The following is a 114204-nucleotide window of genomic DNA, read 5'->3' as shown; positions in this document are numbered from 1 at the left end:
CGCGTGCGGGTGGTACCAGAGGGTCTTGGCGTCGTCCTTGACGGTGAAGGTGGGCGACCAGGTCGTGCCGCTGGAGAAGGCCACCTGCGGGCCGCCGTCCATCTTGGCCGGGACGTGCGCGCCGTGGAAGTGGACGGTGGTGTCCGCGCCCAGGCTGTTGGTGATGTTCAGCAGCACCGTGTCGCCGTTGGTCCACTTCATGGTGGGGCCGAGGAACGACTGGTTGTAGCCCATCGTGTCGCTGGTGACACCGCTCAGCACCTCGCTGGTGCCGGTCTTGGCCTCCAGCGTGAAGGTGGTGGTGCTGTCGGAGGTGGTGCCCTCCAGCAGATCCGGGATGGTGAGCGTGGTGTCGGCGGCGGACGCCTTGTTCTTCGCCGCGTCGTTCAGGAGGGAGAAGGCACCTCCGGCGGCGGCCACCGCCGCGATGCCCGCCCCGGCCATCCCGCCGAGGAACTTCCGCCGGTGCAGACCCTTGCCCCGGGCCGCGCTGTCCTTGGTGTGCTCGCTCTTCTCCGCCGTGGCCTTGCGGTGGTTGCCCTTGCTGTCCCTGCTCGCTTCGGACGCGGGCTCGCTGGTGTGTGTCATGGCGCCAGAGATTTGACCTAAGGCCTGTGTAAAAACTGAGGGGTATTTAGCAATGGGCAGAGCACTCTGTGAAAGGCGAGCCCACGCGAACCTCTGGTAACTCCCCTTGTCGGCAAGGCGAGTTGGTGTACCCCAGGTCACATCCCGAGCGGGGGACGCATCGGACACCGCCGTGACTGAAACGACTCATAGCCAAAGCGAATGTGACCCGGGTCACGCCCGTGTCCGGTGTGCCCGCCTTACGAGCGCCATGTACCGGTCCCAGTCCCAGTACCGCCCGGGGTCCGTGTGATCGGTCCCCGGCACCTCCACATGACCGATGATGTGCTCCCGGTCGACCGGTATCCCGTAGCGCCGGCATGTCCCGGCCGTCAGCCGCGCGGAGGCCGCGTACATCGCGTCGGTGAACGACGACGCGTCCTCCACGAAGCCCTCGTGCTCGATGCCGACACTTCGCTCGTTGTACGACCGGTTGCCCGCGTGGAAGGCCACGTCCAGCTCGCGGATCATCTGCGTGACGTGCCCGTCCTTGCGCACGATGTAGTGCGCCGCCGCCCCGTGCGCGGGGTCCTGGAAGACCTTCACCGCGCTGCGGTAACCGCCCTGCGTGACATGGACGACCACCCGGTCCACCCCGTAGTCGTCCGGCCGGTCCGCCCGCCGGTAGTTCGCCGGGGACGCCGGCACCCACAGCGCGCCCCGGAAGTCCACCGCGCCCGCCACCCGCGGCTTCTCCACCCCGGGCAGTCGCCACCACAGCCGCGCCAGCTCGTCCCGCGCCAGCGCCGCCGTCCCCACGGCCGCCGCGGCACCGCCGATCAGCAGCGCCCGCCGGCCCGTGGTCCGCCGCGCCGCCGTGTGCCCGCCCTGTGTCTCCCCCATGCGATCTTCAACGGATACTCGCGGGTCACGGTTCCCGGCGACCCGTACCCTGGAAGGGTTATGACTGAGACCTCGCAGCGCCCCCGCCCCCTTCGCGTACTCGCCGCCATGTCCGGCGGCGTGGACTCCGCCGTCGCCGCCGCCCGCGCCGCCGAAGCCGGCCACGACGTGACCGGCGTCCACCTCGCGCTCTCCGCGAACCCGCAATCGTTCCGCACGGGCGCGCGTGGCTGTTGCACCATCGAGGACTCACGGGACGCCCGCCGCGCCGCCGACGTCATCGGCATCCCGTTCTACGTCTGGGACCTCGCCGACCGCTTCCGCGAGGACGTCGTCGAGGACTTCGTCGCCGAGTACGAGGCCGGCCGCACCCCGAACCCGTGCCTGCGCTGCAACGAGAAGATCAAGTTCGCCGCGCTCCTCGACAAGGCCCTCGCGCTCGGCTTCGACGCGGTCTGCACCGGCCACTACGCCCAGGTGATCGTGCGCGAGGACGGCACCCGCGAACTGCACCGCGCCTCCGACATGGCCAAGGACCAGTCCTACGTCCTCGGCGTCCTGGACGAGAAGCAGCTCGCGCACGCGCTCTTCCCGCTCGGCGACACGGTGACGACGAAGGACGAGATCCGCGCGGAGGCCGAGCGCCGCGGCCTCGCGGTCGCCAAGAAGCCCGACTCGCACGACATCTGCTTCATCGCCGACGGCGACACCCAGGGCTTCCTCGCGAACCGCCTCGGCAAGGCCGAGGGCGACATCGTCGACGAGTCCGGCACGGTCGTCGGCTCGCACGAGGGCGCCTACGGCTTCACCATCGGCCAGCGCAAGGGCCTGCGCATCGGCACCCCGGCCGCCGACGGCAAGCCGCGCTACGTCCTGGACATCTCCCCGGTCGACAACAGGGTGACGGTCGGCCCGGCCGCCGCCCTCGACGTCAGCGGCCTGACCGCGATCAAGCCGCGCTGGTGCGGGACGGCCCCGGTCGGCTCCGGCACCTACACGGCCCAGCTCCGCGCCCACGGCGGCGAGACCGAGGTCACCGCCGCACTCGTCGACGGCACCCTGGAGGTGACCTTCACCGAGCCGGTGCGGGGCGTCGCCCCCGGGCAGGCGATCGTGCTCTACGACGACACCCGGGTGGTGGGTTCGGCGACCATCGCGACGACCACGCGCGCGGCGACGGCGATGGCCTGACCCTCGGCTTCAGGCCGCGAAGAACTCCGTGAGCAGCGGCGCCAGGACGACCGGATCCACCATGTGGTTCTGGCCGTCCAGGGTGCGGTACGTCCCCTCCGGCGCCGCGTCCGCCACCGCCCGCGCGGCCTCGCGCATCCACTCCGCGCTCGCCCCGCCCGCGATCGTGAGCACCGGGACGGACAACGACGCCAGCCGGTCCGCCGGGACCAGACCGTCGCCCATGGCCGCGTCGTCGTAGGCGAGGGTCGGGGCGATGGCCCGCATGCCGGGCCACATGGGGGAGCTGCGGGCGCCCTCGATCATCTCCGGGGGTGCGCCGGTCAGTGCCATGAACAGTTCCACGGCGTCGTCGTGGCGGCCCTCGGCGAGCAGTTCCGTGAGGCGCCCGGTGTACGCGGCGCGCTCCTCGGCGCCGGACGGGTCGAGGGCGAACGGCGGTTCGTAGAGGGCGACTTGGGTGACGGGCAGGCCGCTCGCCGCAGCGCGCAGGACGAGGGCGCCGCCCGACGAGTGGCCGTAGAGGGCCGCGCTGCCGCCCACGGCGTCGATCAGCGCCGCGAGGTCCTCGACCTCGCGGGCCACGGAGAACGGCGTCGTGTCGCCGCTGGAGCCCCGGCCCCGGCGGTCGTAGGCGACGGCCCCGAACCGGTGCGCGAGCTGCGCGGCGAGCGGCAGCAGGCCGTCGCCCGTCGTCATCGCGCCACCTACCAGGACGACGGGCGGGCCCGCTCCGATGCGTTCGTACGCGATGGCGGTGCCGTCGCGCGAAACAGTCTTCTTGTCCATACCGGTGAAGACTGCCGGAGGGGGTGCGACTAATCGGTCACAACACTTCTACTTCGTAGAAGCAGAGATGGTCCTTGATCTGTGCGACGTCGGGCTTGGGGTCGGGGTAGGCCCACACCAGGTCGGCCGCGTCCGGGAGGGACCAGTACGACGCGTCGCCCTTGAAGGGGCAGTGGGTGTGGGTCTCGGAGGGGGTCAGGAGGTCCAGGCGCACGTCCTCCGGGGGGAGGTAGTAGCGCACCGGACAACCGGTCTCCTTCAGGATCAGGGGGCGGTCGCTCTCCGCCAGCACCTGGTCGCCGTGGACGACGCGTACTGGCCGGTCGCCCTGCTCGATCGTGATCTTGTGTCCGTCAGCCATACCGGAAAAGCACTCGCGGGCCCCTGGTTCTTCCCGCGTACGGTGACGGACATGAAGATCTGTGTGTTCCTCTCCGCCGCCGACCTCGACGAGCGCTACACGCGCCCCGCGCGGGAGTTCGCCGAACTGCTCGGCAAGGGCGGTCACACGCTCGTGTGGGGCGGTTCCGACTCCGGGCTCATGAAGGTGGTCGCCGACGGCGTACAGGCGGCCGGCGGACGCCTGGTGGGCGTCTCGGTGACCTTCCTCGCGGCGACGGCACGGCCGGGCGTCGACGAGATGGTCATCGCGGGCGACCTCGCCGAACGCAAGAAGCTGCTCCTGGAGAAGGCTGACGCCGTGGTCGTCATGGTGGGCGGCACCGGGACGCTGGACGAGGCCACGGAGATCCTGGAGCTGAAGAAGCACGGCCACAGCGACAAGCCGGTGGTGCTGCTGAACACCGCGGGCTTCTACGACGGCCTGAAGACCCAGTTCCGGCGCATGGAGGACGAGGGGTTCCTGCCCGTCCCGCTCACCGACCTGGTGTTCTTCGCGGACGAGCCGGCGGGGGCGCTCGCCTACCTGGAGGAGTCGGCCGGTACCCGCTGATGCGAGCATGGCGGGCATGGCTACACATGTGATCACCGGGGCCGGTTCCGGCATCGGCGCGGCCGTCGCCCGCCGCCTGCACGCGCGCGGGGACCAACTCGTGCTCCACGCGCGCGACGCGGGCCGCGCGAAGGAACTCGCGGCGGAGTATCCCGGGGCGACGACCCTGGTGGGCGACCTCGCCGACCCGGACCGGCTCAGCTGGGCGTTCTCCCACCAGAGCCTGCCCGACCGGGTGGACACGCTCCTGCACATCGCCGGGGTCGTCGACCTGGGCCCGGTGGGCGACCTGACCCCGAAGACCTGGCACCACCAGCTCAACGTCAACCTGATCGCCCCCGCCGAACTGACCCGCCACTTCCTGCCCCAACTCCGGGTGACCGGCGGCCATGTGCTCTTCGTGAACTCCGGCGCGGGACTACGGGCGAGCGCCGACTGGTCCGCGTACGCCGCCTCCAAGCACGGCCTGAAGGCCCTGGCGGACGCCCTGCGCCACGAGGAACACCCCAACGGCGTCCGCGTCACCTCGGTCTACCCCGGCCGCACCGCCAGCCCCATGCAGGCCAAGGTCCACCAGCAGGAGGGCAAGGAGTACGACCCCGCCCGGTGGATCGACCCCGAGTCGGTCGCGACGACGATCCTCATGGCCATCGACCTGCCCCCGGACGCGGAGGTCAACGATCTGACGGTGCGACCGGGGAGATGAAGGGGCCGCAGCGGCGGAGTGGTGCGGGCGGTGCGGTGGTCCGGGACTGGCTCGACGAGGTGTGGGGGCGCACGGAGGCCGCGGTCGTCCTCGGAGGCGGCGACAACGCCGGACCGCTCGCCGGACGGCGGCTCATGGGCGAGGTGTTCGACGCCGACGACCTCGCGGAGCTGCGCACGCTCACCACGACCGGAGAGTTCGTGGGCGACATCTGCCGCTGCTTCGGCGGTGTGACCGTCGCGCTGCTCGACGCGGAGGGCGAGTTCATCGGGAGCGGGAGCGTGCACGGCCCGACGGACGTCTCCTGGGAACGCGATCGGTTCCGCAACAACCTGGAGGTCGCGGATCCGGAGCGGCTGGTCGCGTTCTTGGAGCGGTTCGGGGTCCGGACGCGGTGAAGCGTCGGGCGGCATGATCCAGCCCGTCCCGCGTTCGCGGACGAGGCCCCTTCAGGGCCGAAGGCGAAGCCGAAGCCAGGGCTGTGGTCGGGGCCGGAGCCGGGACCGGGGGCGGCTCCCCAGGGGCGTCCCTGCACCCCCGGAGGGTTCCGTAGGCTTCCGGGGTGAGCAACGACAGCCAGTTCAGCTTCGGTCCCGCCACCGGTGTCGGTTCCCTTCCCGGCGGTGACGCCCGCGAGGCCGCCAAGACCGCGACCGGGGCCTTCGAGGACTTCCCCTTCCTGCCCGAGCTGCCCGCCCGGGGGCCCGGCGCGGACATGATCGGGCGGACCGCCGGGCTCCTCGTCGACGTGTACGCGCGCGTGGAGCCCAGCGGGTGGCGGATCGGGGACCGGCCGGGGCGGGACACCAAGCGGGCGTGGGCCTGGCTGGGGGAGGACCTCGACGCGTTCGAGGAGTTCACACAGGGGTACGAGGGCCCGCTCAAGGTGCAGGCCGTGGGGCCCTGGACGCTCGCGTCCGCCCTGGAGCTGCGCAACGGCGAGGCCGTGCTCTCCGACCCCGGCGCCTGCCGCGACCTCGCCGGCTCGCTCGCCGAGGGCCTGCGCAACCACCTCGCCGACGTCCGGCGCCGTGTCCCCGGCGCCGAGATCGTGCTGCAACTCGACGAGCCGTCCCTGATCGGCGTCCTGCGCGGACACATCAAATCCGCCAGCGGCTACCGCACCTACCGCGCGGTGGACCGCCAACTCGTCGAGAGCACCCTCCGCGAGGCCGTCGCGGTGCACGCGGACGGCCCGGTCGTCGTGCACTCCTGCGCACCGGACGTGCCGTTCGCCCTGCTGCGCCGGGCGGGCGCGGCCGGAGTCTCGTTCGACCTCTCGCTCCTCACCGAGCGTGACGACGACGCGATCGGTGAGGCGGTCGAGGCCGGCACCCGGCTCTTCGCCGGTGTCGTCCCCGGCACGGACACCGCATTGTCAGACCCTGCCGGTAGCGTCATGGGTGTCAGAACGCTGTGGCGCAGGCTGGGGCTGCGACCGGGACTGCTCGCGGAGACGGTCACCATCACCCCGGCGTGCGGACTCGCGGGCGCGTCCCCCGAGTACGCGCGCAAGGCCCTCGTCCACTGCGTCCGGGCGGCGAGATCCCTCGCGGACAACCCTGAGTGACGGAAGGACAACACGGTGGCCGGCGACAGGCAGGCGGAGACGACGGTGCCCGCAGAGGCACGGGAGAAGCACGCGCAGCTCGCTGAGCAGATCGAGGAGCACCGCTTCCGGTACTACGTGAACGACGCCCCGGTCGTCAGCGACGCCGAGTTCGACAAACTGCTGCGCACCCTTGAGGCGTTGGAGGAGGAGTACCCGGAGCTGCGGACCCCGGACTCCCCGACGCAGAAGGTCGCGGGGGCGTACGAGACGGAGTTCACCTCCGTGGTCCACCGCTCCCGCATGCTCTCCCTGGACAACGCGTTCGAGGACCTGGAGCTGGCGGCCTGGGCCGAGCGCGTCCACAAGGACGTCGGCGCCTCCGACCACCACTTCCTGTGCGAGCTGAAGGTCGACGGCCTCGCCGTCAACCTGACGTACGAGCAGGGGCGTCTCACGCGCGCGGCGACCCGCGGCGACGGCCGGACGGGCGAGGACATCACACCCAACGTCCGGACGATCGCGGAGATCCCGGACCGGCTGACCGGCGAGCGCGTGCCCGACCTCGTGGAGATCCGCGGCGAGGTCTACTTCCCGATGGACAAGTTCGAGGAGCTGAACGCCCGCCTGGTCGAGGCCGGTGACAAGCCCTTCGCCAACCCCCGTAACGCGGCGGCGGGTTCACTGCGCCAGAAGGACCCGCGCGTCACCGCCGGCCGCCCCCTGCACATGGTCGTGCACGGCATCGGCGCCCTGGAGGGCTTCGACCCGCTGACCCGCCTCTCCGAGGCGTACGCCCTGCTGAAGACCTGGGGCCTGCCCACTTCTCCGCACAACAGGGTGGTCGACGACCTCGACGGCGTACGGGAGTTCATCGCGTACTACGGCGAGAATCGCCACTCCGTGTCCCACGAGATCGACGGTGTGGTCGTCAAGCTCGACGAGATCCCCCTTCAGGGACGGCTCGGTTCGACCTCCCGCGCCCCGCGCTGGGCCATCGCGTGGAAGTACGCGCCGGAGGAGGTCAACACCAAGCTCGTCAACATCCGCGTGGGCGTGGGCCGTACGGGCCGGGTCACGCCGTACGCGCAGGTCGAGCCGGTGACGGTGGCGGGCTCGGAGGTGGAGTTCGCGACGCTGCACAACCAGGAGGTCGTCAAGGCCAAGGGCGTCCTGATCGGCGACACGGTGGTGCTGCGCAAGGCCGGTGACGTCATCCCGGAGATCCTCGGCCCGGTCGCCGACCTGCGCGACGGCAGCGAGCGCGAGTTCGTGATGCCGGCCGAGTGCCCCGAGTGCGGGACGCCGCTGCGGCCTATGAAGGAGGGCGACATCGACCTCCGCTGCCCCAACGCCCGTGCCTGCCCGGCCCAGTTGAGGGAGCGGCTCTTCTACCTCGCGGGCCGCAAGGCGCTGGACATCGACCACTTCGGCTATGTGTCGGCCGCCGCGCTCACCAAGCCGCTGGAGCCGGCCGACCCGCCGCTGAAGGACGAGGGCGATCTGTTCGACCTCACCATCGAGCAGTTGCTGCCCATCAAGGCGTACGTCCTCGACCAGAACAGCGGGCTGCCCAAGCGCGACCCGAACACCGGTGAGGAGAAGATCGCGACGGTCTTCGCCAACCAGCTGGGCGAGCCGAAGAAGAACGCGCTGGCGATGCTGGAGACCATCGCCGCGGCCAAGGACAGCCCGCTCGCCCGTGTCCTCACCGGACTGTCGATCCGTCATGTCGGCCCGGTCGCGGCCGAGGCGCTGGCCCGCGCGTTCCGCTCGATCGAGCGCATCGAGCAGGCCACCGAGGAGGAGTTGGCGGACACCGACGGAGTCGGCGCCATCATCGCCGCCTCCCTCAAGGAGTGGTTCGCCGAGGACTGGCACCAGGAGATCCTGCGCAAGTGGCGGGCCGCCGGGGTCCGGATGGAGGAAGAGGGTTCCGCCGAGGACGAGGGACCGCGTCCGCTCGAAGGCCTCACCGTCGTCGTGACCGGCACCCTCGAACACTTCACACGGGACGGCGCCAAGGACGCCCTCCAGAGCCGGGGAGCGAAAGTGACCGGTTCTGTTTCGAAGAAGACGTCTTTCGTTGTCGTGGGTGACAATCCTGGTTCGAAGTACGACAAGGCGATGCAGGTCAAGGTGCCGGTTCTGAACGAGGACGGCTTCACCGTTCTGCTGGAACAGGGCCCCGAGGCAGCCGCCGAAGTCGCGCTTCCCACCGAGGAGTAGCGAGGAGCAGCGGTTGAAGGCCACCCGATCGGCGCATACCAGATGCATACGGGTGGCCGGGTCGCATTCGGGCAACCGTCTACGACCGCTGCCCGTGGAAGCCTTCTGCGGCCTACTGTTGAGGTGTGCACCTGCCGTGCCCAGCTGCGGTTGGGGCAACCCCCTGCTCTTGGAGAGCCGGGGGAAGGGTTTTCCAAACGTGGTGCCGTTGATGGAAGTCGGGCATCGGACCGCGTGGCGTGGGCACCGCCGGCTGTGAGAGGGACGGGAATGGAACCGACCGAGAGCGCCCCCCCGGACTCACTCCTGCGCCGGATCGGGAGCGCCTGGCGGGAGAGCCGTTGGGGAGCGCGCCCCGCGGAGCGTCCGGGCAGCGCCCAGCCGCGCGCCACCGGACAGTACTCCACACCGGACGCGCGCCACGACGCACCGCTCTCCGCCAACCACCCCGCCGCGCTGCCGGGCGGCGAGTCCGGACGGCACCTGACCTGGCCCGCGCTGCCCACGGCGGTGGTGGCCGCGGCCGGCTTCGTCCTGGGCGCCGGTTTCTTCCGCGCGTTCACCGGCGACCACGCGCTCTTCCCGTCCGGCACCGTCGGCTGGTCGCTGGCCGTCCTCACCGGCATCATCGTCGGCCACCTGGTCGCCCTCGGCCGCGCCCGCTGGTGGGGCGGCACCGGCTCGGGCGCCGCCCTCACCCTCGGCGTCCTGCTGCTCTACGGCTGGGTCGCCGCCGGCATGGTCAGCCTCACCGTCGTCGTCCTCGTCGGCATAGCCCGCCGCAACCGCTGGCGCCAGGGCGTGCTGCACGGCGCGGTCGACATCCTCGGGATAGCCGCCGGAGCGCTCGTACTGGGCGCGTTCGGCCGGGTGCCGTCCGTCGAGAAGCCCTGGAACCCGGCCACCTGGACGGTCTACACCGCCCCCGAAGTGGTCCTGGTCGCCCTCGCCTATCTCGCCGTGACCCGCACCCTGCTCTGGTATCTGCACGCCCCGCGCCACGGCGGACTGCCCACCGTCGCCCGCACCGCCCTGCTCAGACAGGGCCTGGTCGCGGTCGCCCTGCTGGGCATCGCCCCGCTGATCTGCGTGGTCGCGGTCGCCCGGCCGGTCCTGCTGCCGCTGTTCTCGATCCCGCTCATCGCCCTCGACTCCACCCTGTGGATGGCCCGCGCCCGCGCCGAGGAGCAACTGCGCGATCCGCTCACCGGGCTGCCCAACCGGCAGTGGCTCCTGGAGCGCATCTGGACCGCTCTGGACGACGCCGAACGCATCGGCGCCAAATCCGCGCTCATGCTGATCGACCTCGATCGCTTCCGGTCGGTCAACGACACTCTCGGTCATCTGGCCGGTGACCGGCTGCTGTTGCAGATAGCCGACCGGCTGCGGGCGGCCCTGCCGCGCGGGGCGGAGGCCGCGCGGCTCGGCGGCGACGAGTTCGCGGTACTGCTGCCCGTCGCCGACTCCACGACGTCCGCGACCCGGGTCGCCCGCAACCTCGTCGCCGCGCTCAGCTCCCCGCTCGACCTCGACGGACTCACCCTCGTCCTGGAGGCCAGCGCGGGCGTCGCCGTCTTCCCCGACCACGCCCTCGACGCCGAGGGACTGCTGCGCCGGGCCGACGTGGCGATGTACCAGGCGAAGCGGGACCGTACGGGCGTGGAGGTCTACGAGTCCAAGCGGGACTCCAACACCCCCGACCGGCTCGGCCTCCTGGGCGATCTGCGCCGCGCCCTCGACGCGCACGAGGTGCAGGTCCACTACCAGCCCAAGGTCCGCTTCGACGGCCAGGTCGCCGGCCTTGAGGCGCTGGTGCGGTGGGTGCACCCCGAGCGCGGGAAGGTTCCGCCGGACGAGTTCATAGCGATCGCCGAGTCGTCCGGGCTGATGCCGCACCTCACCGAGTACGTGCTCGACACGGCCCTCGCGCAGGTCGCCAGATGGCGCGCCCAGGGCCTCTTCGTCCCGGTCGCGGTCAACGTCTCCCCGCGCGATGTGCACACCCCCGGATTCGCGGGCTCGGTCGCCGCGCGGCTGGCCCGGCACGGTGTCCCGGCGGGCTCGCTCCAGCTGGAGATAACCGAACACGTCCTGCTGGAGGACCCGCAGCGCGCCGCCGACACCCTCAACGGCCTCACCGGCCACGGCGTCAAGATGTCCCTCGACGACTTCGGCACGGGCTACTCGTCCCTGGTGCATCTACGGCGGCTGCCGGTCAGCGAGTTGAAGATCGACCGGTCGTTCGTGGCGCGGCTCGCGGTGGACACGGAGGACGCGGAGATCGTGCGCTGCACGGTCGATCTCGCCCACTCGCTGGGCCTGCTCGTCGTCGCCGAGGGCGTCGAGGACGACGAGACCTGGGAGCGGCTGCGCGACCTCGGCTGCGACGCCGTACAGGGCTGGCTGGTCGCGGCGGCGATGCCGCCGGAGGACATGACGGCGTGGTTGCTGGCGCGCGGGTCCCGGGGATGGCAGCGGCCCAGGGCGGCTCTGCCGGCGGCTGCGGCGGACGATCCCGGGAGGATCGGCTGACCGGTCCCGGCCGGTCGAGCGGCTCGCCGCGCCCCTGGGGGACGCCCCAAGTGGAGCGGGCCATCAAACCGTTTAACGGCTGAGGCCCCCGGCCCCATAGGATTGGCCCCAAACCACACACACTCACCCCAGAGGAACGCTGCATGCCTGGCATCACGCGCGAGGAGGTCGCCCACCTCGCCCGGCTGGCGCGTCTGGAGCTGAAGCCCGAAGAGCTCGAACACTTCGCGGGACAGCTGGACGACATCATCGGCGCGGTCGCCCGCGTCAGCGAGGTCGCCGACCAAGACGTACCGCCGACCTCTCACCCGCTGCCGCTGACGAACGTCATGCGCGCGGACGAGGTCCGTCCCTCGCTCACCCCCGAGCAGGCGCTCTCCGGCGCCCCGGCCCAGGAGCAGCAGCGTTTCAAGGTGCCGCAGATCCTGGGGGAGGACTAATCACCATGACGGACCACAGCAGCATCATCCGGCTGACCGCCGCCGAGACCGCCGCGAACATCGCGTCCGGCGTGCTCACGGCCGTCGAGGTCACCGAGGCCCACCTCGCCCGGATCGAGGAGGTCGACGCGAAGGTGCACGCCTTCCTGCACGTCGACCGCGAGGGCGCTCTCGCGCAGGCCCGCGCCGTCGACGAGAAGCGGGCCAGGGGCGAGCAGCTCGGCCCCCTGGCGGGCGTTCCGCTCGCGCTGAAGGACATCTTCACCACCGAGGGCATCCCGACCACCGTCGGCTCCAAGATCCTCGAAGGCTGGATCCCGCCCTACGACGCGACGGTCACCAAGCGGCTGAAGGCCGCCGACGTGGTCATCCTCGGCAAGACCAACATGGACGAGTTCGCCATGGGGTCCAGCACCGAGAACAGCGCGTACGGCCCGACCGGCAACCCGTGGGACCTCACCAAGATCCCCGGTGGCTCCGGCGGTGGTTCCTCCGCCGCGCTCGCCTCCTTCCAGGCGCCCCTCGCCATCGGCACCGACACCGGCGGCTCCATCCGCCAGCCGGCCGCCGTCACCGGCACGGTCGGTGTCAAGCCGACGTACGGGGCCGTGTCCCGTTACGGCATGGTCGCGTTCTCGTCCTCCCTCGACCAGGGCGGGCCCTGCGCCCGTACGGTCCTGGACGCGGCGCTGCTGCACGAGGCCATCGCCGGGCACGACCCGCTCGACTCCACCTCGATCGACGCCCCGGTCCCGCCGGTCGTCGAGGCCGCGCGCAACGGCAGCGTCGCGGGCATGCGGGTCGGCGTCGTCAAGCAGTTCCGCGGCGAGGGCTACCAGGCCGGTGTCGTCCAGCGCTTCGACGAGGCCGTCGCCGTACTGAAGGAACTCGGCGCCGAGATCGTCGAGTTGGACTGCCCGTCCTTCGACCTGGCCCTGTCGGCGTACTACCTGATCGCGCCCTCCGAGTGTTCGTCGAACCTGGCCCGTTTCGACGGCCTGCGCTACGGCCTGCGGACCGGCGACGACGGCACCCACTCCGCCGAGGAGGTCACCTCGATCACCCGCGAGGCCGGCTTCGGCCCCGAGGTGAAGCGCCGCATCATGCTCGGCACGTACGCGCTGAGCAGTGGCTACTACGACGCCTACTACGGCTCGGCGCAGAAGGTCCGTACGCTCATCACCCGCGACTTCGAGAAGTCGTTCGAGAGCGTCGATGTGATCGTGTCGCCGACGACGCCGACCACCGCCTTCCCGATCGGCGAGCGCGCCGACGACCCGATGGCGATGTACCTCGCGGACCTGTGCACCATCCCGACCAACCTGGCGGGCAACTCGGCCATGTCGCTGCCCTGCGGGCTCGCTCCGGAGGACGGCCTGCCGGTCGGGCTCCAGATCATCGCGCCCGCGCTCAAGGACGACCGCCTTTACAAGGTCGGCGCAGCCGTAGAGGCAGCCTTCGTGGAAAAGTGGGGCCACCCGCTGCTTGAGGAGGCACCGTCGCTGTGAGCAACGCACTGTCGAAGGCCAAGGGCTTCAAGAAGTCCAAGTCCGGCACCTATGTGTCCATCGCCACCACCGCGTTCGGCGCGCTGGGTGTCGCCAAGCAGATCAAGAAGGCGCGCACCGAGCACGACACGCTCCGTCTGATCGACGCCACGGTCTCCGCCGTCGCGATCGTCACCGGCCTCGCCATCCTGTACCGCGAGCTGAAGCGGCTGGGCGACGACGACGTCCTGCTGGGCTGAGAGGGAAAGTTCACCGTGACCACCACGACCGACCTGGAGTCGTACGAGGACGCTCTCGCGTCGTACGACCCCGTCATGGGCCTTGAGGTCCATGTCGAACTCGGCACCAGGACCAAGATGTTCTGCGGCTGTTCGACCGAACTGGGCGCCGAGCCCAACGCGCAGACCTGCCCGACCTGCCTCGGCCTGCCCGGCGCGCTCCCGGTCGTCAACGCGATCGGCGTCGAGTCCGCCATCAAGATCGGCCTCGCGCTGAACTGCGAGATCGCCGAGTGGTGCCGCTTCGCCCGGAAGAACTACTTCTATCCGGACATGCCGAAGAACTTCCAGACCTCCCAGTACGACGAGCCGATCGCCTTCAACGGCTATCTGGACGTCCAGCTGGAGGACGGCGAGACCTTCCGGGTGCAGATCGAGCGCGCCCACATGGAGGAGGACACCGGCAAGTCGCTGCACGTCGGCGGCGCGACGGGCCGGATCCACGGCGCCTCGCACTCGCTGCTCGACTACAACCGCGCCGGCATCCCGCTCATCGAGATCGTCACCAAGCCGATCGAGGGCGCCGGCGAGCGCGCCCCCGAGGTCGCCAAGGCGTACGTCGCCGAGCTGCGCGAGCTGATCCGGGCCCTCGGTGTCTCCGAGGCGCGGATGGAGCAGGGGCAGATGCGCTGCGACGTGAACCTCTCGCTGCGCCCGCACGGCCGCGAGAAGTTCGGCACCCGCAGCGAGACGAAGAACGTCAACTCGCTGCGCTCCGTCGAGCGTGCCGCCCGCTACGAGATCCAGCGCCACGCCGCGGTGCTGAACTCCGGCGGCACGATCATCCAGGAGACCCGCCACTTCCACGAGGACACCGGGTCGACGACCTCGGGCCGCGTGAAGGAGGAGGCGGAGGACTACCGGTACTTCCCGGAGCCCGACCTCGTGCCCGTCGCCCCGTCCCGTGAGTGGGTCGAGGAGCTGCGTGCCGGGCTGCCCGAGCAGCCGCTGGCCCGCCGCAACCGGCTGACCGAGGAGTGGGGGATCACCGCGTTCGACATGCAGTCGATCCTCAACGCCGGTGCCATCGACCCGATCGTCGCGACGATCGCCGCCGGTGCCGACGCGGCCTCCGCCCGCAAGTGGTGGATGGGCGAACTGGCGCGCAGCGCCAACGAGTCGGGCACCGCGCTCGACGAACTGCCCATCACCCCGCAGCAGGTCGCCCGGGTCGCCGCCCTGGTGACCGCCGGTGAGCTGAACGACAAGCTGGCCCGCCAGGTCATCGAAGGCGTCCTCGCCGGCGAGGGCACCCCGGACGAGGTCGTCGAGAAGCGCGGTCTGAAGGTCGTCTCCGACGACGGCGCCCTCACCACCGCCGTCCAGGAAGCCATCGCCGGCAACCCGGGCATCGCCGACAAGATCCGCGGCGGCAAGGTGGCCGCGGCCGGTGCCCTGGTCGGCGCCGTCATGAAGGCCACCCGGGGACAGGCCGACGCGGCCCGCGTCAAGGAACTGATCCTGGAGCAGCTGGGCGTCAGCGAGGGCTGAGCCGCCGTAGGACATCCACATCCCTGGGGACGCGTCGGGTGAGACGCATCCCCGGGGATGTTCGGTGAACGGGCCCCTCCGGTTCTGCGTAGCTTCCTGTGGGAGAGCAACGAGACTGTGGAGGACGTCGGTTGGCCGTGCACGAGGTCTCTCAGGAGGACGCGCCGCTCCCGCCCGCCATGGAGGGACGCGGGGAGTCCGGGACACCGGACGTCGACGATCCCGAGCTGGACGCGCGGCGGGCCCGCTGGACGGCGGCCCTGACCGGCGCCGTGCTGGCCCTGGCCGGAGTGGCCGCGGCGGTGCTCCGGGCCGCCGCTCCCGAACCGCTGCTCGTCCCGGCCGCCTACGCCGTGGGCGCCGCGCTGTGCGCGCTCGCCGCGGTCCTCGGCTCCCGGGGCCGTACCAGACGGGCCTTGTGGCTGCTGGTGGTCGGCGCGATGGTGATGGCGCTGGGGGACCAGTTCGACTGAGGCGCCCACCGGGGTGACAGAGTCGCCGTTACTGTCCTGTGATCTGGCTCCCACTCTCGTGATGAAGGCCACGAACGTGATGAACGATCACTTTCGGCTGCGAGAGTGGGTCGCGTATCGCTCATGCGTTCTTTGCGGGCTGTTCATTCCTCGGACGGTGTTTCCCGGTCAAAGATCCACCATTCGCCATCCCCGGGAGCACGTTCGTGGCAGCCCTTGCCCGCTGGTGTGTTCGGCACCGCCTCGCCGCCGTCCTGTTGTGGCTCCTCGCGTTCGGCGGGGTCACCGCTGCCGCCGCCGTCACCGGCTCGGCGTACTCGAACGACTACGAGGCCCCCGGCACCGAGTCGGGCCGCGCCGCCCAGCTCCTCAAGGAGAACTTCCCAGGCCTCGGCGGCGACAGCGACACCGTCGTCTGGCACACCACGTCCGGCTCGGTCCGCGCCGCCGACGTCGAACAGACCATGACCGACGCCCTGGACCGGATCTCCGCCCTCCCCGCGGTCGCCTCCGTGGTCAGCCCCTACGACGGCCAGGGCACCGGCCGGATCAGCGCCGACGGGCGGACCGCCTACGCCACCGTCACCTTCGCGCACCAGGCCGAGGACATCGACAAGTCCCAGGCGCAGGCCGTCGTCCGCGCCGCGAAGGCCGCCGCGACCGACGGCCTCCAGGTCGAACTGGGCGGCGGCGCCATCGCGCTCACCGAGTCGTCGAGCGGGCACACCGCCGAGATCGTCGGGGTGGCCGTCGCCGCCCTCGTGCTGTTCCTCGCCTTCGGGTCGCTCGCCGCCTCGCTGCTGCCCATCGCCACCGCCCTGGTGAGCGTCGGCACCGCCTACGCGGCGATCGTGCTTCTCGGGCACGCCATGACGGTCGCCGACTTCGCGCCGATGCTCGGCATGCTGGTCGGGCTCGGCGTGGGCATCGACTACGCCCTGTTCATCGTGACCCGGCACCGGCGCGGACTCAAACGCGGACTGTCCGTCACCGAGGCGGTCACCAACGCGGTCGTCACCACCGGACGCGCGGTCGTCTTCGCCGGGGCCACGGTGTGCATAGCCCTCCTGGGGATGCTGATCCTGCGGCTCGGCTTCCTCAACGGGGTCGCCGTCGCCGCCTCGCTGACCGTGGTGCTCACCGTCGCGGCCTCCGTGACCCTGCTCCCCGCCCTGCTCTCCTTCATCGGCCCCCGGGCCCTCAGCCGCCGCGAACGGCGCCGGCTGGCCGAGCACGGACCCCAGCCGGAACTGCCCACCGGCCTCGCCGCCCGCTGGTCCGCGTTCGTCGAGCGCCACCCCAAGCTCCTCGGCGCCCTCGCCCTGATCGTCATCACCGTCCTCGCCCTGCCCACGCTCTCGCTCCACCTGGGCACCTCCGACCAGGGCAACGACCCCAGGACATCGACCACCCGCCAGGCCTACGACCTCCTCGCGGCCGGCTTCGGCCCCGGCGTCAACGGCCCCCTCACCCTCGTCACGAAGATCGACGGCGCCGAGGACAAGCTCACCCTCGACAACCTCGCCGCCACCCTCCGCACCACCGAGGGCGTCGCCTCCGTGACCCCGGTGACCTACGACGGCGGCGGCTCCACCGGGTATTTCGGCGTCGTACCGGACTCGGCCCCGCAGTCCCGGCGGACCAGCGACCTCGTCGACCGGCTGCGCACCGAGGTACTGCCCCGCGCCGAGACGGGCACCTCGCTCGACATCCAGGTCGGGGGCGTGACCGCCGGCTACGACGACTTCGCCGACGTGATCGTCGGGAAACTCCCGCTGTTCGTCGGGGTCGTCATCGCGCTCGGCTGCGCGCTGCTCCTGCTCGCCTTCCGTTCGGTCGGCATCCCGCTCAAGGCCGCCGCGATGAACGTCGCCGCCGTGGCCGCCGCCTTCGGAGTCGTCGTCACGATCTTCCAGTGGGGCTGGGGCAGCGAGTTCCTCGGCCTCGGCCGGGCCGGACCCGTCGAACCCTTCCTGCCCGTGATCATGGTGTCGGTCCTCTTCGGGCTCTCCATGGACTACCAGGTCTTCCTGGTCAGCCGGATGTACGAGGAATGGCTGGAAACCGGCGACAACCGGCGGGCCGTCCGCGTCGGCCTCGCCGAGACCAGCCGGGTCATCAACTCGGCCGCCGTCATCATGATCTCGGTCTTCCTCGCCTTCGTGCTCAGCGGCGACCGCGTGATCGCCATGTTCGGCATCGCGCTGGCGTCCGCCGTGGCCCTCGACGCCTTCGTCCTCCGTACGCTGCTCGTCCCCGCCCTCATGCACCTGCTCGGCGGCGCCAACTGGTGGCTGCCCCGCCGCCTGGACCGCGTCCTGCCCCGCATCAGCATCGAGCCCCCCGAGTGCCGCGCCGCCCATGAGAGGCTGGCCGCCGCGACGGACGCCGAGGTGGCGGACGTACTGGCCGAGGAACGGGAGCAGGATGTACGCGATATCCCTGGGTGACGACGGAGCGGAACTGCGTCCCCTGGAGCCGTGGCACGCCGAGGAGTTCCTCGCGCACCTGGACCGCGGCCGGGAGTTCATCGGCCGGTACATCACCTTCGGCTCCAAGGCCACCGACGTCGACTCCGCGCGGGACACGCTCCAGCGCTACGCCGACCTGCGCGCCGCCGACAGCGGGTCCCTGCACGGGATCTGGCTGGACGGCAGGCTCGTCGGCGGGGTCCTCTTCCTCAACTTCCACGCCGACCAGGGCAACTGCGAGGTCGGCTGCTGGCTGGAACCCGCCGCGGCCGGGCGCGGACTGATCACGCGCGCGATACGGATCCTCATCGATTTCGCGGTCGAACAGCGCGGGGTCCACCGGGTCGAATGGCATGCCGCCGCGGGCAATGAGAAGAGCCTGAATGTTGCCCGCCGCATGGGCATGACCAGGGACGGTGTCCTGCGCGCGGCACACCCCCACGGGGGCGTCCGGCACGACATCGAGGTGTGGTCCGTGCTCGCCCCCGAGTGGCGCGCGGCACGCGCGCGTGCCGCGCACGCCGATCTTTAAGGAACTTCTCAGAAACCACCCCTACCGTGCGCACCATGGGTACCAAGACTGTTGACGAGGCCGCGAACGAGGCCCCCGAGGTGAAGAGCGACGCGGAGACCGTCGACGTCACCAAGACCGATGTGACGAAGACCGATGTCACCGGCACCGAAGAGGAAGTGACCGAGCAGGAGACCGCGGACACCGCGGCCGAGGCCGCCGAGGACGAGGACGACCTCACCGAGGAGGAGTACGCGGCCGAGCTCGCGAAGCTCGGCCTGGAGGAGCCGGAGAGCCCCACGGGCGTCGGCCAGGGCGCCGCCGCCGTGGTCTCCGCCGCGCTCGGCTTCATCTCGCTCTCCGGCGGCTGGATCGGCTCCGTCGCCGCCGCCCGCGAGACCCTCAAGGGCCAGCTCTCCACCTCCTCGACCGCGAGCGTCGCCACCCAGATCAAGGAGGTCTACGGCGACGCCTGGCACACCACCGCGCTGTGGGCCGGCGTCTTCGCCCTGGTGGGCCTGCTCGTCGGCGTCGGCGCCCTCGTCCGGCCCGCCTTCGGCGCCCCCGGCAAGCCGCAGGCGACCTGGATCAAGTCGGTCGCCTGGGCGGGCGTCGCCCTCGGCGTCGTAGGCCTGCTGCTGGCCGTCCTCAAGTACACCGACGTACTGCTCAGCCTGCCCTCCGCGAGCAGCTGAGACACCGCGGTCCATCAGGGGCCTCAGGCTCTCCGTAAGCACCTTACGGAGAGCCTGAGGCCCCTTACGCATGTCTAAGGCCCGCCCGTCCCCGCAAGATGCGGAACTCTCCCGATGTGGCGGACCCCCCTGGGAGACGAAGGTTGAGGCATCGCAGAAAGCGAAGCCCGAAAAACCGCCTCTTCCAAGGGACTTGAGATGTACGAGTACGAGATCCACCAGCTCCGTTCCGCCGAACTCCGCCGCCAGGCGGCCAACGAGCGGCTGGCCCGCGAGGCCGTCCGCGGCGCCCGTGCCGCCCGGCGCCGGCAGGACCGCCAGACCATGGAGAGCGAGGTGCATACCGAACGCCCGCGCCGGCACCTGTTCGCCCGTGCCTCATGACCGGCCGGGCGCGCGAGGACGGCCGTACCGCGCCCGCCCGGCAGGCCGGCGGGCTCCTCCCGGCCGTGGCCGCCCGCGCGAAAACCGGTGCCGCGTTGTCAGACCCGCGTGACATCCTCGGGACCGTGGAGACCAGGTCCGTCAGTCCGGTCTTCGTCGGCCGCGCCGACGAACTGGACACGCTGAACGACGCGCTCGCCCGCGCTGCCGCGGGCGAGCCGCAGGCGTTGCTGCTGGGCGGCGAGGCCGGCGTCGGCAAGACCCGGCTCGTCGAGGAGTTCGCCGGCGCCGCCTGCCGCCGGGGCGCGGTCGTCGCGCTCGGCGGCTGCGTCGAGATCGGCGCGGACGGCCTGCCCTTCGCCCCGTTCTCCACCGCCCTGCGCGCCCTGCGCCGCGAACTGCCCGCCGAACTCGCCACGGCCGCCGCCGGCCAGCAGCAGGAACTCGCCCGGCTGCTCCCCGAGTTGGCGGAGACCCCCACCGCGCACCGGGGCCACCGCGGCGACGAGGAGGGCATGGCCCGCCTCTTCGAACTCACCGCCCGTCTCCTGGAGCGCGTCGCCGCCGACCGCACGGTCGTCGTCGCCCTGGAGGACCTGCACTGGGCCGACGCCTCCACCCGCCACCTCCTCGCCTACCTCTTCCGCACCCTGCGCACCGGCCGCCTCCTCGTCCTCGCCACCTACCGCGCCGACGACATCCACCGCCGCCACCCGCTGCGCCCCCTGCTCGCCGAACTCGACCGGCTCCGCACGGTCCGCCGCATCGAACTCGGCCGCTTCAACCGGCAGGAAGTGGGCCGCCAGATCGCCGGGATCCGCGCCGCCGAACCCGACCCCGCCCAGGTCGACGACATCTTCCGGCGCACCGACGGCAACGCGTTCTTCGTCGAGGAACTCGCCGTCGCCGCCCAGGACGGCTGCCGCACCGGCCTCACCGACTCGCTTCGGGACCTGCTGCTCGTGCGCGTCGAGTCACTGCCCGAGAGCGCCCAGCGGGTCGCCCGGATCGTCGCCGAGGGCGGCTCCACCGTCGAGTACCGGCTGCTCGCCGCCGTCGCCCGGCTCGCCGAGGACGACCTCATCGAGGCCCTGCGGGCGGCCGTCGGCGCCAACATCCTCCAGGCCGCGCCCGGCGACGACGGCTACCGCTTCCGCCACTCCCTGGTCCGCGAGGCGGTCGGCGACGACCTGCTGCCCGGCGAGCGCTCCCGCCTCAACCGGCGCTACGCCGAGGCACTGGAGGCCGACCCGACGCTCGTCCCGGCCGACCAGCGCGTCATGCGGCTGGCGAGCTACTGGTACCACGCCCACGACCCCGCCAAGGCCCTCCCCGCCGTCCTGGACGCCTCCGTCGCGGCCCGCGGCCGGCACGCCCACTCCGAGCAACTGCGGCTCCTGGAGCGGGCGATGGAGCTGTGGGACACCGTCCCCGAATCCGTGCGGGCGGCCCTGCGCCCCGTCGACTACACCGAGGTCTATCCTCCCTGCGGCTGCGACCCGGAGACCACACCCCTGCGCTACCTCGACCTGATGGCCGAGGCCGCCGTCGCCGGGCGGCTCAGCGGGGAGCGCGAGCGCGCCCTGAAGATCACCAAACGGGCCCTGCACCTCCTGGAGGACGAGGGCGACCCGCTGCGGGCCGCCTGGTTCTGGGTGCAGCGCTCCGTCCTGGTCCGCCACCAGGGGCGCGGCGACGGCTGGCCGGAACTCGCCGCCGCGCAGGAGCTGGTGCGCGGTCTGCCGCCCTCCGAGGTGCACGCGGAAGTCCTCGCCAAGGTCGCCGGCTGGTCGATGGTCCACGTGCCGGGCCCCGACGCCTACGTGGCCGCCGAGCGCGCGGTCGAGTACGCGCGCATGGTCGGCGCCCGCGAGATCGAGATGGACGCCCGCCTCACCCTGGCCGGCCTCATGGTCGCCTCCGGCGATGTCGAGGCGGGCCTCGCCGAACTGGTCGAGGTGAACGAACGCACGGTCGCCGAGGGCATCTCCGCCGTCGCGGGCCGCAGCTATGTGAACCTCCCCTCCTCCCTCGAAACCGTCGGCCGCTCCCGCGAGGCCGTGCCGATCCTGGAGACCGGGCTCGCCTTCGCCAAGAAGTACGGCCAGTTCGACAAGGAGGCCTGGATCTGGGGGAACCTCGCCGAATCCCTCTTCACCCTGGGCCGCTGGGACGAAGCGGCCGAGGCCGCGACCAAGGCCGAGCGGGTGGGCCAGAGTTCCAAACCGCGCGGCTTCCACGCCCGTCTGCTGGCCGAACTCGCGCTCGCCCGGGGCGAGGTGGCCGAGGCCCGCCGCCAACTGGCCGCCGCCCGCGAGCACTTCGGCACCCATGACGTCGCACCCCAGCACCACCAGCCCCTGGAGCGGATCGAGATCCAGGTCGCCGCCGCCGAGGGCCGCCACCTCGACGCCCGCGCCACCCTCGAACAGATCCTGGACTCCGGGTTCCGGCCCGGCACCCACTTCGAGACCTGGCCCCTCCTGGTGGCCGCCGCGGTCGCCGAGACCCAGGCCGTCGGCCTGCCCGCCGCCGACCCCGGCCGCCCCAAGATCCTCGAACGCATCAGGGAAGCCGCCAAGCCGGTCGCCACCAATGTGCCCGTCTGGCAGGCCCACGAGCGCTGGCTCCGCGCCGAACTGCGGCGCGCCGAGGGCCGCTGCACCCCGGACGACTGGTCCGAGGCGGTCACCGCCTTCGAACGCCTCGACCGCCCCTACGACCTCGCCCGCGTCCGGCACCGGCTCGCCGAGGCGCTGCTGTCCGGGACCGGCGACGACACCGGCAGCGGCGGCAGCGGCACCCACGGGGACACCGGCACCGACGGCGGCGGCGCCGAGGACCGGCGTGAACGCGCCACGGAACTCCTCCGGCTGTCCGGAGCCGTCGCCGAGCACCTGGGCGCCCGCCCGCTCGCCGAGTCCGTCGCCCTGCTCGCCCAGCGGGCCCGGCTGACGCTCAGCAGGGTCCCGGCACCGCGAGCCGTCCCGGCCGACCCCGTCGAGGCGCTCGGCCTCACCAGCCGCGAGCGCGACGTCCTGCGCCTGGTCTCGGCCGGCCGGACCAACCGGCAGATCGCCGAGGAGCTCTTCATCTCCCCGAAGACCGCGAGCGTCCACGTCTCGAACATCCTCGGCAAGCTCGGTGTCTCCGGCCGGGGCGAGGCGGCGGCGGTGGCCCACCGCCTGGGGCTGTTCCCGCCCGACCCGCTCACCGCGCGTCCGGCCGGATGAGCCGTACGCTGGAGGGGACCGGCCAGGGGAGGCGTGCCGTGTTCAACATGTTCGAGGAACTGTTCTCACCGGGCCGCAAGCACACCGAGGACGAGCGCAACCGCCTGGAGATGACCAGGGTCGACGTCGCCGACGGCGACCCCGGACGCGGGCCGATAGACCTGGACTCCGGCAAGGTCGTCGTCCGCCTGCCGGACCCCGGCGCCGACGCCGCCGACGCGTCCGCTACGACACCTGAAGCTCCAGAATCCGGTCGTCCCCCGACTTAGGCGTGCCCCGCCCGTCCGTGTTGCTGGTGATCAGCCACAGCTTGTCGCCGCCGGCCGACGCCACCGTGCGCAGCCGGCCGTACTCGCCGGTGAGGAAGGCCTGCGGGGCGGCCGAGGCCTTCGTGCCGTCCAGCGGGACGCGCCACAGGCGCTGCCCCTTCAGGCCCGCCATCCAGATGGAGCCCTCCGCGTAGGCGATGCCGCTGGGGGAGGCGTCGTCGGTGTGCCACTGGGCGATGGGGTTGTGGTACTTGGGATCGCTGCTCCTGCCCTCCGCGTTCGGCCAGCCGTAGTCGTCGCCCGGAGTGATCGCGTTCAGTTCGTCCCAGGTGTCCTGGCCGAACTCCGAGGCGAACAGCCGTTGCTTGGAGTCCCAGGCCAGGCCCTGCACATTGCGGTGGCCGTAGGTGTACACCGGCGAGTCCGGGAAGGGGTTGCCCGGGGCCGGGTCGCCCTCCGGGGTCAGTCGCAGGATCTTGCCGCCGAGGGACTTCTTGTCCTGCGCCAGGCCCCGCTGGCCGCTCTCGCCCGTGCCCGCGTAGAGCATGCCGTCCGGGCCGAAGGCGATCCGGCCGCCGTTGTGGATGTAGCCCTTGGGGATGCCCTTGAAGACCGTGTCCGGTGCGCCCAGCTGCTCACCGGCCGGCTTTTGCGGGTCGTAGAGCATGCGGACGATGCGGTTGTCCGAGGCGGAGGTGAAGTAGGCGTAGATCATGTGGTCCGAGGCGTAGTCCGGGGACAGCGCGATGCCGAGGAGGCCGCCCTCGCCCGCGGGGGAGACCCCGGAGACCGTGCCCAGCTCCGACTTCCGGCCCGTCTTCCCGTCGATCCGGGTGATCGTGCCGTCGTCGCGGGAGGAGACGAGGAGGTTCCCGTCGGGCAGCGGGGCCAGGCCCCAGGGCGTCTTCAAGCCCTCGGCGACCGTGCGCAGCACCTTCACCGTGCCCTTGGCGGGCGGGATCAGCGCGGCGGGCTCGGTGGCGGACGACGAGCCCGTGGCCGTACCGCTGCTGCCGGACGGTTCGGGCAGGCCGTAGCGCGGGTCGTCGCCGGAGGAGCAGCCGGCCGTCAGCAGGAGCGCGGTCACGGCCAGGGCGGCCGGCACGACTCGACGTTGCACGATCAGGTCCCTTCGACGCACGGGTTCTCCTTGTCATACACCGCTCACGCCGCCCGGGTTCCCGATCCCCGGCGACCGACGCGCGATCGAGCCCCGGCTCGCGTCCGAAGGCCGGGGCCCGCACGCCGGCGGCGGGTCAGTCCCAGGACCCCAACGGCCCCGGCAGTTCCGCCACCTCCGTGAGGTCCTCCGGGGTCAGGCGCAGGTCCGTGGCCGCCGCGTTCTCCGTGACCCAGCGTTCCTGTTTGGTGCCCGGGACCGGGATCACGTGCGGGCCCTGGGCCAGGGTCCAGGCGAGGGCCACCTGCGCCGGGGTGACGTCCGGGCCGTGGCGGCGGGCCACGCGGCGCAGGCCGGCCACGATCGGCTGGTTCGCGGCGGTCATCTCGGCGGTGAAACGCGGGTGGCGGGCGCGTACGTCGTCCGGTTCGAAGCCCTCGCCCGGGGTCAGGGTGCCGGTCAGGAAGCCGTTGCCGAGGGGCATCGCCGCGAGGAAGCCGATCCCGCGCTCCGCGCACCACGGCAGGAGCGCGTCCAGGGCCTCCGGCGACCAGACGGACAGCTCGGCCTGGACCGCCGTCACCGGGAACACCTGTTGTACGCGCCGGAGTTGGCGGATCGTTCCGTCATGGAGCCGGGCCCCGGGGCGGCGCGCGGAGCGGGCGCCGACCGCGCACAGGCCCAACGCCCTTACTTTTCCCGCCTGTACGAGGTCCGCCATCGCGCCCCAGGTCTCCTCGACCGGGACCTCGGGGTCGGCGCGGTGCAGTTGGTAGAGGTCGATCACCTCGGTCTGGAGACGGCGCAGCGAGGCGTCGCAGGCGCGTCTGACGTAGCCGGGGCGGCCGTTGGCCACGATGTGCTGCTCGCCGACCAGCAGGCCGACCTTCGTCGACACGAACGCGTCCCGGCGCCGCTCCCTCAACACCCGCCCCAGCAGCAGCTCGTTGGTGAACGGGCCGTACATGTCGGCGGTGTCCAGCAGCGTCATGCCGAGGTCGAGCGCCCGGTGCACGGCCCTGACCGACTCCTCGCCCCGCTGCCGCGACCCGCTGTACGCCCAGTTCATCGGCATGCAGCCGAGCCCGACGGCCCCCATCGAGAGCGCCCCCGCGCCGATCGTCCTGCGCTCCACCTGCTCGTGACCCTCCCTCTCCAGGCCCACCAACCTAACCTCTGCACGCGCGCGTCCCTGACATAGCCTCCTGACCATGACCGATGACGTGTGGCTGCCCATCCCGCCGGAGGAGATCGAGGGGCTCCCCGAGGGGCCCAACTACCTGTTCTGGGACGGAGGTGCGGACGGCGACCAGGAGTTCCCCGGTGATCCGGCGGACTGCGTGCTGTACGTCGTGCCGTACATGAAGCGCCAGCCCGTGAAGACCCGGCCCCTCGCGCGGATGCGGAATCTCCGGGTCGTCCAGACGCTGACGGCCGGGATCGACGACATGACCGCCGACCTCTCCCTGATCGCCCCGGGGGTGCGGCTGTGCAACGCCCGCGGAGTGCACGAGGCCAGCACCGCCGAGCTCGCGCTCACGCTGACCCTCGCCTCGCTGCGCGGCATCCCGCAGTTCGTGCGGGCCCAGCAACAGGAGCGCTGGCAGGGCGACTTCCACCCGGCGCTCGCCGACCGGTCCGTCCTCATCGTCGGCTACGGCGCGATCGGCGCCGCGATCGAGGACCGGCTCACTCCCTTCGAGGTCGCGCGGGTGGCGCGCGTGGCGCGCTCCGGTCGCACCACGGAGCGCGGGCCGGTGCATCCGCTCACCGAACTGCCCGCCCTGCTCCCGGACGCGGACGTCGTCGTCCTGTCCACACCTCTCACCGAGACCACCCGGCACCTGGTCGACGCCGAGTTCCTGGCCCGGATGAAGGACGGGGCGCTGCTGGTCAACGTGGCCCGAGGTCCCGTCGTGGACACCAAGGCGCTGCTCGCGGAGCTGGAAAGCGGCCGTATCACCGCCGCGTTGGACGTCACCGACCCCGAACCGTTGCCCCAGGGGCACCCGTTGTGGCAGGCGCCGGGCGTGCTGATCAGTCCGCATGTCGGCGGGCCCACGTCGGCGTTCCTGCCGCGTGCGAAGCGTCTGGTTGCGGACCAGTTGGGACGGTTCGTGAACCATGAGCCGCTGCGCAACGTGATCCTTACGACGGGGCCGGTGGAGTAGGCGGAACAGACGCGCGATCCGCTTCCGGCACCCTCCGCAACCTTCCGGAAGCGGGGCGTGCACGCATCTCCGCTGGTCGTCACGGAGCGTAGAGGAACTATGTCCCTGAGTGACGAGACTGGTGTATCGTCCCGGCAGGGGCTGCGCCGCGCACCGTTCGGCGCCGGGGACGGACATTTCAGACTGTGAGGGGGGCGACGGGCGATGCACGGCCTATGGACGAGCGATCCGACGCGGCGGGGCCGCCGACGGCGACCCTGGCGCACCGCCGCGCGCAGGCGCGGCCACCACGGCGATCACAGCGGTCACGGCGGCCACGGCGGTCATGGCGGACAGCACAGCCACCCCAGCCATCATCACCGCAGGCACAACAGCCGCCGCAGGCAGGCCCATTCGGCACACCGGGGCCCGCGGGACCCGGGAGCGACGCGGACCGGGAGGGCCCGGTGAGTTCCCCACCGTCTGCGAGGACCACCCTCAACGGGGCGCTCCGGGACCGGACTTCACCCGGAGCGCGGCAGCCCGGCCCGCCGGCCTCCGGCGGCTGGGGCCTGGTCCAGCAACTCGTCCTGGCCCTGGTGTGCGCGGGCTACGCCGTCGGTTCCGCGCTCGACTGGGGTTCCGCCCAAGTCGCCCTGATCATGGGCGACTTCGGGCTCAGCGCGGCGGCCGGTACCGCCGCCGTCTCATGCTTCCTCTACGCGCGCAGCCGTCGTATCCGCTTTCGACCCGCCTGGCTGCTGTTCTCGCTCTCCTCGGCGATGGCGGCACTGGGCAACGGGGTCTGGGGGTGGTACGAGGTCGTCCTGGAGCGCCCCGTGCCCAGCCCCAGCTTCGCCGACCTGTTCTTCCTGTGCTTCGCGCCGCCCGCCATCGTCGGCCTCCTGGTACTGGCCAAACGGCCCGTCACCAAGGCCGGTTGGGTCTGTCTGGCGCTCGACGCCTGGCTGATCGGCGGCTCGCTGCTCACCCTCTCCTGGAGCCTCGCGCTGGCCCAGGCCGCCAAGTTCGACGGGCCGAGCGTGGCCCACACCGCGCTCTCCCTGGCCTACCCGCTGCTCGACATCGCCCTGGTCAGCATGGTGCTCGCGCTGCACTTCCGGCGCTCCTCGGTCAACCGCACCGCCGTGAACACCGCGATCGGCGCGCTGGCCCTGACCGTGATGTGCGACGCCCTGTTCACCTCGCCGCTGCTCCACAACAACTACCACTCCGGCCAGTTGCTCGACGCGGGCTGGTTCGCCGGCTCGCTGCTCCTGGCCTACGCCCCCTGGGCCGCGCCCCGGCACACCCGCCCCGAGGACGACGGGCACACGCGCGTGGTGCACGAGCACCGGCCCGGACAGCGCGCCGGACTCCAGCACCCGGCGGCCGGGCCGGGCGCCGACCACGGCCGCTATCCGGCCACCCGCCCGATCGCCGGTTCCCTGGCCGCGCTCACCCCGTATCTCGCCGCCGCCGTCTGCACGTTGGGGATCCTCTACAACGTCCTCAACGGCCGCAGCCCCGACCGCGTGGTGCTCATCACCGCGGGCTGCGTGGTGCTCGCCCTCGTGGTCCGCCAGGGCATCATGCTGCTCGACAACATCACCCTCACCCAGGAACTGGCCCAGAAGGAGAACCACTTCCGCTCCCTGGTGCAGGGCTCCAGCGACGTCATCATGATCGCCGCCCCGAACGGCATCCTGCGCTACGTCTCCCCGGCCGCCGCCGGTGTCTACGGCAAGGCCGCGGAGGAACTGGTCGGCAACGAACTGGCCTCGCTCATCCACCCCGAGGACCTGGGCTGCGTGGTGCACGAGGTGCGCCGCTTCCTCGCCGCCAGCCCCTTCGAGGAGTCCAACACCCGTATCGAGTGCCGCTTCCGCTCCGGCGACGGCGGCTGGCTGAACGTCGAGTCGACCGTCAACCGGCACCACGGCGGCCTCATCTTCAACAGCCGGGACGTGACCGAACGCGTGCGCCTCCAGGCGCAGTTGCAGCACAACGCCGAGCACGACCCGCTCACCGACCTGCCCAACCGCGCCCTGTTCACGAAGCGCGTGCAGCAGGCCCTGTCGGGGCGCCGCTCCACCGACCGCGGCACCGCCGTGCTCTTCATCGACCTCGACGGCTTCAAGGCCGTCAACGACACCATCGGCCACCAGGCCGGGGACGAACTCCTCGTCCAGGCCGCCCGCCGGCTGCACGCGGCGGTCCGGCACGGCGACACCGCCTCCCGGCTCGGCGGCGACGAGTTCGCGGCGCTGATCGTCGGCGACGGCACCCGGGACCGGGCCGCCCGCGAGCGGCACATCATGGAACTCGCCGACCGCCTGAGAATCACCCTGTCCCAGCCGTACCTCATCGACGGCAACGATGTCCGTGTCGCCGCCTCCATCGGCGTCGCCTTCGCCGAACCGGGCCTGGGGGCGGGGGAGTTGCTGCGCAACGCCGACCTCGCGATGTACCGCGCCAAGGGCGCGGGCAAGGGCCGGGTCGAGCTGTACGCGCCGCAGATGCAGCAGGACGTCGTACGGAAGGCGGAGCTGGCCACCCGGCTGCGGGCCGCGCTGCACGACGGCGAGTTCGCGCTGCTGCACCAGCCCGTGGTGTCGCTGACGGACGGCCGGATCACCTCGGTCTCCACGCAGGCGCGCTGGCGCTCCTCGCAGGGGGTGCTGTTCACGCCGGCCGAGTTCCTGCGGGTGGCCGAGGACAGCGACAAGACCGCCGAACTGGGCCGCTGGATGCTGGAGGAGGCCGTGGAGCAGGCCGCCGCGCGCCTCGCGGCCGGGCCTGCCGTGTCCGTGGCGGTGCGGATGAGCGCCCGGCGGCTGCTGGACAGGTCGATGCCGCTCGGTTCGATCGAGGCCCTGCTGACCCGGCACGGCCTGCCGTCCGGCTCCCTGGTCGTCGAACTGTCCGACACCGACCCCAGGGTCTCCCTGGACGACCTGGAGCGCCGTCTGACCGCCCTGCGCCGCCTGGGCGTCCGGATCGCCCTGGACGGCTTCGGCAGCGGCTACGCGACCATCACGACACTGCGGCGACTGCCCGTCGACGTACTGAAACTGGACCGCAGTCTGGTGGAGGGCGTCGTGGAGTCCGCGCGGCTGCACAAGATCACCAGCGGGCTGCTGAGGATCGCCGGGGACCTCGGGCTCCAGTCCGTGGCCGACGGCGTCGACCTGCCGGAACAGGTGGTCGCCCTGCGCGCGATGGGCTGCACGCACGGGCAGGGCATGGCCTTCTCCGGTCCGCTGGACGAGTACCGGTTGCGCCGGGCCCTGTCCTGCGGCCACTATCCGGTGCCGCACGGCCCGGCGGAGCCCGCGTTCGCGGGTGGCACGCTGGGGGTGTACACCAGTAACGTGCCCGCGGTTCTGGGGGGCGGTACGGCCCTCCGCTCACATAATGAGACTCCCGTCCCACCCACTTGACAGTCGGTGCGTGCCGGGGGGAGGGTCAATGCCATGCGCACCCGAATTCTCGTACTTGGAAAGCGCGTCGGCTGAAGCTGGTGACGTCCGGACGGACCCGGAACTCCCAGCGACCGCACCCGGCGCGCTCCCCTCGCTTGCCTCACGGCACGAGGGGTTTTTTGTTGCACAGGCACCAGTCGTGCGGCAGCCGAATATCGTACAAACCTCGCAAAAACCCTCAGCATCGAGAAGAGACCGACGATGACCGAGCAGGCCACCGGGGCCCATCCGCAGCCGCGGCCCCGATCCGGAGGACAGCCGTCCGCCCCCGAGCACGTCACGGGTGCGCAGTCCCTCATCCGCTCTCTTGAGGAGGTCGGGGCCGACACGGTATTCGGCATTCCCGGCGGTGCGATCCTTCCGGCGTACGACCCCCTGATGGACTCCACCCGCGTGCGTCACGTCCTGGTCCGGCACGAGCAGGGCGCGGGCCACGCGGCCACCGGCTACGCGCAGGCCACCGGCAAGGTCGGCGTCTGCATGGCGACCTCGGGCCCCGGCGCCACCAACCTGGTGACCCCGATCGCCGACGCGCACATGGACTCGGTGCCGCTCGTGGCGATCACCGGGCAGGTCGCGTCCAAGGCGATCGGCACCGACGCCTTCCAGGAGGCGGACATCGTCGGCATCACGATGCCGGTCACCAAGCACAACTTCCTGGTCACCAAGGCCGAGGACATCCCGCGCGTCATCGCGCAGGCCTTCCACATCGCCGCCACCGGCCGCCCCGGCCCGGTCCTGGTCGACATCGCGAAGGACGCCCTCCAGGCGAAGACGACCTTCTCCTGGCCGCCGGTCATGGACCTGCCCGGCTACCGCCCGGTGACCAAGCCGCACGCCAAGCAGATCCGCGAGGCCGCCAAGCTGATCACCGCCGCCAAGCGGCCCGTCCTCTACGTCGGCGGCGGCGTCATCAAGGCCCGCGCCACCGCCGAGCTGCGGGTCCTCGCCGAACTCACCGGAGCGCCCGTCACCACCACCCTGATGGCGCTCGGCGCATTCCCCGACAGTCACGAGCTGCACGTGGGGATGCCGGGCATGCACGGTGCGGTCACCGCCGTCACCGCGCTCCAGAAGGCCGACCTGATCGTCGCCCTCGGCGCCCGCTTCGACGACCGCGTCACCGGCAAGCTGGACAGCTTCGCGCCGTACGCCAAGATCGTCCACGCCGACATCGACCCCGCGGAGATCGGCAAGAACCGCGCCGCCGACGTGCCGATCGTCGGGGACGCCCGCGAGGTCATCGCCGACCTGGTGCAGGCCGTCCAGAAGGAGCACAGCGAGGGCCACACCGGCGACTACAGCGCCTGGTGGAAGGACCTCAACCGCTGGCGCGAGACCTACCCGCTCGGCTACGAGCAGCCCGACAACGGCACGCTCTCCCCACAGCAGGTCATCGAGCGCATCGGCCAACTCGCCCCGGAGGGAACGATCTTCGCGGCGGGCGTCGGCCAGCACCAGATGTGGGCCGCGCACTACATCCAGTACGAGAAGCCCTCGACCTGGCTCAACTCCGGCGGCGCCGGGACCATGGGCTACGCGGTCCCGGCCGCGATGGGCGCCAAGGCCGGCGCCCCGGACCGCACGGTCTGGGCGGTCGACGGCGACGGCTGCTTCCAGATGACCAACCAGGAACTCACCACCTGCGCCCTGAACAACATCCCGATCAAGGTCGCCATCATCAACAACGGCGCCCTCGGCATGGTCCGCCAGTGGCAGACCCTGTTCTACAACCAGCGCTACTCCAACACCGTGCTGCACAGCGGCCCGGAGGCCGACGGCAAGCAGCCGAGCGCCGGCACGCGCATCCCCGACTTCGTCAAGCTGTCGGAGGCGATGGGCTGTTACGCGATCCGCTGCGAGTCCCCCGACGACCTCGACAAGGTCATCGAGGAGGCGAACTCGATCAACGACCGCCCCGTCGTGATCGACTTCATCGTCCACGAGGACGCCATGGTGTGGCCGATGGTCGCCGCCGGCACCTCGAACGACGAGGTCATGTTCGCCCGGGACGTCCGCCCCGACTTCGGCGACAACGAAGACGACTGAGCGAGAGAGACGAACCCACGATCATGTCCAAGCACACGCTCTCCGTCCTGGTGGAGAACAAGCCCGGTGTCCTCGCCCGGATCACCGCCCTGTTCTCCCGGCGCGGCTTCAACATCGACTCCCTCGCCGTCGGCGTCACCGAGCACCCCGACATCTCCCGCATCACGATCGTGGTGAACGTGATCGAGGCACTCCCGCTCGAACAGGTCACCAAGCAGCTCAACAAGCTCGTCAACGTGCTGAAGATCGTCGAACTGGAGCCGGGTTCCGCCGTTCAGCGCGAACTCGTTCTGGTGAAGGTGCGCGCCGACAACGAGACGCGCTCCCAGATCGTCGAGATCGTCCAGCTGTTCCGCGCCAAGACCGTCGACGTCTCCCCGGAGGCCGTCACCGTCGAGGCCACCGGCTCCAGCGACAAGCTGACCGCCATGCTCAAGATGCTGGAGCCGTACGGCATCAAGGAACTGGTCCAGTCCGGCACGATCGCCATCGGCCGCGGCGCCCGCTCCATCACCGACCGCTCGCTGCGCGCGCTCGACCGCTCCGCGTAGCCCCGGCCGCGGGCGGCCCCGGCCGCCCGCATGCCGAGACCCCCGAACTTCGATTCCGCCCGCCGTCATACGGTGGGACGCAACACCTGCACACCAAGGAGAGAACCCAAAGTGGCCGAGCTGTTCTACGACGCCGACGCCGACCTGTCCATCATCCAGGGCCGCAAGGTCGCGGTCATCGGCTACGGCAGCCAGGGCCACGCCCACGCGCTGTCGCTCCGTGACTCGGGTGTCGACGTCCGCGTCGGCCTGCACGAGGGCTCCAAGTCCAAGGCGAAGGCCGAGGAGCAGGGCCTGCGCGTGGTGACGCCGTCCGAGGCCGCCGCCGAGGCCGACGTCATCATGATCCTGGTGCCGGACCCGATCCAGGCCCAGGTCTACGAGGAGTCCATCAAGGACCACCTCAAGGACGGCGACGCGCTGTTCTTCGGCCACGGCCTGAACATCCGCTTCGACTTCATCAAGCCGCCGGCCGGCGTCGACGTCTGCATGGTCGCCCCCAAGGGCCCGGGCCACCTGGTGCGCCGCCAGTACGAGGAGGGCCGCGGCGTCCCGTGTATCGCGGCCGTCGAGCAGGACGCGACCGGCAACGGCTTCGCGCTCGCGCTGTCGTACGCCAAGGGCATCGGCGGCACCCGCGCCGGCGTCATCAAGACGACCTTCACCGAGGAGACCGAGACCGACCTGTTCGGTGAGCAGGCCGTTCTCTGCGGTGGTACGGCCGCGCTGGTCAAGGCCGGTTTCGAGACGCTGACCGAGGCCGGCTACCAGCCCGAGATCGCGTACTTCGAGTGCCTGCACGAGCTGAAGCTCATCGTCGACCTCATGTACGAGGGCGGCCTGGAGAAGATGCGCTGGTCGATCTCCGAGACCGCCGAGTGGGGCGACTACGTCACCGGCCCGCGGATCATCACGGACGAGACCAAGGCCACGATGAAGCAGGTCCTCGCCGAGATCCAGGACGGCACCTTCGCCCGCGAGTGGATGGCCGAGTACCACGGCGGCCTGAAGAAGTACAACGAGTACAAGCAGAAGGACGCCGAGTCCCTGCTGGAGACCACCGGCAAGCAGCTCCGCAAGCTGATGAGCTGGGTCGACGAAGAGGCGTAAGTCCTCCGGCACAGGGGCTGGAGCGGGTGCTCCGGCCCCTTTGTCCACCCCGTCCAGCCTCGGACGGGTGATCCTTCCGCAGAGGCGTAAGACGACCCTCGCCGCGCCACTACACTGCCGTACTAATACGCGTCAGGCCCACAGCGTCGTGCGTCTCCGCGGCTAGCCCCTCCACCGCCTGCGGCCGTCGGGACGGCCGTCCGCACGCAATGGACTTGTGAGGACTCACGTGAGCTCGAAACCTGTCGTACTCATCGCTGAAGAGCTGTCGCCCGCGACGGTGGACGCCCTCGGCCCGGACTTCGAGATCCGTCACTGCAACGGCGCGGACCGGGGCGAGCTGCTCCCCGCCATCGCCGACGTCGACGCGATCCTGATCCGCTCGGCCACCAAGGTCGACGCCGAGGCGGTAGCCGCCGCACGGAAGCTGAAGGTCGTCGCACGAGCCGGCGTCGGCCTGGACAACGTCGACGTCTCCGCCGCCACCAAGGCCGGCGTGATGGTCGTCAACGCGCCCACCTCCAACATCGTCACCGCCGCCGAACTGGCCTGCGGTCTGCTGCTGGCGACCGCACGCCACATCCCGCAGGCCAACGCCGCGCTGAAGAACGGCGAGTGGAAGCGCAGCAAGTACACGGGCGTCGAGCTGGCCGAGAAGACCCTCGGCGTGGTGGGCCTCGGCCGCATCGGCGCGCTGGTCGCCCAGCGCATGTCCGCGTTCGGCATGAAGGTCGTCGCCTACGACCCCTACATCCAGCCCGCGCGCGCCGCCCAGATGGGCGTCAAGATCCTGTCGCTGGACGAGCTGCTCGAAGTCTCCGACTTCATCACCGTGCACCTGCCCAAGACCCCCGAGACGGTCGGTCTGATCGGCGACGAGGCGCTGCGCAAGGTCAAGCCGACCGTGCGCATCGTCAACGCGGCCCGCGGCGGGATCGTCGACGAGGAGGCGCTGTACTCCGCGCTCAAGGAGGGCCGCGTCGCCGGCGCCGGCCTCGACGTGTACGCGAAGGAGCCCTGCACGGACTCCCCGCTCTTCGAGTTCGACCAGGTCGTCTCCACCCCGCACCTCGGCGCCTCCACGGACGAGGCGCAGGAGAAGGCCGGTGTCTCGGTCGCCAAGTCGGTGCGCCTCGCGCTCGCCGGTGAACTCGTCCCCGACGCGGTCAACGTCCAGGGCGGAGTCATCGCCGAGGACGTCAAGCCCGGCCTCCCGCTCGCCGAGAAGCTCGGCCGCATCTTCACCGCGCTCGCGGGCGAGGTCGCGGTCCGCCTCGACGTCGAGGTCTACGGCGAGATCACCCAGCACGACGTCAAGGTGCTCGAACTCTCCGCGCTCAAGGGCGTGTTCGAGGACGTCGTCGCCGAGACCGTGTCGTACGTCAACGCCCCGCTGTTCGCGCAGGAGCGCGGCGTCGAGGTACGGCTGACGACCAGCTCCGAGTCCGCCGACCACCGCAACGTGGTCACCGTGCGCGGCACCCTGAGCAACGGCGAGGAGGTCGCGGTCTCCGGCACGCTGGCCGGTCCCAAGAACCTCCAGAAGATCGTCGCGGTCGGCGAGTACGACGTCGACCTCGCGCTCGCCGACCACATGGTGGTGCTGCGCTACGAGGACCGTCCCGGTGTCGTCGGCACGGTCGGCCGAGTCTTCGGCGAGGCGGGCATCAACATCGCCGGTATGCAGGTGTCCCGTTCGGTCGCGGGCGGCGAGGCGCTGGCCGTGCTGACGGTCGACGACACGGTGGCCGTGAACGTGCTGGCCGAGGTCGCGGAGGAGATCGGCGCCACGTCGGCCCGTTCGGTGAACCTGGTCTGATGCATGAGCGAAGGCCGGGCGGCCCGAGGAACCGATCCTCGACCCGCCCGGCCTTCGCGCGTCCCGGCACCTCACACCGAGGTTTCCTGTGCCGCCTGCGGCGCTTCTTGTGTTTCTTGCGCTTCTCCGGTGACCGGCTCGGGCTGCTGAACGTGCAGCCCCCGCAGGGTCCGTGCCGCCGCGAAGGCCGCACCGAGGAGCAGGATCGCGCCCGCGGTCGCCGCCCCGTGCATGCCGTCGGTGAAGGCCTGTCGTGCGGTCGCCGTCAGGGCGTCTCCCGCGTGCCCCGGTAGCTGCCGGGCGACGGCCAGGGCGCCGCCGAGGGTCTCGTGGGCCGGGGCGGGGGCCGAGTCGGGGATGCCGTGGCGGTAGACGGCCGTACCGATGGAGCCCAGGACCGCCATGCCGAGCGCGCCGCCGAACTCCGCGCCCGTCTCCATCAGCGAGGACGCGACGCCCGCCTTCTCCACCGGGGCGCTGCCCATCGCGAGATCCATGATCTGGGACATCACCATGACGATCCCGGAGGCGAGGACACCGGCGGCGGCCAGCACCAGCCACAGCGAGTCGGTGCCGACCAGGACGAGCAGGCCGTAGCCGCCGGAGGCGAGGGCGAAGCCGGCCGCGACCACGTAGGCGCGGTCAACTCCCTTCTGGACCAAGGCTGTTGCCAGCGGCGCGGCCATGCCGATCGGCACCGAGGGGAGCAGTGCCCACAGGGCCGCCTCCATCGCGCTCCTGCCCAGCACCGACTGGAGGTACTGCGTGGTGAAGAAGGCGGAGCCCATCATGCCGAAGGCGGAGACGAGGTTGAGGACGACGGAGGGGGCGAAGCCGCGCCCCCGGAAGAGGGCGGGGTCGATCATCGGGGAGGCGGCGGTGCGCTGGCGGTGGACGAACAGGGCGGCGAAGAGCAGGCCGACGGTGATCGAGACGACGTACTGGACGTGCCAGCCCTCGGACGGGATCTCCTTGAGGCCGTAGATCACGGGCAGGACGGCGGCCAGGGACAGCGGGACGCTCGGCAGGTCGAAGCGGCCGGGGGCCGGGTTCCTGGACTCGGGGAGCAGGAACGGTCCGATCACCAGCAGCAGCGCCATCGCGGGCAGGTTGATCAGGAAGACCGAGCCCCACCAGAAGTACTGGACCAGCACCCCGCTCAGCACCGAGCCGAGCGCGATGCCGCCGGTCATCACACCGGACCACAGACCGATCGCCTTCGCGCGCTGGCCGGGGTCGGTGAACATCGTGCGCAGCAGCGCCATGGTCGAGGGCATCAGGGTCGCGCCGCCGATGCCGAGGACCGCGCGGGCGGCGATCAGGGTCTCGGCGCTGTCCGCGTAGGCGGCGACGAGGGAGGCGGCGCCGAAGGCCGCCGCGCCGATCAGGAGGAGCCGGCGGCGGCCGACGCGGTCGCCGATCGAGCCCATCGTCATCAGCAGGCCGGCCAGGACGAAGGCGTAGATGTCGAAGATCCACAGTTGCTGGGTGCCGCTGGGCTCCAGGTCCGCGCTGATCGCCGGGATGGCGAAGTAGAGGACGGAGACGTCCATCGAGACGAGGAGCAGCGGCAGCATCAGGACGCCGAGCGCGGTCCATTCGCGGCGTCCGGCACGGGAGTTGGGGGTGCTCACGGGGTTTGTCGAGCTCGTCGGGTTCGTCATGACAGCGAATGTACGCGCGTCTTAAACGCTTGTCTAGAACGGCCGTATAATTCATTTGTCTGAGACGCCTGTATGGATCGGCGGTAGGGTGACGGGCATGGGACACCGTGAGGATCTGCTCGAAGGCGCGAAGCGCTGCCTGCTGGAGAAGGGCTTCGCGCGCACCACGGCGCGCGACATCGTGAAGGAGTCCGGGACGAACCTCGCGTCCATCGGCTACCACTACGGCTCGAAGGACGCGCTGCTCGCGCAGGCGTACCTGGCGCTGGTGGAGCAGACGTCGGACGCCTTCGAGGGCGGCGAGGGCACGGAGCTGCCCGGCGCCCCCGGTTCGCTGGAGCGCTTCCGGGCGGTGTTCTCGAACATCGTCGCCACCATGAGCGTGCCCGGTTCGATGTGGGGCCTCGGCATGGAGATCATGACCATGGGCGACAAACTCCCCGACGTACGCGACCAGTTGGCCCGCGCCCAGCGCGAAGGCGGCCGGGGCATGGTCGCGTTGATGACAGGCGTGCCCGAGACGGACGTCTCCGACGGGACCGCGGACTCCCTCGGCGCGTTCTACATGACCCTGATCACCGGCCTGATCGCCCAGTGGAACTTCGACCCGACCAGCGCACCGGACGCGGAACAACTCACGGAGGGGCTGCGGCAGGTGCTGGAGGCGGCGGGCGGGACCGCCTGAGCGGCCGGCCCGAACCGCCTTACAGCCGCGCCCCCTTCAACACCATGTGCAGCAACAACCGGTCCTCCCCGTCGTCGAGGTCCAGTCCCGTCAACTGCTCCACCCGGGACAGCCGGTAGTACAGCGTCTGGCGGTGGATGCCCAACTCGGCCGCCGTGCGGCCCGCTTGGCCCGCGCGGTCGAGGTAGACCTCGGCGGTGCGGGCGAGTTCGTGGTGGGTGGGGGAGAGGAGGGGGGCCACGGCGGGGTCGTGGGCGGACTCCGGGGCGAGCGTGGTCAGCAGGCGGTACGGGCCGATGCGGGACCAGTCGGCCACCGGGGCGAAGCGGGGTTCCGCGAGGGCCGCGCGGCAGGCGGCCGTGGCCTCCTGCCAGGCGGTGGCCAGGCCGGTGAGGTCGGTGCGCGGGGCGCCGACTCCGGCCGCCCGGTCGCCGTCCTTCAGGAGGCGGGCCGCGGCCGTCGCCGCCGGGGTGCCCACGTCCGTCGAGCGCAGCCGGACCAGCACCGCCAGGCACTGGCCGGCGGTGCCCCACGGGACCGTGCACAGCGCCGTCGCGTGCGGGACCGTACGGGCCGAGGGGGCGTCGTCCGGGTCGGCGGACGGCCAGGGGGCGACGCACACCAGCGCGTACGGTCCGTCGCCGCGCGGGCCGAGGGCCGTGCGCAGGGCCGCCACCGCCATGTCCCCCTGCCAGTCCCGCCCGGCGGTCAGCACCGCCCGCAGCTCCCGGCCGAGATCCGCGCCGTGCTGCGCCTCGTCCGCGAGCAGGGCGCCGATGCGGGCCGTCACCTCCATGGCCGCGTCCAGTTGTGGGGCGGTGGGGCCGGGATCGTCGGCCAGGAGCCAGACGTAGCCGAGGACGACGCTCCGATGGCGTACCGGGAGGCAGATACGGCCCCGGTACACGCCCGCCTCGGGGGTGGGCGGGATGCGGACCGGGCCGGTCGCCCGGGTGATGCCGAAGCCCTCGAACCAGGTGCGGATCGCCGCGGTGGAGCGCCGGGTGAGGATCGAGCGGGTGCGGACCGGGTCCAGGGCGGTCGGGTCGAGGTCGCCCTCGCCGTCGTAGACCCCGAAGGCGATCAGCTCGAAGTCGCGGTTCTCCAGGGTCGCCGGGGCGCCGAGCAGCTCGGAGATCTCGTCCACGAGCTCCTGGTAGTCGCCTCTGGAATCGGATGTCACCCGGGCATTCTCGCGCATTCTCCCGCCGGTTCCGCGCCGCCTTCATACATCTGTCTGAGATCTGCGGCACGGATGCGTGACAGCTGTCGATGGCCGACGATCGGAGACAACCCTAGGTTTCACGGTGGTTGCCCGTATGTCCGACTGCTTGGAGGTACCCCCGTGCTGGGTCCCGTGATTCTCGCCGCCTCGCGCAGCGACCAGATGCGTCGGCTGATCTCGGCGGCGCCGGTGACCAAGCAGGTCGTGGACCGCTTCATCCCCGGCGAGACCGTCGACGAGATCGTGCCGATCGTCCAGGACCTCACCGCCAAGGGCCTGGAGCTGACGATGGACGTCGTCGGCGAGGACATCACCACCCCCGAGCAGGCCGCCGCCGCCCGCGACGCCTATCTGACCCTCGTCGAGCGGCTGGCGGACCTCGAACTGGGCACCCGGGCCGAGATGTCGATCAAGCTGTCGATGTTCGGCCAGGCGCTGGACGGCGGCCACGAACTCGCCCTCGCCAACGTCCGGCCCGTCGTCGAGGCCGCCGCCGCCATCGGTACGACCGTCACGCTCGACGCCGAGGACCACACCACCCTCGACTCGATGTTCGCGATCCACGAGGAACTGCGGAAGGACTTCCCGCAGACCGGCTGCGTCATCCAGGCCTACCTCTTCCGCACCGAGTCCGACGCCCGCCGCCTCGCCGCGGCCGGCAGCCGCGTGCGGCTCGTCAAGGGCGCCTACAAGGAGCCCGCCGAGGTCGCCTACCAGCAGAAACACGAGATCGACAAGGCGTACGTCCGGATCCTGCGGATCCTGATGGAGGGTTCCGGCTACCCGATGATCGGCTCCCACGACCCGCGCCTCATCTCCATCGCCCAGGAACTGGCCCGGCGCGCGGGGCGCAAGCCCGACGAGTACGAGTTCCAGATGCTCTACGGCATCCGCAGCGACGAGCACCTGCGACTCGCCGCCGAGGGCCACCGGATGCGCGTCTACACGGCCTACGGGACGGACTGGTACGGCTACTTCATGCGACGGCTCGCGGAGAAGCCGGCCAACCTACGCTTCTTCGCCCGCAGCATGCTGACCCGGGGCTGAGAGATGACGCCCGCGCCGAGGTATGTCCGCCGGGGGTCCGGGGGTTGTCCCCCGGGCAGGCACAGCATGCGACGCCTCGCGGAGAAGCCGGCCAACCTGCTGTTCTTCGCGCGCTCGACCCTCACCAAGGGCTGACCCGGGGGATCGACCCCAACACCCGCTCACGTACAAGGAGTTACGGATCTCATGGACGCTGTGACCCAGGTCCCCACCCCCGTCAACGAGCCGGTGCACGGCTACGCGCCCGGCTCGCCCGAGCGCGCCCGTCTGGAGGTCAAGCTCAAGGAGCTGGCCGAGAACCCGCTCGACCTGCCGATGACCATCGGCGGCGAGCGGCGGATGGGCGGCGGCGAGCGCGTCGACGTCGTCCAGCCGCACAACCACAAGGCGCGGCTGGGCACTTACGCCAACGCCACCCAGGACGACGCCCAGGACGCGATCGACGCGGCCCTCGCCGCCGCGCCCGCCTGGCGCGCGATGTCCTTCGACGACCGCGCCGCGATCATCCTGCGCGCCGCCGAACTGCTCTCCGGCCCCTGGCGCGAGACCCTCGCCGCCTCCACGATGCTCGGGCAGTCCAAGACCGCCCAGCAGGCCGAGATCGACTGCCCCTGCGAGCTGGTCGACTTCTGGCGCTTCAACGTCAAGTACGCCCGCGACCTGCTCGCCGAGCAGCCCCCGGCGAACTCCCCGGGCGTCTGGAACCGCCTCGACCACCGCCCGCTCGAAGGCTTCGTCTACGCGATCACGCCCTTCAACTTCACCGCCATCGCGGGCAATCTGCCGACCGCGCCCGCGCTCATGGGCAACGTGGTGGTGTGGAAGCCGTCGCCGACGCAGACCCACTCCGCCGTCCTGCTCATGCGGCTGCTGGAGGAGGCGGGGCTGCCCAAGGGCGTCATCAACCTCGTCACCGGCGACGGCATCGAGGTGTCGAAGGTGGCCCTTGAGCACCGCGACCTCGCCGCGATCCACTTCACCGGGTCCACCAGGACCTTCCAGTACCTGTGGAAGACGGTCGGCACCAACATCGAGAAGTACCGGTCCTACCCGCGCCTGGTCGGCGAGACCGGCGGCAAGGACTTCGTCGTCGCCCACCCGAGCGCGGACCGCGCGGTGCTGAAGACCGCGCTGACCCGCGGTGCCTTCGAGTACCAGGGCCAGAAGTGCAGCGCCACGTCGCGCGCGTACATCCCGGCGTCCATCTGGAACTCCGGTTTCAAGGAGGAATTCGCCGCCGAGGTCGACCACTTGACGATGGGTGACGTCACCGACCTGTCGAACTTCATCGGCGCGGTCATCGACGAGCGCGCGTTCGCCAAGAACAAGGCGGCCATCGACCGCGCGAAGGCGGACCCCAACTGCACGATCGTGGCGGGCGGTTCGTACGACGACTCGGTCGGCTACTTCGTCCGCCCGACGGTCGTCGAGTGCGACGACCCCGCCAACGAGGTGTTCACCACCGAGTACTTCGGCCCGTTCCTCGCCGTGCACGTCTACGAGGACGACGCCTACGACGAGATGCTGACCCAGATGGAGTCGGTCTCCGACTACGCGCTGACGGGCTCGGTCATCTCCAACGACCGTGCGGCGGCGGCGTACACGATGGAGAAGCTGCGCTACGCGGCCGGCAACTTCTACATCAACGACAAGTCCACCGGCGCGGTCGTCGGCCAGCAGCCCTTCGGCGGCGGCCGTTCCTCCGGCACCAACGACAAGGCCGGCGCCCCGCAGAACCTGACACGCTGGACCCTGACCCGCGCGATCAAGGAGACCCTGGTGGCACCGACCGACTACACGTATCCGCACATGGGCTGACCACCACCGGGCGCCCGCAGCGGGCAGACTCCCCGTCATGACCCCAACCCTCAGGCAGGACACGGCGGTTACGACGGACGACGGAGTACGGCTGTGGGCCGCCCGGTCCGGCCGTGGCACACCCGGCACCCCACCCGTGCTGCTGTGCCACGGCGGGCCCGGCCTGTGGGACATGTCCGAGGACGTGGCCGCGATGCTCGACTCCCTCACCGCGGTGGTCCGTTGGGACCAGCGGGGCTGCGGGCGGTCCGAGCCGTGCGCGGGCCCGTGGACCATCGGACGGTTCGTGGCCGATCTCGACACCGTACGACGGCACTTCGCACTGGAACGGCCGATCCTGCTGGGCCACTCCTGGGGCGCCTCGCTCGCCCTGCGCTACGCCCTCGCCCACCCGGACCGGGTCGCCGCGCTGATCTACGTCAGCGGCACCGGCATCGGACCGGACGCCGACTGGCACGGCGCCTTCGAGGCGAACCTGCTGGCCCGGCTAGGCGAGGATCCCGAACGGCTCGCCCGCTGGAGGGAGTTGCCCGGCGACAGCCGTGAACGGGCCGTGCTCCAGTGGTCCGCCGAGTTCGAGGACCGGGAGCGGGCCCTCGCGCACGCGGAGCGGATGGCCGACCCGTGGTTCCCCATCAACTCCCCTTGCAACAAGGCCCTGAACGTCGAGGCGGGCCGGACCGTCGGCACCCCCGCCCTGTACGCCGCCTGCCAGGCCCTCGACCTCCCCGTCCTCATCGTCGACGGGGAGCGGGACATCCGCCCCCGCTCGGCCGTCGACTCCCTGGAGCACGCGCTCCCCCAAGCCCTGCGGGTGACCCTGCCCGGTGCCGGGCATCTGCCGTGGGTCGAGGAGCCTCGGGGTTTCTGCGATGCGTTCATGACAGTGATGCGGCGATGACGGCCACGTCATGAGCCCGTGTCTCCGATACTGGCCCCGTGACCATCCGTATGCGCACCGCCCACACGGCCGACCTCACCCCGGCCGACCTCCGCGCCGTCCGCGTCCTGCTGGACGCCGCCTTCGCCGGTGATCTCACCGACCAGGACTTCGAGCACGGCCTCGGCGGCGTGCACGCCCTGCTCGCCGACGAGGACGGGCTCGTCGCGCACGGCTCGGTGGTGATGCGCCGGGTGCGCCATCGCGGGCGCTGGCTGCGGGTCGGGTACGTCGAGGGCGTGGGCGTGCGGCCCGACGCCCGGCGGCGCGGGTACGGCGGGCAGGTCATGGCCGAGCTGGAGCGGATCGTCGACCACGCCTACGACGTCGGTCTGCTCGGCGCCAGCGACGACGGCGCCCGCCTCTACACCGCGCGCGGCTGGCGGCTGTGGGGCGGCAGGATCTCCGCCCTCGGCCCGGACGGCATCGTCCATCTGCCCGAGGAGGAGGACAGCACGTATGTCCGCGCCGCGCTCGCCGGGCCCCTCGACCTCGACGCCGAGCTCCTCTTCGACTGGCGTGACGGAGACGTGCTCTGACGCCTCGCCGCTTTCGGTGAAACCGCAGGTCAGCTGTCTGTGACTCGTTTCACCGTCTCAGATAGTAGGAAGTCCGAGTAATTGTGGAGACAGATGCGCGGTCCTGTCCTAGCTTTGTAGGAGCCGAACGTCTCGCTCGACCAAGCGAATGGCGGTCGTGAGCCGGACACCGCGCAGGCAACCCCTGTGGTCCGTCGCTCCCCGCCCTCTCCGGCGTCTCGTAACCCCCTTCAGTACTCCCGGAATTGTCGAAGGAGTCGATTCTCCATGGCCGAGACGACCGTCCGCCGCCGCGTCCGTCACGTGACCCGCACCAGCGAGTCCGAGCGCAAGAACGCCGCCGCCGCCCTCCAGCGCGCCCTCGACCGCCGGGACAACGGCGGCGAGACCGGCCACTGAGCCGCAGTAACACCACCCATCAGCCGGGAGCCGCGCCCGCACGGGGTGCGGCGCGGTCTCACCGACCGCGCCGCACCTCGAAGTGGTCGATGCGCCTGCCGTTCTGGTCCAGCGCCGACACGTTGAGCCTCGGCGCGCTGCCGCTCTCCGCCTCGACCGAGAGCAGCGAGAAGCCCCGGTAGCGCACCCGCGACCACTCCACCGTCTCCGGCGCGCTGTGCTGGCCCTTCGTCCACTGCATGGTGTCGACCGTCCCGTGCCGCGTGACGTGCCCCTCGTAGCTCTCCTTGACGCCCGCCGGGAAGCCGTACAGGTCACGGCCGCCGCCGCCCGCCGTGACGTAGACGATCCCGTCCTTCGTCGGATCGGTGGACCCGCCGACGGGGACCGCCCGGCCGACCGCGCCCTGCTTGATCGCGTCGGTCCGTTCGTAGACGTGGTTGTGCCCGTTGATCACCAGGTCCACCTGGTGCTTCGCGAACAGCGGCAGCCATTCCGCCCGTACTCCGCCGTCCGAGGCGTGCGCGGAGGTCGAGTAGGCGCAGTGGTGGAAGAAGACGACGAGGAAGTCGACCCCCTGCGCGGCCCGCAGCTCCCGCAGCCTGCGGTCCAGCCACCGCGTCTGCTTCCCGCCCGAGTAGCCGAGGTTGGCGGTGATCTCGTACGACACGTCGTTCGCATCGAGCGCCACGACGCCGACGTTGCCGTAGACGAAGGAGTACACGCCCGGCGCGTGCGACGGGTCGAAGCCGTTGTCCGGGAGCGTCCAGCGGGCGAGCTGGCCGCCGTAGCCGTCGGGGGAGTACCAGGCCTCCATGTCGTGGTTGCCGGTGGTCACCATCCACGGGACGGTCCGCGAGACGCCCTCGTTCTGCTTGAGGAACAGGTCCCAGTACGTCGGGTCGTAGCCGTCGCTCGTCCTGCCCTGCCCGTTGGTGTCCGCGTAGCAGATGTCACCGGCGTGCAGATGGAACGCGGGGTTCTCGCGCAGGATCACGTGGTCGTTGGCGGCTGCCGCGTTGCTCACGCCCTGGTCGCCGAAGGCCGTGAACACGAACTTCTCCGGGCTCGCCGGCGCCGTGCGGAAGGAGCCGATCGTCGAGCGGTGGGCCGGGGCGGCCGGGTCGAAGCCCTCGTGGCCGACGCCGTAGTAGTACGTCGTGCCGGGGCGCAGGCCGTCCAGGGCCGCGTGGACGTAGTACTGCTCGACGGCCTGGCGGACGCCGGTCAGGCCGGGGGTGTGCAGGGCCCGTACCTCGGCGGTGATCCGGCGGCCGAGGTCGTCCGGCTTCGTCCCGACGCGCACGTACGGCTTCCTGACCGCGAACGGGACCTGCCAGGAGATCCGCATTCCCGTCTTCGGGTCGGTGCCGAAGGCGAGATGGCGGCCGAAGGGGGTGACGACCGCGCCGGGCACCTTCGAGGTGGCGGGGGAGGGGGCCGTCGCCGCCTTGCCGTTGGTGGTCCCCTTGCCCGCGCATCCCGTCAGCAGGCCGCCCGCCACCATGCCCGCCGTCACCAGCGTGCGGCGCCGGGTCAGCTTCGTGCGCAGGTACTCGTACTGCTCGGCCATGCTCATCCGGACCGCGAGGTGTTCCGGGATGCCGACGTCTGGTGTCTCCATGTCGATGAAGTTCCCAGCGGACCTCAACGGGGTCCATGCGCAAGGGTGAACGTACGTCGAACGGCCGACGCCGGTAGCCCTGGAGTGTCCGTATCATGGACGCCCTGTGTCATCCCATGGGACGAGGAGTACGGTGGCGGGCATGTCTCGCAGCATCGATCTCGCAGTGATCCCCGGTGACGGCATCGGTCAGGAAGTCGTGGCCGAAGGTCTCAAGGTCCTCTCCGCCGTCCTTCCGCAGGACGTGAAGCTGGAGACCAAGGAGTTCGACTTCGGCGCCCGCCGCTACCACGCGACCGGTGAGACCCTCACCGACGCCGACCTGGCCGCGCTGAAGCCGCACGACGCGATCCTGCTGGGCGCGATCGGCGACCCGAGCGTCCCGTCCGGAGTGCTGGAGCGCGGCTTCCTGCTGAAGCTCCGCTTCGCCTTCGACCACCACGTCAACCTGCGGCCGAGCAAGCTGCTCCCGGGTGTGGCGACCCCGCTCGCCGGCGAGCCGGAGATCGACTTCGTCGTGGTCCGCGAGGGCACCGAGGGCCCGTACACCGGCAACGGCGGCACCATCCGCAAGGGCACCGAGCACGAGGTCGCCACCGAGGTCTCCGTCAACACCGCCTTCGGTGTCGAGCGGGTCGTCCGGGACGCCTTCGCCCGCGCCCAGGCCCGTCCGCGCAAGAAGCTCACGCTGGTCCACAAGAACAACGTGCTGACCTTCGCGGGCCACCTGTGGACGAACGTCTTCAACAAGGTCGCGGCCGAGTTCCCCGAGGTCAGCACCGACTACATCCACGTGGACGCGGCGACGATCTACCTGGTCACCGACCCGGCCCGCTTCGACGTGATCGTCACCGACAACCTGTTCGGCGACATCATCACCGACCTCGCCGCGGCCGTCTCCGGCGGCATCGGCGTCGCCGCGAGCGGGAACATCAACCCGTCCGGCGACTTCCCCTCGATGTTCGAGCCCGTGCACGGCTCGGCGCCCGACATCGCGGGCCAGGGCAAGGCCGACCCCACCGCCACGGTCCTGTCCGTCGCCCTCCTGCTGCGCCACCTCGGCTACGACGCCGAGGCCGTGCGCATCGAGGAGGCCGTCTCCGCCGACCTCGCGGAGCGCACCGGCAAGCCCGCGCGCAGCACCACCGAGATCGGCGACGCGCTCGCCGTACGAGTAGCCGGCTGACCCGCCGCGCCACTCGAAATCTCCCGCAGTATTTCGAAGCCGCCGGGTCGCAACCGCACCCGGCGGCTTTTCTTACGTCCCCGCCGGGTGCCACCATCATCCCTGGGTCGCATTCACGCCGTTTTCGTCCACGGCCCTCCGCGCGCGACAATCGAACGCGGAGCCGCGGAATGAGGGAATGCTCGGACGTCCTAACACTGGCCACTGGCAGTCGAGGGCGTGAGCGCGGCCCGTCACACACAACCGGTGAAGGACAACCACTCATGACGACGCCCACGATCGAGCTCAAGCCCTCGGCCTCGCCACTTTCCGCCGCCGAGCGGGACGCGATTCTGGCGAACCCCGGGTTCGGCCGCCACTTCACCGACCACATGGTGACGATCAAGTGGACCGAGGGCCGCGGCTGGCACGACGGCCAGCTCGTGCCCTACGGCCCGCTCTCCCTCGACCCCGCGAACATGACCCTGCACTACGCGCAGGAGATCTTCGAGGGACTCAAGGCGTACCGGCAGGCCGACGGCTCGGTGGCCACCTTCCGCCCCGAGAAGAACGCGAGGCGCTTCCAGACCTCCGCCCGCCGCCTCGGCATGCCCGAGCTGCCGGTCGAGACGTTCATCGAGGCCTGTGACGTGCTGGTCCGGCAGGACCGCGACTGGGTCCCGGCGCACGGCGGCGAGGAGTCCCTCTACCTGCGCCCGTTCATGATCGCGACCGAGGTCGGCCTGGGCGTGAAGCCCGCCAACGAGTACCTCTTCCTGGTCATCGCCTCCCCGGCCGGCGCCTACTTCCCCGGCGGGGTCAAGCCCGTCTCCATCTGGGTCTCCGAGGACCACGTCCGCGCCGTCCCCGGCGGCATGGGCGACGCCAAGACCGGCGGCAACTACGCCGCCTCCCTCCTCGCCCAGGCCGAGGCCGCCGAACAGGGCTGCGCCCAGGTCTGCTACCTCGACGCGGTCGAGCGCACCTGGGTCGAGGAACTCGGCGGCATGAACCTGTACTTCGTGTACGGCAACAAGATCGTCACCCCCACCCTCACCGGCTCCATCCTGGAGGGCGTCACCCGCGACTCCCTCCTCACCCTCGCCCGCGACCTCGGCTACGAGCCCGAGGAGGGCCGTATCTCCATCGACCAGTGGCAGCGCGACTCGGAGAACGGCACGCTGACCGAGGTCTTCGCCTGCGGCACGGCCGCGGTCATCACCCCGGTCGGCACGGTCAAGCGCACCGGCGCCGAGTGGCAGCAGTCCGGCGGCGAGCCCGGCGAGGTCACGCTGCGCCTGCGCGGCGCGCTCCTCGACATCCAGCGCGGCGACACCCCCGACAAGCACGGGTGGATGCACCCGCTGGGCTAGGCACGACCGCTCCCTTCGGAGGCCGTCGCGGACCCGGTGTCCGCGGCGGCCTCCGTCGTCCGTGCCGTCGACAGCGTGCACACCGTTCCGACGACCGCGTGGAACACTCTCTCGTTCTTAGAGTGACGTTCAATGTGAGCCGAGCGTGACGAGCGCGTCAGGCATTCCAAGGAGGGGTTTCAAGGTTTAGAGTGATGCTCTAAAGGAGGGATGTGGGATGAGACTGACCCCTACGGAACGCGACCGGCTGCTGCTGTTCTCGGCCGCCGAGCTGGCCCGCGCCCGCAAGGCCCGCGGCCTCAGGCTCAACGTGCCGGAGGCCACCGCGCTCGTCGCGGACACCGTCTGCGAGGCCGCCCGGGACGGACGGCGGCTGGCGGAGGCCGTCGAGCGCGCCCGCTCCGTGCTCGGCCCCGACGACGTACTGCCGGGCGTCGCCGACATCGTCACCGAGGTCCATGTCGAGGCCGTCTTCGACGACGGCTCCCGCCTCGCGGTCGTCTCCGACCCCATCGGCGGGGGACTCGCGGACGAGGCCCCGGGCGCCCTCCTCCCCGGCCCCGCGCACACCGAGCCCGAGGTGGCGCTGCGGCTCACCGTCACCAACACCGCGACCGTGCCCGTCTCCGTCACCTCGCACTTCCACTTCTTCGAGGCCAATCCGCGCCTCGACTTCCCGCGCGCCGAGGCCTACGGCATGCGGCTCGCCGTGCCCGCCGGATCCTCCGTCCGCTTCGGCCCCGGCGAGAGCGCCGAGGTGGGCCTGCTGCCGATCGGCGGCGAGCGGATCGCGATCGGCTTCGCGGGTCTCGTCGACGGCCCGCTGGACGCGCCGGGCGCCCGGGAAGAGGCCCTGCGCCGGGCACGCGCCTGCGGCTACCTGGGGGTCGAGCGGTGAACCCGTACGAGTACGCCGCCACCCACGGCCCCCGCGCCGGCGACCGCATCCGCCTCGGCGACTCGGGCCTGACGATCCAAGTGGAGTCCGACGCGCAGCGCTACGGCGACGAGTTCCTGGCCGGGTTCGGCAAGACGGCCCGCGACGGACTCCACCTCAAGGCCGCCGCCGTACGCGAGACCTGCGACGTCGTCGTCAGCAACGTCGTCGTCATCGACGCCGTGCAGGGCATCCGCAAGGTGTCCATCGGGATCAGACAGGGACGGATCTGCTCCATCGGGCGGGCCGGGAATCCCGACACCCTCGACGGGGTCGACGTCGTCGTCGGCACCGGCACGTCCATCGTCTCCGGCGAGGGGCTGATCGCCACCGCGGGCGCCGTCGACACGCATGTGCACCTGCTGTCGCCGCGGATCATGGAGGCCTCCCTCGCCTCCGGGGTCACCACGATCATCGGGCAGGAGTTCGGCCCGGTCTGGGGCGTCGGCGTCAACTCGCCCTGGGCACTGCGCCACGCCTTCAACGCCTTCGACGCCTGGCCCGTCAACATCGGCTTCCTGGGCCGGGGTTCGTCCTCCGACCCGGCGCCCCTGGTGGAGGCGCTGGCCGAGGGCGGCGCGTCCGGCTTCAAGGTGCACGAGGACATGGGCGCGCACACCCGAGCGCTCGACACGGCGTTGCGGGTCGCCGAGGAACACGACGTCCAAGTCGCCCTGCACAGCGACGGGTTGAACGAGTGCCTGTCCGTCGAGGACACCCTGCGGGTGCTGGAGGGCCGTACGATCCACGCCTTCCACATCGAGGGCTGCGGCGGCGGACACGTCCCGAACGTGCTGAAAATGGCGGGAGTCCGGAACGTCATCGGCTCCTCCACCAACCCCACCCTGCCCTTCGGCCGGGACGCCGTCGCCGAGCACTACGGCATGATCGTCTCCGTCCACGACCTGAAGACCGACCTGCCCGGCGACGCCGCGATGGCCCGCGACCGCATCCGCGCCGGGACGATGGGCGCCGAGGACGTGCTGCACGACCTGGGCGCGATCGGCATCACCTCGTCCGACGCGCAGGGCATGGGCCGGGCGGGCGAGACGGTCCGCCGTACGTTCGCGATGGCCGGGAAGATGAAGGCCGAACTCGGCGCGCCGGACGTCGGCCACGACAACGAGCGGGTCCTGCGCTACATCGCCAAGCTGACCGTCAACCCCGCCATCGCGCACGGACTCGTCCACGAGGTCGGCTCCATCGAGGTCGGCAAGCTCGCCGACCTCGTGCTGTGGCGGCCCGAGTACTTCGGCGCGAAACCGCAGCTGGTGCTGAAGTCCGGATTCCCGGCCTACGGCGTGGTCGGCGACCCCAACGCGGCCACCGACACCTGCGAACCCCTGGTCCTGGGACCGCAGTTCGGCGCGCACGGCACGACACCCGCCGACATCTCCGTGGCCTTCGTCGCCCAGGCGGCCCTCGACCAGGGCAACGACACCATGCCGACTCGGCGCCGCCGCGTGGCGGTTCGCGGAACGCGCGGCATCGGCCCGGCCGACCTGCGCCTCAACTCCCGTACCGGAGCGGTCGACGTGGACCAGCGCACCGGCCTGGTCACCCTCGACGGCGAACCGATCCGCTCCGAGCCCGCCGACTCGGTCGCCCTCAACCGCCTCTACTTCCTCTAGAACGCTAGGACTTGGGACTTCTGATGAGTTTCCGTATGCCGCCCGAGTGGGCCCCGCACGAGCGGACCTGGATGGCCTGGCCCGGGCCCAACCCCACCTTCACCACCGACGAGGAGCTGGCGGAGGCCCGTACCGCCTGGGCGTCCGTGGCCCGTGCCGTGCGCCGCTTCGAACCGGTGACGATGGTGCACGGACCGGGCCAGCACGACTCGGCGCGCGAACTCCTCGGCCCGGACGTCGACCTGGTCGAGCGCGACCTCGACGACGCCTGGATGCGCGACATCGGCCCCACGTTCGTCACCGACGGCTCTCGACTGGCCGCCGTGGACTGGACGTTCAACGGCTGGGGCGCCCAGGACTGGGCCCGCTGGGAGCACGACGCGAAGATCGCCCGCCAGGTCGCCGACCTCGCCGGGGTACCGGCCCTCAACAGCGCGCTCGTCAACGAGGGCGGCGCGATCCACGTCGACGGCGAGGGCACGGTCCTGCTCACCGAGACCGTCCAGCTCGGCCCGGCCCGCAACCCCGGCTGGACCCGCGCGCGGGTCGAGGCGGAGATCCACGCCAGGCTCGGCACCACGAAGGCGATCTGGCTCCCGCACGGCCTCACCGGCGACTACGGCCGCTACGGCACCCAGGGCCACGTCGACATCGTCGCGGCCTTCGCGAGGCCCGGCACCGTACTGGTGCACAGCCAGCGCGACCCGGCCCACCCGGACCACGCCCGCTCCCGGGAGTACCTGGCCCTGCTGCGCGCCGAGACCGACGCGCGGGGGCGCCCGCTGGAGGTCGTGGAGGTCCCGGCGCCCACCGTCCTCAAGGACGAGGACGGCGACTGGGTCGACTACTCCTACATCAACCACTACCTCTGCAACGGCGGGGTCGTGCTGTGCGCCTTCGACGACCCGCACGACGAGGTCGCGGCCGGGATCTTCCGGCGCCTCTTCCCGGAGCGGACGGTGACACCGGTGGACGCCCGTACGATCTTCGCGGGCGGTGGCGGCATCCACTGCGTCACTCAGCAGCAGCCGAAGATCTAGGCCCCAGGGAGTCGGGAATGGCCGGTGAGCGGAAGAACGCGCCGCCGCGCGAGGAGGTCCTCGCCGCCGCCATGGGCATGATCGCCGACCGCGGTCTGGAGAAACTCACCATGGCGGCGCTCGGCCGCGAGGTCGGCATGAGCAGCGGCCACCTCCTCTACTACTTCCGCTCCAAGGACGAACTGCTGCTGCGGACCCTGGAGTGGAGCGAGGGCCGGCTCGGCGCCGAACGCGGGCGCCTGCTCACCCGTACGGCGGCGACGGTCCGCGAACGCCTCGACGCGTACCTCGACCTGTACGTCCCCGACGGCCACCGCGACCCGCACTGGACGCTGTGGCTGGAGGTCTGGAACCGCTCGCAGAACGCCGACACCGAGGCCCGCGAGCGGCAGGCCGCCATCGAGGGCGTCTGGCACCGCGACCTCGTCGCGCTGATCGCGGAGGGCGTCTCGCGCGGTGAGTTCCGCCACGTCGACCCCGACCGGTTCGCCACCCGGCTCCGCGCCCTCCTCGACGGCTTCTCGATCCATGTGGCGATCGGGCTGCGCGGCACGGACCGGGACCAAGTCCTCGGTCACGTAAGGGAGTTCATCGCCGAGGGGCTGCTCGCGGACGCGTGATCCGCCGCCCCGGGGGCCGCAGGAGCGGACTTTGCGGTGATCGACCGCATTCTGAGACACCCGTGGGCGGAGCGCGGGCGCTGTGCCAGACTGCCCCCGTGTTCTCGTTCGCCACGATTATTGGCAGCAGGCGCGCCGGTCCGCAGTGACCGTCTCGTACGACCAGGTACGGGCGGCCACCGTCGTCACTCGACCCGCGCGCAGACCTCTCGCACCCGCGAGGGGTTTTTCGCTTTTCTGGCCCACCTTCAGCCGGGGGAGCGGTGCGAGGGATCATTGAGGGACGGTGGAGCCGGTCATTCCGGTACAGACCGAGATTCAGATCCTCAGGAGCCAGACACCATGACGGAAACCAGCGCACTCGACGATGCGTTCCACGTCTTCGACACGACCCTGCGTGACGGCGCGCAGCGGGAGGGCATCAACCTCACCGTCGCGGACAAGCTGGCCATCGCCCGGCATCTGGACGACTTCGGCGTCGGCTTCATCGAGGGCGGCTGGCCGGGCGCCAACCCGAGGGACACCGAGTTCTTCGCCCGCGCCCAGCAGGAGATCGACTTCAAGCACGCGAAGCTGGTCGCGTTCGGCGCCACCCGCCGGGCCGGCGCCAAGGCCGCCGAGGACCCGCAGGTCAAGGCGCTCCTGGACTCCGGCGCCGAGGTCATCACCCTGGTCGCCAAGTCCCACGACCGGCATGTCGAACTGGCCCTGCGCACCACCCTGGACGAGAACCTGGAGATGGTCCGCGACACCGTCTCCCACCTGACCGCGCAGGGCCGCCGCGTCTTCGTCGACTGCGAGCACTTCTTCGACGGCTACCGCGCCAACCCCGAGTACGCCAAGGCCGTCGTCCGTACGGCGGCCGAGGCCGGCGCGTCCGTCGTGATCCTCTGCGACACCAACGGCGGGATGCTCCCGGCGCAGATCCAGGCGGTCGTCGCCACCGTCCTCGCCGACACCGGCGCCCGGCTCGGCATCCACACCCAGGACGACACCGGCTGCGCGGTCGCCAACACCCTCGCCGCCGTCGACGCGGGCGCCACCCACGTCCAGTGCACGGCCAACGGCTACGGCGAGCGCGTCGGCAACGCCAACCTCTTTCCCGTGGTCGCGGCCCTGGAGCTGAAGTACGGCAAGCGGGTCCTCCCGGACGGCAGGCTCCGCGAGATGACCCGCATCTCCCACGCCATCGCCGAGGTCGTGAACCTCACGCCGTCCACGCACCAGCCCTACGTCGGCGTATCCGCCTTCGCCCACAAGGCAGGCCTGCACGCCTCCGCCATCAAGGTCGACCCGGACCTGTACCAGCACATCGACCCCGAGCAGGTCGGCAACACCATGCGGATGCTGGTCTCCGACATGGCGGGCCGCGCCTCCATCGAGCTCAAGGGCAAGGAACTCGGCGTCGACATCAGCGGCGACCGCGAGCTGGTCGGCCGCGTGGTCGACCGGGTCAAGGAGCGCGAGCTCAAGGGCTACACCTACGAGGCGGCCGACGCCTCCTTCGAACTCCTCCTGCGCGCCGAGGCCGAGGGCCGGGCCCGCTCCTACTTCCAGGTCGAGTCCTGGCGCGCGATCGTCGAGAACCGCCCCGACGGCAGCCACGCCAACGAGGCCACGGTCAAGCTGTTCGCCAAGGGCGAGCGGATCGTCGCCACCGCCGAGGGCAACGGCCCGGTCAACGCGCTGGACCGCGCGCTGCGCGTGGCCCTGGAAAAGCTCTACCCCCAGCTCGCCAAGCTGGACCTGGTCGACTACAAGGTCCGCATCCTCGAAGGCGTCCACGGCACGTCCTCCACCACTCGCGTCCTCATCTCCACCTCCGACGGCACGGGCGAGTGGTCGACGGTGGGTGTCGCGGACAACGTCATCGCCGCGTCCTGGCAGGCGCTGGAGGACGCGTACACCTACGGCCTGCTCCGCGCGGGCGTGGAGCCCGCCGAGTAGCCGGTCCTCAACAGGAGTGCTCAGCAGGAGTGCTCAGCACGAGTCCTCGGCGAGCTTCTCGAACTCGCCGAGGCTCATGGCCTTGTCGTCGGCCCAGACCTGGCCCGGCTCGAGCGCGGTGATGTCCTCGGTCGTGAAGGTGACGACGCCGTTGTAGGAGTCGCCGGTGACGTAGTGCCCGAAGGTGATCGAGTAGTGGTACGCCGGCAGGAGCCGCCGCGCACCCCGGTGCCGGGCCTGCCAGGCGGCCGGCGGCGAGAAGAGCGGGAACTCGGCGTCCCCCGTCAGCTCCTCCTTCGCCACGTCCCACCCCGTGGTGACGGGCCCGTCGTCGATCGACTTCGCCGACCCGTCGAGCGACGGCTTGCGGTAACTGTCGTCCCCGCACGGCCGGATGAGCGCGTACGGTGCCCCGTCCGCCCCGAGACGCACCCCGGCCAGCGGCAGATCGACGGCGCCGCACCCGCTCAGCACCAACGCACCGACGACCGTGCCGAGCACGGCCGCCGTCCCCCGAACGCGCCCCATGACTTCCCCCTGCGCCAGACGCCGCTTCTGGTCGGCGGCCCCCGCGCACGCCGCCGCGTTCAGCACACCACCGGTCGCGGAGTCGTACGACCACTGTTGCGCGGCGGTTGGGTTGCGGTCGTACAACCGACACGGCTGCGTTAGCCCTTCCTGACGAGACGTCTTGACGGGTCGTCGGGCCGTTAGTTAACTCACGACGTGATCTAAGTCATGAGTGAACTGTGCGAACCAGAGTGAACCAGAGCCCCAGAGCCGAGGGAAGGTCCAGAGGTCCATGCCAAGAACCGCCCTGCTCGTCTCCACCGCCCTGTGCGCGGCGCTGCTGACACCGGCCGCCGTCTCCCGGGCGGCAGCCGCCGCCGACCCCGCCCCCACGCCCGTCGACCGCTTCGAGGGCGAGGTGCCCTTCGCGAGCCAGCCCGCCGAGGGCATCTTCACCTGGGGGAGCGACAACGACGACCCGCCCCAGCTGGCCCTGACCGCGAGACCGGACGCCCCCGAGGGCGAGCACGTGCTGTCCGGCACCTACGACATCAGCGGCTACGGCGGCTTCACCCACGACTTCGCCGCCACCGAGCCCGCCCACGACTGGTCCGCCCACCAGGGCATCCGCTTCTGGTGGGACGGCCGGAACACCGGCAAGGCCACCAACTTCGAGATCAAGGACGGCGGCGCCAACGGCGAGGCCTCCGAGCTGTGGACGACGTCCTTCACGGACGACTTCACCGGCTGGAAGCAGATCGAGATCCCGTTCACGAACTTCGTCTACCGCACGGACTACCAGCCGGTCGGCGGCATCGACCACGTCCTCGGACTGACCCAGATGTGGGGCTACGCGGTCACGCTCCCCGTCGGCGTCAAGGGCCAGTTCGCCATGGACGACGTCGAGTTGTACGGCAAGGCCGACCAGTCCCTGCGCGCCTCCGTCACCACCGACTCCGCCGTGTACCCGGTGAAGGAGGGCGGCACCGCCACGGTCAAGGTCACCGTCGCCACCACCGGCTCTGCGCCGATCGACGACCCGGTGACCGTCGCGTACACCTCCGAGGGCGGCACCGCGGCGGCCGGCGAGGACTACACCCCGGTCTCCGGCACACTCACCTTCCCGGCGGGCACCGCCTCCGGCACCACCCGGACCGTCACGGTCCGCACCCTCAGGGACAAGGCGGCCGAGAGCGCCGAGACGATCCCGCTGAAACTCACGGTCACCGGAGCGAAGGCCCCCGCCGAGATCCCGCAGGTCGTCATCGACGCGCACGGACTGCCGTACCTGGACAGCAAGTTGCCCGTCAAGAAGCGCGTCGCCGACCTGCTCAAGCGGATGTCGCCGGAGGAGAAGGCCGGGCAGATGACCCAGGCCGAACGCGGCGGCATCGGGACCGGCGCCGACATCGCCGCCTACGACCTCGGCTCACTGCTCTCCGGCGGCGGCTCGACGCCCACGCCCAACACGGCGGCGGCCTGGGCGAAGATGATCGACTCCTTCCAACTCCGCGCGCAGGCGACCCGGTTCCAGATCCCGCTGATCTACGGCGTCGACGCGGTCCACGGCCACAACAACCTGGCCGGTGCCACGATCATGCCGCACAACATCGGCATCGGCGCCACCCGTGACCCCCAACTCGCCCAGAAGACAGGCGCGGTGACCGCCAGTGAGGTCCGCGCCACCGGCGTCCCGTGGGACTTCGCCCCCTGCCTCTGCGTCACCCGCGACGAACGCTGGGGCCGCTCCTACGAGTCCTTCGGTGAGGACCCGGCGCTCGTGCAGTCCATGGAGACGATGATCCAGGGCCTCCAAGGCGCCGCGAACGGCAGCCAGTTGAAGGACGACGACAAGGTCCTCGCCACCGCCAAGCACTTCGTCGGCGACGGCGGCACGGCCTACGGCTCCTCGACCACCGGCACCTACACCATCGACCAGGGCGTCACCACCGTCACCCGGCAGCAGCTGGAGGCCATCCACCTCGCGCCGTACCGGACGGCCGTCGACCGGGGCATCGGCACGGTCATGCCGTCCTACTCCTCGCTCGACATCGTCGGCGACGGCCTCGGCCCGGTGAAGATGCACGCCCGCGCCGACATGATCAACGGCGTCCTCAAGAAGCGGATGGGCTTCGACGGCTTCGTCATCAGCGACTGGAACGCCATCGACCAACTGCCCGGCGACTACGCGGCGCACGTCGACACCGCCGTCAATGCGGGCGTCGACATGATGATGGTCCCGTACGGCTACAAGGACTTCACCTCGACGCTGATCGCCGAGGTGAAGGCGGGCCACGTCACCCAGCAGCGGATCGACGACGCCGTCTCCCGCGTCCTCACCCAGAAGTTCAGGCTCGGCCTCTTCGAGAAGCCGTACGCCGACACGAGCAACGCCTCGAAGATCGGCTCGACCTCGCACCGCGCGGTGGCCCGGCAGGCGGCGGCGGAGTCGCAGGTGCTGCTGAAGAACACCGGTGGCGTCCTGCCGTTGAAGAAGAACCAGAAGGTCTACGTCGCCGGTTCCAACGCCGACGACCTCGGCAACCAGACCGGCGGCTGGACCATCACCTGGCAGGGCGCGTCCGGTACCAACACCACCGGCACGACCATCCTCCAGGGCATGCGAAACGCCGGCGGGAACGTCACGTACTCCAAGGACGCCTCCGCCCCGACCGGCGGCTACGACGTCGGCGTGGTCGTGGTCGGCGAGACCCCGTACGCCGAGGGCGTCGGCGATGTCGGCAACGGCAACGACCTCACCCTCACCCCCGCCGACCAGGCCGCCGTCGACAAGGTGTGCGCGGCGATGAAGTGCGCGGTGCTGATCGTCTCCGGGCGCCCGCAGCTGATCGGCGACCGGCTCCCGAAGATCGACGCCCTGGTCGCCTCCTGGCTGCCGGGCACCGAGGGCGACGGCGTGGCCGACGTCCTCTACGGCAAGCGCTCCTTCACCGGCCAACTCCCCGTCACCTGGCCGAAGTCGGAGGCCCAGCTGCCGATCAACGTCGGTGACACGACCTACGATCCGCAGTTCCCGTACGGCTGGGGCCTGACGACCCTGACGAAGACACCGACGGGCGGCACGTCCGCCCTGAGGGCGCTGGAGGCCGCGGCGGCGAAGACCCGCTCGGCGGCGACGGGCACCGCGCTCGTCACCCGGGCGCGGCTGCTCGTCCAGCAGAGGATCGGCCGGAACATCACGCCGGCGGCCTCGAAGCCGTTCGCCGACGCGGACCACCTGCTGCTGACCGGACAGTACGCGGCAGCCGTGAAGAAGCTGGAGGAGGCGTACCGGGCGGCCTAGCCGTCTCCTACGAATGACCGGTTCCGGGGGCTTCGGGTAGCGTCGAATCATGAAGGCCGTGATCCGTGCCCGAAGCCTCCCGGGGCTCCTCCTGGTCCTGCTGCTCGCCGTCCTGGCCACGGTGTCCCCGGCCGCCGCGGACACCGGTGTCTCGACGATCGGCCGGGCCCTGCGCGGGGGCCCGGTCTACGTCGACCCGTCCGCGAGCGGCGCGCTGCCGGCCGCGGACGCCGACGCCCTCGCCAAGAAGATCAAGGACGCCGACAAGCCCGTCTTCGTCGTGGTCCTCCCCGCCGACCACCCGACGGCGAACCTCTTCGCGAACCTCCGCACCGCCACCGGCATCACCGGCCTCTACGCGATCCGCCTCGGCGACCGTTTCGACGCCCGCGCCGACTCCCGGGTCCTGTCCAACGCGGCGGTGCGGAACCTGGTCAGCAGCGTGCAGGGCGAGGACGCGAACACCCAGCTCACCGACTTCACCGACCGCGCGCTGGCCAGTATGGGCGGCTCGGCGCCCGCGTCCTGGGGCGGCTCTTCGAGCGACGACGGGATCTCCGGCACGGCGCTGATCGTCGCGGGCGGGGTGCTCGTGGCCGGTGGCGCGGGGGCGTACACCCTCGTGCGGCGTTCCCGGCGCCGCAGGCTGGAGGAGCAGCGGGCCGCGCTGGACCGGTTGCGGGTGGTGGTCGACGAGGACATCACCGCGTTCGGCGAGGAACTGGACCGCCTCGACTTCCACCCGGGCGAGCCGCGCGCCGACGACGCGATGCGCGCCGACTACGAGCGCGCCCTCGACGCCTACGAACAGGCGAAGTCGTCCATGGCGGCGGCCACGAAACCCGAGGACGTGCGGGCCGTCACCCAGGCCCTGGAGGACGGCCGTTTCTCGCTCGCGCAGCTCGCCGCCCGCCGCGAGGGCCGCCCGCTGCCCGAGCGCCGCGCCCCCTGCTTCTTCGACCCCCGCCACGGCCCCTCGGTCGCCGACGCGACCTGGACCCCGGCCGGCGGCGCGCCCCGCGAGGTCCCGGTCTGCGCGGCCGACCAGGCCCGGCTCGCGGACGGCCACGACCCGCTGATCCGCGAGGTCGACACGGACCACGGCCGCCGCCCGTACTGGGACGCGGGCCCGGCCTACGGCCCCTGGGCGGGCGGCTACTTCGGCGGCGGCCTGCTCCCCGGCCTCCTCGTCGGCACCCTCCTGGGCAGCATGATGTCCACCCCGTCCTACGCCTCCGACTACGGCACCGGTTACGGCGACTTCGGCACCACCGGCTTCGACGGCGGCGACGTCTCCGGCGCGAACTTCGACCCCGGCGACTTCAGCGGCGGCTTCGACGGCGGCGACTTCGGGGGTGGCGGCGACGGGGGAGGCGGCGGCGACTTCGGCGGCGGTTTCTGAGCCGCTCACCAACCCGCCGACACCGGCCCGCCCCTGCTCAATGGCCCGCCAGCCGTTCCATGATGGCCCCCGCCAGCGACAGCACGCCCCGCTCGGTCTCGCTCAACGAGCCCAGCGCCTCGGCCAGCCACACATCCCGCTCGGCCATGTCCCGGTCCAACGCCCGTCGCCCCGCGGCCGTGAGCGTGAGCACGGACTGCCGCCGGTCCACCGCGCTCGGCTCGCGCGCGATCAACCCCTCCGCCTCCAGCTCGCCGAAGGCCCGCGTGAGCGACTGCGGCTTCTGCCGCTCGGCCACCGCGACCTCGCCGGGCGTCGCCGACCCGTGCCGGTACAGATGTCCGAGCACGATCAGCTGGTTCGGGCTGAGCCCGCTCTCGCCGCGCTCCTGTCGCAGGCGCCGGTTCAGCCGGACGACACCACGACGGATCCGGGCGGCCTCGGAGAGATGATCCATGGCAGATATCGTACGCACCGACTTACTATTCGGCGGTCGAAATGCTCGCTAGCGTAGGGACAGTGACCGCGAAACTGATACGCAACGCGTACGAAGCCGCTCTGACGATGACCGCCGTGCTGCTCTCCTGGGGCGTCGCCCTCTGGCTGGAGGGTGCCGTGGGACTGCACACCGACGTGCTGGTCCTCGCGGTCGCTCTGACCCTCACCCTGTCCTCCACGCAGCGCACCGCGGACACCCGCCGCAGGCTCATCGCACTCGTCCTGCTGCCGGTCACGGCCGGTGCCTCGATTCTCGTCGGCCGGCTGATCGCCTCCCACTACGCGCTCGGCGCCGCCGTCTACACCGCGGCCATGGCGCTGGCCGTCTGGATCCGCCGCTACGGCCCCGTCGCCACCAAGATCGGCACACTGCTGGCGCTCCCGCTGGTGGCCCTCCTCGTCGTACCGGGCCCGGCACTGCCGCCCAAGGCGCAGAGCGGGCTGGTCACCTGGGGCTGGTCGGCGCTGGTCGGGGCGGTGGCGTGCGGCGGGGTGTGGCTGGTGCAGGGGCTGGGGGACCGGTTCGCGCCCCGGTCCTGGCGTGCCGAACCCGATCCCGGACAACCGCCGCGCCGCTCCCGCCTCCACCCCCGCCCCAGCACCCGCATGGCCCTTCAGATGGCGGCCGGGATCGCCGCCGCCTTCGCCGTGGGGCGGCTGTTCTTCGACGACCACTGGCCGTGGGTGGTCCTCACCGCGTACGTCGCCGCGAGCGGCAACCGGGGCCGAACGGACGTACTGCGCAAGGGAGTCGAGCGGCTGGCCGGGGCCACCACGGGTACCTTGCTGGCGGCGGGCGTCGCGTCCGTCGGCATCACCGGCGGCATCTCCGTGGCGCTCATGTTCGCCGTACTCGCCGTCGCGCTGTGGCTGCGGCCCCTCAACTACGCCTACTGGGCCGCCGGGATGACCTGCGCCCTGTCCCTCCTCCTCGGCTACTTCGGCCAGGACGCGCTGCGTCTGCTGCCCATCCGGCTCGAAGGGATCGCGGTCGGCGCGGTGCTGTCGGTGGCGTCGGCGTGGTGGCTGCTGCCGGTGGCGCGCGCCCGCGCCCCCCGCCGTCAGCCCGTCCCCGGCACGACGAGTCCGGTCTCGTAGGCCATCACCACGGCCTGGGTACGGTCCCGCAGCCCCAGTTTGGACAGGATGCGGCTGACATGGGTCTTCACGGTCTCCTCGCCGACGTGCAGACGGAGCGCGAGCTCCGGGTTGGACAGGCCCTGGGCCAGCAGCCGCAGGACGTCGGTCTCGCGCGGGGTGAGGGTGTCGAGTGCGGTGCGCACAGGGGTGGTCCGGGGGCGCTGGCGGGCGAACTCGGAGATGAGCCGCCGGGTGATCGCGGGCGCGAGCAGGGCCTCACCGGCCGCCACCACCCGTACCGCGTCGAAGAGCCGCTCGGCCGTCACGTCCTTGAGCAGGAAGCCGCTCGCCCCGGCCGTCAGCGCGTCGTAGACGTGCTCGTCGAGGTCGAAGGTGGTGAGGACGAGAACGCGAGGCGCGTCCGGGCCCTGGAGGCGTGCGGTGGCCTCGATACCGTCCATGACCGGCATGCGTACGTCCATCAGGACCACGTCGGGGAGCTGTTCGCGGCAGACGCGCACCGCCTCGGCGCCGTCGTCGGCGGTGCCCACGACGGTGAAGTCGGCCTGGGTGGCGAGGAGTCCGGCGTAGCCGGCCCGGACGACCGCGTGGTCGTCGGCGACGACGATACGGATGCTCATGCCGGTGCCCCCTCGTCGGCCGGCGCGACGGGGAGGCGGGCCTCGACGAGGAAACCGCCGCCGGGGGCGGGCCCGGTGTGCAGGGTGCCGCCCACGGTGGCGGCCCGCTCACGCATGCCGAGCAGCCCGTGGCCGGAGTCGTGGGCGGCCGACCGCCCGGGCCCGTTGTCGCGGACGCGCACCGCCAAGTCCGCTTCCCCGTAACGGAGTTCCACGTCGACGGCGGCGCCCGGCGCGTGACGGCGGGCGTTGGTGAGGGCTTCCTGCACGATGCGGTACGCGGTGACCTCGACGCCCGGGTCGAGCGTGCCGACCGGCCCGCTGACGATCAGCCGGGTACGCGAACCGGCCGCGTCCCGTGACTCGTCGACGAGTTCCATGAGCTGGCCGAGGCCCGGCTGTGGCCGCCGCTGCACCCCCGTGTGCGCGTCCTCCCGCAGCACGCCGAGCAGCCGACGCATCTCGGTCAGCGCGCCGCGCGCGGTGTCGCCGATGGCGAGGAGGCGGGTGGCGCCCTCGGCCGGCAGCCCCGGGGTGGTGAGACGGGCGGTCTCCGCCTGGACGGCGATCATCGAGATGTGATGGGCGACGACATCGTGCAACTCCCGTGCGATCCGCGCCCGTTCGCCCCGGGCGGCGTGTTCGAGGAGGGTGTCCGCGAAGGCCTGTTCGGTGACGCTGTGGGCGAGCGCGGTGCTGCGCACATGGTGGGCGATGCCGGTGGCCGCGGCGGCGGAGGCGAGGGTCGCCACCAGGACGGCGGCGATCCGGGTCGGCTCCTCGTGGCCGGCGAGCGCGATCACGACGTACGGCAGCACGAACAGCCCGCCGAGCGCGGTGGCTCCGGCGCGCCCCAGCACGTACAGGCAGACGAGCTGGGCGACGATCCCGCCGAGGGTGAGCATCCCGAAGGGCACGAGGGACAGTACGCAGGAGGCGCTGATCGCGACGGCGGTGGCGTTGCGGGCGGGGCCCTTGGACCCCAGCACGAGGGCGAGCGGCAGGGTGGAGGCGAGGGCGAGCAGCAGGAGGGCGGCGAGCCCACTGCCCAGGTCGGCGCGGCGGAGCAGTACTTCGGAGAGCGCGAGGACGGCCAGGGTGACGGGGGCGGCGAGTGCCGCGCGGCGCGAGGCGGCGACGAGGCCCGCGCGGCCGAGGGCGCTCACCCTCACGACGCTCCCCGTACTGTCCGTGATCTCCGTGCCGTCCGGTGGTGCCGAACCGCTCGCACCCGACGACCCCTCGACGCCCACCCGGTCATTGTGCCCACCCCCGTTCCGCCCGGCGTCCCCCTTGTGAGGGACCTCCCCGGTGTGACGACACCGTGCCGGGCGCGCCCCTAGCCTCCCTCACCATGAGCGACGCAAGCATTGAAGTCCGCGACCTACGGAAGCGGTTCGGCCGGACCCTCGCGGTCGACGGCCTCTCCTTCACTGTCGAGTCCGGCACGGTGACCGGATTCGTCGGCCCCAACGGCGCGGGCAAGTCCACCACCATGCGCTCCCTGCTCGGCCTGGACACCCCCGACGAGGGCCGGGCGTTGATCGGCGGACGCCCCTACCACGCCCTGCGCACCCCGCTGCTGGAGGTCGGCGCCCTCCTGGACGCCGCCGCCCTGCACCCCGCCCGCCGGGGCCGCGACCAGCTGCGCTGGCTGGCCGACTCGCACGGGCTGCCGATGCGCCGCGTGGACGAGGTTCTCGAACAGGTCGGCATGGAGCAGGCGGCCCGGAGGCGGGCCGGAGGCTACTCGCTCGGTATGCGCCAACGCCTGGGCATAGCAGCCGCGTTGCTGGGCGACCCGCCGGTGCTCCTGCTCGACGAACCGGTCAACGGCCTGGACCCCGAGGGCATCCAGTGGATCCGCACCCTGCTGCGCCAGCTCGCCGCCGAGGGCCGGGCGATCCTGGTCTCCAGCCATCTGATGAGCGAACTCGAAGACACCGCCGACCACTTGGTGGTCATCGGCCGGGGCCGGCTGATCGCCGACACGGCGGTGGCCGACCTCCTCGCCGCGGCCTCCGGCGGCCGGGTACGGCTGCGCACGGGCAGTCGTACGGAAGCGATGGAACTGCTCTCCCGGGCGGGCGGCACGGTGGCCGTCGTCGACCGTGACCTGCTCACCGTGACCGGCCTGCCCGCCGAACGGGTCGTGGAGCTGCTGTCCGCGGCGCGCGTCCCGTTCGCCGAAGTGGGCGCGCACCGGGCGTCGTTGGAGGAGGCGTACATGGAACTCACCCGGGACGCGGCCGAGTTCACGTCGATGCCCGCCGCCACGGACGGGGTGACCCGATGACCACGTCGACGAGGGCGCCGGCGCCGTACCGCTCGGCGATGCATCCGGCCCGGACCGGGTTCGGGCGGCTGCTGCGGGCGGAGTGGACGAAGTTCTGGACGGTCAGGGCCTGGCTGCTGGTGTCGGCGCTGGCGGCCGTGGTCACGGTCGGGATCAGTCAGATGGGCGCGAGCGGGTCGGTCACCGGCGGCGGTCCGCCGGTCGTCGTCGGCCCGGGGGGCGAGGTGGTCAACGACTCCTTCCGGTTCACCCGTCGCGCGCTGACCGGCGACGGCACGCTCACCGTCCGGGTCACCGGTCTCAAGAGCGGCGACGGCAAGCCCCTGGAGCCCTGGGCGAAGGCCGGGATCATCGTCAAGTCGAGCCTGAAGCAGGGCTCGCCGTACGCGGCGGTGGTGGTGACGCCCGGGCACGGGGTCCGGATGCAGTGGGACTTCACGCACGACGTGGCGGGGCCGGGCAGTGATCTGGCCGTGGCTCCGCAGTGGCTCAGGTTGCAAAAGCTGGGGGCGAGACTAACCGGTTATGCGTCGGTAGACGGTGAGAAATGGATACGGCTTGGGGAGGTGGGGGGTGCGGGGCTGGGGAGGACGGTCCAGGTGGGGCTGCTGCTGGGGACCCCCGACCACGAGAGCCTGGAGCGTTCACTGGGCGGCACGAGCGCGCGGGCGGATCGAACCGCGGTCACCGGCACCTTCGACCACCTGACGCTCCAGGGCACGTCGGCGGACTCCGCCTGGTCGAGCACGGACGTCGGAGGCGCCGCCCCCGGTGACCCCAACGCCCGGAACACCCCGCCGAGCACCACCCGGGTGTCCGCGACCGGCACGTACACCCTCACCGGCCGGGGCGACGTCGCCCCCGAGGAGAACGGACCCGACATGGTCCAGATGGGCTTCCAGGGAGTCCTCGTGGGCCTCCTCCTCATGACCGCCCTGGGCACGCTCTTCGTGACGACCGAATACAAACGGGGCCTGATCCGTACGACGTTCACGGCGACCCCGTCCCGCCTGAAGGTGCTGGCGGCGAAGGCGACGGTGATGGCGGCGATCACCTTCGCGACAGGCCTGCCGGCGACGGCGGTCGGCTTCACCTGGGCCCAGCGGACCCTGCGCTCCAACGGCTTCAAGCCCCCGGAGTTCCCCGACCTGTCGCTCCTGGAGAACCCGTCCCTGCGGGCGGTGGTGGGCAGCGCGGCACTCCTGTCCCTGGTCGCGGTCCTGGCCCTGTCCGTGGGAGTGGTGCTGCGCAACAGCGCCGGTACGATCGCCACGGTCGTCGTCCTCGTGGTCCTCCCGCAGATCCTCTCCTTCGCCTTCCCGCTCCCCGCGGCGGAATGGCTCCTGCGCGTCACCCCGGCAGCGGCCTTCGCGATCCAGCAGGGCAAGACGTACTACCCCCAGGTCCGGCACAACTGCCTACCGGAGGGCGGCTGTTACCCCCTCTCCCCGTACAACGGCCTGGCGGTCCTCGGCGCCTACACGCTGGCGGCACTCCTGCTGGCGGCCTGGACGCTGCGGAGGCGGGACGCATGAGACGCCCGCTCCACGCGGAGTGGACCAAACTCCGCACCCTGCCCAGCACTTGGTGGCTCCTGACGGCAACGGTCGTCCTCACGGCGGCACTGGGCGCGACGGCGGCGGCGTCGGTCACGACCCGCGTCTGCCCGACCCCCTGCGACACCGACACCGTCAAACTGACCCTCTCGGGCGTCCAGTTGAGCCAAGCGACATGCCTGGTCCTCGGCGCGCTGTCGATGGGCGCGGAGTACAGCACGGGCACCATCCGCACGACGCTCACGGCGATGCCGGGCAGATGGCGGGTACTGGCGTCGAAGGCGGCGGTCCTGTCACTGCTCACAGCGGTGGCGGGAGCCCTCGGCGTGCTGTCCTCCCTGGGCCTGGCCCACCTGATCCTCCCGACCCCGCCGCACGGCGCGCCCCTCCGCCCGACGACCGGTTCGATCCTGATCCTCGTCCTGGTGACACTCCTGGGCCTCTCCCTGGCGACCCTGCTCCGCGACACGGCAGCCGCGATCACCCTGGGACTCGGCATCCTCTACGTCGTCCCGATCCTGGCCAACCTCATCAACTCCCCGACCTGGCAACACCGCCTGCAACGCTGGTCCCCCATGCCGGCGGCCCTGTCCGTCCAGGCGACAAAACACCTGAACACCCTGGCAATCGCCCCCTGGCCGGGCCTGGGAGTCCTGGCGGCCTACGCGACGGCCTTGTTGGCGCTCGGAGGAGTCTGGTTCAGACTCCGAGACGCGTGACCGTGTCCAGGAAGGCGCTCCAAGTGCCGGACGTGAACGGCTGAGGGATGGGCGGCGCCCTCGATGCAGTTGCCGCCCTCGCTGCCGCTGTTTCGTGCTCAGGTGAGGGCCGCGGCGAGACAAGCGAACGCGGCGACGATGACGGCGACGCGGACGTAGTGGTAGCGGTCCCAGCGGTTCAGCTGCTCCTTCCAGTCGGCGGGCCGGTTCTCCGGGGTCCAGGTCTTGCCCCGGTTGTTGATCGGGACCAGCAGCAGGATCGACATGATCACGCTCACGATCAGCAGCCCGGCGGCGGTGACGACGAGACCGGCGCCGGCGCCGGAGTGGTGCCATTCGGCGACGGCCCAGACCGCGCTGAGGACGAGCGAGCCGATGTACCAGAACGGCATCACGGCCCCGAGCATCCGGCCCCCGTGGGCGCGGCCGAGCTGGCCGCTGTCCTCGGGGAGGGCGTCGAAGATCCGGTTCATGACGAAGGCGACGGAGAACTCCACCCCCACCATCACGCCGACGACCACGGTGGTGAAGACCTCAAGTGCGGTGAGCATCAGGACCCTCCCAGTTTTCTAGCACTGCTAGCGACTGATGCAACGCTAGACCTGCTGCCGCTCGATTGTCTAGCGGTGCTAGGATCGCCGCATGTCGGTACAGGAACGCAAGGAGCGCGAACGGGCGGGCCGAGAGCGCCTCATCGTGGCGACGGCCCGCGAACTCGCCGAGCGGCAGGGCTGGGACGCGGTCACCACCCGGCGGCTCGCGGAACGCATCGAGTACAGCCAGCCCGTGCTCTACAGCCACTTCCGCGGCAAGCGCGAGATCATCGGCGCCGTGGCCCTCCAGGGCGCCGCCGAGATGGCGGCGGAAGTGCGGACCGCGGCCACCGCCGCGAAGGGCCCGCACGCGCGGGCCGTCGCCGTCGCCCGCGCCTACCTCGACTTCGCCGAACGCAACCCCGCGGTCTACGACGCCATGTTCCGGCTCGACGGCGGCCTGGCCTTCGCCCAGGAGGACACCCCGGCACCGATGAAGGACGCCTTCGCCGCCCTGCTGGAGAACCTCGACGAGGTCGCGGGCGAGGGCGTTCGACCCGGCCTGTTCACCGAGGTGTTCTGGGCATCCCTGCACGGCCTGGCCACCCTGACCCGAGCCGGCCGCCTGCCCCCGGCCGACGCCGAACGCAGGACCCGGCTCCTGGTGGACCGGCTCGCCGTGCTCTGACGCGCGCCACGGCGTCGTAGCGCCTGCTTCTACCAGATGCGAAGGGGCGTGGGCGCGGAAGCGCGAAACGAGGCCCGGCACACCGGCCGTGCGCCCATGCTGCTCCCAGCGTCGACAACGGGGGAGCGAACGTGCAGGCGTTTCTGGCGGGGGCCGTACTTCTGGTGTGTCTGAGCCTGTCGCTGATCGGCGGGGTGCAGCCGCCGCGGCTGAGGACCAGACGGCTGGCACCCGAGTTCTCGGCCGGGGCGCCGTTGGCGGTGGGGTTCGGCTCGTGGGTGATGTGGGTGCTGATGTTCACGGCGCTCAAGGTCGGCTTCACCGGCACCAGGAACATCGGGATCTCCGTGGCGCTGCTCGTGCTGTGCGTTCTGGTGGCCCGCCCGATGGTCCGGATGGCGGCGCCCGCGCGGCTCGAAGCGCGCCGCACGCTGGTCGCGGCACGCGCGGTCGGCCTCTGCTGTGTCGTGACCGCCGTGATGGCCCTCATGCCCACGCGGATCGGCAACGAGGCGATGGCCGGGCTGGCCGTGGTCTACGCGACGACCGCCGCCGTACTGGGGCTGCTGCGGGCGGTCGACCACGGCTACTTCCCGCTGGTCCTGCTGTGGTCGGCGCTGCAGAAGGCGCTCCTGGCGGCCGTGACCGGCTACTGGATCGACCACGCCGGCGCCACCCTCGTCCCCGACCCGGACCACGCCACCGCGGGGGCGCTGCTGCTCGCCGTCCTGTGGTGGTCGACGGTGGCGCTGTCCGCCGGGAGCGCGGTGGCCGCGGCCGTCCGCCTGGTGCCCTGGCTGCGGAGCGGGCCGCCGGCCGACCCCGCGCCGCCCGGAGTGAAGTCCTGGCCGCCGGCCGTGGGCGATGTGTGGACGGCCGAACTCACCCACGACGACAACAACTTCAAGGAGCGCCCGGTGCTCGTGCTGGAGCACACCCCGGGCTTCGTCCGGGTGCTCGGCGTCACCAGCGTCGACAAGTCCGACCGGCGGCGCGGCTATCTGAAACTGCGCTCCTCCGAATGGGAGGGCGTGCTGAAGAAGGACAGCTGGCTGAACCTGGAGATCGCGCACATCCCGTACTGCGACTTCCTGTGGCGGCACGGGGAGTGCCCGGACCGGGTGTGGGACCTGCTGTGCGCGGAGGCCGACGTGCGGGAGCGGTCCGCGAAGGCGGGACCGAATCCCGGGTTCACGTTCCGGCACCGGCTGCGGTCGGCGATGAACGGGCACGTCGGCCGGGACGCGCGCGGGGTCCGGGCCCGCGCCACCCCGTCGGCGCGCGTCGCCGGCGGGGTGCGGGGGGAGTGACGTCAGGCGCTCTTGATCGCCGAGATGTCGAAGTTCAGCTTGATCTTCTCGGAGACGAGCACGCCACCGGTCTCCAGCGCCGCGTTCCAGGTGAGGCCGAACTCGGAGCGCAGGATCTCGGCCTTGCCCTCGAAGCCCACGCGCTCGTTGCCGAACGGGTCCTTCGCGGCGCCGTTGAACTCCAGGTCGATGGTGATCGGCTTGGTGGTGCCGAGGATCTCCAGGTCACCGGTGATGCGGTAGTCGTCGCCGCCGAGGGCCTCCGCGGAGGTCGAACGGAAGGTCATCGTGGGGAACTCGTCCGTCTTGAAGAAGTCCGCGCTCTTGAGGTGACCGTCACGGTCCGGGGAACCGGTGTCGATGCTCTCCATCTTCACGTCCAGGGACGCGGTGGATTTGGCGGGGTCGGAACCGTCCAGGTGCAGCGTGCCGGTGAAGTCGAGGAACTTGCCCTTGACGTTGGTGACCATGGCGTGCCGGGCGGTGAACCCGAGCGTGGTGTGCGACGGGTCGATGGTGTAGTCGCCGGTCAGCTCGGCCAGGTCGGGGTTGACGGCGGCGGGCGCCGAGGTGGTGGTCTCGGTCTCGTCGTTCTTACGGCCGAAGATGCCCATGACGTGCTCCTAAGGGGGGACGGAGAAGTGCGGGGTCGGGGTCTGTTGAATGTTCAACGATGCCAACACGAAGGACCGTAGACCTATTCCATTCAATTTTCAACATCATCCGCAGGGTGTTGCCCCAACTACTGCGAGTACGCTCGCCTTCACCCTGGGGATGGCATCCGCCCCCGGTGAATGTGAGGTGGCTCTCAGCTGACGTCTTTGTGTGACTCCTACAACGGCCACGCCCCCTGAACAGTCGGAACGGCTGCATGCTGGTGAGGTTCTGTCCGGTGGTACCAGGAAAACGGGCCGGAGACTGTGCAGAGTCGACGGCGCACAATCCTTGGAGTGCTTCGTAGGGTCGATACATGACCGTTTTGGATGAGGCGCCGGGTGAGCCGACTGACGCGCGCGGGCGAGTGGCCGAACTGCACGAGATCCGTGCGCGGGCACTGGCCGGCCCGAGCGAGAAGGCGACCGAGGCGCAGCACGCCAAGGGGAAGCTGACCGGCCGGGAGCGCATCGAACTGCTCCTCGACCCCGGGTCCTTCCGCGAGGTCGAGCAGCTGCGCCGGCACCGCGCCGTCGGCTTCGGCCTGGAGGGCAAGAAGCCGTACACCGACGGTGTCATCACCGGCTGGGGCACGGTCGAGGGCCGCACGGTCTTCGTCTACGCGCACGACTTCCGGATCTTCGGCGGCGCGCTGGGCGAGGCCCACGCCACGAAGATCCACAAGATCATGGACATGGCCATCGCGGCCGGCGCGCCCCTCGTCTCGCTGAACGACGGTGCGGGCGCCCGCATCCAGGAGGGCGTCAGCGCCCTCGCCGGCTACGGCGGCATCTTCCAGCGCAACACCAAGGCCTCCGGGGTCATCCCGCAGATCAGCGTGATGCTCGGCCCGTGCGCGGGCGGCGCGGCCTACTCGCCCGCCCTCACCGACTTCGTGTTCATGGTCCGTGAGACGTCCCAGATGTTCATCACGGGTCCGGACGTCGTGAAGGCGGTCACGGGCGAGGAGATCACCCAGAACGGCCTGGGCGGCGCCGACGTGCACGCCGAGACCAGCGGTGTCTGCCACTTCGCCTACGACGACGAGGAGACCTGCCTCGCCGAGGTGCGCTACCTCCTGTCGATGCTCCCGCAGAACAACCGCGAGAACCCGCCCCGCGCCGAGTCCTCCGACGCCGCCGACCGCCGCTCGGACATCCTGCTGGACCTCGTCCCGGCGGACGGCAACCGGCCGTACGACATGGCCAAGGTCATCGAGGAGATCGTCGACGACGGCGACTACCTGGAGGTCCACGAGCGCTGGGCCCGCAACATCATCTGCGCGCTGGCCCGGCTCGACGGCCAGGTCGTCGGCATCGTCGCCAACCAGCCGCAGACCCTGGCGGGCGTCCTGGACATCGAGGCGAGCGAAAAAGCTGCGCGCTTTGTCCAGATGTGTGACGCTTTTAACATTCCGATCGTTACGTTTCTGGACGTCCCGGGATTCCTTCCCGGCGTCGACCAGGAACACGGCGGAATCATCAGGCACGGAGCGAAGCTGCTCTACGCGTACTGCAACGCCACCGTGCCGAGGATTTCGCTCATCCTGCGCAAGGCGTACGGAGGTGCCTACATCGTCATGGACAGCCAGTCCATCGGCGCCGACCTCACCTACGCCTGGCCCACCAACGAGATCGCCGTGATGGGCGCAGAAGGTGCCGCCAACGTCATCTTCCGCCGCCAGATCGCCGACGCCGAGGACCCCGAGGCGATGCGGACGCGCATGGTCAAGGAGTACAAGTCCGAGCTGATGCACCCGTACTACGCGGCCGAGCGCGGACTCGTCGACGACGTCATCGACCCCGCCGAGACCCGGGACGTACTCATCAAGTCCCTCGCGATGCTCCACACCAAGCACGCGGACCTGCCCTCGCGCAAGCACGGCAACCCCCCGCAGTAACCCAGCGGACCCTCCGCGCTACCCGTGCGGAAACCTCTCTCACGGAGACTGAGACCTATGACCACGCCTGACATTCGTGTCGAGAAGGGCCACGCCGACCCCGAGGAAGTCGCCGCCATCACGGCCGTCCTCCTGGCCCGCGCGGCAGCCACCCCGGCCACCGAACCCCACCGCCCCCTCCCCAAGGCCGGCTGGCGCCGCCTGGAGCGCGAGGGCGGCTTCCGGGCCCCGCACAGCTGGCACTGAGCGCCGTAGCGTCGCACGAGACGTCGTGTCGTGCGAGACGTCGTAAAAGAAGAAGGGCCCCTCTCCAGGAGAGGGGCCCTTCTCGCGTGGTCCGTTACCGCAGGCGCGCCATCAGCGCGTGTTCCACCAGGGTGATCAGTGCCGACTTCGCGTCCGCGCGGTGGCGGGCGTCCGTCGTGATGATCGGGGTGTCGGGGCCGATCTGGAGGGCCTCGCGGACCTCGTCCGGGTTGTACGGCTGCTGGCCGTCGAAGCCGTTGAGGGCGATGACGAAGGGGAGGCCCGAGTTCTCGAAGTAGTCGACCGCGGGGAAGCAGTCGGCGAGACGGCGGGTGTCGACCAGCACGATCGCGCCGATCGCGCCGCGCACCAGGTCGTCCCACATGAACCAGAAGCGGTCCTGGCCGGGGGTGCCGAACAGGTACAGGATCAGGTCCTGGTCCAGGGTGATACGGCCGAAGTCCATGGCGACCGTGGTGGTCGTCTTGTCCCCGGTGTGGGTGAGGTCGTCGATGCCCGCGGACGCGGACGTCATCACGGCCTCCGTGCGCAGCGGGTTGATCTCCGAGACCGCCCCGACGAACGTGGTCTTGCCCACGCCGAAGCCACCCGCCACCACGATCTTCGCCGAGGTGGTGGAGCGGGAAGGACCGCCGCTAGAGCTTGCGAAGTCCACTGAGCACCCTTTCGAGCAGTGTCACGTCTGGCTGGCCGCCGGCGTTCTCGTCGCCGCCGGGCTGATGAATGGCGACCAGGCCCGCCTCCGCCAAGTCGGCGACGAGGATCCTGGCCACGCCGAGAGGGATCGTCAGGAGGGCGGAGATTTCCGCCACCGACTTGATCTCGCGGCAGAGGTTGCAGATGCGCTGATGCTCGGGCAACTGGCCCTGCATCTGGTGCGGTTGCGCGGTGGTGTGCACCAGCGCCTCGATGGCGAGCTGGTAGCGCGGGCGGGTCCGGCCGCCGGTCATGGCGTACGGACGCACCAGGGGATTGCTCGACGAACCCGCGGGCGCGGCCTCGGGGGAGCGGCGGTGCGGCTGCACGGGCTGGATGCGCGGCGCCGGCGGCTGGTCGTACGGCGACGGACCGGGGCCCTGCGGGTACTGAGGGTGACGCGGGGACGGCGAGGAGGGGAAGTTGTACCGGTTCTGGGAACCGTCGCCCTGCCCCTGGCCGGGGCCGTACGACCAGTTGCCCGAAGACGAACCGCCTGGGGGTGTTGCCACTTTCTCCTCCTCCGACTGTGCCGGGCACCCATCACTGTGGAGCCGCGTCCCGAAACCTTATGGCCTCGGGACGCCAAAACGCACCGTCCGTCTGTTAGTTGAGAAGGCTCCCCTGGAGCTCTGCTCGAAGGTCCGGGGTCAGGACCGTACCGGCGCGGTCCACCAGAAGGGCCATCTCGTACCCAATGAGGCCGATGTCCGCCTCGGGGTGTGCGAGAACCGCGAGCGAGGAACCGTCGGACACGGACATGATGAAGAGGAATCCCCGCTCCATCTCCACAACCGTCTGGTTCACGCTGCCGCCCTCGAAGATGCGCGAGGCACCGGCGGTCAGTGAGGTCAGACCCGACGCGACGGCCGCCAGCTGGTCGGCACGGTCACGCGGGAAACCTTCGGACATCGCCAGAAGGAGTCCGTCGGCGGAGACCACCACCGTGTGCGACACACCCGGGGTGTTGTCCACGAAGTTGGTGATCAACCAGTTCAGGTTCTGCGCCGCCTGGCTCATCGGGCTCACACTAACGCTCCTGGTTGTAGGTGCTGTCAGAGCCGAAACCCTGACCGTTCGTTTCACTTCCTGCGCTGCGACCCCGCTGGACGCCGCGGCGCAGGTTGCTGAGCCTGCCCCGGATGTCCTCGGGAGCGCGGGAGACCTGGGGGCCGCCCTGAGGGGTGCTCTCGGCGGTGCCCTCGACCAGGTTGGCCTTGGGCACCCGCCTCGGCAGGCCGGAGGAGGTGACCCCGCCGGCCTTCGGCTTCTTCAGCGCCGAGGCCTGCTGCCACCGCTCGTCGTTCGCCGAGCGCCAGTCCACGGTCCCGGTGCTGCCGTTGGCGCTGCCGTTTCCGTTCGCGGTGCCGTTCGCCGTACCGAAGATGTTGGTCTTGCTCTCCGGGGCGGAGGCCGTCTGCTCCTGGTGCGCGGGCTGCGAACCGTTGGTGCCTTTCGCGGTCGAACCGCGGCGCGGCAGCCCGGCGTCGGTCAGCGCGTGGACAGCCGAGGGGGCCGGTCCCGGACGGTCGAAGCCTACGTGATCCCGCTCACTGACGTCAGCGGCCTGCGCAGGTTCCGGATCCGGAGCGTACTGGTCCGGGTAGCCGTTGCGGTAACCGTCCTGCTGCGGCCAGTCGTCCTGATAGGACGGCTCTTCGAAGCCCGGATACGTCTCCGGGGCCACGGAGTGCGCCGACGCGTGCTCCTCCCGCACCGGCTCCGCGTACCCGGGCTCCGGGTAGCCGCCGTTGGAGGGGAAGGAGTCGGCGAAGGTGTCGTTCTGCGTCCCGGTGCCGTTCGGCGCGTAGTACTGCTCGTCGTAGGCGGGCCGGACCGGCTCGTCGTACGACGTCTGCTGCTGCTCCTCGTACGTCGGCTGGCCGTTGTAGCCCGTCGGCTGCTCCTGGTACGCCTGCTGTCCGTTGTCCGCGTACGTCTGCTGCTGCGGGGCCTCGAACTCGGCGAACTCCGGGTAGGCGCCCGGCTCCAGGGCCTCCTGGCCCGGCTTCTGCGACTCCAGGGCCGCCCGGCGCTCCTCGCGCATCAGCGAGCGGCCGACCGGGTCGAGCTCGCGGATGTCGTCCGGCACCTCGGGGTAGCGGGTGTCGTCGAAGCCCAGCTCGGCGGCCGTGCGGATCGGGGTGTGGTTGAAGTCCTCACCCTGGTACTGCGGCTGCTCCGGCATGATCTGCGAGACGGTGAACTCGTCGCGCTGGAGCTGCTGTTCGCCACCGCCACCGTGGGTGATCGCGTCGGGCAGCATGACCAGCGAGGTGGTGCCGGCCTGCTCGCCCGAGGGGCGCAGCTGGACCCGGATGCCGTGCCGGTCGGACAGCCGGCCGACCACGAACAGGCCCATGCGCTGGGAGATCGCGACGTCCACGGTCGGCGGGTTGGCCAGCTTGTGGTTGATGTCCGCGAAGTCCTCGGCGGTGAGGCCGATGCCCTTGTCGTGGATCTCGATCATCACGCGGCCGTCGGGGAGCCGGGTCGCGGTGACCCGGACCTTGGTCTGCGGGGAGGAGAACGTGGTGGCGTTCTCCAGCAGCTCGGCGAGCAGGTGCACGAGGTCGGTGACCGCGCGGCCGTGGATCTCGGCCTCCGGGACGCCCGACAGCTCGATGCGCTCGTACTGCTCCACCTCGGAGGAGGCGGCGCGCAGCACGTCGACCAGCGGGACCGGCTGGTCCCAGCGGCGGCCCGGCTCCTCGCCGGCGAGGACCAGGAGGTTCTCGCCGTTGCGGCGCATACGGGTCGCGAGGTGGTCCAGGCGGAAGAGGTTCTCCAGCTGGTCCGGGTCGGCCTCGTTGTTCTCCAGATCGGTGATCAGGGTCAACTGGCCCTCGATCAGCGACTGGTTGCGGCGCGAGAGGTTGGTGAAGATCGCGTTGATGTTGCCCCGCAACAGGGCCTGCTCGGCGGCCAGTCGAACGGCCTCGCGGTGGACCTGGTCGAAGGCTCTGGCGACCTCGCCGATCTCGTCCGTCGTGGTGATGGGGATCGGCTGGACGCGGGTGTCGACGCGGCCGGGGTCGGTGCGCGAGAGCTGGTCGACCAGCATCGGCAGCCGCTGCTCGGCGATGCCGAAGGCCGCGTTGCGCAGCTGGCGCATCGAGCGGCTCATCTGGCGGGCGACCGCGCCGGCCAGGATGAAGGCGAGGAGGAGGGCGACGACGACGGCGGCACCGGTGATGATGGCGTCGCGCTTGGCGGTGGCCGCGATGTCCGAGGCCTCGCTCACCGCGATGTCGGCCTTGTCCTCTTCGAGCTTGCGGTACGCCTCGTACTTGAGGGTGGTGCCCGCCCACCAGTTCTGCGCGGTGATGCCCTGCTGGGCGAGGGCGTTGCGCGCCGAGACGTCGGTGGTCTGGAGCTGCGACATGGCCGTGACGGTGGTGACCGGGTTGGTCGGCGGCGGGACGTACGTCTTGCCGGCGGCCTTCGCCTGGGCGGCGGCCTGCTTGACCATGGCCGTGCCGTCGGTCTGCACCTTCGCCAGGGCGGTGTTCAGCTTCGTGATGTCCGCGTCGGTACCACCGGCCTGGTACTCCTGGATGGCGATGCCCTCCAGGTAGGCGTACGAGGTGAGGGCGGTGCGCTGGGTGGCGAGGCTCTTCGCGTCCGGGCCGGGGTTGATCAGCAGGTGGGTGCCGATGGAACGCTCCAGGGAGAGCGCGCCCTTGGCCAGTGCGATGGCGTAGACCGAGCGGCCGTAGCTGGTGATGTTGCCGGTGCCCAGGCCGAGTTCGTTGGAGAACTCCAGGAGCGGGTGCTCCAGGTTGACGTAGCTCTCCTCGGTCTGGACGCCCTTCATCTTGGAGGTGTAGGCGGCGGCCCGGATCGACTGGAGTGTCGGCTCCACCTTGCGGAAGCGGCTCAGGCGCCGCTCCAGGCCGGGGGAGTCCGGCATGTTCTGCACGGCCTTGTCGAAGACGTCGGCGGCGTCGTCGGTGGCCTTGCGGGCCGCCACGACGGTCGCGTTCTTCTCGCCCTTGCCCTCCAGCAGCGGGGCGGCGGTGACGTCACGCTCGTTGGTGACCGCGTTGCTGTAGGTCAGGGCGGCCTGCACGACGCGGGCGGTCTTCTCCGCGTCCTCGGCGTTCTGCCAGGTGTCGATCGAGCTCTTGACCTGGAAGCCGCCCATGATGAGGCCGACGCCGACGGGTATGAGCAGGATCGCGTTCAGCCGGGTCGGCACCCGCCAGTTGCGGGGCGAGAAGCGGCCTCCGCTGGGAGGGGGTGGTGCCGCGGGCTCCGAGCCTGGCACAGGGGCGGGCGCCGCTCCGCGCGGCGGCGGGGTGAAGTTGCCCCGGGCCGACGGCTCGGGACCGTTCTTGCTTCGCCTCACTCGACCAACAACCTTCCGGCGGTCGGCACCTACGCTGTGCCGCTGTACTGAGTACGTCTTTGACTAATAGGCAGTTCAGGCATTCCAGCACGCGGACATCTGCTCTTCCAAACAGTGGAAAGCTCGGTTTCCTAGTGATGTAAGCCCTAGATAAAACGGTCATAAAGAGCGAGCCCCGCCAAAAGGCGGGGCCATGTTCGCGCAGCGGCACCGAATGACCGCGACGAGTGGCCGTACCACCCGATTCCTCTGCCGAAACGTTATGAACACCGGGGCCGACCGTGTCAAAGGCCACAGCCGGCTCCGAGGCGTCTACGACAACTGCCGTATGTCATGGACGACTTGAGTGTTACCGCAGCCGAGCCATCAACGCGTGCTCGACCAGCGTGATCAGCGCACTCTTGGCGTCCGAGCGGTGCCGGGCGTCCGTCGTGATGATCGGCGCGTCCGGCCCGATCTGGAGGGCCTCGCGCACCTCCTCCGGGTTGTACGGCTGGTGGCCGTCGAAACCGTTGAGGGCTATGACGAAAGGCAGCCCGCTGTTCTCGAAGTAGTCGACCGCGGGGAAGCAGTCGGCGAGACGGCGGGTGTCGACCAGGACGACGGCGCCGATCGCGCCGCGCACCAGGTCGTCCCACATGAACCAGAAACGGTCCTGACCCGGCGTACCGAAGAGGTACAGGATCAGGTCCTGGTCCAGGGTGATACGGCCGAAGTCCATGGCCACCGTGGTGGTGGTCTTGTCCCCGGTGTGGGTGAGGTCGTCGATGCCCGCCGAGGCGGACGTCATGACGGCCTCCGTGCGCAGCGGGTTGATCTCGGAGACGGCACCCACGAACGTGGTCTTGCCGACACCGAAGCCACCCGCCACCACGATCTTCGCGGAGGTGGTCGCCCGCCCTCCGTCAGAGCTTGCGAAGTCCACTGAGCACCCTTTCGAGCAGCGTCACGTCCGGAGCGCCGCCGTTGTTCTCGTCGCCGCCCGGCTGGTGGATGGCCACCAGTCCGGCCTCGGCGAGGTCCGCGACGAGGATCCGCGCCACACCGAGGGGCATGGCGAGGAGTGCCGACACCTCCGCGACCGACTTGACCTCACGGCACAGATGGCAGATGCGCTGGTGCTCAGGGAGCAGTCCCATCAGCGCTGCCGGGTCGGCCGTGGTGCTGATCAGAGCCTCGATGGCGAGCTGATAGCGCGGCCGGGTCCGGCCGCCGGTCATCGCGTAAGGACGTACCAGCGGCTGGTCGCCCTCGTCCCCGTACGGCTCGGCGTACGGATCATGAGAGGCGGTGGGCGGGGTCATGAATCCTCCGGGCGGGACAGCAAGTCGGTCGGGCTTAGCCGTCTGACAGGGCCGGTGGGGGGATTGTGGCGGCCGGACGGTGATTTGGTGAGACGGGTGGTGCCGGGGCCGGTCAGTGAAGCAGACTGCCCTGGAGTTCGGCGCGCAGGTCCGGTGTGAGGACCGCCCCCGCACGGTCGACGAGCAGTGCCATCTCGTAGCCGACGAGGCCGATGTCGCACTCGGGGTGCGCGAGCACCGCCAGGGACGAGCCGTCCGAGACGGACATGAGGAAGAGGAACCCTCGCTCCATCTCCACGACGGTCTGCGCCACGTCGCCGCCCTCGAAGATCCGGGAGGCCCCGGCCGTCAGCGAGGTCAACCCGGAGGCCACGGCCGCCAGTTGGTCGGCGCGGTCGCGCGGAAAGCCTTCCGACATGGCCAGAAGGAGTCCGTCGGCGGACACGACGACGGTGTGGGACACACCAGGGGTGTTGTCCACGAAGTTGGTTATCAACCAGTTGAGGTTCTGTGCCGCCTGGCTCATCTGGCTCAACTAACGCTCCTGCTGGTGAGTGGGGCTGGGGAAGCTGCCGGTCTGGCCGGTACCCGTACCGGCCTGGCGGCCCTGTGCGATGCCCCGACGGAGATTGGTCAGCCGGCCGCGTACGTCGTCAGGCGCACGCGAGACCTGCGGACCGGTTTGGTGCTGTTGCTGCTGAGCCGTGCCCGGGACGAGGTTGGCCCTGGGCACCCGGCGCGGCAGGCCGGAGGTGGTGACGCCGCCCGCGGCCGGTTGCCGTACACGCTCTGCCTGCCGGACGAGATCGTCGTTCGGCGAGCTGCGCCAGGCACCGCCCGTGGGACGCTGAGGGGGTGTCGCCGGAACCTGCGGTGCCGGCGGCTGCGGGGCGGGGACGGAGCCGTTGCTCTGGCTCGGCGCTTCCGCCTGCTGGCCGTGGAACCAGTTGGTCTCCAGCGTGTCGTACAGAGGTGTCCTGCCGTCGCCGGGACCGGTGGCGGGCGGCAAGGCCCATCCGTCACCCGGACCCCGTCCCTCGTCGGGCCGCTGCGCGACGGGCGGACGCCCGGTGGTCCCGGGGTTCTGACGGTTCGGCAGATTGTGCTGACCGGTGGAGCCGTTGTCAAAACCGGGAGTCGCGAACTGGCCGGTGGAGCTCGCGTCGTAGGCCTGCGGGACGGCGAACTGTCCCGTGTTGGCCGGGTTCGACGGGTTGTTGGCCGGGGTGTTCGGAGAGCCGAAGACGTCCGAGCGGACGAACTGGCCGCCGTTCTGCTGGGTGTTGGAGCCGGGGCGCGGCGGCTCGAAGTCCTGGCGCGGGAACTGGCCGTTGGACTGCGACCCGTTGGCGCCCGGACGCGGCAACTGGCCCGTGTTCTGGGACCCGTTGACGTTCGGCCGGGGGAAGGAACCCGTGTCCTGCGTACCCGGCCGCGGGAAGGAGCCGGTGTCCTGCGGACCACTGGTGCCCGGACGCGGGAACTGCCTGCCGTCCTGTGCGTCGAGGCGCGGCAGCGCCGGCATCTCCTGCGTACCGGGGCCCTGACGGTCGTCGATGCGCGGCATCCGGGAGGTCTGCTCGGCCTCGCGCTCGTCGTGGCCGCGCGGGGCGTCGAGGTTGCCGCGGCCCAGCGGGGGCTGCGCGTTCTCGTCGCTCCAGCTGGGGCGCTGGTTGTTGCCGCCGGGCAGCTCGGCCCGCGGACCACCGCGCGGCGGGAGCTGCGGCTGACGCCCGCGGCGCCGGCCACCACCGCGGGGCGGCTCGGGCTCGTTGTTCCCGCGCTGCGGCGGAACCCCGCCGTTCTGCGGCGGAACGGTCCCGCCGAAGGCGTCCTGGCGTCCGTCGCCGAAGCCCTGCGGAGCGCCCGTACCGGCCGCCTGGAGCCCCTGCGGGGCGCCCGGGGCCTGGCCGAAGAGACCGGCACCGGAGCCGGCCGCCGGACGGCCCTGCGGCGCCGAGGGACCCTGCGGGCCACGCGCGCCGCCGGGAGCACCCGGACCACCGGGACCGCCGGGACGTCCACCGCCCGCACCGGGCAGCGCGGCCCGCGGGCCCTGACCGGAACCGACCTGGCCGCGCGGAGCGGACCCGGCACCGAGCAGTCCGCCGTTGCCGCCGCCCGGCGCGCCCGCGCCGAGGGCGGAACCGCCCTGACCGTTGCCCCGGCGGGCCGCACTGGCACCGGCGGCGGCAGCCGCCGCGCCGACCGCGGCCTGGCCGGGCTTGCCCGGAGCGGGCTTCTTGCCGCCCTGGGCGACGTCGACCGGGAGCATGACCAGCGCGGTCGTACCACCGGAGTCGGAGGGGCGCAGCTGGATGCGGATGCCGTGGCGCTGCGAGAGGCGGCCGACCACGAACAGACCCATGCGGCGGGAGACCGAGACGTCCACGGTGGGCGGCGAGGCGAGCCGCTCGTTGATCGCCGCGAGGTCCTCGGGGGAGAGGCCGATGCCGGTGTCGTGGATCTCGATCAGGACGCGGCCGTCGGGCAGCGCGTGACCGGTGACCTTGACCTTGGTCTGCGGGGAGGAGAACGAGGTCGCGTTCTCCAGCAGCTCGGCGAGCAGGTGCACGAGGTCGTTGACCACGCGGCCGGCCACTTCGGTGGTCGGCACGGAGGAGAGCTCGATGCGCTCGTACTGCTCCACCTCGGAGGCCGCGGCGCGCAGCACGTCGACCAGCGGGACCGGGCGGGTCCAGCGGCGGCCGGGCTCTTCACCGGCGAGGACGAGGAGGTTCTCGCCGTTACGGCGCATGCGGGTCGCGAGGTGGTCGAGCTTGAAGAGGGAGGACAGCTGGTCCGGGTCGGCCTCGCGGGACTCCAGCTCGGAGATGAGCGAGAGCTGACGCTGGATGAGGCCCTGGGAGCGGCGCGAGAGGTTGGTGAACATCGCGTTGACGTTGCCCCGCAGGAGGGCCTGCTCGGCGGCGAGGCGGACGGCCTCGCGGTGCACGTCGTCGAAGGCCGCGGCCACCTGGCCGATCTCGTCCCGGGAGTGCACACCGACCGACTCCACGGACGTGTCGACGTCCTGCGGGTCGGACTCGGAGAGCTGCTTGACCAGCTCGGGCAGCCGGTCCTGGGCGACCTTGTTGGCGGTCTCCTGGAGCCGGCGCAGCGAGCGGATCATGGAGCGGGCGATGACGAAGGCGCCGACGAGGGAGACACCGAGCACGAGCAGGATCAGCGCACCGGAGATGATCGCCTCGCGCTCGGAGGCGGAGCGCAGCTCGCGGGCCTTCTGCTCCATGTCCTCAAGGAGCGTGTGCTCGATCTTCTTCATCTGCTCGATCTTGGTCGAGCTGTCGTCCACCCAGTCCTTGTAGGACCGCTTGTCCAGCGAGGCCAGACCGTTCGTGTTGGCGAGGGCGCGCTCCGCGTACTTGTCCGCGGCGTCGATCGTGGCGTTGCCGTCCTCGATCGGCTGGATCAGCTCCTCGGCACCCTGGTCGCCGTAGATGTTGCGGAAGATCGCCAGGTCCGACTTCTCGCTCTCCAGCGCCGAGTCGGCGTAGAGGCGGTCGTTGTCGGAGAGCCTGCCGGTCGTCGTGTTGTTGTCGGGCAGGGCCGCCGCGATGACGGCGCGCTGCACGGACGCGAACTCCTTGGCCGAGGAGAAGGCCGCCAGGGCGCGGGTGCGCTGGATCATCTCCGGGTTGCTGGTCGCCTCGGCCATGTCCTGGGAGAGGTCGAGCAGCTGGGTGATCAGGCGGTGGTAGGCGTCGACCGTCTGCGTCGAGTTGTCCCGCGACTGGTACGCCGACTTGCGGATCTTGTCGAGGTTGTCCAGCTCGGTGGCGAGACCGACCACGGTCTCGCGGACGCCCTGCAGGTTGCCGTTCCTGCTGGCGCTGTCGATCTCCTCCGAGGAGTTGATGAAGTTGTCGCGGGCGCGGTCGGTCTTCTCCTCGTAGCCCTTGACCTCGTAGTCGGTGGCCTTGCCGCCGTGCGACAAAGGACCTGCCGACTGGTCGCGCTCCTCCTGGAGCGCGGTGGCCAGCTCGGTGGCCTGCTTGGTCATGTCCGTCAGCAGCTTCATGTTGTCGAGCTGCTGGATGTCGGTCATGGAGTCGCTGATGCGCAGCGCGCCCAGCGAGGTGGCCGCGACGACGGGGAGCGCCAGCAGTGACACCAGGCGCGTGGAGATGCGCCAGTTGCGCAGGGCGACGCGCGAGCCGGGTCCGGGCGTGCCGCTCGGCGGCTTCACCGGGGGCGCGGGGGTGGGGGCTGCGGACGCGCCGGGGCGCCCTGGGCCTCCGCCGTCGCCAGACGGTGCCGGGCCCGGGTTCTGGGCGTGCTGGGGCGAGGAGCTGCCGGTGTTGGGGCCAGCCCCGCCATGCGGCTCCGGCTCCGCCGGAGCACTGCCATCCCTCTTGAAACGTCCCTGCACTAGCGTCGCAACCTCTGGACCAGGCGTCCTCCGCGCGAACGGAAGGACGGTGTCGGCGTCTCGGGGAGCGCCCTGAACGCGCACCCCATGTGTGGTCGTGAGTGACCGGCGCTGCTCCCCCTTCCGCCGCCCTCGGCGCTGCGTTGCGCCCCCTGCGCGCCGGGCTGATTCTGCGGCGGTCCGTGGAATTCCAGCACAGTGCCGGATCTCCAACAAGGCCCGTAGGCCAGGCTGTGACCTGTGTGACACCCCGTGAGGACAGTGTCACGAGACGTAGAAAGCTATTCACTCGAAAGTGGACTTATCGCCACGATCCTTGGGGGCGTGGGATGTGCCCCAGTCGCCATGATCAGGAGCGGAATAGCAGCTTCAGGGGGGCAATGTCCGTTTCGCCGAGGTGAGTCGGCGGTCCGAATTGGCTGCTTTGCCCGCAGGGTGGTGAGCAAACTCACACCCGGATCATGGGCTCTTCGCGTCTTCGGCCGGGAATTGGATGTTTAGCCTGACGCTTTACACGAGGGCACAATCTGTCAACCACCCACCCAGGACAGACGAGGGTCGAGTACAACAGTGAAGACGACGATGATGTTCCGCAACATTGCCAACCCGCGACGCACGACGCTGGCGCACCTCTCGGACGCCGACGCGCTGCGGACGCCGGAGCAGCCGGAGCACTCGCTCGACCTGCCGGCCCAGACCGCCAACCCGCGCCGCACCATCCTCACGGAGATCCCGGTCGGCGCCGCCGCCAACTAAGTCCCGCTCCGGCGGATCATGGTGGCAGACGCGGGGCGCGGCACGCACCTCCGGGGCCCGCGCCGTGATCCGCCGGACCGGCGTTATTCGGCGAGGCGCCGCCCCCGTACCGCGTTAGCCTGGAGCGTCAGACTCCAGCCAGCTCAGTGAGGGGTGCCGGGATCCCGTGCGCATCGCCAGATTCTCCATCGACGGGAACGTCGCCTTCGGCGCGGTCGAGGGCGACAGGCCGGACGAACTCGTCCTCGACATCATCAAGGGCATCCCGTTCGCGGACTTCGAACTCTCCGGCACGAAGGTCCCCCTGAGCAAGGTCCGCCTGCTGCCTCCGGTGCTCCCGAACAAGGTCGTCGCCTACGGCCGCAACTACGCCGAGCACGCCCGCGAACTGGGCAACGAGGTACCGGACGCCCCCTTCGCCTTCTTCAAGCCGTCCACCTCGGTGATCGGCTCCGGCGACGACATCCAGTACCCCTCCTTCACCGAGGACCTCCACCACGAGGCCGAACTGGCCGTCGTCATCGGCCGGATGTGCCGCGAGGTCCCGCGCGAGCGGGTCAAGGACGTCATCCTCGGCTACACCTGCGCCAACGACATCACCGCGCGCGACGTCCAGAAGCGCGAGAAGCAGTGGGCCAGGGCCAAGGGCTTCGACACCTCCTGCCCGCTCGGCCCCTGGGTGGAGACGGACCTCGACCCGAGCGACCTCACCATCCAGCTCACGGTCAACGGACAGCAGCGCCAGCTCGGCCGCACCAGCGAGATGATCCACTCGATCGAGGACCTGGTCGTCAACATCACCGAGGCCATGACGCTGCTCCCCGGCGACGTGATCCTCACGGGCACCCCGGCAGGCGTCGGACCGCTCACCGTCGGCGACGAGGTCGCCGTCACCATCGAAGGCATCGGCACTCTCACCAACAAGGTTGTCAAGCGTGGCTAGCGCATCCGCCCCAGCAGTCCGTGTCCGTTTCTGCCCCTCGCCGACCGGCAACCCCCACGTGGGCCTGGTCCGCACCGCCCTGTTCAACTGGGCCTTCGCCCGGCACCACCAGGGCACGCTGGTCTTCCGCATCGAGGACACCGACGCGGCCCGCGACTCCGAGGAGTCCTACGGCCAGCTCCTCGACGCGATGCGCTGGCTGGGCTTCGACTGGGACGAGGGCCCCGAGATCGGCGGCCCGCACGCGCCCTACCGCCAGTCGCAGCGCATGGACATCTACAAGGACGTCGCCAGGAAGCTCCAGGACGCCGGCCACGCCTACGACTGCTACTGCTCCACCGAGGAGCTGGACGCCCGCCGCGACGCCGCCCGCGCCGCCGGGAAGCCGTCCGGCTACGACGGCCACTGCCGCGACCTGAGCGCCGAGCAGGTCGAGGCGTACCGGGCCGAGGGCCGCGCGCCGATCGTCCGGTTCCGGATGCCCGACGAGACGATCACCTTCACCGACCTGGTTCGCGGCGAGCTGACGTTCACCCCGGAGAACGTCCCGGACTACGGGATCGTACGAGCCAACGGCGCCCCGCTGTACACGCTCGTCAACCCGGTCGACGACGCCCTGATGGAGATCACCCACGTCCTGCGCGGCGAGGACCTGCTCTCCTCGACACCTCGTCAGATCGCCCTGTACAAGGCCCTGTTGGAGTTGGGCGTCGCCAAGTCGGTCCCGTCCTTCGGGCACTTGCCGTACGTGATGGGCGAGGGCAACAAGAAGCTGTCCAAGCGCGACCCGCAGTCCTCCCTCAACCTCTACCGGGAGCGCGGCTTCCTGCCCGAGGGACTGCTCAACTACCTTTCCCTGCTGGGCTGGTCGCTCTCGGCCGACCAGGACATCTTCACGATGGACGAGATGGTCGCGGCCTTCGACATCGCCGACGTGAACCCCAACCCGGCCCGCTTCGACCTGAAGAAGTGCGAGGCGATCAACGCCGACCACATCCGGCTGCTCGATGTGAAGGACTTCACCGAGCGCTGCGCCCCGTGGCTGCGCGCCCCGTTCGCCCCCTGGGCGCCGGAGGACTTCGACGAGGCCAAGTGGCAGGCCGTCGCCCCGCACGCGCAGACCCGTCTGAAGGTGCTGTCGGAGATCACGGACAACGTCGACTTCCTCTTCCTCGCCGAGCCGGTCGAGGACGAGGCGTCCTGGACCAAGGCCATGAAGGAGGGCTCCGACGCCCTTCTGCGGACGGCCCGGGAGAAGCTGGAGTCGGCCGACTGGTCCTCGCCCGAGTCCCTCAAGGAGGCAGTCCTGGCCGCCGGTGAGACCCACGGCCTCAAGCTCGGCAAGGCGCAGGCCCCGGTCCGCGTCGCGGTCACCGGCCGCACGATCGGCCTGCCGCTCTTCGAGTCCCTGGAGATCCTGGGCAAGGAGAAGACCCTGACCAGGATCGACGCGGCCCTGGCGAAGCTGGCTGCCTGATCCGAGCGCGCCACAGGGGCGGTACCCGGCGATCCGGGTACCGCCCCTGTCCCGTCCTCTGCCGCGTCCCCTGTCCCGTCAAAAATTGGTCGTGAAATGTTCACGCCATAGTTAAGATCCGTCCGATCCGGCGCCACGGGGAGCCGGTAGGTGCATGGGGAGGGGTCTGCGTGTTCAAGAAGATTCTCACGGTGGTCGTCGCGGCCGTCGGTCTGGCGGTCGCCGCGACGGCGCCGGCCGCGGCGGTCGACAGCGGTTCCAGCAAGAACGCGTGCGGAGTGGTGTATTTCTACCCGGACGGCGACACCTTCAAGTTCCTGGACACCTGCTCCGACGGCCACGGCGTCCTCCTGTACTGGACGACCCCGACCACCGGACAGCCGCACACCACCGACTCCGCCCAGTCCAAGGCGTACACCGGCGGCTACACCGGCTGGAACCTCGACAACGCCTATGTCTACGACAAGGACTTCACCGAGGGCGCCTGCTTCTACTACCGCGTCGGCCTGACCGAGAGCGGCGGTTACATCGTCGGGTCCTACGGCTCCTGGACCCTGTCCTGCGCCTGACGGCCGACCAGTTGGGGGCCCCGCGGCACACACGTGCCGCGGGGCCCCGCGTTATGGTCGGATCATGAGTATTCGGGCCGTGGTCTGGGACGTCGACGACACCCTGTTCGACTACACCGGCGCGGACCGTGCCGCCATGCGGGAGCACCTGGTGACCGAGGGGCTGCTCGACGGGCAGGAGAGCGTGGCGGCGGCCCTGGAGCGCTGGCGGGTGGCCACCGAGTTCCACTGGGCGCGGTTCTCAGCCGGGGAGGTCACGTTCGAGGGGCAGCGCCTCGACCGGGTCCGGCACTTCCTGGAGCGCGAGCTGACCGACGCCGAGGCCGACGACTGGTTCCGGCGCTACAAGAACCGCTACGAGACCGCCTGGGCGCTCTTCCCGGACGTCCTGCCCGTCCTCGACACCCTCGCGGCCAGTCACCGGCACGCGGTCCTCTCCAACTCCAGCATCACCGTGCAGGACCGCAAGCTGCGCACCCTCGGCGTGCACGACCGCTTCGAGGTCATCCTGTGCGCGGCCGAACTGGGCGTCTCCAAGCCCGAGGCCGGCGCCTTCCTCGCGGCCTGTGAGGCGCTGGAACTGCCGCCGCACGAGGTGGCGTATGTCGGAGATCACCCCGAGATCGACGGGCGGGGCGCGGCGGACGCCGGGCTGCTCTCCGTCTGGATCGACCGCCGCGGCGGGCACACCTCCGTCGAGGCGCTGGCGGGGCGGCACCGGATCGGCTCCCTCGCCGAACTCCCCGCTCTGCTCGGCGCCGATACCCGTTTTGGAGCCCCGTCCACCTTCGGGTAATGTTGTTCCTGTCGCCACCGGGGAGCGGGTCGAAAGACCAGGAACCGGAGGCGTCAACTAGAACAAGATCCCCGCAAGGGATTGTGTTTTGGTGGCCTATGGTGTAATTGGCAACACTACGGTTTCTGGTACCGTCATTCTAGGTTCGAGTCCTGGTAGGCCAGCTCGCAGATGCTATGAATTCTGCAATGCCCCCGTTGTGTAGCGGCCTAGCACGCTGCCCTCTCACGGCAGTAGCGCCGGTTCGAATCCGGTCGGGGGTACAGATCCTTCCCAGGAAGGTGGCCGGGTCGCACCCGTCACCTCTCATGCAGGATCGCTAGGGCCCCCGTTGTGTAGCGGCCTAGCACGCTGCCCTCTCACGGCAGTAGCGCCGGTTCGAATCCGGTCGGGGGTACGTTTTACCTTGCAATACCTTGGTCTATGGTGTAATTGGCAACACTACGGTTTCTGGTACCGTCATTCTAGGTTCGAGTCCTGGTAGACCAGCTGTGATCTGCGGAAACGCATGATCCGCGCCCCCGTTGTGTAGCGGCCTAGCACGCTGCCCTCTCACGGCAGTAGCGCCGGTTCGAATCCGGTCGGGGGTACCTACAGAGAACGGCCCTCCACTTCGGTGGGGGGCCTTCCTCATGTCCGGCCCACTCGAATCACTCGAAGCCGTACCGCCGCGCCGACTCCTCCTCCTGTGCCAGCCGGTGCAGTGCCTGGAGCACCGGCTCGACGAAGATCGCGCCCGCGACCGCCGTCTCCACCTTCTCGGCCTCCGAGGGGTACGTCTCCACGAAGTCCAGGTCGAGCACCGCCGCCCGGTGCATCAACCTGGCGTAGTTCACGACGAGTTCGGGGGGCCAGTCGTATCCGAGCCGGCGAAGTGCCGCCACCGCCACGACCAGTGAGCGGTAGGACGGCGAAATGGTCACCAGGGCCTGGGAGTTGGACCAGCCCAGCGTCTCCAGGAGCTGGTCCACCTCGCGGTGCGCGGCCCGGACGTGCTCGTCCTCCGCGTCCGGCTCGGGAACCTGCGGCAGCGCCCAGAGCGCCGCGCCCAGCCGGATCGTACGGCCGAGGGAGTCGTCGTCGACATGGCCGAGCACCTCGCGGACCGTCGCCACCGGGAGCCGGCCGACCTGGATCATCGCGCGGACCAGACGCAGTCTGCGCAGGTGTTCCCCGTCGTACTCGGCGGTGGTCGTGTTGACCTGCCGGCCGGGGCTCAACAGGCCTTCGCGCAGGTAGTACTTGATCGTCGCGATGGACACACCGCTGCGCTCGCTCAACTCGGCCAGCCGCATGTCTTGCGCCTTTCATCGGGTACCGGCACTATCCAAGCATGGGTCATCGGATAGTGCCGGTACCCAACTAGGGGGTGCCATGTTCGCGAAGGTCGTCAACGGCCGTACCACCGCCGCCGCCGAGGGGGAGGTGGTGGTGCTGCTGATCGGGATGCGCATCAACCGCTTCTGGGCCGTGCACCACTGGGTGCCGGTGTTCCTCGCGATGCCGCGCATGCTGCGGGAGTTGGGGAAGGACAGGAGCCGAGGACTGCTCGGGCACGTACTGCTGACGGCGTCCCCGCGGACGTACTACGTCGTCCAGTACTGGGAGTCCAAGGAGAAGCTCTACACGTACGCGAGTTCGCCCGACATGTTCCACCACCGGGCATGGGCGATCGTCAACCGCAAGGAGAAGGCCGGGAAGGTGCGCGGCCATGTCGGGCTGTGGCACGAGAGCTATGTGGTGGCCGAGGGGTCCTACGAGGCGATCTACGCCGACATGCCGGCCTTCGGACTCGCGGCGGCGCACGGTCAGGTGCCGGTGGAGAAGCGGGGGAGGCGGGCGAAGGACCGGTTCGCGTACCGGTCGGAGAAGGTGGCCTCCGAGTAGGTCCCGGACATGACGGAGGGCCTGCCGCGGCGTTGAGGCAGGCCCTCCTTCGGTGTTCCGGGGGATCAGCCGGTGCGGCGCAGGGCCTCGGAGAGGCGGGCGGCGGCGTCGATGACCGCCTGGGCGTGCATCCGGCCCGGGTGGCGCGTGAGGCGCTCGATGGGGCCGGAGACGGACACCGCGGCCACCACGCGGTTGGAGGGGCCGCGCACGGGCGCGGAGACCGACGCGACACCCGGCTCGCGCTCGCCGATGGACTGGGCCCAGCCCCGGCGCCGTACGCCCGAGAGGGCCGTGGCGGTGAAGCGGGCGCCCTGGAGGCCGCGGTGCAGGCGCTCCGGCTCCTCCCAGGCCATCAGGATCTGGGCCGAGGAACCGGCTTTCATCGTGAGGGTCGAGCCGACCGGGACGGTGTCCCGCAGTCCGGACAGGCGTTCCGCCGCGGCCACGCAGATGCGCATGTCGCCCTGGCGGCGGTAGAGCTGCGCGCTCTCGCCGGTGATGTCCCGCAGATGCGTGAGCACCGGGCCCGCCGTGGCGAGCAGCCGGTCCTCGCCGGCGGCCGCGGCCAGCTCGGCGAGCCGGGGGCCGAGAATGAAACGGCCCTGCATGTCGCGCGCCACCATACGGTGGTGTTCCAAGGCCACGGCCAGCCGGTGTGCCGTGGGTCGTGCCAGCCCGGTCGCCGCGACCAGACCCGCGAGGGTGGCCGGACCGGACTCCAGAGCGCCCAGGACAAGGGCTGCCTTGTCCAGGACGCCGACGCCGCTACTGTTGTCCATGAAACGATACTCGCGTCTCACTCTGTGAAACGCAAGTTCCTTTTTTCGTGAGACGCGCAACTCTTGTAGGCACAGCGGCCCGCGTACCAAACGGGCCAGGCGGCGGCTGCCCGTGAACCAGGGGGTGCGAGCGCCGTCTCCTCAAGATCTCTAGTTGGGCCGGCGCTGTTTCGCCGGCCGGAGGGAAAGCGATGGGTAGGACACTCGCGGAGAAGGTCTGGGACGACCATGTCGTCCGGCGCGCCGAGGGCGAGCCCGACCTCCTCTTCATCGATCTGCACCTGCTGCACGAGGTGACCAGCCCGCAGGCCTTCGACGGTCTCCGCCAGGCCGGGCGTCCCGTGCGGCGCCTGGACCTCACCATCGCCACCGAGGACCACAACACCCCGACCCTCGACATCGACAAGCCCATCGCGGACCCGGTCTCCCGGGCCCAGCTGGAGACGCTGCGCAAGAACTGCGCCGAGTTCGGCGTGCGCCTGCACTCCCTGGGCGACGTCGAGCAGGGCGTCGTCCACGTCGTGGGACCGCAGCTGGGACTGACCCAGCCCGGCACGACGGTCGTGTGCGGCGACTCCCACACCTCCACGCACGGCGCCTTCGGCGCGCTGGCGTTCGGCATCGGCACCTCCCAGGTGGAGCACGTGCTGGCCACCCAGACGCTGCCGCTGGCCCGCCCCAAGACCATGGCCATCACCGTCGACGGCGAACTGCCCGACGGCGTCACCGCCAAGGACCTGATCCTCGCCATCATCGCGAAGATCGGCACCGGCGGCGGCCAGGGCTACATCCTGGAATATCGCGGCCCGGCCATCGAGAAACTCTCGATGGAGGCCCGCATGACCATCTGCAACATGTCGATCGAGGCCGGTGCCCGCGCGGGCATGATCGCCCCCGACGAGACCACCTTCGCCTACATCAAGGGCCGCGCCCACGCGCCCGAGGGCGAGGACTGGGACGCGGCCGTCGCGTACTGGAAGACCCTGAAGACCGACGAGGACGCCGAATTCGACGCCGAGGTCGTCATCGACGGTCCCTCGCTGGCGCCGTTCGTCACCTGGGGCACCAACCCCGGTCAGGGCGCGCCGCTTTCGGCCTCCGTCCCCGATCCGGCTTCGTACGAAGACGCTTCGGAGCGCCTCGCCGCCGAAAAGGCCCTGGAATACATGGGGTTGGAGGCCGGCCAGCCGCTGCGCGACATCAAGGTCGACACCGTCTTCGTAGGTTCCTGCACCAACGGCCGCATCGAGGACCTGCGCGCCGCCGCCGCGATCGTCGAGGGCCGCAAAGTCGCCGACGGCGTACGGATGCTGGTCGTCCCGGGCTCCGCGCGGGTCGGTCTCCAGGCCGTCTCCGAGGGCCTGGACCTCGTCTTCAAGGAGGCCGGCGCCGAATGGCGGCACGCGGGCTGCTCGATGTGTCTGGGCATGAACCCGGACCAGTTGGCGCCCGGTGAGCGCTCCGCGTCCACCTCCAACCGCAACTTCGAGGGCAGGCAGGGCAAGGGCGGCCGTACGCACCTGGTCTCGCCGCAGGTCGCCGCCGCGACCGCCGTGCTGGGCCATCTGGCCTCGCCCGCCGACCTGTCCGACGCCCCTGTGCCCGCTGGAGTCTGAGAGCCATGGAAGCATTCACCACGCACACCGGCCGGGCCGTCCCGCTGCGCCGCAGCAACGTGGACACCGACCAGATCATCCCCGCCCACTGGCTCAAGAAGGTGACCAGGGACGGCTTCGAGGACGGACTGTTCGAGGCCTGGCGCAAGGACGAGAACTTCGTCCTCAACCGCCCCGAGCGCAAGGGCGCCACGGTCCTGGTGGCCGGCCCCGACTTCGGCACCGGCTCCTCGCGCGAGCACGCCGTGTGGGCGCTCCAGAACTACGGCTTCAAGGCCGTCATCTCGTCCCGGTTCGCCGACATCTTCCGCGGCAACTCGCTGAAGAACGGCCTGCTCACGGTCGTTCTGGACCAGAAGATCGTGGAGGCCCTCCAGGACCTCGCCGAGCAGGACCCGCAGGCCGAGGTCACGGTCGACCTGGAGGCCCGCGAGGTGCGCGCCGAAGGCATCACCGCGTCCTTCGAACTCGACGAGAACGCCCGCTGGCGGCTGCTGAACGGACTGGACGACATCTCCATCACCCTCCAGAACGAGGGCGACATCGCGGAGTACGAGGCCAAGCGCCCCTCGTACAAGCCGCGGACGGTCCAGGTCTGACCCAACCCCCGCTCCTGGTCGAGATCCGGCCACCGCGACACCCTCTGTACCCCCGATCGCCACGATTGGGGGTACAGCCATGTCTGCACCCGAACGGCCCCGCGCGCCTCCAACGCTTCTCTCAACTTCCCATGTTAGACAGGGTGTTGATGGGGTAGGCGCAGCTTTGAGCCAAGGCCGCCGCCTTGCTCCGTCAGGCCGTTCGAGGCACCAGTTGCGACCCCCGCAGGCGACAACTCGCCCCAGATGGCACAATCTGTGCATGGAACACGACGGCCAACTCAAGCTCTATGCGGCAGTCGCGGACCAACTCAAGGAAGCGCACACAAGGGTGCGCGCACTGCAAGTCCCGGAGGGCGTACGGATGGCGCTGGCCCGGAAGCTGCTGGTCATTACGGCCGCGGCCAAGCACGATCTCGCCGACGCGACAAGGCGACTGGACAGGTTCACGGCCGACCTCGACGCGGGTCGATTCCCCGAAGAGGAACGCTGAACAAGTCCAGGCAGCCGAGTTCGTTGCGGCGCACGGGTGATTAGCCCGTTTCGTGTTTGATTTGCGGTATATATCTGCCTAACGTGCGGAAAAGCCTGAACACTTTCGTTCCGGCCAATGTCTCCGAAGGGGAAGACGTGAACAAGGCGCAGCTCGTAGAAGCGATTGCCGACAAGGTCGGTGGCCGTCAGCAGGCCGCCGAGGCGGTCGACGCGGTACTGGACGCCATCGTCCGTGCCGTCGTCAGTGGGGACCGGGTCTCGGTCACCGGTTTCGGTTCGTTCGAGAAGGTCGACCGTCCGGCCCGTTACGCCCGCAACCCCCAGACGGGCGAGCGGGTGCGGGTCAAGAAGACCTCCGTTCCGCGCTTCCGCGCGGGCCAGGGCTTCAAGGACCTGGTGAGCGGCTCGAAGAAGCTCCCGCGCGGTGGCGAGGTCGCCGTCAAGAAGGCGCCCAAGGGCAGCCTGAGCGGCACCGCTTCGGCGACGGTCAAGAAGGCCGCGGCCAAGAAGACCACCGCCAAGCGGGCGACGACCGCCGCCAAGAAGACCGTGGCGAAGAAGACGGCGGCCAAGACGACCGCCGCCAAGAAGACCACGGCCAAGAAGGCGACCGCCAAGAAGACCACGGCGACGGCCAAGAAGACGGCGGCCAAGAAGGCCACCGGCACCGCCAAGAAGGCCGCCGCCAAGAAGGCCCCGGCCAAGAAGGCGACCGCCACGAAGGCCCCGGCCAAGAAGTCGACGGCCCGCAAGACCACCGCCAAGAAGGCCACCGCCACCCGCTAGTCGGCGGAAGGCACGGCACTCACGCGCCGGGCCGGACTCCCCTCGGGAGTCCGGCCCGCGGCGTGTTCACCGCCCCTGCCCGGGCGTTCAGAAGGTTTGCAGCGTCACCAATGTGACCCTGAGCCCGTCCCCGGGCCCCTCGGTCTCGATCCGCACCCGCTGTCCCGGCCGCAGCAGCCGCAGCCCGCCCGCGTCGAACGCGGCGGCGTCGAACGGCACCGGGGTGCCGTCGTCGAGCAGCACACTGCCGGTACGGCTCGTGGCGTCGTAGGTGTAAGCGGTCGCCTGCATGGCGGCAGCCTACTGCCCGCCCATGGCCGCCGGCCGTCCCGGAATCAGCAGCCCCGCGGTCGCCGCCGCCGTGCGCGGCCCCACGCCCAGGGCCAGCGCCGCCCGCAGGTCCTCCCCGGTGTCCACGTCCTGCCGTACGGAATCCACCGCGTCCAGGGTGAGTTCGACGGCGCCGGAGGCGCGATGGCGGGCGCGGGAATCCGTGCCGAATGCGGGGCGCAATTCGCGGCCCTCTCGCGCGGTGAGCAAGGTGGTGCCGATTGCGGCGGCGTCCGGCAGAAAAGCGCGCGGGAATTCCGCCGCCGCGTCCAGGACCCGGGCCAATTCCAGGGGGCGCAGCGCCGGCAGGTCGGCGTTCAGGGCCGCGACGGCGCATTCGGGCCGGGAAACCCGCACCACCGCCGCCGCGTGCCGCAGAGCGGCGTTCAGGCCGTCTCCCGGCTCGTCCGCGACGATCCGGGCGCCCAGCGCGGCCAGTTCGCGCCCGGCCAGCACGTCGTCCGTGACGACCGCCACATCGCGGACCGCCGGGCAGGCCAGCACGGCCGCCACGGTGTCCTGCGCGAAGGCGAGGGCGAGCCCCGGCCGCAGCCCGTCGCCGGCCGTGTCCGAGAGCCTGGTCTTGGCTCGCGCCAGAGACTTCAGGGGTATCACCAAGGTCCACTGCACGCGTGATCCGTCCCTCTCTTGTCGCCGCCATTGTCACCCGGCGCCCCTGGCGTTGTCGGTGGCGGGGCGTACGGTGTTCTCGACAGACCGGCGGCCTGGGGCGACACTTGTGCGGCTCCCCAGGTCCTAGAGGAAGGTGTTCGCGTGCCCCGCCGCAGAATCGGGTTCTGGTACCGCTTCGCAGCGGTCCTCTGCAAACCGCCGCTGGTGGTTCTGATCAAGCGGGACTGGCGTGGAATGGAGCACATTCCGGCCGAGGGCGGATTTATCACCGCGGTGAACCACAATTCGCACGTAGACCCCCTTGCGTACGCTCACTTTCAGTACAACACCGGGCGCGTTCCGCGATTCCTCGCGAAGAGCGGTCTTTTCAAGAAGGGATTCGTCGGCGCCGCGATGCGCGGCACTGGACAGATCCCCGTCTATCGCGAGACCACGGACGCGCTGAGCGCCTTCCGCGCCGCGATCGACGCCGTGGAGCGCGGTGAATGCGTCGCGTTCTATCCCGAGGGCACCATCACCCGGGACCCCGACCAGTGGCCCATGACCGGCAAGACCGGTGCCGCGCGGGTGGCCCTCCAGACCAAGTGCCCGGTGATTCCCGTGGCGCAGTGGGGCGCCAACGAACTGCTGCCGCCCTACGCCAAGAAACTGCACGTCTTCCCGCGCAAGACCAGCCATGTGCTCGCGGGCCCCCCGGTGGACCTCACGCCGTTCTACGGCAAGGACATGAGCCCGGACCTCCTCAAGGAGGCGACCGAGGTCATCATGGCCGACATCACACGCCTGTTGGAGCAGATCCGCGGCGCGAAGGCCCCCGAGACGCCCTACGATCCGCGCCGCGAGCGGATCGAGCAGCGGCGCCGGACGGCCGCGGAGACCGCCGAGACCGAGCAGCCGGAGCACAAGGTGGAACAGGAAGAGGGGCAGGGCACGTGAGCAAGCCGGTCAAGGCGGCCGTTTTCAGCGCCGGTTCATGGGGCACGGCGTTCGGCATGGTGCTCGCCGACGCGGGGTGCGAGGTCACCCTGTGGGGGCGCCGCGCGGAGGTCGTGGACGCCATCAACTCCGGCCGTACGAACCCCGACTACTTCCCCGGTGTCGAACTCCCGGAGAACCTGCGGGCCACCACCGATCCCGCCGAGGCCGCCGCCGGCGCCGACTTCACCGTCCTGTCGGTCCCGTCGCAGACGCTGCGCTCCAACCTGGCCGACTGGGCACCCCTGTTGGCGTCCGACACGGTCCTCGTCTCGCTCATGAAGGGCGTCGAACTCGGCTCCGTCATGCGGATGAGCGAGGTCATCGAGGACGTCGCCAAGGTCGGCCGGGACCGTATCGCCGTGGTCTCCGGACCCAATCTCGCGCGGGAGATCGCCTCCCGGATGCCGGCCGCCGCCGTGGTCGCCTGCACCGACGAGGCCGTGGCCCGCCGGCTCCAATCCGCCTGCCACACCCCGTACTTCAGGCCGTACACCATCACCGACGTCGTGGGCTGCGAGCTCGGCGGCGCGGTGAAGAACGTGATCGGGCTCGCCGTCGGCATCGCGGACGGCATGGGGCTCGGGGACAACGCGAAGGGCTCGCTCATCACGCGCGGGCTCGTGGAGACGACCCGGCTCGGCATCGCCATGGGCGCGGACCCGCTCACGTTCTCCGGGCTCGCGGGCCTCGGCGACCTGGTCGCGACCTGCTCCTCGCCGCTCTCGCGCAACCACACCTTCGGCACCAACCTCGGCAAGGGCATGACCCTCCAGGAGACCATCGCGGTCACCAAGCAGACCGCCGAGGGCGTCAAGTCCTGTGAATCCGTACTGGACTTGGCCCGCAGGCACGGCGTCGACATGCCCATCACCGAGACGGTCTTCGAGATCGTGCACGAGGGCAAGTCGCCGGTCGTCGCGGTCAAGGAGCTGATGTCCCGCAGCGCGAAGCCGGAGCGCCGCTGAGCGCTCCGCCGGGTTCGGCGGCGGAGTGGGGGCGCTGCCCGCGGCGCCCGCCTCCGGCGGCTGTTCGAACCGCCGCCCGTCAACGGACGCTGACTCAAGGCAGTACCACCGGGTACGCTCATCGCGATATGAGCACCGAGAACCTCTCCCAGAGCCCTGAGCAGCCGCCTCGCAAGCCGCGTGTGGCCGTCGTGTTCGGCGGTCGCAGCTCCGAACACGGGATCTCCGTGGTCACCGCCGGCGCCGTCCTCGCGGCCATCGACCGGACCAAGTACGACGTCCTGCCGATCGGCATCACCCGCGAAGGCCGCTGGGCCCTCACCGCCGACGCGCCGGAACGCATGGCGATCACCGACCGCCGCACCCCGGACGTCGACGAGCTCGCCGAGTCGAGCGAGGGCGGAGTGGTGCTCCCGCTCGACCCCGGCAACCGCGAGGTCGTCATCAGCGAACCGGGATCCGTGCCCAAGGCCCTCGGCGAGGTCGACGTCGTCTTCCCCGTCCTGCACGGCCCCTACGGCGAGGACGGCACCCTCCAGGGACTCCTGGAGCTGTCCGGTGTGCCGTACGTGGGCGCGGGTGTGCTCGCCTCGGCCGTCGGCCAGGACAAGGAGTACATGAAGCGGGTGTTCACCTCGTTCGGCCTCAAGGTGGGCCCCTACGTGGTGATCCGGCCGCGCGAGTGGGAGCGGGATCAGTCCACGGCCCGCAAGAAGATCGTCGACTTCGCCGGTGAGCACGGCTGGCCGCTGTTCGTGAAGCCCGCGCGCGCGGGCTCGTCGATCGGCATCACCAAGGTCGACGACCTCGCCGGACTCGACGAGGCGATCGAGGAGGCGCAGCGGCACGACCCGAAGATCCTCGTGGAGGCCGCGGTGCGCGGACGCGAGATCGAGTGCGGGGTGCTGGAGTTCGAGGACGGGCCGCGCGCCAGCGTGCCGGCCGAGATCCCGCCGCCCCAGGAGCACGCGTACTACGACTTCGAGGCGAAGTACATCGACTCCACCCCGGGGATCGTGCCCGCCCCGCTGACGCCCGAGGAGACCGCCGAGGTGCGCAGGCTCGCGGTGGACGCCTTCGACGCGGCCTCCTGCGAGGGCCTGGTGCGGGCGGACTTCTTCCTCACGGAGGACGGCGAGTTCGTCATCAACGAGATCAACACGATGCCCGGTTTCACGCCGATCTCGATGTACCCGAAGATGTGGGAGGCCAGCGGCGTCCCCTACGGGGAGCTGGTCGACCTCCTGATCCAGGCCGCGCTGCGGCGCTCGACCGGACTCCGCTGAGCCACGACAGGCCTTAGTCGGCGATCCCCGCGGGGATCGCCTGCTTGACCGCTTTCGCCAGGTCGACCAGGGGCGCCAGTCCGTCCCCGGTGCGGTCCTTCGGGATGGTCACCTCGACGTAGGCCTTGCGCAGCGTCGTGGTGAACCGGAACGAGCCGTCGTCCTGCTTCTGGAGCAGCCAGCCCACCCCGTTCACCTCGACGCCGTCGGCCTCGGGGTCGTTCATCTTCGCGGGTCGCACGACACCGCAGCGCAGTATGATCGCCGGGTTCCCCCAGCCCGCGGTCAGCGCGGACGCGGGCTCGGGATCCCGGCGGCCCTGGCCGTCGACCTTCGACGGCAGCACCTTGTCCAGATTCCGGCACAGTCCGGAGACCTTCGCGCCCGGTGAGGGAACCGCCGCCGACGCGCTGTCGTCTGCCGAGGAGCAGCCCGCGAGGGCGATCAGCGGGGCGAGCACGGACAGCCCGATGACGGAACGGCGCCGGTGACGGAGAGAGTTCACCGGCCAAGGGTAGACGGGGGCTACAGATGCACCACCGGGCAGGTCAGGGTGCGGGTGATGCCGTCCACCTGCTGGACCTTGGCGACCACCATGCGGCCGAGGTCGTCGACGGTGTCGGCCTGGGCGCGCACGATCACGTCGTACGGTCCTGTCACGTCCTCGGCCTGGATCACTCCGGGAATCTTGCTGATCGTCTCGGCGACGGTCGACGCCTTGCCGACCTCCGTCTGGATCAGGATGTACGCCTGTACCACGGAACCTCCAGGGCGGCCACGAGGATCATGTGGGGAAAAGGAACGCCACGGTATCGCGTCGCCGCTCACCGCGGGGAGACCCGCGGCCGTGCCGGGGCACGGGCACGACTGAAGTCGACGGTCACCTCGACCGTACCGAGCACACCGACGGCTCGCGACCGGGCGCTGCCGTCACGAGAAGAGGACGAACGATGAAGGGCACCGTCGGTGAGTTGGGGGAGTTCGGGCTCATCAGGGAGCTCACTTCCCGGCTCACCACCACCCCCTCGGTCCGGGTCGGCCCCGGCGACGACGCCGCGGTCGTCGCCGCGCCCGACCGCAGGGTCGTGGCGAGCACCGACATCCTGCTGGAGGGCCGGCACTTCCGCCGCGACTGGTCCACCGCCTACGACGTCGGACGCAAGGCCGCCGCGCAGAACCTCGCGGACATCGCCGCGATGGGCGCCGTACCGACCGCCCTGCTCCTCGGCCTGGTCGTGCCGGCCGAACTCCCGGTCACCTGGCCGGCCGAGCTGATGGACGGGCTGCGCGACGAGTGCCAGGTCGCGGGTGCCTCGGTGGTCGGCGGCGATGTCGTACGCGGCGACACGATCATGGTGTCGATCACCGCGCTCGGTGATCTGCGCGGCCGGGAGCCGGTCACCCGGGCCGGCGCGCAGCCCGGTGACGTGGTCGCGGTGACCGGCTGGCTGGGCTGGTCCGCGGCCGGGTACGCGGTGCTGTCGCGGGGCTTCCGTTCGCCGCGCGCGTTCGTGGAGGCGCACCGGCGCCCCGAGCCGCCGTACCACGCGGGTCCGGCGGCGGCCGGGCTCGGGGCGACCGCGATGTGCGACGTCAGCGACGGGCTGATCGCCGATCTCGGGCACATCGCCGAGTCGAGCAAGGTCCGGATCGACATCCGCTCGGGCGCGATCGACATCCCGACCCAGATGCACGACATCGGGCAGGCCGTCGGCGTCGACCCCATCCAGTGGGTGCTCACCGGGGGAGAGGACCACGCGATCGTGGCGACCTTCGCCCCGGACGTGAAACTGCCGGCCCGCTGGAAGGTGATCGGCGAGGTCCTCAACCCCTCCGCGCTGCCCCAGGTGACAGTCGACGGGGCGCCGTGGACCAGCAAGGGCGGCTGGGACCACTTCGGGGACATCGAGTCGTGAAGCCGCTCGTGCTGACGGTGGCCGGCTCCGACTCCGGTGGAGGGGCCGGGATCCAGGCCGACTTGAAGACGATGCTGGCGCTCGGCGTGCACGGCATGAGCGTCGTCACGGCCGTCACCGCGCAGAACTCCCGCGGGGTGCAGGGCGCTTGGGAACTTCCGGCGGCGGCGGTGCGCGCCCAGTACCGCAGTGTCGTCGACGACATCGGCGTACAGGCCGTGAAGACCGGGATGCTCGCGTCGGCCGAACTCGTGGAGACGGTCGCGGAGTTGCTCGCGGGGACGGACGCTCCCGCGGTCGTCGACCCGGTGGGGATCTCGAAGCACGGGGATGCGCTGCTCGCCGCCTCCGCGCTGGACGCCGTACGCACGAGACTGCTGCCGGTGGCGACCGTGGCGACGCCGAACCTGGACGAGGTGGCGCAGCTCACGGGCGTGCGCGTCGAGACGGAGGAGCAGCTGCGGGAGGCCGCGGCGGCGGTGCTGTCGTACGGGCCGCGCTGGGTGCTCGTCAAGGGCGGGCATCTGCCCGGCGACGCCGTGGACCTGTTGACCGACGGCACCGAGGAGCACTGGCTGCGCGCGCCCCGCTACGACAACCGGCACACGCACGGCACGGGCTGCACGCTCGCCTCGGCCATCGCCGTGCACCTCGCCATGGGGCGGTCGGTGCCGGACGCGGTGACGGCGGCGAAGACGTACGTCACCGGGGCGATAGCGGCCGGGTTCGCGCTCGGCGGCGGCATCGGGCCCGTGGACCACGGGTGGGCGCTGCGGCGCGAGGAACACTGAGCGGGCCGAGCGGGCACGGCAAAAAGCCGGCCCACACGAGGTGGACCGGCTCGATGCAGCGAACCAGCAGTGGCCGCGCGCTCAGCAGTGCGTCAGCGCGAGACCTTGCCGGCCTTGATGCACGAGGTGCAAGCGTTCACGCGCTTCGGCGTCCCGCCGACCACGGTACGAACGCGCTGGATGTTCGGGTTCCAGCGACGCGGCGTACGGCGGTGCGAGTGCGAGATGTTGTTGCCGAAGCCCGGCCCCTTGCCGCAGACGTCGCAGTTGGCAGCCACGGGTCACTCCAAAGACTTCAGATGCACAGATGCACTTACGGATGATCCCGGCACGCCGGGATCAGGATCTAGGATCTGATGTGGCACTGCCAGGGGGGATGGCCCGATCGGGATCGGGCAACCGGAGCAGCATACAACGACTGCGCCGGTTCAACGAAACTACCATGCCTGGTCGAGGGCCTGCTCCGGCCCTCCTCGGGCCCGGACCGCTCCAAGGTCTACGCTGCGTGCCAGTCCAGCAGCTCAAGGAGGCGCAGGTGCCGCAGGTGCCGCAGACATTCTTCGATGCTCTCGCGGTGCGCACCTGGTGCGGTCTCGCGCTGCGCGCGCTGGGGCGGGCGCGCGAGGAGATCGACGCCATCAACGTGTATCCCGTGGCGGACGGTGACACCGGCACCAACCTCTACCTGACCATGGAGTCCGCCGTCACGGCCGTCGAGGCGGTGTTCACCGGCCACGGCACCCTCACCGGGCAGAAGCCGTTGCTGGCCGACGCCGCCGGGGCGATGGCCCACGGAGCGCTCATAGGGGCACGCGGCAACTCCGGGACGATCCTCGCGCAGCTGCTGCGGGGCATGGCCCAGGTGCTCGCCGCGGACGGTGAGACGGCTCACACGGACGGGGAGGGGCTGCGGCTCGCGCTGCGGCACGCGGCCGACTCCGCGCGGCAGGCCGTGGCCCACCCGGTCGAGGGCACGGTCCTCTCGGTCGCCTCGGCGGCGGCCGACGCGGCCGACGCCACCGAGGGCGACTGCGGGACGGTGGCACGGGCCGCCTACGACGGGGCGTGCGCGGCGCTGGCCGCGACTCCGGGGCAACTGGCCGTCCTGGAGCGCGCGGGAGTGGTCGACGCCGGCGGCCGGGGACTGGTGGCGGTGCTGGCCGCGCTGGTGGAGACGTTCACACGGGAGGCACCGGTCTTCGGGGGGCACGCGCGCGTGGAGGCCGTTTCGGTATCCGCTGCTCCCGGGGTCGACGACGTCGTCCTCTGCGAGGAGGACCCGGCGGCACCCCAGGAGGGCGGCCCCGCCTACGAGGTGATCTACCTCCTGGAGGCCGAGGACGCGGCCGTGACACGGCTGCGGGACCGGCTCGACGCGCTGGGCGACTCACTCGTCGTGGTCGGCGGCGACGGCCTCTGGAACGTCCATGTGCACGTCGACGACGCCGGCGCCGCCGTCGAGGCGGGCGTCGAGGCCGGGCGGCCGTACCGCATCCGGATCACCCACTTCGGGCTCGGCGACGTCCACACCACCGGTGCCGAACGGCCGCCCAGGGAGCGCGCCCAGCGGGCCGTCGTCGCCGTCGTCCCGGGCGAGGGCCTGGCCGGGCTCTACGGCGAGGCGGGCGCGACCACCGTGCTCGCCCGCCCCGGTGAGCCGCCCGCCAGCGGGGAGCTGGTCGCGGCCCTGCGGCGGGCCCACGCGCGCGAGGTCGTGCTGCTGCCCAACGACGCCGACCTGCGGCACACGGCGGCGGCAGCGGCCGAGCAGGCCCGTGCCGAGGGCATCCGGGTCGCGCTGATCCCGACCCGGTCGGCGGTCCAGGGGATCGCCGCGCTCGCCGTGCACGAGCCCGAGCGCCGCTTCGACGAGGACGTCGTCTCCATGACCTCGGCGGCCGGCGCCACCCGCTACGCCGAGGTCGCCGTCGCCGAACGCCAGTCCTGGACCATGGCCGGCATCTGCCAGGCCGGGGACGTCCTGGGCCTCGTCGACGGCGACGTGGCGGTGATCGGCGCCGACGTCACGGCCACCGCCAGGTCCGTCCTCGACCGCATGCTCGCGGCCGGCGGCGAACTCGTCACCCTCGTCCTGGGCGACGAGGCCCCCGAGAGCGTCGCCGACGTCCTGGAGGCCCACGTCCGCGAGTCCTACCTCGCCGTCGACACGGTCGTGTACCGGGGCGGCCGACAGGGCGCCCTGCTGCTCATCGGCGTCGAATAGGGCCGCCCCGGTCGAGCGGGGCTACTCGCCGGTCTGCTCCTCCATCAGCTGGAGCAGCTGCCGCGCCTCGGCGCGACGGGACCGTACCGTCTCGTCGCCGTCGTCGGCACCCTCGTAGGCCTTCAGCACGCCACGCGCGCGGGTGGCCGCGTCGGCGGGACGGCTGAGGTCCGCCTCCAGCCAGCCCGCGGCGAGTTCGGCGGCGGTACGGGTGTGCACGGCGCCGTCCCCGAGGGCGGCGAACACGGCGACGGCCTCCGCGGTCTGCGTCAGGGCGTCCTCGAACGCGCCCTGGATCGCGCTGTCCTCGGCCTCCTCGGCGACCGACCGGGCCAGCAGCTCGCCGAACTGCCGGTGCGTGTGGCCGAGTTCACCGGTGAGCCGCTGCCGCGCCTCCTCGTCGTCCGTCACCAGCAGCGCCGCCTCGCACTCCTCGATCGCGGCCGACATCAACTCCCGCGCGCCGTCCGTGCCCCGGTCCGCGGGCTCCGCGCGCAGCGCCAGCCACGCGCGGGCGCGCAGCGACCGCACCAGCCCGTGCACGTTCCCCAGGGACCGCCACAGGTCGCCCGCGCGCGTGTACGCCTGATCCGCCTCGGTGTGCAGCCCTGCTTGGCCCAGGGACTCGGCGGCGAGGTGGGCCAGCGTCGCGTGGTCGTGCTGCTCGGGCCAGTGCCGGGCGATCTCGGCCGCCTGCAACCGCCGTTCGGCCGCCGCCCGGTGCTCGCCCAGCTCGCTCAGACAGTCCCCGAGCCACCACTTCGCCTGGACGACCGCGCCGTCGCCGTGCGTCTCGGCGCTCAGGTCCGGCAGCGCCGACTCCAGCACCTCGGCGGCCTCGGCCCACCGGCCCTGGCGCAGCAGGAAGCCGCCCAGCTGATGCCGGGCCCAGGCACCCAGCGTCGGGCCCTCGCCCGCCTCGTCGGACCAGTGCGCGGCCTCCAGGGCGTGTTCCGCCGCCTCCTGGGACCGGCCCCGGCCGCCGAGCACCTCGGCGAGCTGGAGATGCAGCTGCGCCCGCCCGGGCGCCTCCAGATACGGCCCGCCGTGCTCCAGGGCGGCCCGCAGTGCCCGCTCCGCCTCCGCGATGTCGCCGAGGTGATGGGCGAGCCCGGCCGACCGGGCCTCGTACTCCACCGCGAACCACGGCAGTCCGGCCGCCACGAAGGCCGCCGAGGCCCTGGCGAACAGCCGTACGGCCGTCTCCATGTCGCCGCGCCGCAGGGCGAGTTCGGCCAGCATCGCCTGTCCCTCGGCGGCCCGCGCGGCCAGCCGGACATCGGCCTCGCCACCCGGGGGGCGCTGTCCCTCGACCAGGGCCAGCACCTCGCGGACGGCGGCCTCGGCGGCGGCCAGGACCGCGCCGTCGGGGGACTCGCCCGAGGGGTCCTCCTGCACGCCCCGCATCAGGACGCGCGCCCGGCTCATCAGCACGCCCGCCGTCTGCCGTACGCCCGTGGCGTCCTCGGCGTACAGCGCGAGCACCTCGTCGTAGGGCCCGGTGACCGCCGCGAGGGCCTCGTCGACGTCGCCCGCGAGAGCGCGGACGTAGGCCGCACGCGCGCGTGCGGCGCACGCCTCACCGGGGTCGCCCGCCTCCGCGTACAGCTCGGCGGCGCGCTCGAACAGGGCGACGCCCTCGGGGCCCCGGTCCATCGCCTGGTGGTCGGCGATCTCGGCGCGGTCCAGGGCGGCCAGCTCGACGCCCTCGGAGGCCCGGGCGACCGCCAGCCAGGCCTCCACGGCGTGCGGTCGCAGGGTGTCCGACAGCCGCCGCGCCTCCGCGAGCAGCGCGGCGAGGTCCTTCTCCGGGGCCGTCTCCGGGGCGGCGGCGGGGACGGTCACCGGTGCCGCGGCCGGCCGGGCCGCCGAACGCACTCCCAGGGGGAGCCGTTCCACCAGGGGAAGCTGATCCATCCGCGCGCGTGCCCGGTCGCCGATGTGGGTCGTGCCGTTGCGCTCGTCGAAGCGGGCGGCCAGCGCGAGGGTCTCCACGCGCGCGTGGACGGCGAGTTCACGCGCCGTCCAGGACCGGCCGGCCGGTCCCGGCACCCGCTGGTCGCCCAGCCCCAGCCCGGTCAGCCGGTCCATCAGCAGCGCCACCGCGGACAGGAACTCCAGCCCGCTGCGCGGGTTCCCGGAGTCCGTGAAATACGCCGGACGCTCCGCCAGCAGCTCCAGCCCGCGGGCCTCGTTCCCGCTCAGCGCGCAGAACTCCACATGGTCCGCGTAGGCGCCCCGCATGCTCTCCATGGGCCGTACGAGCCGGAAGCCCCGCAGATGGTGGGCGCGTGCCTCGTCGGTCCGCCCCAGGCGCAGCAGCGGCGCCAGGGAGGACGCCAGGACGGTGTGCGGCTCGTGGGCGCAGGTGAACTCGCCCTCCAGGACCGGGCCCCACAGGTCGAGGGCCTCGGCGTCCCGGCCCCGCTCGACCTGCCACTCGCCCTGGCTGTGCAGCTCGCACGCGTGGCAGTCGGCCATGGTGTCCCGGTCGGCGGCCAGCCACGCCGTGTACGCCCGCTCGGCCCGCGCCAGGTCCCCGACGTGCGAGGCGACGCTGAACTCGGCGCTGCGCACCGCCCGTTCGGAGTGCCCGGCCAGCCGGTAGCGGTGCTCCATCTCGGCGAGCCACTTCTCGATCGACGCGAGCGGGATGTGCGGCTGGCCGAGCATCCCGGAGGACACCCACTTGAAGACCCAGTGCAGCGAGTGGACCTCGTACTCGTCGAAGTCCTCGGGCCGTTCGTCCCACATGCGCAGCAGACGCGCGAAGGGGACGAACATCTTGTCCTTCTCGGAGCTGTAGTTGTAGACCTTCAGCTGGTGCCCGAGCGCCTCGATCACCGCGAGCGGGACGTCCAGTTTCTCGGCCTCGGCGAGCAGTTGCTCCGCGCGCGCGTTGCGGGCCGGTCCCTCCGGCTCCTCGGAGTTCTCGGCCATTGCCCGGCGCAGCGCGTCGAAGTCCGTGATCCCTGTCATCAGTGGTCGCCCTCCCCGTGAGTGGCCCACTCCAGGAGGCCGATGAACGCCCGGTTCAGCAGTGCCGAATCGGCGGGGCGCAGTGGTCGCTGCGCCATCAGGAGTGCCTGCCCGTAGAGCGACTCCGTGGCCGTCCCGATCAGGTCCCGGTCCTTGAGCGAACTGATCCGCCGGATCAGCGGGTTGAGATGGTTGAGCACCAGCCGTGCCCGGGGCGCGCTGCCCCGCAGCGAGCCCAGGATGCCCGCCCACAGGTCGTCGGCCTGCTCCTCGGCCTCCGCGCGGGCCTGCTCGTGCCGGGCCGACCGGTCGTCCAGGTGCAGCGCGGGCACCGACAGCGGATGGAACGCCCGCAGGACCACATCACACCCCAGGGGGTCCAGCTTGGCCCGCGCGGCGGCCAGGAACTCCGCCAGCGCCAGCTCCTCGGCCGGATCGACCGAGTCCAGGTGCGCGGTCACGGTGTCCGAGTCCAGCTCGGCGACCACCGTCCCCGGGCGCACCGACGGCAGCGCCTCGACCAGCTCGCCGTCGTAGGTGTAACCGCCGTTGACCACGCCGATGCCCTGCGCGGACGCGATCGGCGCGACCTGCCGGTACTCCTCCACGGTCCGCGTGAAGTGCACCACCGGGTGCCGCTGTGCGAACTCCTCCAGGGAGACCCGCCCGTCCGTCGTCTCGAAGGGGAGCCACGGCAGCATCGTGCGCAGCATCTCCGGGTCGTGCCGCGCCAGGGACTTCACTCCCAGGTGATGCACCGACAGGAACGCGGCCAGCCGCTCCGGATCGCCCGCCGCGAGCCCGGTCAGCCAGGAGCGAATCCTTTCCCCCAGCGCCTCCCGCACGGCCGCCAGCGTCTCGTCCTCGTACAGCGACTCGCGCGAGGCCGTGGGCCGCAGACTGTCCGTGTCCAGCACACAGCGCACGAAGAACGCCCAGTCGGGCAGCAGCTGTTCGGCCCGCTCGGTCAGCAGCATCCCCTTGAGATGCACCCGGTGCGTGGCCCGCTGCGCCGGGCTCACCGCGGACGGCAGCACATAGGCGACCCCGCGGATCCCGGCGAGCGGCACGGACAGGTCGATCGAGTCCAACGGCGTGAACCCGAACAGCTCGTGGCAGTGCCGGGCCAGCGCCACGCGCCGGGCGCCCGGACCCGGATACGACCGGTCCCAGGGCGCGGGCAGCTCGGTGATCGCCTCACCGTCCACCCGCACGTCGTACGGGAGCAGCGCCCCGAAGTCCCGCGCCAGCGCGAGCACCCGCTCCTTGGCCAGCCACTCGCCGGCCCCGGCGCGCGCCACCAGGTGGACGGTGGTGCCCGGTTCGGGGTGCTCGGCCGCGGGCAGCGTGCGCACGGTGTACGAGCCGTCGTCGGTCGCCGTCCACTCCACGGGCGGTGCGTCCGGCGTCCGGGCGCTGCGGCTGACGACCCGGATCCGCTCGGCGACCACGAAACAGGCCAGCAGCCCGATGCCGAACTGCCCGAGGAACTCCGAGCGGACCTCCTGGAGTCCGTCACCGCGCTTGGAGCTGCGGCCGATCGTCGCCAGGAGGCTGTGCACGTCCGCCTCGGTGAGCCCGACACCGGAGTCCTCGACGCGCAGGGTGCCCCCGTCGGCGTAGAGCCGCACCAGAGCGGGGGAGTCGGGCTGCTCGGCCCGGCGGGCGGTGATCGCGTCCACCGCGTTCTGCAGCAGTTCGCGCAGATAGACCTTGGGGCTTGAGTAGAGGTGATGGGAGAGCAGGTCCACCAGACCGCGCAGGTCGACCTGGAACGTGTGAGGTGACTGTGATGCCTGGGATGACTGTGAGGTCTGGGAATCCATCGTCGCAGCGCCGGGGTGGGGGGAGGTGCGAACGGCGCGGGGTCGGGCGGTCCCTGACAGGGGGTCTCCCGTGGATCGTGCCGGGGTCGCGGGGTCCGGCACGCCCAGCTGCGGCGTTGTCGTCGGTCGCCGACGCTCCGCGTCGACTCCCTCCTCCGCCTTGCAGCTGCACGCACCGGACCCCGCTCACCCTGATTGACCAGGCGCCGTCGCGCGGAGCCGGCCCGATCCACGGGACACCCCCTGGCGGTGACCGCGGGGGGATGGCCGGAGCGCGCCATCCTAGAGCCCGAACGACCCGCCTGACCAGGGGTTTCGCGAGACGTATACGGGATTGTCAGTGGCGTGGTGTGCAATGGATCTCGTGCCCGCACTGGAAGAACCGCTGAACCAGCCACTGAAATCAGTGCTCGGCCCCGCCACCGCGAAGGTGATGGCCGAGCACCTCGGCCTGCACACCGTGGGCGACCTGCTGCACCACTACCCGCGCAGATACGAGGAGCGCGGCCAGCTCACGCACCTCGCCGACCTGCCGATGGACGAGCACGTCACCGTGGTCGCCCAGGTCGCCGACGCCCGGCTGCACACCTTCGCCTCCAGCAAGGCCCCCCGGGGCAAGGGGCAGCGACTCGAAGTCACGATCACGGACGGCAGCGGCCGGCTCCAACTCGTCTTCTTCGGCTCGGGAGTTCACAAACCCCACAAGGAACTCCTGCCGGGCACCCGCGCGATGTTCGCCGGCAAGGTCTCCGTCTTCAACCGCCGGCTGCAACTCGCGCATCCGGCGTACGAGTTGCTGAAGGGCGACGCCGAGGAGACGGTCGAGACCTGGGCGGGCACCCTGATCCCCATCTATCCCGCCACCGCCAAACTGGAGTCCTGGAAGATCGGCAAGGCCCTCCAGACCGCCCTGCCCAGCGCCCAGGAGGCCGTCGACCCCCTCCCGGAGTCCCTCCGCGAGGGCCGCGGCCTGGTCTCCCTCCCGGAAGCCCTCCTCAAGATCCACCGCCCGCACACCAAGGCGGACATCGCCGCCGCCCGGGACCGCCTCAAGTGGGACGAGGCCTTCGTCCTCCAGGTCGCCCTGGCCCGCCGCCGCCACACCGACGCCCAACTCCCGGCCGCCGCCCGCGTCCCCGCCCCCGACGGCCTCCTCACGGCCTTCGACGACCGTCTCCCGTTCACCCTCACGGACGGCCAGCTGAAGGTCTCCAAGGAGATCTTCGACGACCTGGCCACCGAGCATCCGATGCACCGGTTGTTGCAGGGGGAGGTGGGCAGCGGGAAGACACTGGTCGCCCTCCGCGCGATGATCGCCGTCGTCGACGCGGGCGGCCAGGCCGCGATGCTCGCGCCCACCGAAGTGCTCGCCCAGCAGCACCACCGTTCCATCACCGAGATGATGGGCGGGCTGGCCGAGGGCGGGATGCTCGGCGGGGCCGAGCGGGCCACCAAGGTCACGCTGCTCACCGGCTCGATGGGGACGGCGGCCCGGCGACAGGCACTCCTGGACCTCGTCACCGGTGAGGCCGGGATCGTGATCGGCACCCACGCGCTGATCGAGGACAAGGTGCAGTTCCACGACCTGGGCCTGGTCGTGGTCGACGAACAGCACCGCTTCGGCGTCGAACAGCGCGACGCCCTGCGCGGCAAGGGCAAACAGCCCCCGCACCTCCTCGTCATGACCGCCACCCCCATCCCGCGCACGGTCGCTATGACGGTCTTCGGCGACCTGGAGACCTCGGTCCTCGACCAGCTCCCGGCCGGCCGCTCACCCATCGCCAGCCATGTCGTCCCCGCCGCCGACAAACCCCACTTCCTGGCCCGCGCCTGGGAACGCGTGCGCGAGGAGGTCGGCAACGGCCACCAGGCCTACGTCGTCTGCCCCCGGATCGGCGACGAGGAGGACGACCCCAAGAAGGGCGGCAGGAAGAAGTCCGCCGAGGACGAGGCCGAGAAGCGCCCGCCGCTCGCCGTCCTCGACATCGCCGCCCAGCTCGCCGAGGGCCCCCTCCAGGGGCTCAGGATCGAGGTGCTGCACGGCCGGATGCACCCCGACGACAAGGACGCCGTGATGCGCCGCTTCGCCGCGGGCGACGCGGACGTCCTGGTCGCCACCACGGTCATCGAGGTCGGCGTCAACGTCCCCAACGCCACCGCCATGGTGATCATGGACGCCGACCGCTTCGGGGTCTCCCAGCTCCACCAGCTCCGCGGCCGGGTGGGCCGTGGCTCCGCGCCCGGCCTCTGCCTCCTGGTCTCCGAGATGCCCGAGGCCAGCCCGGCCCGCCAGCGCCTCAACTCCGTCGCCTCCACCCTCGACGGCTTCGAACTCTCCCGCATCGACCTGGAGCAGCGCAGGGAGGGCGATGTGCTGGGCCAGGCCCAGTCCGGCGCCCGCACCTCCCTGCGGGTGCTGTCCGTCATCGAGGACGAGGAGGTCATCGCGGAGGCACGGGAGGAGGCGACGGCGGTGGTGGCCGCGGATCCCGAGCTGGAGCGCCTCCCTGGCCTGCGTACGGCCCTGGACGCGCTGCTGGACGACGAGAGAGAGCAGTACTTGGAAAAGGGCTGAGGGGAGCCCACCCAGGGGCGCGGGGCCGTCCTCCGTATGCGGCTACCGCCGCGCGGGCGCGACCAGCCACACTGATACCTGAAGACGCCCACGAGCAAGGACCGAACATGACCCGCGTGATCGCCGGCGAAGCCGGCGGACGTCGACTCGCCGTCCCCGCAGGGACCAGCACCCGCCCCACCTCCGACCGCGCACGCGAGGGCCTCTTCTCCACCTGGCAGTCCCTCCTCGGCGCCCCGCTGCACGGCGAACGGGTCCTCGACCTCTACGCCGGCTCCGGCGCCGTAGGCCTGGAGGCCCTGTCCCGGGGAGCCGGCCACACCCTCCTCGTGGAGGCGGACGCGAAGGCCGCCCGGGTCATCAGGGAGAACGTCAAGGCCGTCGGCCTCCCCGGCGCCGAGGTCAGGGCGGGCAGAGCCGAACAGGTCGTCCGGACACCGGCGCCGGACGACCCGTACGACATCGTCTTCCTCGATCCGCCGTATGTTGTCGCAGATCACGATCTTCGGGAGATTCTCCTCACACTCCGGTCGGGGGGCTGGCTCGCGCCGGACGCGCTCGTCACCGTGGAGCGCAGCACCAGAGGCGGCGAATTCGGGTGGCCGGACGGTTTCGAGGGGATCCGGGCCCGTCGCTACGGCGAGGGGACCTTTTGGTACGGTCGCGCCGCCTCTACGTGCGAAGACGCACGATGACCGGACCGGAGAGCGAGGGAAATCAAGTGCGCCGCGCTGTTTGTCCGGGGTCCTTCGACCCCATCACCAATGGCCACCTCGACATCATCGCCCGTGCCTCCCGGCTGTACGACGTCGTGCACGTCGTCGTGATGATCAACCAGTCGAAGAAGGGCCTGTTCACCGTCGAGGAGCGGATCGAACTGATCCGCGAGGTCACCGCCGAGTTCGGCAACGTCCAGGTCGAGGCCTACCACGGCCTCCTCGTCGACTACTGCAAGCAGCGCGACATCCCCGCCATCGTCAAGGGCCTGCGGGCCGTCAGCGACTTCGACTACGAGTTGCAGATGGCCCAGATGAACAACGGACTCTCGGGCGTCGAAACCCTGTTCATCCCGACCAGCCCCACCTACAGCTTCCTGTCGTCCTCGCTGGTCAAGGAGGTCGCGACCTGGGGCGGCGACATCTCCCACCTGGTGCCGCCGGTGGTCCTGGACGCGCTCAAGGGCCGGATCGGCAAGGCCTGAGGGACTGACTGTGCGTCACCCGGTGTCGGGCGGGACAGGAGTGGTCGTACAGTCGACCCGTCCGTCTCCAACACGTCGGTAGAGAGTGGCGAGCACACGGTGGACGTGCAGAAGAAGCTCGACGAGATCGTCGCCTCGGTCTCCAGCGCCCGGTCCATGCCCATGTCGGCCTCCTGCGTGGTCAACCGCGCCGAGCTGCTCGCCATGCTCGAAGAGGTGCGCGCGGCGCTGCCGGACTCGCTGGCCGAGGCGCAGGAGCTGATCGGCGGCCGGCACGAGATGGTCGAGCAGGCCCGCCAGGAGGCCGAGCGGATCATCCAGACCGCGCACGCCGAGCGCGGCTCGCTGATCTCCGACACCGAGATCGCCCGCCGCTCGCAGAACGAGGCGGACCGCATCCTCGCCGAGGCCCGCCAGGAGGCCGAGGAGGTCCGCGCGGAGGCCGACGACTACGTCGACTCCAAGCTCGCCAACTTCGAGGTCGTCCTCACCAAGACCCTCGGCTCGGTCGGCCGGGGCCGCGAGAAGCTGCTCGGCACGGGCCCGGGCATCGACGACCTGGGATACGAGAACCCCGAGGACGACGACGCCCCCGAGCGCAGCCACGACCCCGAGACCCTGCGCCGCGACGCCGACGCGTACGTCGACGTCAAGCTCGGCGCCTTCGAGGCGGTCCTCGCCAAGACCCTGGAAGCCGTCGGCAAGGGCCGGCAGAAGCTGCACGGCCGGATCGCCAGCGACGACCTCGGCGCCCTCGCCTTCGACGCCGAAGGCGGCCAGGTCCAGCACACCAGCGACGCCGACTACCTCGCCGACCTCGCGACGGTCACGGACACCCCGGTCTCCAGCACCCCGCTCCAGCCCGAACAGCAGGACTACGCCCCGCAGGCGGCCTACGACTACCAGCAGACCGGCCAGCAGCAGGACCAGTACGGCTACCAGCAGCAGTACGCCCAGCCCCAGCAGCAGGACTCCTACGGGTACCAGCAGGCCGACCCCTACGCCTACCAGGGCTACGACACCGGCCAGCAGCCCGTGTACGACCCGAACCAGGTGCAGCAGGCCCAGCAGCTGGACCCGCAGGGGCAGCAGGGCTACGCCCTCGACGAGACCAGCCTCTTCGACACCGGCATGATCAGCGCCGAGCAGCTGCGGGCGTACGAGCAGGGCCGGGGCCTGTAAGGGACCACCGGATTGGGCCGTGAGCGAAAGGTCCAGTATCCTGGCTCTTCGGTCGCGTGTACCTCCGCGATCAACGCTGCCCGGAAGCACCGAAGGGCAGCGCTCCTTGAGCTCGGCAGACCGAAAGACAGGAATGGCTCTGAACGCCCGCCTCGACCACCGCAACCCTCTCGTGTTCGACACTCACGAGCTGGGCCGGCGTCCTGGTGCGCTCCAGCGCCTGACCCGTTCGATCGACGCTCCCAAGGATCTCGGGATCCAGGGAGTCATCGGAGTGCCGGAAGGCGCCCCGGTGAAGCTCGACCTCCGCCTTGAGTCGGTCATGGAAGGGGTGCTTGTCACAGGCACCGCCCGTGCACAGGCCAAGGGGGAGTGCGTAAGGTGTCTGGAGCCGCTTGAGCTGTCGCTCGAAGCGGAATTCCAGGAGATGTTCTCGTACCCTGACGCCGACGACCGTGGCCGTGTGAAAGCGGAACCGGCCGACGACGCCGAGGAAGACGAGGACAGGCTCTTCGTCGAGGACGGCCTGTTCGACCTCGAATCCGTGCTGCGCGATGCGGTGGTGCTCGCACTGCCGATGCAGCCGGTGTGCCAGGACGACTGTCCGGGCCTGTGCTCCGAGTGCGGAGCGCGGCTCGCGGACGACCCGGACCACCATCACGACGCCGTCGACATCCGTTGGGCGGCACTGCAGGGACTCGCCGGTTCACTCGAAGACGGCGAGAAGGACGAGATCAGTGGCGAAGCGCCCCGACCGGCGCGCGCCAACGAGAAGCAGGAGAAGTAGCCGTGGCTGTTCCGAAGCGGAAGATGTCGCGCAGCAACACGCGCCACCGCCGGTCGCAGTGGAAGGCTGCGGTCACCCCCCTGGTTGCGTGCGAGCGCTGCCACGAGCCCAAGCAGCAGCACATCGCGTGCCCGTCTTGCGGCACTTACAACAAGCGCCAGGTCCTAGAGGTCTGAGCGGCCGGGTGAGAGGCTCCATGTCTGACGTCAAGGCGGACTCAGTCGCCAAGAAGCAGGCGGACACGGCCTCGTCCCACACGCTGTTGGAAGGGCGGCTCGGGTATCACCTTGAGTCCGCCCTTCTGGTGCGTGCGCTGACCCACCGTTCGTACGCCTACGAGAACGGCGGTCTGCCGACGAACGAGCGGCTGGAGTTCCTCGGGGACTCCGTGCTCGGCCTCGTCGTCACGGACACGCTGTACACCACCCACCCCGACCTGCCCGAAGGCCAACTGGCCAAGCTGCGGGCCGCGGTGGTCAACTCTCGTGCGCTGGCGGAGGTCGGTCGCGGCCTGGAACTCGGCTCCTTCATCCGGCTCGGCCGGGGCGAAGAGGGCACGGGCGGCCGGGACAAGGCGTCCATCCTCGCCGACACCCTGGAAGCGGTGATCGGCGCGGTCTATCTCGACCAGGGCCTCGACGCGGCCTCCGAACTGGTGCACCGCCTGTTCGACCCGCTGATCGAGAAGTCCTCGAACCTCGGTGCCGGCCTGGACTGGAAGACCAGCCTCCAGGAGCTCACCGCGACCGAGGGGCTCGGTGTCCCCGAGTACCTGGTCACGGAGACCGGTCCCGATCACGAGAAGACCTTCACTGCTGCCGCCCGCGTCGGAGGCGTCTCGTACGGCACCGGCACCGGCCGCAGCAAGAAGGAGGCGGAGCAGCAGGCCGCCGAGTCCGCCTGGCGGTCCATCCGGGCCGACGCGGACGAGCGCGCCAAGAAGGCGAAGGAGGCGGCCGAACAGCCCGCCGAGGTCGTCGTCGAGGCCGCCGGGCAGCCTGCCGAGGAGAGCGCCGACCCGTCGTCGGCCTCCGCCTGACCTGACAGCACGAACCGAGCGCCCGTCCCCGAGTGGGGCGGGCGCTCGGACCGTTCACCCGTGACCAGCAGGGGATGCCATGCCCGAGTTGCCCGAGGTCGAGGTCGTCCGGCGCGGTCTGGAGCGGTGGGTGGCCCAGCGCACCGTGGCCGACGCCGAGGTCCTGCACCCGCGTGCGGTACGCCGCCATGTCGCCGGCGCCGACGACTTCGCGCACCGGCTCAAGGGCCATCGCGTCGGCACCCCGAGCCGGCGCGGCAAGTACCTGTGGCTGCCGCTGGAGGACACCCACCAGGCGGTGCTGGCCCACCTCGGGATGAGCGGTCAACTCCTGGTCCAGCGGCACGAGTTCCCCGACGAGAAGCACCTGCGCATCCGGGTCCGGTTCGCCGACTCGCTCGGCACCGAACTCCGCTTCGTCGACCAACGCACCTTCGGCGGGCTGTCGTTGCACGACACCACCCCGGACGGGCTGCCGGACGTCATCGGGCACATCGCGCGCGACCCCCTGGACCCCTTGTTCGACGACGAGTTGTTCCACCAGGCGCTGCGCCGCAAGCGCACGACCATCAAAC

The 114204-nt window shown here is 71.0% G+C and carries 103 protein-coding genes and 5 tRNA genes (2 of these 108 running past the window's edge); 76 read left to right on the top strand and 32 right to left on the bottom strand.

Annotated features, from left to right (window positions below; translation table 11 throughout):
- Positions 1-588, bottom strand: partial view of a multicopper oxidase family protein gene (locus tag ACIQPR_RS37620; protein ID WP_403657974.1) — the start only. 978 nt of this gene lie to the left of the window's left edge; only the first 588 of its 1566 coding nucleotides appear in the window; its start codon is at positions 586-588; its stop codon lies beyond the left edge, outside the window.
- A 213-nt stretch (positions 589-801) separates the two neighbouring features.
- Complete coding sequence (locus tag ACIQPR_RS37615; RefSeq protein WP_403657972.1) at positions 802-1470, bottom strand: N-acetylmuramoyl-L-alanine amidase; 669 nt, start codon at positions 1468-1470, stop codon at positions 802-804.
- A gap of 60 nt (positions 1471-1530) precedes the next feature.
- Here ACIQPR_RS37615 and mnmA point away from each other — a divergent pair, with 60 nt between their 5' ends.
- On the top strand, positions 1531-2661 hold the full coding sequence (gene mnmA, locus ACIQPR_RS37610; RefSeq protein WP_403657969.1) for a tRNA 2-thiouridine(34) synthase MnmA: 1131 nt from the start codon (positions 1531-1533) through the stop codon (positions 2659-2661).
- Between the two features lie 9 nt (positions 2662-2670).
- On the opposite strand, the gene ACIQPR_RS37605 is transcribed toward mnmA, so the two are convergent.
- Positions 2671-3450 (bottom strand): alpha/beta fold hydrolase, encoded by a 780-nt coding sequence (locus tag ACIQPR_RS37605; protein ID WP_403657967.1) that lies wholly within the window; start codon positions 3448-3450, stop codon positions 2671-2673.
- Positions 3451-3487: 37 nt separating this feature from the next.
- Entirely contained in the window at positions 3488-3811 is a 324-nt protein-coding gene (locus ACIQPR_RS37600) for a DUF427 domain-containing protein (RefSeq protein WP_403657964.1), read from the bottom strand.
- Between the two features lie 51 nt (positions 3812-3862).
- Here ACIQPR_RS37600 and ACIQPR_RS37595 point away from each other — a divergent pair, with 51 nt between their 5' ends.
- The 17 genes from ACIQPR_RS37595 to ACIQPR_RS37515 all read left to right on the top strand — a co-directional run bounded on the left by ACIQPR_RS37595 (position 3863) and on the right by ACIQPR_RS37515 (position 23171).
- Entirely contained in the window at positions 3863-4402 is a 540-nt protein-coding gene (locus ACIQPR_RS37595) for a TIGR00730 family Rossman fold protein (protein WP_403657961.1), read from the top strand.
- A gap of 7 nt (positions 4403-4409) precedes the next feature.
- Positions 4410-5108 (top strand): SDR family oxidoreductase, encoded by a 699-nt coding sequence (locus ACIQPR_RS37590; protein ID WP_403657958.1) that lies wholly within the window; start codon positions 4410-4412, stop codon positions 5106-5108.
- Positions 5105-5506, top strand: coding sequence for a hypothetical protein (locus ACIQPR_RS37585; RefSeq protein WP_403657955.1), 402 nt, complete (start codon positions 5105-5107; stop codon positions 5504-5506). Before ACIQPR_RS37590 ends, ACIQPR_RS37585 begins: the two co-directional genes overlap by 4 nt.
- Before the next feature lie 164 nt (positions 5507-5670).
- Positions 5671-6678 carry a methionine synthase gene (locus tag ACIQPR_RS37580; protein WP_403657952.1) on the top strand — a complete coding sequence of 336 codons (1008 nt, stop codon included), beginning with the start codon at positions 5671-5673 and terminating at the stop codon, positions 6676-6678.
- Between the two features lie 15 nt (positions 6679-6693).
- Positions 6694-8886 carry an NAD-dependent DNA ligase LigA gene (gene ligA, locus ACIQPR_RS37575; RefSeq protein ID WP_403657949.1) on the top strand — a complete coding sequence of 731 codons (2193 nt, stop codon included), beginning with the start codon at positions 6694-6696 and terminating at the stop codon, positions 8884-8886.
- Between the two features lie 270 nt (positions 8887-9156).
- Positions 9157-11418: a putative bifunctional diguanylate cyclase/phosphodiesterase gene (locus tag ACIQPR_RS37570; protein WP_403657946.1), complete on the top strand. Its 2262-nt coding sequence runs from the start codon at positions 9157-9159 to the stop codon at positions 11416-11418.
- Between the two features lie 143 nt (positions 11419-11561).
- On the top strand, positions 11562-11858 hold the full coding sequence (gene gatC / locus ACIQPR_RS37565) for an Asp-tRNA(Asn)/Glu-tRNA(Gln) amidotransferase subunit GatC (RefSeq protein ID WP_007384860.1): 297 nt from the start codon (positions 11562-11564) through the stop codon (positions 11856-11858).
- Positions 11859-11863: 5 nt separating this feature from the next.
- Entirely contained in the window at positions 11864-13366 is a 1503-nt protein-coding gene (gene gatA / locus ACIQPR_RS37560; RefSeq protein ID WP_403657944.1) for an Asp-tRNA(Asn)/Glu-tRNA(Gln) amidotransferase subunit GatA, read from the top strand.
- Complete coding sequence (locus tag ACIQPR_RS37555) at positions 13363-13605, top strand: hypothetical protein (protein WP_019068646.1); 243 nt, start codon at positions 13363-13365, stop codon at positions 13603-13605. Before gatA ends, ACIQPR_RS37555 begins: the two co-directional genes overlap by 4 nt.
- Before the next feature lie 15 nt (positions 13606-13620).
- Complete coding sequence (gene gatB / locus ACIQPR_RS37550) at positions 13621-15135, top strand: Asp-tRNA(Asn)/Glu-tRNA(Gln) amidotransferase subunit GatB (RefSeq protein ID WP_403657942.1); 1515 nt, start codon at positions 13621-13623, stop codon at positions 15133-15135.
- 179 nt (positions 15136-15314) lie between these two features.
- The gene (locus tag ACIQPR_RS37545; protein ID WP_403658181.1) at positions 15315-15608 is read left to right on the top strand and encodes a hypothetical protein; all 294 of its coding nucleotides are present in this window, start codon (positions 15315-15317) and stop codon (positions 15606-15608) included.
- A gap of 206 nt (positions 15609-15814) precedes the next feature.
- Positions 15815-18058 carry an MMPL family transporter gene (locus tag ACIQPR_RS37540; protein WP_403657939.1) on the top strand — a complete coding sequence of 748 codons (2244 nt, stop codon included), beginning with the start codon at positions 15815-15817 and terminating at the stop codon, positions 18056-18058.
- A complete protein-coding gene (locus tag ACIQPR_RS37535; RefSeq protein ID WP_403657936.1) occupies positions 18036-18611 on the top strand; it encodes a GNAT family N-acetyltransferase in 576 nt (191 codons plus the stop codon). Before ACIQPR_RS37540 ends, ACIQPR_RS37535 begins: the two co-directional genes overlap by 23 nt.
- A gap of 35 nt (positions 18612-18646) precedes the next feature.
- On the top strand, positions 18647-19285 hold the full coding sequence (locus ACIQPR_RS37530) for a hypothetical protein (protein ID WP_403657933.1): 639 nt from the start codon (positions 18647-18649) through the stop codon (positions 19283-19285).
- A 198-nt stretch (positions 19286-19483) separates the two neighbouring features.
- Positions 19484-19669 carry a hypothetical protein gene (locus ACIQPR_RS37525; protein WP_403657930.1) on the top strand — a complete coding sequence of 62 codons (186 nt, stop codon included), beginning with the start codon at positions 19484-19486 and terminating at the stop codon, positions 19667-19669.
- Positions 19666-22902, top strand: a complete 3237-nt coding sequence (locus ACIQPR_RS37520) for an AAA family ATPase (protein ID WP_403657927.1) — start codon at positions 19666-19668, stop codon at positions 22900-22902. Before ACIQPR_RS37525 ends, ACIQPR_RS37520 begins: the two co-directional genes overlap by 4 nt.
- Positions 22903-22940: 38 nt before the next feature.
- Positions 22941-23171 (top strand): DUF6191 domain-containing protein, encoded by a 231-nt coding sequence (locus tag ACIQPR_RS37515; RefSeq protein ID WP_403657924.1) that lies wholly within the window; start codon positions 22941-22943, stop codon positions 23169-23171.
- Here ACIQPR_RS37515 and ACIQPR_RS37510 read toward each other — a convergent pair.
- The gene (locus ACIQPR_RS37510) at positions 23128-24276 is read right to left on the bottom strand and encodes a PQQ-dependent sugar dehydrogenase (RefSeq protein ID WP_403658178.1); all 1149 of its coding nucleotides are present in this window, start codon (positions 24274-24276) and stop codon (positions 23128-23130) included. The two genes, ACIQPR_RS37515 and ACIQPR_RS37510, sit on opposite strands and share 44 nt — an antisense overlap.
- A 151-nt stretch (positions 24277-24427) precedes the next feature.
- The gene (locus ACIQPR_RS37505; protein ID WP_403658175.1) at positions 24428-25426 is read right to left on the bottom strand and encodes an aldo/keto reductase; all 999 of its coding nucleotides are present in this window, start codon (positions 25424-25426) and stop codon (positions 24428-24430) included.
- 76 nt (positions 25427-25502) lie between these two features.
- Between ACIQPR_RS37505 and ACIQPR_RS37500 the strand changes: the two genes are divergently transcribed.
- The 6 genes from ACIQPR_RS37500 (at position 25503) to serA (ending at position 35455) form a co-directional block, all read left to right on the top strand.
- Positions 25503-26462, top strand: coding sequence for a 2-hydroxyacid dehydrogenase (locus ACIQPR_RS37500; RefSeq protein ID WP_403657921.1), 960 nt, complete (start codon positions 25503-25505; stop codon positions 26460-26462).
- A gap of 446 nt (positions 26463-26908) precedes the next feature.
- On the top strand, positions 26909-29884 hold the full coding sequence (locus tag ACIQPR_RS37495) for a putative bifunctional diguanylate cyclase/phosphodiesterase (RefSeq protein WP_403657918.1): 2976 nt from the start codon (positions 26909-26911) through the stop codon (positions 29882-29884).
- Positions 29885-30127: 243 nt separating this feature from the next.
- Positions 30128-31975: an acetolactate synthase large subunit gene (locus ACIQPR_RS37490; RefSeq protein WP_403657915.1), complete on the top strand. Its 1848-nt coding sequence runs from the start codon at positions 30128-30130 to the stop codon at positions 31973-31975.
- 23 nt (positions 31976-31998) lie between these two features.
- A complete protein-coding gene (gene ilvN, locus ACIQPR_RS37485; protein WP_200683066.1) occupies positions 31999-32526 on the top strand; it encodes an acetolactate synthase small subunit in 528 nt (175 codons plus the stop codon).
- 111 nt (positions 32527-32637) lie between these two features.
- Positions 32638-33636, top strand: coding sequence for a ketol-acid reductoisomerase (gene ilvC, locus ACIQPR_RS37480; RefSeq protein ID WP_366320789.1), 999 nt, complete (start codon positions 32638-32640; stop codon positions 33634-33636).
- Positions 33637-33865: 229 nt separating this feature from the next.
- Positions 33866-35455 (top strand): phosphoglycerate dehydrogenase, encoded by a 1590-nt coding sequence (serA, locus tag ACIQPR_RS37475; protein ID WP_403657912.1) that lies wholly within the window; start codon positions 33866-33868, stop codon positions 35453-35455.
- 71 nt (positions 35456-35526) lie between these two features.
- On the opposite strand, the gene ACIQPR_RS37470 is transcribed toward serA, so the two are convergent.
- Positions 35527-37119 carry an MFS transporter gene (locus ACIQPR_RS37470; protein WP_403657909.1) on the bottom strand — a complete coding sequence of 531 codons (1593 nt, stop codon included), beginning with the start codon at positions 37117-37119 and terminating at the stop codon, positions 35527-35529.
- A gap of 97 nt (positions 37120-37216) precedes the next feature.
- On the opposite strand from ACIQPR_RS37470, the gene ACIQPR_RS37465 reads away from it, so the two are divergent.
- Positions 37217-37804, top strand: a complete 588-nt coding sequence (locus tag ACIQPR_RS37465; protein WP_403657906.1) for a TetR/AcrR family transcriptional regulator — start codon at positions 37217-37219, stop codon at positions 37802-37804.
- A gap of 19 nt (positions 37805-37823) precedes the next feature.
- On the opposite strand, the gene ACIQPR_RS37460 is transcribed toward ACIQPR_RS37465, so the two are convergent.
- Positions 37824-39005, bottom strand: coding sequence for a PucR family transcriptional regulator (locus ACIQPR_RS37460; RefSeq protein WP_403657903.1), 1182 nt, complete (start codon positions 39003-39005; stop codon positions 37824-37826).
- 144 nt (positions 39006-39149) lie between these two features.
- Between ACIQPR_RS37460 and ACIQPR_RS37455 the strand changes: the two genes are divergently transcribed.
- From ACIQPR_RS37455 to ACIQPR_RS37435, 5 genes are all read left to right on the top strand, one after another.
- Positions 39150-40076 (top strand): proline dehydrogenase family protein, encoded by a 927-nt coding sequence (locus ACIQPR_RS37455; protein WP_403657901.1) that lies wholly within the window; start codon positions 39150-39152, stop codon positions 40074-40076.
- A gap of 186 nt (positions 40077-40262) precedes the next feature.
- Entirely contained in the window at positions 40263-41894 is a 1632-nt protein-coding gene (gene pruA, locus ACIQPR_RS37450) for an L-glutamate gamma-semialdehyde dehydrogenase (RefSeq protein ID WP_403657898.1), read from the top strand.
- A 37-nt stretch (positions 41895-41931) separates the two neighbouring features.
- Complete coding sequence (locus ACIQPR_RS37445) at positions 41932-42795, top strand: alpha/beta fold hydrolase (RefSeq protein WP_403657895.1); 864 nt, start codon at positions 41932-41934, stop codon at positions 42793-42795.
- Between the two features lie 38 nt (positions 42796-42833).
- On the top strand, positions 42834-43373 hold the full coding sequence (locus ACIQPR_RS37440; RefSeq protein ID WP_403657892.1) for a GNAT family N-acetyltransferase: 540 nt from the start codon (positions 42834-42836) through the stop codon (positions 43371-43373).
- A gap of 267 nt (positions 43374-43640) precedes the next feature.
- Positions 43641-43772: a hypothetical protein gene (locus ACIQPR_RS37435; RefSeq protein WP_019068673.1), complete on the top strand. Its 132-nt coding sequence runs from the start codon at positions 43641-43643 to the stop codon at positions 43770-43772.
- Between the two features lie 58 nt (positions 43773-43830).
- On the opposite strand, the gene ACIQPR_RS37430 is transcribed toward ACIQPR_RS37435, so the two are convergent.
- Positions 43831-45396 carry a purple acid phosphatase family protein gene (locus ACIQPR_RS37430; protein ID WP_403657889.1) on the bottom strand — a complete coding sequence of 522 codons (1566 nt, stop codon included), beginning with the start codon at positions 45394-45396 and terminating at the stop codon, positions 43831-43833.
- A gap of 142 nt (positions 45397-45538) precedes the next feature.
- On the opposite strand from ACIQPR_RS37430, the gene ACIQPR_RS37425 reads away from it, so the two are divergent.
- The 7 genes from ACIQPR_RS37425 (at position 45539) to cimA (ending at position 54109) form a co-directional block, all read left to right on the top strand.
- Complete coding sequence (locus ACIQPR_RS37425) at positions 45539-46582, top strand: 3-isopropylmalate dehydrogenase (RefSeq protein WP_403657886.1); 1044 nt, start codon at positions 45539-45541, stop codon at positions 46580-46582.
- A 263-nt stretch (positions 46583-46845) separates the two neighbouring features.
- On the top strand, positions 46846-47934 hold the full coding sequence (locus tag ACIQPR_RS37420) for a branched-chain amino acid aminotransferase (RefSeq protein WP_403657883.1): 1089 nt from the start codon (positions 46846-46848) through the stop codon (positions 47932-47934).
- Between the two features lie 217 nt (positions 47935-48151).
- A complete protein-coding gene (gene ureA, locus ACIQPR_RS37415; RefSeq protein ID WP_403657880.1) occupies positions 48152-48832 on the top strand; it encodes an urease subunit gamma in 681 nt (226 codons plus the stop codon).
- Positions 48805-50502 (top strand): urease subunit alpha, encoded by a 1698-nt coding sequence (locus ACIQPR_RS37410; RefSeq protein ID WP_403658172.1) that lies wholly within the window; start codon positions 48805-48807, stop codon positions 50500-50502. Before ureA ends, ACIQPR_RS37410 begins: the two co-directional genes overlap by 28 nt.
- A 23-nt stretch (positions 50503-50525) precedes the next feature.
- Positions 50526-51542, top strand: coding sequence for an agmatine/peptidylarginine deiminase (locus ACIQPR_RS37405; RefSeq protein WP_403657877.1), 1017 nt, complete (start codon positions 50526-50528; stop codon positions 51540-51542).
- A 17-nt stretch (positions 51543-51559) separates the two neighbouring features.
- Positions 51560-52162 (top strand): TetR/AcrR family transcriptional regulator, encoded by a 603-nt coding sequence (locus ACIQPR_RS37400; RefSeq protein WP_403657874.1) that lies wholly within the window; start codon positions 51560-51562, stop codon positions 52160-52162.
- Positions 52163-52504: 342 nt separating this feature from the next.
- Positions 52505-54109 (top strand): citramalate synthase, encoded by a 1605-nt coding sequence (cimA, locus tag ACIQPR_RS37395; RefSeq protein ID WP_403657871.1) that lies wholly within the window; start codon positions 52505-52507, stop codon positions 54107-54109.
- 33 nt (positions 54110-54142) lie between these two features.
- On the opposite strand, the gene ACIQPR_RS37390 is transcribed toward cimA, so the two are convergent.
- Positions 54143-54763, bottom strand: a complete 621-nt coding sequence (locus tag ACIQPR_RS37390) for a hypothetical protein (protein ID WP_403657868.1) — start codon at positions 54761-54763, stop codon at positions 54143-54145.
- Positions 54764-54911: 148 nt separating this feature from the next.
- Here ACIQPR_RS37390 and ACIQPR_RS37385 point away from each other — a divergent pair, with 148 nt between their 5' ends.
- Positions 54912-57923, top strand: coding sequence for a glycoside hydrolase family 3 protein (locus tag ACIQPR_RS37385; RefSeq protein WP_403657865.1), 3012 nt, complete (start codon positions 54912-54914; stop codon positions 57921-57923).
- 49 nt (positions 57924-57972) lie between these two features.
- Positions 57973-59325, top strand: a complete 1353-nt coding sequence (locus tag ACIQPR_RS37380) for a hypothetical protein (protein ID WP_403657862.1) — start codon at positions 57973-57975, stop codon at positions 59323-59325.
- Positions 59326-59362: 37 nt separating this feature from the next.
- Here ACIQPR_RS37380 and ACIQPR_RS37375 read toward each other — a convergent pair whose 3' ends face one another.
- Positions 59363-59782, bottom strand: a complete 420-nt coding sequence (locus tag ACIQPR_RS37375; protein WP_403657859.1) for a MarR family winged helix-turn-helix transcriptional regulator — start codon at positions 59780-59782, stop codon at positions 59363-59365.
- A gap of 62 nt (positions 59783-59844) precedes the next feature.
- Between ACIQPR_RS37375 and ACIQPR_RS37370 the strand changes: the two genes are divergently transcribed.
- Positions 59845-60921, top strand: coding sequence for an FUSC family protein (locus ACIQPR_RS37370; RefSeq protein WP_403657856.1), 1077 nt, complete (start codon positions 59845-59847; stop codon positions 60919-60921).
- On the opposite strand, the gene ACIQPR_RS37365 is transcribed toward ACIQPR_RS37370, so the two are convergent.
- Together ACIQPR_RS37365 and ACIQPR_RS37360 are read right to left on the bottom strand one after the other, a co-directional pair.
- Entirely contained in the window at positions 60885-61544 is a 660-nt protein-coding gene (locus ACIQPR_RS37365; protein WP_403657853.1) for a response regulator, read from the bottom strand. The genes ACIQPR_RS37370 and ACIQPR_RS37365 overlap by 37 nt on opposite strands.
- Complete coding sequence (locus ACIQPR_RS37360; RefSeq protein ID WP_403657850.1) at positions 61541-62710, bottom strand: sensor histidine kinase; 1170 nt, start codon at positions 62708-62710, stop codon at positions 61541-61543. Before ACIQPR_RS37360 ends, ACIQPR_RS37365 begins: the two co-directional genes overlap by 4 nt.
- A gap of 188 nt (positions 62711-62898) precedes the next feature.
- On the opposite strand from ACIQPR_RS37360, the gene ACIQPR_RS37355 reads away from it, so the two are divergent.
- Genes ACIQPR_RS37355 through ACIQPR_RS37345 form a run of 3 tightly spaced genes read left to right on the top strand, consistent with a single transcriptional unit; the run spans position 62899 to position 66115 of the window.
- Positions 62899-63840, top strand: a complete 942-nt coding sequence (locus tag ACIQPR_RS37355; protein WP_403657847.1) for an ABC transporter ATP-binding protein — start codon at positions 62899-62901, stop codon at positions 63838-63840.
- The gene (locus ACIQPR_RS37350; RefSeq protein WP_403657844.1) at positions 63837-65375 is read left to right on the top strand and encodes a hypothetical protein; all 1539 of its coding nucleotides are present in this window, start codon (positions 63837-63839) and stop codon (positions 65373-65375) included. The genes ACIQPR_RS37355 and ACIQPR_RS37350 overlap by 4 nt, the downstream gene beginning before the upstream one ends.
- On the top strand, positions 65372-66115 hold the full coding sequence (locus ACIQPR_RS37345) for an ABC transporter permease subunit (RefSeq protein ID WP_403657841.1): 744 nt from the start codon (positions 65372-65374) through the stop codon (positions 66113-66115). The genes ACIQPR_RS37350 and ACIQPR_RS37345 overlap by 4 nt, the downstream gene beginning before the upstream one ends.
- Positions 66116-66213: 98 nt before the next feature.
- Here the strand turns inward: ACIQPR_RS37345 and ACIQPR_RS37340 are convergent, their stop codons facing one another.
- A complete protein-coding gene (locus ACIQPR_RS37340) occupies positions 66214-66666 on the bottom strand; it encodes an anthrone oxygenase family protein (protein ID WP_403657838.1) in 453 nt (150 codons plus the stop codon).
- Positions 66667-66757: 91 nt separating this feature from the next.
- Here ACIQPR_RS37340 and ACIQPR_RS37335 point away from each other — a divergent pair, with 91 nt between their 5' ends.
- Both ACIQPR_RS37335 and ACIQPR_RS37330 read left to right on the top strand, forming a co-directional pair.
- Positions 66758-67336, top strand: a complete 579-nt coding sequence (locus ACIQPR_RS37335) for a TetR/AcrR family transcriptional regulator (RefSeq protein ID WP_403657835.1) — start codon at positions 66758-66760, stop codon at positions 67334-67336.
- 131 nt (positions 67337-67467) lie between these two features.
- A complete protein-coding gene (locus ACIQPR_RS37330; protein WP_403657832.1) occupies positions 67468-68646 on the top strand; it encodes a hypothetical protein in 1179 nt (392 codons plus the stop codon).
- A 2-nt stretch (positions 68647-68648) separates the two neighbouring features.
- On the opposite strand, the gene ACIQPR_RS37325 is transcribed toward ACIQPR_RS37330, so the two are convergent.
- Entirely contained in the window at positions 68649-69260 is a 612-nt protein-coding gene (locus ACIQPR_RS37325; protein WP_403657829.1) for a YceI family protein, read from the bottom strand.
- A 356-nt stretch (positions 69261-69616) separates the two neighbouring features.
- Here ACIQPR_RS37325 and ACIQPR_RS37320 point away from each other — a divergent pair, with 356 nt between their 5' ends.
- Together ACIQPR_RS37320 and ACIQPR_RS37315 are read left to right on the top strand one after the other, a co-directional pair.
- Positions 69617-71200 carry an acyl-CoA carboxylase subunit beta gene (locus tag ACIQPR_RS37320; RefSeq protein ID WP_403657826.1) on the top strand — a complete coding sequence of 528 codons (1584 nt, stop codon included), beginning with the start codon at positions 69617-69619 and terminating at the stop codon, positions 71198-71200.
- Between the two features lie 57 nt (positions 71201-71257).
- Complete coding sequence (locus tag ACIQPR_RS37315) at positions 71258-71446, top strand: acyl-CoA carboxylase subunit epsilon (protein WP_403657823.1); 189 nt, start codon at positions 71258-71260, stop codon at positions 71444-71446.
- 94 nt (positions 71447-71540) lie between these two features.
- Here ACIQPR_RS37315 and ACIQPR_RS37310 read toward each other — a convergent pair whose 3' ends face one another.
- The 8 genes from ACIQPR_RS37310 to ACIQPR_RS37275 all read right to left on the bottom strand — a co-directional run bounded on the left by ACIQPR_RS37310 (position 71541) and on the right by ACIQPR_RS37275 (position 82211).
- Positions 71541-72122 carry an ATP/GTP-binding protein gene (locus ACIQPR_RS37310; protein ID WP_009314218.1) on the bottom strand — a complete coding sequence of 194 codons (582 nt, stop codon included), beginning with the start codon at positions 72120-72122 and terminating at the stop codon, positions 71541-71543.
- Complete coding sequence (locus ACIQPR_RS37305; RefSeq protein WP_026178547.1) at positions 72103-72675, bottom strand: DUF742 domain-containing protein; 573 nt, start codon at positions 72673-72675, stop codon at positions 72103-72105. The genes ACIQPR_RS37310 and ACIQPR_RS37305 overlap by 20 nt, the downstream gene beginning before the upstream one ends.
- Positions 72676-72769: 94 nt before the next feature.
- The gene (locus ACIQPR_RS37300) at positions 72770-73183 is read right to left on the bottom strand and encodes a roadblock/LC7 domain-containing protein (protein ID WP_005479603.1); all 414 of its coding nucleotides are present in this window, start codon (positions 73181-73183) and stop codon (positions 72770-72772) included.
- 10 nt (positions 73184-73193) lie between these two features.
- The gene (locus tag ACIQPR_RS37295; RefSeq protein ID WP_403657820.1) at positions 73194-76514 is read right to left on the bottom strand and encodes a nitrate- and nitrite sensing domain-containing protein; all 3321 of its coding nucleotides are present in this window, start codon (positions 76512-76514) and stop codon (positions 73194-73196) included.
- Between the two features lie 349 nt (positions 76515-76863).
- On the bottom strand, positions 76864-77439 hold the full coding sequence (locus ACIQPR_RS37290; RefSeq protein WP_006375318.1) for an ATP/GTP-binding protein: 576 nt from the start codon (positions 77437-77439) through the stop codon (positions 76864-76866).
- Positions 77420-77818, bottom strand: coding sequence for a DUF742 domain-containing protein (locus ACIQPR_RS37285; RefSeq protein WP_019058642.1), 399 nt, complete (start codon positions 77816-77818; stop codon positions 77420-77422). The genes ACIQPR_RS37290 and ACIQPR_RS37285 overlap by 20 nt, the downstream gene beginning before the upstream one ends.
- A gap of 112 nt (positions 77819-77930) precedes the next feature.
- The gene (locus ACIQPR_RS37280) at positions 77931-78344 is read right to left on the bottom strand and encodes a roadblock/LC7 domain-containing protein (RefSeq protein WP_005479910.1); all 414 of its coding nucleotides are present in this window, start codon (positions 78342-78344) and stop codon (positions 77931-77933) included.
- A gap of 9 nt (positions 78345-78353) precedes the next feature.
- Entirely contained in the window at positions 78354-82211 is a 3858-nt protein-coding gene (locus ACIQPR_RS37275) for a nitrate- and nitrite sensing domain-containing protein (RefSeq protein WP_403657817.1), read from the bottom strand.
- 570 nt (positions 82212-82781) lie between these two features.
- Here ACIQPR_RS37275 and ACIQPR_RS37270 point away from each other — a divergent pair.
- The 10 genes from ACIQPR_RS37270 to ACIQPR_RS37225 all read left to right on the top strand — a co-directional run bounded on the left by ACIQPR_RS37270 (position 82782) and on the right by ACIQPR_RS37225 (position 87342).
- The gene (locus tag ACIQPR_RS37270; protein WP_403657814.1) at positions 82782-82967 is read left to right on the top strand and encodes a hypothetical protein; all 186 of its coding nucleotides are present in this window, start codon (positions 82782-82784) and stop codon (positions 82965-82967) included.
- Between the two features lie 166 nt (positions 82968-83133).
- On the top strand, positions 83134-83910 hold the full coding sequence (locus ACIQPR_RS37265; protein ID WP_403657812.1) for a fumarylacetoacetate hydrolase family protein: 777 nt from the start codon (positions 83134-83136) through the stop codon (positions 83908-83910).
- On the top strand, positions 83903-85387 hold the full coding sequence (gene gltX, locus ACIQPR_RS37260; protein ID WP_403657809.1) for a glutamate--tRNA ligase: 1485 nt from the start codon (positions 83903-83905) through the stop codon (positions 85385-85387). The genes ACIQPR_RS37265 and gltX overlap by 8 nt, the downstream gene beginning before the upstream one ends.
- Positions 85388-85557: 170 nt before the next feature.
- The gene (locus ACIQPR_RS37255) at positions 85558-85956 is read left to right on the top strand and encodes a hypothetical protein (protein ID WP_403657806.1); all 399 of its coding nucleotides are present in this window, start codon (positions 85558-85560) and stop codon (positions 85954-85956) included.
- A gap of 64 nt (positions 85957-86020) precedes the next feature.
- Positions 86021-86752, top strand: coding sequence for an HAD family hydrolase (locus ACIQPR_RS37250; RefSeq protein ID WP_403657803.1), 732 nt, complete (start codon positions 86021-86023; stop codon positions 86750-86752).
- Positions 86753-86844: 92 nt separating this feature from the next.
- Positions 86845-86916 (top strand) — tRNA-Gln (locus ACIQPR_RS37245).
- 26 nt (positions 86917-86942) lie between these two features.
- Positions 86943-87015 (top strand) — tRNA-Glu (locus ACIQPR_RS37240).
- A 61-nt stretch (positions 87016-87076) separates the two neighbouring features.
- Positions 87077-87149, top strand: a tRNA-Glu gene (locus tag ACIQPR_RS37235).
- 20 nt (positions 87150-87169) lie between these two features.
- Positions 87170-87241, top strand: a tRNA-Gln gene (locus ACIQPR_RS37230).
- A 28-nt stretch (positions 87242-87269) separates the two neighbouring features.
- Positions 87270-87342, top strand: a tRNA-Glu gene (locus ACIQPR_RS37225).
- Between the two features lie 60 nt (positions 87343-87402).
- Here the strand turns inward: ACIQPR_RS37225 and ACIQPR_RS37220 are convergent.
- Positions 87403-88047, bottom strand: a complete 645-nt coding sequence (locus ACIQPR_RS37220) for a MerR family transcriptional regulator (protein ID WP_403657800.1) — start codon at positions 88045-88047, stop codon at positions 87403-87405.
- Between the two features lie 79 nt (positions 88048-88126).
- Between ACIQPR_RS37220 and ACIQPR_RS37215 the strand changes: the two genes are divergently transcribed.
- Positions 88127-88639 (top strand): DUF4188 domain-containing protein, encoded by a 513-nt coding sequence (locus ACIQPR_RS37215; protein WP_403657797.1) that lies wholly within the window; start codon positions 88127-88129, stop codon positions 88637-88639.
- Positions 88640-88704: 65 nt separating this feature from the next.
- Here ACIQPR_RS37215 and ndgR read toward each other — a convergent pair whose 3' ends face one another.
- The gene (ndgR, locus tag ACIQPR_RS37210) at positions 88705-89421 is read right to left on the bottom strand and encodes an IclR family transcriptional regulator NdgR (RefSeq protein WP_019068721.1); all 717 of its coding nucleotides are present in this window, start codon (positions 89419-89421) and stop codon (positions 88705-88707) included.
- A gap of 191 nt (positions 89422-89612) precedes the next feature.
- Between ndgR and leuC the strand changes: the two genes are divergently transcribed.
- From leuC to ACIQPR_RS37190, 4 genes are all read left to right on the top strand, one after another.
- Positions 89613-91037 carry a 3-isopropylmalate dehydratase large subunit gene (gene leuC, locus ACIQPR_RS37205; protein ID WP_403657794.1) on the top strand — a complete coding sequence of 475 codons (1425 nt, stop codon included), beginning with the start codon at positions 89613-89615 and terminating at the stop codon, positions 91035-91037.
- A gap of 5 nt (positions 91038-91042) precedes the next feature.
- Positions 91043-91636, top strand: coding sequence for a 3-isopropylmalate dehydratase small subunit (leuD, locus tag ACIQPR_RS37200; protein ID WP_403657791.1), 594 nt, complete (start codon positions 91043-91045; stop codon positions 91634-91636).
- Between the two features lie 262 nt (positions 91637-91898).
- Positions 91899-92129: a hypothetical protein gene (locus ACIQPR_RS37195; RefSeq protein ID WP_019068724.1), complete on the top strand. Its 231-nt coding sequence runs from the start codon at positions 91899-91901 to the stop codon at positions 92127-92129.
- Between the two features lie 137 nt (positions 92130-92266).
- The gene (locus tag ACIQPR_RS37190; protein ID WP_403657788.1) at positions 92267-92917 is read left to right on the top strand and encodes an HU family DNA-binding protein; all 651 of its coding nucleotides are present in this window, start codon (positions 92267-92269) and stop codon (positions 92915-92917) included.
- A gap of 87 nt (positions 92918-93004) precedes the next feature.
- Here the strand turns inward: ACIQPR_RS37190 and ACIQPR_RS37185 are convergent, their stop codons facing one another.
- Together ACIQPR_RS37185 and cofC are read right to left on the bottom strand one after the other, a co-directional pair.
- Entirely contained in the window at positions 93005-93208 is a 204-nt protein-coding gene (locus tag ACIQPR_RS37185) for a hypothetical protein (RefSeq protein WP_403657785.1), read from the bottom strand.
- Between the two features lie 9 nt (positions 93209-93217).
- Entirely contained in the window at positions 93218-93877 is a 660-nt protein-coding gene (gene cofC, locus ACIQPR_RS37180) for a 2-phospho-L-lactate guanylyltransferase (protein ID WP_403657782.1), read from the bottom strand.
- Positions 93878-94021: 144 nt separating this feature from the next.
- Here cofC and ACIQPR_RS37175 point away from each other — a divergent pair, with 144 nt between their 5' ends.
- The 3 genes from ACIQPR_RS37175 (at position 94022) to ACIQPR_RS37165 (ending at position 97109) form a co-directional block, all read left to right on the top strand.
- Positions 94022-94816, top strand: coding sequence for a lysophospholipid acyltransferase family protein (locus ACIQPR_RS37175; RefSeq protein WP_403657779.1), 795 nt, complete (start codon positions 94022-94024; stop codon positions 94814-94816).
- Positions 94813-95823, top strand: a complete 1011-nt coding sequence (locus ACIQPR_RS37170; RefSeq protein WP_403657776.1) for an NAD(P)H-dependent glycerol-3-phosphate dehydrogenase — start codon at positions 94813-94815, stop codon at positions 95821-95823. The genes ACIQPR_RS37175 and ACIQPR_RS37170 overlap by 4 nt, the downstream gene beginning before the upstream one ends.
- Positions 95824-95951: 128 nt before the next feature.
- The gene (locus ACIQPR_RS37165; RefSeq protein ID WP_403657773.1) at positions 95952-97109 is read left to right on the top strand and encodes a D-alanine--D-alanine ligase family protein; all 1158 of its coding nucleotides are present in this window, start codon (positions 95952-95954) and stop codon (positions 97107-97109) included.
- A 13-nt stretch (positions 97110-97122) separates the two neighbouring features.
- Here ACIQPR_RS37165 and ACIQPR_RS37160 read toward each other — a convergent pair whose 3' ends face one another.
- Both ACIQPR_RS37160 and ACIQPR_RS37155 read right to left on the bottom strand, forming a co-directional pair.
- Positions 97123-97614, bottom strand: a complete 492-nt coding sequence (locus tag ACIQPR_RS37160; RefSeq protein ID WP_403657770.1) for a DUF3515 domain-containing protein — start codon at positions 97612-97614, stop codon at positions 97123-97125.
- A gap of 20 nt (positions 97615-97634) precedes the next feature.
- Complete coding sequence (locus tag ACIQPR_RS37155; protein ID WP_003997603.1) at positions 97635-97868, bottom strand: Lrp/AsnC family transcriptional regulator; 234 nt, start codon at positions 97866-97868, stop codon at positions 97635-97637.
- A 191-nt stretch (positions 97869-98059) separates the two neighbouring features.
- On the opposite strand from ACIQPR_RS37155, the gene ACIQPR_RS37150 reads away from it, so the two are divergent.
- The gene (locus tag ACIQPR_RS37150; protein ID WP_403657767.1) at positions 98060-99025 is read left to right on the top strand and encodes a thiamine-phosphate kinase; all 966 of its coding nucleotides are present in this window, start codon (positions 98060-98062) and stop codon (positions 99023-99025) included.
- The gene (gene thiD / locus ACIQPR_RS37145; RefSeq protein WP_403657764.1) at positions 99022-99816 is read left to right on the top strand and encodes a bifunctional hydroxymethylpyrimidine kinase/phosphomethylpyrimidine kinase; all 795 of its coding nucleotides are present in this window, start codon (positions 99022-99024) and stop codon (positions 99814-99816) included. Before ACIQPR_RS37150 ends, thiD begins: the two co-directional genes overlap by 4 nt.
- Positions 99817-99908: 92 nt before the next feature.
- On the opposite strand, the gene rpmB is transcribed toward thiD, so the two are convergent.
- The gene (rpmB, locus tag ACIQPR_RS37140; RefSeq protein WP_004924906.1) at positions 99909-100094 is read right to left on the bottom strand and encodes a 50S ribosomal protein L28; all 186 of its coding nucleotides are present in this window, start codon (positions 100092-100094) and stop codon (positions 99909-99911) included.
- 257 nt (positions 100095-100351) lie between these two features.
- On the opposite strand from rpmB, the gene ACIQPR_RS37135 reads away from it, so the two are divergent.
- Positions 100352-102040, top strand: coding sequence for a DAK2 domain-containing protein (locus tag ACIQPR_RS37135; RefSeq protein WP_403658169.1), 1689 nt, complete (start codon positions 100352-100354; stop codon positions 102038-102040).
- Between the two features lie 21 nt (positions 102041-102061).
- Here ACIQPR_RS37135 and ACIQPR_RS37130 read toward each other — a convergent pair whose 3' ends face one another.
- On the bottom strand, positions 102062-105019 hold the full coding sequence (locus ACIQPR_RS37130; RefSeq protein ID WP_403657761.1) for a tetratricopeptide repeat protein: 2958 nt from the start codon (positions 105017-105019) through the stop codon (positions 102062-102064).
- The gene (locus ACIQPR_RS37125) at positions 105019-106845 is read right to left on the bottom strand and encodes an HSP90 family protein (protein ID WP_403657758.1); all 1827 of its coding nucleotides are present in this window, start codon (positions 106843-106845) and stop codon (positions 105019-105021) included. The genes ACIQPR_RS37130 and ACIQPR_RS37125 overlap by 1 nt, the downstream gene beginning before the upstream one ends.
- Before the next feature lie 355 nt (positions 106846-107200).
- Between ACIQPR_RS37125 and recG the strand changes: the two genes are divergently transcribed.
- The 8 genes from recG to mutM all read left to right on the top strand — a co-directional run.
- Entirely contained in the window at positions 107201-109420 is a 2220-nt protein-coding gene (recG, locus tag ACIQPR_RS37120) for an ATP-dependent DNA helicase RecG (protein ID WP_403657755.1), read from the top strand.
- A 107-nt stretch (positions 109421-109527) separates the two neighbouring features.
- On the top strand, positions 109528-110115 hold the full coding sequence (rsmD, locus tag ACIQPR_RS37115; RefSeq protein ID WP_403657752.1) for a 16S rRNA (guanine(966)-N(2))-methyltransferase RsmD: 588 nt from the start codon (positions 109528-109530) through the stop codon (positions 110113-110115).
- A gap of 26 nt (positions 110116-110141) precedes the next feature.
- Complete coding sequence (coaD, locus tag ACIQPR_RS37110) at positions 110142-110621, top strand: pantetheine-phosphate adenylyltransferase (RefSeq protein ID WP_403658166.1); 480 nt, start codon at positions 110142-110144, stop codon at positions 110619-110621.
- A 99-nt stretch (positions 110622-110720) separates the two neighbouring features.
- Complete coding sequence (locus tag ACIQPR_RS37105) at positions 110721-111803, top strand: ATP synthase F0 subunit B (RefSeq protein WP_403657749.1); 1083 nt, start codon at positions 110721-110723, stop codon at positions 111801-111803.
- Between the two features lie 133 nt (positions 111804-111936).
- The gene (locus ACIQPR_RS37100; protein WP_403657746.1) at positions 111937-112590 is read left to right on the top strand and encodes a YceD family protein; all 654 of its coding nucleotides are present in this window, start codon (positions 111937-111939) and stop codon (positions 112588-112590) included.
- A 2-nt stretch (positions 112591-112592) separates the two neighbouring features.
- On the top strand, positions 112593-112766 hold the full coding sequence (rpmF, locus tag ACIQPR_RS37095) for a 50S ribosomal protein L32 (protein ID WP_015657589.1): 174 nt from the start codon (positions 112593-112595) through the stop codon (positions 112764-112766).
- A 20-nt stretch (positions 112767-112786) separates the two neighbouring features.
- A complete protein-coding gene (gene rnc / locus ACIQPR_RS37090; RefSeq protein ID WP_403657743.1) occupies positions 112787-113629 on the top strand; it encodes a ribonuclease III in 843 nt (280 codons plus the stop codon).
- Between the two features lie 79 nt (positions 113630-113708).
- A protein-coding gene (mutM, locus tag ACIQPR_RS37085) for a bifunctional DNA-formamidopyrimidine glycosylase/DNA-(apurinic or apyrimidinic site) lyase (protein WP_403657740.1) crosses the window boundary here: on the top strand, positions 113709-114204 show its 5' portion. 359 nt of this gene lie beyond the right edge of the window; only the first 496 of its 855 coding nucleotides appear in the window; its start codon is at positions 113709-113711; its stop codon lies beyond the right edge, outside the window.

The sequence above is a fragment of the Streptomyces sp. NPDC091280 genome, assembly GCF_044768565.1.
In the GTDB taxonomy this organism is placed as follows: domain Bacteria; phylum Actinomycetota; class Actinomycetes; order Streptomycetales; family Streptomycetaceae; genus Streptomyces.
This window is presented reverse-complemented; position numbering and strand designations above follow the sequence as displayed.

Coding starts and splice junctions, on each gene's coding strand:
- ACIQPR_RS37615 (WP_403657972.1), bottom strand. CDS start 1,470: ATGGGGGAGACACAGGGCGGGCACACGGCGGCGCGGCGGACCACGGGC.
- mnmA (WP_403657969.1), top strand. CDS start 1,531: ATGACTGAGACCTCGCAGCGCCCCCGCCCCCTTCGCGTACTCGCCGCC.
- ACIQPR_RS37605 (WP_403657967.1), bottom strand. CDS start 3,450: ATGGACAAGAAGACTGTTTCGCGCGACGGCACCGCCATCGCGTACGAA.
- ACIQPR_RS37600 (WP_403657964.1), bottom strand. CDS start 3,811: ATGGCTGACGGACACAAGATCACGATCGAGCAGGGCGACCGGCCAGTA.
- ACIQPR_RS37595 (WP_403657961.1), top strand. CDS start 3,863: ATGAAGATCTGTGTGTTCCTCTCCGCCGCCGACCTCGACGAGCGCTAC.
- ACIQPR_RS37590 (WP_403657958.1), top strand. CDS start 4,410: ATGGCGGGCATGGCTACACATGTGATCACCGGGGCCGGTTCCGGCATC.
- ACIQPR_RS37585 (WP_403657955.1), top strand. CDS start 5,105: ATGAAGGGGCCGCAGCGGCGGAGTGGTGCGGGCGGTGCGGTGGTCCGG.
- ACIQPR_RS37570 (WP_403657946.1), top strand. CDS start 9,157: ATGGAACCGACCGAGAGCGCCCCCCCGGACTCACTCCTGCGCCGGATC.
- gatC (WP_007384860.1), top strand. CDS start 11,562: ATGCCTGGCATCACGCGCGAGGAGGTCGCCCACCTCGCCCGGCTGGCG.
- gatA (WP_403657944.1), top strand. CDS start 11,864: ATGACGGACCACAGCAGCATCATCCGGCTGACCGCCGCCGAGACCGCC.
- ACIQPR_RS37545 (WP_403658181.1), top strand. CDS start 15,315: ATGGAGGGACGCGGGGAGTCCGGGACACCGGACGTCGACGATCCCGAG.
- ACIQPR_RS37535 (WP_403657936.1), top strand. CDS start 18,036: ATGTACGCGATATCCCTGGGTGACGACGGAGCGGAACTGCGTCCCCTG.
- ACIQPR_RS37530 (WP_403657933.1), top strand. CDS start 18,647: ATGGGTACCAAGACTGTTGACGAGGCCGCGAACGAGGCCCCCGAGGTG.
- ACIQPR_RS37525 (WP_403657930.1), top strand. CDS start 19,484: ATGTACGAGTACGAGATCCACCAGCTCCGTTCCGCCGAACTCCGCCGC.
- ACIQPR_RS37520 (WP_403657927.1), top strand. CDS start 19,666: ATGACCGGCCGGGCGCGCGAGGACGGCCGTACCGCGCCCGCCCGGCAG.
- ACIQPR_RS37500 (WP_403657921.1), top strand. CDS start 25,503: ATGACCGATGACGTGTGGCTGCCCATCCCGCCGGAGGAGATCGAGGGG.
- ACIQPR_RS37490 (WP_403657915.1), top strand. CDS start 30,128: ATGACCGAGCAGGCCACCGGGGCCCATCCGCAGCCGCGGCCCCGATCC.
- ilvN (WP_200683066.1), top strand. CDS start 31,999: ATGTCCAAGCACACGCTCTCCGTCCTGGTGGAGAACAAGCCCGGTGTC.
- ACIQPR_RS37470 (WP_403657909.1), bottom strand. CDS start 37,119: ATGACGAACCCGACGAGCTCGACAAACCCCGTGAGCACCCCCAACTCC.
- ACIQPR_RS37465 (WP_403657906.1), top strand. CDS start 37,217: ATGGGACACCGTGAGGATCTGCTCGAAGGCGCGAAGCGCTGCCTGCTG.
- ACIQPR_RS37460 (WP_403657903.1), bottom strand. CDS start 39,005: ATGCGCGAGAATGCCCGGGTGACATCCGATTCCAGAGGCGACTACCAG.
- pruA (WP_403657898.1), top strand. CDS start 40,263: ATGGACGCTGTGACCCAGGTCCCCACCCCCGTCAACGAGCCGGTGCAC.
- ACIQPR_RS37445 (WP_403657895.1), top strand. CDS start 41,932: ATGACCCCAACCCTCAGGCAGGACACGGCGGTTACGACGGACGACGGA.
- ACIQPR_RS37435 (WP_019068673.1), top strand. CDS start 43,641: ATGGCCGAGACGACCGTCCGCCGCCGCGTCCGTCACGTGACCCGCACC.
- ACIQPR_RS37430 (WP_403657889.1), bottom strand. CDS start 45,396: ATGGAGACACCAGACGTCGGCATCCCGGAACACCTCGCGGTCCGGATG.
- ACIQPR_RS37425 (WP_403657886.1), top strand. CDS start 45,539: ATGTCTCGCAGCATCGATCTCGCAGTGATCCCCGGTGACGGCATCGGT.
- ACIQPR_RS37420 (WP_403657883.1), top strand. CDS start 46,846: ATGACGACGCCCACGATCGAGCTCAAGCCCTCGGCCTCGCCACTTTCC.
- ureA (WP_403657880.1), top strand. CDS start 48,152: ATGAGACTGACCCCTACGGAACGCGACCGGCTGCTGCTGTTCTCGGCC.
- ACIQPR_RS37405 (WP_403657877.1), top strand. CDS start 50,526: ATGAGTTTCCGTATGCCGCCCGAGTGGGCCCCGCACGAGCGGACCTGG.
- ACIQPR_RS37400 (WP_403657874.1), top strand. CDS start 51,560: ATGGCCGGTGAGCGGAAGAACGCGCCGCCGCGCGAGGAGGTCCTCGCC.
- cimA (WP_403657871.1), top strand. CDS start 52,505: ATGACGGAAACCAGCGCACTCGACGATGCGTTCCACGTCTTCGACACG.
- ACIQPR_RS37385 (WP_403657865.1), top strand. CDS start 54,912: ATGCCAAGAACCGCCCTGCTCGTCTCCACCGCCCTGTGCGCGGCGCTG.
- ACIQPR_RS37380 (WP_403657862.1), top strand. CDS start 57,973: ATGAAGGCCGTGATCCGTGCCCGAAGCCTCCCGGGGCTCCTCCTGGTC.
- ACIQPR_RS37375 (WP_403657859.1), bottom strand. CDS start 59,782: ATGGATCATCTCTCCGAGGCCGCCCGGATCCGTCGTGGTGTCGTCCGG.
- ACIQPR_RS37365 (WP_403657853.1), bottom strand. CDS start 61,544: ATGAGCATCCGTATCGTCGTCGCCGACGACCACGCGGTCGTCCGGGCC.
- ACIQPR_RS37355 (WP_403657847.1), top strand. CDS start 62,899: ATGAGCGACGCAAGCATTGAAGTCCGCGACCTACGGAAGCGGTTCGGC.
- ACIQPR_RS37350 (WP_403657844.1), top strand. CDS start 63,837: ATGACCACGTCGACGAGGGCGCCGGCGCCGTACCGCTCGGCGATGCAT.
- ACIQPR_RS37345 (WP_403657841.1), top strand. CDS start 65,372: ATGAGACGCCCGCTCCACGCGGAGTGGACCAAACTCCGCACCCTGCCC.
- ACIQPR_RS37340 (WP_403657838.1), bottom strand. CDS start 66,666: ATGCTCACCGCACTTGAGGTCTTCACCACCGTGGTCGTCGGCGTGATG.
- ACIQPR_RS37335 (WP_403657835.1), top strand. CDS start 66,758: ATGTCGGTACAGGAACGCAAGGAGCGCGAACGGGCGGGCCGAGAGCGC.
- ACIQPR_RS37325 (WP_403657829.1), bottom strand. CDS start 69,260: ATGGGCATCTTCGGCCGTAAGAACGACGAGACCGAGACCACCACCTCG.
- ACIQPR_RS37320 (WP_403657826.1), top strand. CDS start 69,617: ATGACCGTTTTGGATGAGGCGCCGGGTGAGCCGACTGACGCGCGCGGG.
- ACIQPR_RS37315 (WP_403657823.1), top strand. CDS start 71,258: ATGACCACGCCTGACATTCGTGTCGAGAAGGGCCACGCCGACCCCGAG.
- ACIQPR_RS37300 (WP_005479603.1), bottom strand. CDS start 73,183: ATGAGCCAGGCGGCGCAGAACCTGAACTGGTTGATCACCAACTTCGTG.
- ACIQPR_RS37285 (WP_019058642.1), bottom strand. CDS start 77,818: ATGACCCCGCCCACCGCCTCTCATGATCCGTACGCCGAGCCGTACGGG.
- ACIQPR_RS37280 (WP_005479910.1), bottom strand. CDS start 78,344: ATGAGCCAGGCGGCACAGAACCTCAACTGGTTGATAACCAACTTCGTG.
- ACIQPR_RS37250 (WP_403657803.1), top strand. CDS start 86,021: ATGAGTATTCGGGCCGTGGTCTGGGACGTCGACGACACCCTGTTCGAC.
- ACIQPR_RS37220 (WP_403657800.1), bottom strand. CDS start 88,047: ATGCGGCTGGCCGAGTTGAGCGAGCGCAGCGGTGTGTCCATCGCGACG.
- ACIQPR_RS37215 (WP_403657797.1), top strand. CDS start 88,127: ATGTTCGCGAAGGTCGTCAACGGCCGTACCACCGCCGCCGCCGAGGGG.
- ndgR (WP_019068721.1), bottom strand. CDS start 89,421: ATGGACAACAGTAGCGGCGTCGGCGTCCTGGACAAGGCAGCCCTTGTC.
- leuC (WP_403657794.1), top strand. CDS start 89,613: ATGGGTAGGACACTCGCGGAGAAGGTCTGGGACGACCATGTCGTCCGG.
- leuD (WP_403657791.1), top strand. CDS start 91,043: ATGGAAGCATTCACCACGCACACCGGCCGGGCCGTCCCGCTGCGCCGC.
- ACIQPR_RS37195 (WP_019068724.1), top strand. CDS start 91,899: ATGGAACACGACGGCCAACTCAAGCTCTATGCGGCAGTCGCGGACCAA.
- ACIQPR_RS37185 (WP_403657785.1), bottom strand. CDS start 93,208: ATGCAGGCGACCGCTTACACCTACGACGCCACGAGCCGTACCGGCAGT.
- ACIQPR_RS37165 (WP_403657773.1), top strand. CDS start 95,952: ATGAGCACCGAGAACCTCTCCCAGAGCCCTGAGCAGCCGCCTCGCAAG.
- ACIQPR_RS37150 (WP_403657767.1), top strand. CDS start 98,060: ATGAAGGGCACCGTCGGTGAGTTGGGGGAGTTCGGGCTCATCAGGGAG.
- ACIQPR_RS37130 (WP_403657761.1), bottom strand. CDS start 105,019: ATGACAGGGATCACGGACTTCGACGCGCTGCGCCGGGCAATGGCCGAG.
- ACIQPR_RS37125 (WP_403657758.1), bottom strand. CDS start 106,845: ATGGATTCCCAGACCTCACAGTCATCCCAGGCATCACAGTCACCTCAC.
- recG (WP_403657755.1), top strand. CDS start 107,201: ATGGATCTCGTGCCCGCACTGGAAGAACCGCTGAACCAGCCACTGAAA.
- rsmD (WP_403657752.1), top strand. CDS start 109,528: ATGACCCGCGTGATCGCCGGCGAAGCCGGCGGACGTCGACTCGCCGTC.
- ACIQPR_RS37100 (WP_403657746.1), top strand. CDS start 111,937: ATGGCTCTGAACGCCCGCCTCGACCACCGCAACCCTCTCGTGTTCGAC.
- rnc (WP_403657743.1), top strand. CDS start 112,787: ATGTCTGACGTCAAGGCGGACTCAGTCGCCAAGAAGCAGGCGGACACG.